Genomic DNA, 112,255 nt, shown 5'->3' with positions numbered 1-112,255 from the left:
GACAGCTCCTGGGCCTCGTCGACCACCACGTGCCCGTAGGCCCAGTTGCGGTCGGCCACGGCACGCTCGGCTGCCGTCTGGCGTGCCTCGGTCTCCTGGTTCATATCTGCCAGGTCCTGGGCCTCGACGAGCCCGTCGATGCCGGCGTTGAAGAGCATCTCGTTGACGTTGCGCAGGGTCGCCTCGGCGTTTTCCAGGTCCCGCTTGAGCTGCGCCTCGACACCGGCGTCCTTGTTGCCCACGGCCTTGAAGTCGCCCAGCAGTTCGGCTGCCTCATCCAGCAGCGGCACATCGGACTCGGTCCAGGGCGCCCCGGGCTTCCGGCGCAGCGCCTTGAGCTCGCGGGCGTTCAGCTGCGGAGCGGCCGCGGCGAGCAGGTCTTCTTTGGCGAAGAGTTCCTCCAGCAGGGACTGCGGTGTCAGCGGCATCCAACACAGGTTCAGGGCAATGCGGACATCGCGTGATTCGCGCACTTCCTGGACCAGGTAGCTGCGGTCCACGGCATTGCCGTTGCCCGAGGAATCCTCAAGGACCTGCTGCAGCTGCGTGGCCAGCTCGCGCACCAGGATCTTGGTGAACACCTCGCGGGCCTCGTTGTGCGGCTTGCGGGAGGCCCGCGCCTTTTCGCGCGCATGACGCACCTGGCCGCGGGTCAGCACCAGCCGGGTACCCTCGACCACGACGCGGCGGTCCTCGGCCAGCAGTCGCTGGCGGTTGGAAACCGCCTTGGCCACGACCTTTGCCATGAAGGCCTTGCCCTTGATGCGGGCGGCCTCCCGGCTGTGCTCGGGCACGGCACGCAGGCCCGGATACAGCTCGCCGACCGAGGACATGACCACGCCGGTCTCGCCCAGGGAGGGCAGCACGCGCTCGATGTAGCGCATGAACGATGATGAGGGGCCGACCAGCAGCACGCCGGCGCTCTTGAGCCGTTCACGGTGTTCGTAGAGCAGGAAGGCGGCACGGTGCAGTGCCACCGCAGTCTTGCCGGTGCCAGGTCCACCCTGGACCACCAACACTCCGGCCAGCGGGGAGCGGATAATGCGGTCCTGCTCGGCCTGGATGGTGCCCACGATGTCGCCCATGCGCCCGGTGCGCTTCTGCGTCAGGGCGGCCATGAGAGCGCCCTCTCCCTGCAGGTTGTCGTTTTCGCCGAAGAGTTCGGTGTCCAGGACCTCGTCGTCGATGCCCAGCACGGTGCGCCCGCGCAGCATCAGGTGCCGGCGGCGGCGCACTCCCTGCCGGTGCAGCGCGGTGGCCTGGTAGAAGGCGGCGGCCTCCGGGGCGCGCCAGTCGACCATCAGGCGCGTCAGGTCCTCGTCGGTCATGCCGATGCGGCCGATGTAGCGCGGGGCGCCGGGTTCCTCCCCGGAACGGTTCATGTCATCGTCAAGGTCCAGCCGGCCGAACACCAAGCGGTCCTCAACGGCATTCAGCTGCGCCAGGCGGTCTTCGTACAGGGCGGCAAAGGAGTCGCGTTCGGACACGTTCTGGATGGATCCCTGCGCCCCGCCGCGGCGGGTGCGGGTGAGCTGCTCGAGCTTTTCGGCGCGCAGCTCATCCAAGCGGGTATAGAGCATCGAAACGTAGTTGCGTTCGGCGTCGAGCTCCGGTTGAACGGTCGTGGACTCTGACATTCAGCACTCCCTGATGGAACAAATCGTGGACAGACCAGTTTACGCTCTGCGGCACCGGGCATTTGACCGGACGCCTTGGGGCGACCGATGCGGATACGGCAGGCGGGTGTTGCTAGACGAGCTGGAGCGAATGGACGTGCAGGCCGGAGAGCTTTTCGCGCCCGCCCAGGCCCTGGAGCTCAAGGACCACGCCGACCCCGATGACCTGTGCGCCGACCATTTTCAGCAAACGGGCGGCGGAGCCGACCGTGCCGCCGGTGGCCAGCACGTCATCGAGAATCAGCACCCGGGTGCCGGGCGCGACATCGTCGCGGTGCAGTTCCAGGGTCCCGGTCCCGTATTCCAGGGTGTATTCGTCGCGGTGCACCTCGCGGGGAAGCTTTCCGGCCTTGCGCACCGTGACCATGCCGGTTCCCGTGGCGTAGGCGGCGGCCGCGGCCAGCACGAATCCGCGGGCCTCGAGCCCGGCAATGACGTCGAATTGGCCGGAAAAGGGGGCGACGATCTCATCGACCATGCGGCGCAGTCCCGCCGCGTCGGCAAAGGCCGGGGTCAAGTCCTTGAAGGAAATCCCTGCGCTGGGGTAATCGGGAACGATTTCGCACAGTCGGTCAAGGAGGTCGCTTATGGTTTCAGGCTCTGGATTCACCCGACAAGTCTAGTCCCTTCCGCCGCGCACCTTGCGCGGTGCCGCCTTCCGGTACGGCGAGACGCTGGGCTCGCCCGGGAGCCAGAACCGGTACGGGTATTCTTCCCCGCCCCCGTCCCCCGCCACCCCGGTGCGCGGACCGGCCAGGTAGCCGGCCGGGGCGATGGCCAGGTTCCCCAACGCCAGGTCGGGTCCCGGCGGCACGGCGGTGCCGTCGCGGAAGCGCGCCAGGTTGTGTTCCAGCGTCAGCCCCAGTCCCTGGGCCAACCGGGCAGGCCCGCTGAGTAGCTGTGCCTCGGGTCCTTTCGGGTTTCCCCGTCTGGCCAACACCGTGTCCCGGCCCGAAACGACTTCCCCGGCGCGCATCAGCACGGCCGAGGCTGTTCCCTCCTGCCCGCACACCACATTGGCGCAGAAGTGCATCCCGTAGGTGAAGTACACGTACGCGGTGCCCGGTGGGCCGAAGAGCCCGGCATTGCGGGCGGTCTTGCCCCGGTAGGCATGGGAGCCGGGATCCTGGTGCCCGTCGTAGGCCTCGACCTCGGTCAGTCGCACCACGACCAGCCGCCCGCCGATGAAGGTGGAGACATGGGCGCCGAGCAGGTGCGGTGCCAGTTCCAGCGACGGCAGACCTAGCAACCCAACGCGGTCCGGGCTGTTCACGACCCCCCCCCTCCTTCCGGATATCCCGGTTGGCTAGTTGTTGGCCTTCAGCTTGACGGCCCAGGGTCCGAGCTCGGGCAGGTCGGTGCCGTCGGCGGCGGCGGTGGCCTGGACCGGTCCCAGCGGCTGGCGGCCGGCGAGCCAGGCGGCCAGGTCGAAGGCGGTGCCGCTGAGCACCGTGGTCGCCTCGCCCTGTCCCAGGGTGATGCGCTGGGCACCGTGGGGCTGGAGGATGTAGCGGCGGGATTCGGGCACCCGGGCCTCGAGCGCGTCGAAGAGGTGCGCACAGAATTCCGGTTCCCAGTCGGCGACGGAGTTGCCCAGGGCAAGGTCCGAGGTGTGGATGACCAGCTCGCGCCAGATGGCATGGAAGAGGTCTTCCACACTGCCTCCCTCACGGAACCCTGTTGCCAGGGCCCACTCCGCCGGGCTGATGCCGCGGATGCTGGATTCCAGTGCGTCGAGGGACTCGGTGACGCGGGCCACCAGCGCCTCGGGGCGCATCAACGCGGTGATCTCGATGGAGTCGTCGCGGGCCTCCATTCCACCGTCGTACATGGGGAAGGGTTCCTGGGCACCAGCGGTGTCCAGCTGGCGCGCTGCGGCACGGCTGAACCCGTCCAGGTGGGCGAGCACGTGTGCACGGCTCCACCCGGGAAGGGCGCTCGGCTCGGCGGCGGCCGCATCGTCGACGGTGGCCATGGTCTCGCGAAGGGTCGACAAGGCGGAGAGGATCCGGGTCGTCAGGTCCTGTTGTGTGAGCTCACTCATACTGACCACCTTATCCGGCCCGGTAGCCGGAAATCACGCAGGCGGGGCCCCGAATGGTGGGCCCCGCCTGCGAGGGAACTGCGGGCTTGCTAGCCGGCGTACGTGCGCACCGGAACCAGCGCGTCCTTCAATGCGGCCAGCTGCGCCGCAACGGCCGAGGGTGCGGTTCCGCCCTGTGCCGAACGGGAGTTCAACGAGCCCTCGGTGGAGAGCACGGTGCGGACCTCAGGGGTCAGGTGCCCGGAAATCCCGGCGTATTCGGCGTCGGAGAGGTCCCAGAGCTCCACGCCCTTGGACTCGGCGAGCTTCACGGCCGCGCCGGAGAGCTCATGGGCCTCGCGGAACGGCACGCCCTGGCGGACGAGCCACTCGGCGATGTCGGTGGCCAGGGCGAAGCCCAGCGGTGCGAGCTCGGCCATGCGCTCGGTGTTGAACTTCAGCGTGGCGATCATGCCGGAGACCGCGGGGAGCAGCAGTTCGAGGGTGTCGGTCGCGTCGAAGACCGGCTCCTTGTCTTCCTGCAGGTCGCGGTTGTAGGCCAGCGGCAGTGCCTTGAGCGTGGCCAGCAGCCCGGTCAGGTTGCCGATCAGGCGCCCGGCCTTTCCGCGGGCCAGTTCTGCCACATCCGGGTTTTTCTTCTGCGGCATGATCGAGGAGCCGGTGGAGAAGGCGTCGTCGAGGGTGACGAAGGAGAATTCCTTGGTGGCCCAAAGAATGATTTCCTCCGAGACGCGGGAGAGGTCCACCCCGATCATGGCTGCCACCCAGGCGTATTCGGCGAACACGTCGCGGGCGGCGGTGCCGTCAATCGAGTTCCACGCGGCGGAGTCGAAGCCGAGTTCGGTGGCCACGGCGTTGGGGTCCAGGCCCAGCGAGGAACCGGCCAGGGCACCGGAGCCGTAGGGGGAAACCGCGGCGCGCTTGTCCCAGTCCGCCAGGCGCTGCACGTCGCGCAGCATCGCCCAGGCGTGGGCCAGCAAGTGGTGGGAGAGCAAGATGGGCTGGGCGTGCTGCAGGTGGGTGCGGCCGGGCATCGCGGCGTTGGGGTGTGCCTCGGCCTGTTCGATGAGTGCGTCGATGGTTGCGACCACACCGCGGGCAATGATGCGGGCGTGGTCGCGCAGGAACATGCGGCCGAGCGTCGCAATCTGGTCGTTGCGCGAGCGGCCGGCGCGCAGCTTGCCGCCCAGTGCGGTTCCGGCGCGCTCGATCAGCCCGCGCTCGAGGGAACCATGGACGTCCTCGTCGGAGTCGGAGGCGACGTAGGCACCGGAGACGACATCGGCCTCGAGGGTGTCCAGCGCCTTGATCATGCCGCCGAGTTCGGCTTCGTCCAAGAGTCCGGCGGTGTGCAGCACGCGGGCGTGGGCGCGGGATCCGGCAATGTCGTAGCGGGCAAGCCGCCAGTCAAAGTGCGTGGACTTGCTCAGCGCCGCCAGGGCGTCCGCCGGGCCTCCGGCAAATCGTCCGCCCCAGAGTGCACCTTCGTTTGTTGCCGATCCCATGTTCATCCTTCCGTGTACCCGTCCCGGGCACCGGTTCGAGAGGTGTCCAAATCCAGTGTCCATCCTAGTGCAGGGCGGTTCCCCGGCCCCGGACGCAACACCCGATATCTAATACTTATTCACTAGTCTACATAATTATTCATCTACGATGTCACCGCCATTCCCCTGGCGGCAGCCCGGTACGATTTGGGGTATGACCGATTCGAACACCCCCGACGCGCTTTCCGATGAAGAGCTCGCGTTCCTGCACTCCATTTTCGACCTGGCCCGCGAGGGAAAAACCGAGAAGCTGATGGCCATCCTCGACCAGGGAATCCCGGCGGACCTGACCGACGCCAAGGGCGACACCCTGATGATCCTGGCTGCCTACAACGGCCACGACGAGACCGTCTCCGGCCTTCTCGAGCGCGGCGCCGACATCAACCGCCTCAACGACAAGGGCCAGGGTGCCTTGACCTGCGCCGTGTTCCGCAAGAACGAACCACTGACCCGGATGCTGCTGGTCAACGGCGCGGACCCCCACTTAGGTGCCCAAAACGCCTTGGCCGTCGCCCAAATGTTCGACCTGCCCGAGTTCAAGGCAGTCATCGAGGAATATCTCTAGGACAGGTCCCGCGGACATTGCCTTTCCGGCTTCGGGCACCGCGCTGAGACGGATCTAGATTCCGTCCGCGCGGTTCCCGCCGGTGCCACACAAATCCCCCAAGCCCTTGCTTTTGGCCTCCTGATCAGCTTTGCGCTAGTCACGCCTGAGAATCCGCTGTATGCCCCTCCACAAGATCAGGACTGGCGCGTATCGTGGTGCTTATCAGGTGTTCTGGATCACTGACAGGAGCAAAGAAATGCATATCGACATCGTGCGTGGAGACATCACCGAACAAAAGGTCGATGCGATCGTCAATGCTGCAAATCCATCCCTGCTCGGTGGCGGTGGTGTCGACGATGCCATCCATGCGGCCGCTGGTCCCGCCTTGTTGGCCGAATGCCGGAAGCTCAGGGCCACGACCCACCCCGACGGCCTCGCCTCCGGCCTTGCCTTGGCCACCGGAGCCGGCGACCTACCCGCCCGCTGGGTCATCCATTCCCCCGGGCCAAACCGGCACGTCGGGCAGACCAACCCCAAGACGCTTTCGCAGTGCTTCACCAATTCCTTGTACGTTGCCTCGCGCCTCGGTGCCACCAGCGTGGCGTTTCCGGCCATTGGTGCCGGTGCATACGGCTGGGACCCGGAGGACGTTGCCTCGATCGCCGCCCACGCCATCCACGAATGGTTTGAGACGTACCTGCATTCGACATCGATCCACCGCGTCGTGCTGGTTGCCTACAACGACAAGGTTGAATCCGCATTCCGCAAGGCCTTCAACACGCCGCGCACCGATAGCGAACTGGTCCACGGGCCGTAGCATGCCGGCGCGCACGCCGCGCGCGATCCTGCATTCGGGGCACCCCGCGAATTTTGCGCGCGGTGCCCCGAATTTTGCGCGCGGTCCCAACAAGACCCAAGCACTCGGTGCCCTTACCGTGGCAAGAGAAGCGGCGGGTGCGGCCTCAGCCCGATTCTGACGCCTTGGCCGACATCCCGCCCACGCCGGCCTGCAATCCGCCGATGTAGTCGGTCGCCGGGCCCCATCCGCCCGGGACCAATTCGAAGACTATCTCCCTGCCGTCGCGGCGCCGTCTGGCGAGGCCGGCGTCCAGAAGGATCCCGAGATGCCTGGCCGCGGCCTGCCTGCTGATGCCCAACGGTTCACTGAGTCGCGACGCACTGCTCGCCTTCTCACCTAGTAGCACGAGCATCTCTCGCCGCGTAGGGTCGGAGAGCGCTGCAAAAATCAATTGGGTGGAAGCCGGTTCAGGCTGCCCGGTCATTTTCCGTCCAAATAACGCTGCGCCGCCAGCATCTCCGCTTTCCAGCCCTGGGTGTTGGCGCTGATGGCGTGAGCATGCTCATCGGCACCGAAGTCAGCGAATCCGCTTTCCATGACGCGCAACCTCACGGCTCCGGAATGTGTGGGTTCGATCCAGAATTCAACGAGGGTGTTGGGGACGGGATCGTCCCATGCATGACCCCCCAGCGAACGGAACGCGGCATAGCGGGGCGCCTCGAGGGTGATTGTCTCGAATTCGAATTTTCCATAGATCGCATCGTAAACGGTTGAGAATGCACCGTCGGTTTCGATCCGATGCGTCGTGATGGCACCGCCGTTGATGAACCATCCTGGTTCACTGATCAGTTCCCAGACGGATGCGCCCGTGGCATTGATGTCGATGGATGCCTCGATGGCATCCTGACGTTTGACGTCCATGTGTTTTCCCCTCAAAACGAGAAGCCCTTGTGCAACAGAATGGTTGCACAAGGGCTGTGGTTGCACAAGGGTTACCGGCCGGTAGTCGCAAGGCCCTCCGGCATTCCGCGACCGTCCGCGGAAAAGACCTCTCCGCCGCCGGGACCGGCGATCATGCCGCTTGTCCCGACGATGACACCGATGAGGATCGCCAGCAAGAGAAGCGTTACCAGGATTGCACCTAGCATCGCCGCCTTCTTGGAAGGACCCATTCCAGGCTCCTGGGACTCCTGCGACCGTGCGACTGGTCGACCTGGCTACTGCGGGTCGGCAAGAGCCAGGAAGCGCGCTGCAACCTCGGCCCCACCGTTGACGTCGCGGGTCACCAGCATGACGGTGTCGTCCCCGGCGATGCACCCCAGGATCTGCGGCATCGTGGAATGGTCGATGGACAGGGCCAGGAAATTTGCCGCACCTGGCGGGGTGCGCAAAACCACGATGTTGCCCGAGGCCTCGGCGGTAATCAGCAATTCAGCGCACTGCTTGGCCAGCTTGGCATCGTGCACCTCCGGGCTGACCCCAACCTGGGGGCTGCGGTCACCGCCCTCCTGGCGTACCGCATAGACCAGTCCCCCGTCGGCCCCGCGCACACGCACCGCGCCGAGCTCCACCAGGTCCCGCGACAACGTTGCCTGGGTGACGGCCATGCCTTCCTCAGCCAGCAGGACCACCAACTCGGCCTGCGAACGCACAGTGCGGGTGGACAGGATGGCACCCACCCGCGCCTGGCGCGCGATCTTTGTTGTGGGCTGGAACGAGGCGGGGGTGCTCATCGGTTCGAGTTCACTCCCGGCACCTCGGCCAGGTTGGACTTGGCCATCAACCAGCCCATGATGGCCTTCTGGGCGTGGACGCGGTTTTCGGCCTCGTCGAAGACCACCGACTGGGGTCCGTCAATGACATCGGCAGCGATTTCGTAGCCGCGGTAGGCCGGCAGGCAGTGCAGGACGATGGCGTCCTTGTCAGCGTGCGCCATGGCGGCCGAATCCACGGCGTAGTCGCGGAAGAGTTCCATGCGCTGCGCCTTCTCGTCTTCCTGGCCCATGGAAACCCAGGTGTCGGTGGCCACCACGTCGGCGCCGGCCAGTGCGGCAGCGGCATCGGTGGTGACAGTCACCGAACCGCCGGTTTCGGCCGCGCGCTTCTCGGCAGCCGCAATGATGTCAGCACTCGGCAGATAGCCCTCCGGTCCGCAGATGCGCACGTGCATCCCGGCGGTGACGCCGGCCAGCAGGTAGGAGTTGGCCATGTTGTTGGCCGAGTCGCCCAGGTAGGCCATGGACAGGCCGGCAAGCGTGCCCTTGTGCTCGCGCACGGTCAGCAGGTCCGCCAGCAGCTGGCAGGGGTGGTAGTCGTCTGAGAGGGCGTTGATGACCGGGACGTTGGAGTTCTCGGCCATTTCCTCCAGGCCGGCCTGTTCGTAGGTGCGCCACACGATGGTGGAGACCATGCGCTCAAGGACCTTGGCGGAATCGGATATGGACTCCTTGTGGCCCAACTGGGATTCGCCGGAGTTGATGATCAGCGGGGAACCGCCGAGCTCGGCAATGCCGGCGGCGAAGGACACCCGGGTGCGGGTGGAGGTCTTGTCGAAGAAGACGACAACCGTCTGCGGGCCGGCATACGGCTTGTATCCGTACTTGTCCTTCTTCATGGCCAGCGCCAGGTCAAGGACCTCGGTCTGTTCGGCCTGCGTGAGGTCAAGGTCGGTCAGGAAGTGGCGAACTGTGTTGGTCATGGTGCTGTGGTCCTATTCCTGGGTGCCGGCAACGGCCGCGGCATATATCGCGGGCAACGCTGCTACGAAGGTGTCGAGTTGTTCGGTGGTGATGATCAGGGGAGGTGCCAGGCGCAGCGTGTTGGGGCCCGGGGCGTTGATGATGAACCCCGCCGCCAATGCGGCGGTGACAACCGCCGGGGCCACGGCGGCCGCCAGGTCGAAACCGATGAGCAGCCCCTGGCCGCGGACAGCCGTGACGAAGTCGAGCGCGGCGAGCTTGGTCCGGATCTCCTGGCCCACGCTTCGCACCTGCGCCAGCAGGTCCTGGGATTCTATGACATGCAGGGTGGCCAGGGCCGCGGCGGTGGCCACGGGGTTGCCGCCGAAGGTCGTTCCGTGCTGGCCCGGGGTGAGCAGCCCGGTGGCCTCGGTGCCGAAGACGACCATCGCGCCAATCGGGAATCCGCCGCCCAGGCCCTTGGCCAGTGTCATGGCGTCGGGGATGACCCCGGCGGAGGCGAACCAGTCGCCGGTGCGGCCGATGCCCGTCTGGACCTCGTCAAAGACCAGCAGCGCGCCGGCGGCCTCGGTGATCTCCCGTGCCTCACGCAGGTATCCGGTGCCGAATTCGATGACCCCGGCCTCCCCCTGGATGGGTTCGATGAAGACCGCGGCGGTGGTTTCATCCACCGCTGCGCGCAGCGCCTCGATGTCCCCGGCCGGGATCCATTCGACCCCGCCCGGAAGCGGCTCGAACGGCTCGCGGTAGGCCTGCTTCCAGGTCAGCGCGAGCGCGCCCATGGTGCGGCCGTGGAAGGCTTGCTCCAGGGCAATGATCTTGGTACGCGGTGCTTCGGGCGTGCCCGCGTTGCGGCGGGCCAGCTTGAAGGCAGCTTCATTGGCCTCTGTGCCGGAGTTGGTGAAGAACACCTTGGAGCCCTCCGGTGCCGAGCTGAGCTCCAGGAGCTTTTCCGCCAGCGCGATCTGCGTGGGGCTGGTGAAGAAGTTGGAGATGTGTCCCAGGGTGGCCAGCTGCGAGGAAATCACCGAGGTGAGCAGCGGGTGGGCGTGGCCCAGGGCGTTGACGGCGATCCCGGAGAGCAGGTCGAGGTATTCCTTGCCGTCGGCGTCCCACACGTGGCAGCCTGCCCCGCGCACCAGAACCTGTTGCGGGGTGCCGAAGACACCCAGCAACGAGTGGTTGTAGCGGGCGAGCAATTCGCTGCCCTGCAGGGCGCCCAGGGCGCCCGTTTCCTGTTCAATGATCTCGTTCATGCCTTGTCCTTGGGAATGACTTGGGTTCCGACGCCGGCGGAGGTAAAGACCTCCAGCAGCATGGAGTGTGGTTGGCGGCCGTCGACGATGTGGGCCTGGCCCACGCCCTCGTCCACGGCCTTGAGGCAGGCCGCCATCTTGGGGATCATCCCCGATTCGAGCTTGTGCATCAGGGCGCGCAGCTGCTCGGCGTCCATCGATGAGATCAGCGAGGACCTGTCCGGCCAGGCCGCGTACAGCCCCTCCACGTCGGTGAGGATCACCAACTTGGAGGCGCCCAGGGCGCTGGCCAGTGCCGCCGCGGCGGTGTCGGCGTTGACGTTGAGCACCTGTCCGGTGGGGTTGTCCTTCTCGTCGACCTCCGGGGCCACGGTGGAGACCACCGGAATCTTGCCGGCGGCCAGCAGGTCGAGGATCTGGTCGGGCTTGACCCCCGTCACCTCTCCCACCAGTCCAAGGTCCACGTGCTGCCCGGCAATGTAGGTCCCGGTGCGCACTGCCCGCAGCAGGGCTCCGTCCTCGCCGGAAAGTCCCACCGCGTAGGGTCCGTGGGAGTTGATCAGGCCGATCAGTTCGCGCTGCACCTGCCCGGTGAGCACCATGCGGACCACGTCCATGGCCTCGGGGGTGGTGACGCGCAGCCCGCCCTTGAATTCGGACTCGATGCCCAGGCGGCTGAGCATGGAGTTAATCTGCGGGCCTCCCCCGTGCACGACCACGGGGTTGATGCCCACGTGGCGCAGGAACACGATGTCTTCGGCAAAGGCGCGCCGCAGGTCCTCGTTGATCATGGCGTTGCCGCCGTACTTGATGACCATGGTGGTTCCGGCGAAGCGCTGGATCCAGGGCAGGGCCTCGATCAGGGCCTCGGCCTTGCGCTGTGCCACGTCCATGGGCGTTGGCGTGGGTTTGTTCTCAGACATGCTCTTAGGTGCTTCCTCACTGAAACGATTGAGCCGGGGCACTTGCGTCGCCTAGCTGCTGTAGGCCGAATTCTCGTGGACGTAGTCGTGGGTCAGGTCGTTGGTCCACAGGCTGGCTTCCTGCATGCCCGCGTTGAGGTCGATTTCCACCAGGACGTTGCGCCCGGAAAGGTCCACGAGGTTGCGGTCATCGCCCACCCCGCCCTTGCGGCATACCTGGACGCCGTTGATGGACACGTTCAGCTCGTCCGGCTCGAAGGCCGCCCGGGTGGTTCCCACCGCGGAAAGCACCCGGCCCCAGTTGGGGTCCTGGCCGAAGATCGCGGTCTTGAAGAGGTTGGACCGGGCCACGGTGCGCGAAACCTCGACGGCGTCGTCCTCGGTGGCGGCGTTGAAGGTGCGGATGGTGATTTCATGGGCGGCGCCCTCGGCATCGGAGATCAGCGCCTTGGCCAGTCCGACGCAGACCTCGGTGAGTCCGGCGGTGAACTCCGCGACGTCGGGCGTCGTTTCGCTGGCGCCGGAGGACATCAGGATCACGGTGTCGTTGGTCGACATGCAGCCGTCGGAATCCGCCCTGTCGAAGCTGACGCGGGTGGCCTCGCGCAGTGCGGCATCCAACTGCGCCGGTTCCAGCACCGCATCGGTGGTGATGACCACCAGCATCGTGGCCAGCCCGGGGGCAAGCATGCCTGCGCCCTTGGCCATGGCGCCGATGGAGTACCCGGATCCGGCGAACCCCGCCTGCTTGGACACCGTGTCGGTGGTCATGATGGCGGTGGCTGCAGCAGCTCCCCCGTCGAATTCATTGCCGGAGCCCAGTGCCGCAGCGGCCGCGTCCACGCCGGGCAGGATCTTGTCCATGGGCAGTTGCTCGCCGATCAGCCCGGTGGAGCAGACCAGCACGTCCCCACTGGAAACGCCCAGGACCGTGGCCACGTGTTCGGCGGTGGCGTGGGTGTTGGCGAAGCCCTCGGGGCCGGTGCAGGCGTTGGCGCCGCCGGAGTTCAGCACCACGGCGTCGGCCCGTCCGTCGGAGATCACCTGGCGCGACCAGTGCACCGGGGCCGCCGCCACGCGGTTGGAGGTGAACACGGCTGCCGCGTCAAAGCGCGGGCCGTTGTTGCGCACCAGGGCAAGGTCCGGGTTTCCCGAGGCCTTGAGCCCGGCGGTGATACCCGAGGCGCTGAAGCCGCCGGGGTAGGTGATTCCCATGGGTGCGTTGCTCACGGTGCTACTCCTTCAAGTGCCAGGCCGGCGGTTTCCTTCAGGCCCAGGGCGATGTTCATGGATTGGACGGCTCCGCCTGCGGTGCCCTTGGTGAGGTTGTCGATGACCGCGGAAACGATCACGCGGTTCGCGTGCGGGTCGAAGGCCAGCTGGATCTGCGCGTGGTTCGAGCCCATGACCGACGAGGTTGCGGGCCACTGGCCTTCGGGCAGCAAATGCACGAATGGTTCGTCCTGGTAGGCAGCCGTCCACGCAGCGCGCAGCGTTGCCTCGTCCACACCGGGCTTGACCCTGGCGGTGGCGGTGGTGAGGATGCCGCGCGGCATCGGCGCCAGGGTCGGGGTGAAGGAGACAGTCACCGGGACGCCGGCGGCCTTGGAGAGACCTTGTTCCATTTCCGGGGTGTGGCGATGGGAGCCGCCCACGCCGTAGGGGTTCATGGAGCCCATGACCTCGGAGCCAATGAGGTTCACCTTGGCGCTCTTACCCGCTCCCGAGGTTCCGGAGGCGGAAACCACGACCACGTCGTCGGGTTCCAGGAGGTTGGCGGCGAATCCGGGCACGAGTGCCAGCTGGACCGAGGTCGGGTAGCATCCGGGCACCGCAATGCGCTTGGCGCCGACGAGCAGTTCCCGGGCTCCGGGCAGCTCCGGCAGGCCGTAGGGCCAGGTTCCGGCATGGGAGGAGCCGTAGAACTTTTCCCAGGCCTCCGGGGATTCCAGGCGGTGGTCGGCCCCGGCGTCGATGACGAGGGTGTCGGCGGGTAGCTGGGCAGCGATCTCGGCGCTGGCACCGTGTGGCAGGGCCAGGAAGACGACGTCATGTCCGCGCAGTTGCTCGACCGTGGTTTCCACCAGGACCCTGTCGGCCAGCGAATGCAGGTGCGGGGCGAGCTCGCCCAGTCGCTGGCCGGCATTCGAGTGGGCGGTGATCGCACCAATGGTCACGTCGGGGTGGTTGGACAGCAGGCGCAGGACCTCGCCGCCGGCATACCCACTGGCTCCGGATACAGCTACTGAAATCGTCATAACCCAACCCTACTACGCATTTATGCATGATAGCTAATAAATATTCATTTGTTTGGTCCCGCAACGCAACATCGGGGCCCTGGTCACGGGCCCCGGGGGCCCGAACGCTATGGTGGAAACAAAGCCAAGCGCCGACCCAAGGAGTCCAGCACGTGAGTTCCCATGCAATTATCGCCCGTCAGGCCGGAGGACCCGAAGTATTCGACTATGTTGCGTCGCCGATGCCCTCCCCCGGGCCCGGACAACTGCTGGTCAAGGTCGCTGCCGTTGGCGTGAATTTCATTGAGACGTACCAGCGCTCGGGCGTCTACAACGTCAAGTATCCCTTCACCCCGGGCAGCGAGTGCGCCGGCACCGTCGAGGCCGTTGGCGCCGGCGTCACCGATTTCGCCGTCGGGGACCGGGTGGCCACCACTGAAGGCTCGCGCACCTATGCCACCCACACGCTGCTGGATGCCGAGAAGGCACTGCCCGTCCCGGAGAATGTGTCGCTGGAAACCGCCGGCGCGCTGCCGCTGCAGGGCATCACGGCCCACTACCTGGTCAATTCCAGCTACAACGTGCAGCAGGGCGACACCGTGCTCACCTATGCCGGCGCCGGTGGCGTCGGCCTGCTGTTGATCCAGCTGCTGAAGCTGCGCGGGGCCACCGTCATCACCACCACTTCGACTCGGGAAAAGGCGGAACTGGCGCGCGCCGCCGGCGCGGACCATGTCCTTTCCTACGACGAAGTGCCGGTGCGCGTCCGAGAAATCACCGGCGGCAAGGGCGTCGATGTCGTGTACGACGGCATCGGCAAGGACACCTTCGAAGGGTCACTCGAAGCCCTCAAGATCCGCGGCACCCTGGTGCTCTTTGGCGGAGCCTCGGGCCAGGTGCCGCCCTTTGACTTGCAGCGCCTCAACGCCCATGGTTCATTGACCGTGACCCGACCCAAGGTCGCCGACTTCCTCCTTGATGCCGAGGAGCGACGCTGGCGTTCCGGCGAGCTTTTTGAATTGGTCTCGCTCGGCAAGCTCGACGTCCGCATCGGGGCACGCTTCCCGCTGGCCGAGGCGGGCAACGCCCACACCGCCCTTGAATCCCGAGCGACCACCGGTAAAACCATCCTCATCCCGTAGCCACGATCCAATCGTTGCCGAACCACCACGGGCCGCCACCCCGGAGGACAGACTCCCACGTGGCGGCCCGCGCCGGGCTTACCCGGAATCAGCGGCCGCCCGCTGATGCCCGAGTGTGTTCAGGAATCGGTTTTCATCCTCTGGCTGTTGTGGCCGCACCGCGATGCCTTGCCGAAGTCGTCAGCGGAGTGCGCGCAGGTATCTCCGGCGTACGATTCGCTGCGCGACAAGAATCAACGGGTACAGCGCTCGCCACGGTTGCCGCGATGCCGCCCGGGTGAGGGATCGTATGGTGAGTCGCACGTCATCCCCGTGACGGCTCACGACAAATGCTTCCTCGCCGCAAACGGGGTGCCCCGGCAGCGTGCGATACGCAAACCCGACCCGATCCGGGCTATCCACGACTGCGACAACTTCCACGGGCTCAAGGACGGTGGCACCGAAAAGGTGCACCGTGACGTCCACGCGGTCGCCCCGTCTCACCGGAGCAGCTGAACTCACCGTAAACCCGCTCGCTGTCTTCACCTTCCAGCGCAGCACGTCCGCGATGACGCGTTCCCACACCAGATCCCCGGTTCCAATGAACGACGAGAATTCCGAGCGACGATACTTACCGTCGCCCGGCGGCCAATGGGCAAGATCCGGACTGGTCACGCGCCACTCTCCTCACAATCCAAACAGATGCCGGGCAAGTTGGGTCTGGGTCCATTCCTACTACAGTCCCGTACCCAAAAGAAGCCGCCCGTGGACAATCCCAACAGCAAATCAGGCGATTCCCACCGCCCCACCTACTCGATTTTCCCAGGCCTCCGGGCCAGGGGCCCAAACGAGGCTGCCCACCAAATGGGGAGGAAGCATGGCACCCAGGGAGTCGAGGCTTTCTGGATCAAGATCCAGCACGCGGAGTCCGGGGCTGTGCAACAACGGGTGGACGTTTTTCCCGGCAACCACGGGAATGCCGGCCTCACCGGCCAGGCCCTCCCCGCTGGCCTTGGCGACCGCTTCCTTCAGGGCCCACCATCTGGCCCGAAGCCGCTGCCGTTCGGACTCCGGCAACAGTTCGAGTCGTTCTCGCTCTTCCCGCGCGTAGGCATAATCCTCGAGCATGCCGCCGTCTCCGGAGGAAAACGCGCTGTCGTCCAGGTCGGCCAGGTCAACGCCCAGCCGACTGTTCGCGGGGGCCAGCGCAAGCAGTAGCCAGCCAGCAGTCCGTGCGTAGGAGAGGGAAAAAGACTGCCCGGTCTTCGCCATCCGGAGCTTCGGGGTCCCGTGCGCCACCGACGCGCATTGCTGACAGTACTGTGTGAGTTCGAGGTCGCCGGGAAGGATCCCGCGGCCCGAAGGCATCACACGGTTCAACAGGTCCGCCGCCAATACCCGGACAAGGATCCGTCCTGCCACAAAGTCGTCGCTCGGGCGCCCGGCAAGGTATGCGCCGGCGCGGGCGAGTTCGTCGGGCAGCAATCGGATCTCGGGATGCGTCGCGGCCTCCGCCAACGGGGCGGCCGCCCACAAAGGGGCCGAGAGTCCCGCCTCAAGACTCTTACCCGGTACGTCGTGCATTCGGATTGCGCTCCTTGTTCCGCGGGTCACTGGCCACGGATGCATGGCCGGTTCGACTGCATCGAGTATCTCGCATCAGCGCTGGAAGCCGGAACCAATTCCGATACATACAGTGGGCGCTGCGCCACATATTGGTTTGAGCTCCCGCGGCCGGCTTCAACCCGACCGGCGCTCCTGCCCAGGCCCGGGCATTGGCCCCGCTGGCAGGGATCGCCGGATTCCCAAGCGGGTGGACGGCAGCTCCCTCCAACCAAGTTGGTGAGGCATCACACGGCCCTGTGATTCCCGCCCCAAGACACCTCCCGTTAACCTCCCGGTCCACCTGCCGTTCACCTGCCGTGACTACGGTGGGCGCGTACGTGCCGGCCGGGCGGCGGCGCACGCCTTGTCGGCGTGCCGCCGGAGCATGGTTGGGCTCCATCGTCCTGGTCCGTCCCCTACAGGGGGCTGGGCCGAGCACCACTTCCAGAAAGCCACAGTGGAAACGACTCCCAGCATTGCCGACAATGGATCCACCGCCCCCTTGTTCCTGCCGCAGTACCCGGGCAGCGAATTGGCACCGAAGCCCCGCACCCTCATCGACATCCTTGAGGCCAGCGCGGCGGCCCACCCCGAAGCCCCCGCACTTGATGACGGCGAGCGCTCGCTGACCTACGCGGAACTGCTCGTGGCCGTCGACGAGATGGCCGGGCGTCTGCGCGCAGCCGGACTCGGCGCCGGGGACCACATCGGCATCCGCATCCCCTCGGGAACGCGCGAACTCTACATCGGCATCCTGGCCACGATGAGGATCGGCGCAGCCTACGTTCCCGTCGATGCCGACGATCCGGAGGAACGCGCCCAACTGGTCTTTTCCGAGGCCAAGGTCGCCGCGGTCGTGGGCGAAAAGGGCAAGATCACCTCCCTGCGCGAGACGGCAAACCCGGCGCCGGCCCGGGACGCCGCGCTGGGCGACGACGCCTGGATCATCTTCACCTCCGGATCCACCGGGACTCCCAAGGGCGTTGCCATCACGCAGCGCTCGGCGGCCGCCTTCGTCGACGCCGAGGCCAGGATCTTCCTGACAAGTGAGCCCCTGGGCGCCGAGGACCGCGTGCTTGCCGGCCTGTCCGTGGCCTTCGATGCCTCCTGCGAGGAAATGTGGCTGGCCTGGCGCCATGCCGCCTGCCTGGTGCCGGCCCCGCGTGCCCTGGTTCGTTCGGGCATGGACCTGGGTCCCTGGCTGGTGACCCGCGGGGTCACCGTGGTCTCCACCGTCCCCACCCTCGCAGCCCTCTGGCCGGCCGAGGCCCTGGAAAACGTGCGCCTGCTGATCTTCGGCGGCGAAGCCTGCCCGCCCGAGCTTGCCGCCCGCCTTGCGGTTCCGGGGCGCGAGGTCTGGAACACCTATGGTCCGACCGAAGCGACCGTTGTGGCCTGTGCCGCGCAGATGGACGGCATGGATCCGGTGCGCATCGGCCTGCCGCTCGAGGGCTGGGACCTTGCCGTCGTCGACGCCTCGGGCTTCCCCGTGGCCCCCGGTCAGAGCGGGGAACTGATCATCGGCGGCGTCGGACTCGGTCGCTACCTGGACCCGGCCAAGGACGCCGAGAAATACGCGCCCTTCGAAACCCTGGGCTGGGAGCGCGCCTACCGCTCGGGTGACCTGGTGCAGGCCGACCCCGAGGGTCTGGTCTTCCTGGGCCGGATGGACGAACAGGTCAAGCTCGGCGGCCGACGCATCGAATTGGGCGAAATCGATGCCGCTCTCCAGTCCCTGCCCGAGGTCTCCGGCGCCGCGGCAGCGGTGAAGACCACCGCCGCCGGAAACCAGATCCTCGTCGGCTACCTGGCCGCCGATCCCGCCTACGACACCTCGGCTGCGCGCGGGCGGCTGGCGGACATGCTTCCGGCACCGCTGATCCCGCTGCTGGCAATCGTCGACACCTTGCCCACCAAGACCAGCGGCAAGGTCGACCGCAACGCGCTGCCCTGGCCGCTGCCCGGAGCCACCGCCACCGGGCCCGAAGGGGTGCTGCCGGATCTCGGCCAGGACGCTGCATGGGTGATCGAGCAGTGGACCCGCGTGCTGGGGACCCCTGTCGGCAGCCTTGACACCGATTTCTTCGCCTCCGGCGGCGGTTCGCTCTCGGCCGCCCAGCTGGTCTCCGCCCTGCGCGTGCGCTACCGCACCGTCACGGTGGCCGAGATCTATTCCCACCCGCGCATCGGGTCCCTGCTCGAGGCCCTGGGAACCAGTTCCGGCGCCGAACCCGAGACCCGAATCGTCGAGCGCACCACCCGGCGCGCCCAGGTCTTCCAGACGCTGATGGGCATCCCCACCTTCATCCTGGTGGGCATGCGCTGGCTCGTGTACCTGGCCGCCGGCAACAACGTGCTCGGCGCCCTGGGGGTCTTCACCGACGCACCCAGGCTCTCCTGGTGGGCGGTGGCCGCCCTTTGGCTCGTCTTCGTCTCCTCCCCGGGGCGCATGGCGCTTTCGGTCATCGCGGCCCGGATGCTGCTACGCAATCTCAAGCCCGGGAACTACCCGCGCTCGGGCAAGGTGCACCTGCGGCTGTGGATGGCCCAGCAGATCGCCGATCTGGTTGATCCCGTCTCGCTCGGCAACGCGCACTGGATCCAGTTCTACGCCCGCGCCCTGGGCGCGAAGATCGGCGCCGACGTCCAGCTGCATTCGATCCCGCCGGTCACCGGCCTGCTCACCGTGGGCCGCGGCGCCAGCATCGAACCCGAGGTCGATCTCACCGGCTACTGGATCGACGGGGACCGTGTCCATGTGGGCACCGTCGAGGTCGGTGCCCAGGCCACGGTCGGGGCACGCAGCACGTTGATGCCCGGCTCCGTGGTCGCCGACGGGGTGGAGCTGGCAGCGGGCTCCGCCCTTGCCGGAAGCACCAAGGCCTTCTCCTCCTACTCCGGCTCCCCCGCAGAACGCAGCGGCAAGTCCAAGCCCTCCTGGCCGCAGGAACCGCTGCGTACCCGCCGGGTGCGCAACGCGATGTTCGCCGTGGCCTCCTCGGCCCTGGGCGCAATTCCCCTGCTCTCCATCCTGGGAGCCATCATCGCCGCTGCCCTGCTGCTGCGCGGCCAGGCCTCGCTGCACGAATCCCTGCTCCGGCTCACGCTGGCCGTCCCGGTGGCGGCACTGGTGTGGTTCGGCCTGAACATGCTGCTGGTGCTGGTGGCCACGCGCCTGCTGGGAATTCGCCTGCGCGAGGGCTGGCACCGGGTCGACAGCAGGATCGGCTGGCAGGTCTGGGCCACCGAACGCCTGCTGGACATGGCCCGCGACCTCCTCTTCCCCATTTACGCCTCGCTCTTCACACCCGTGTGGCTGCGCCTGCTCGGCGCCAAGGTCGGACGCAACGTCGAGGCCTCCACGGTGCTGCTGATCCCCAAGATGACCACCATCGGTGCCGGGGCCTTCCTGGCCGACGACACCATGGTCGCCACCTACGAACTCGGCGGCGGCTGGATGAAGGTGGGCCGGGCCAAGATCGGCAAACGCGCCTTCCTGGGCAACTCCGGCATCGCCGGAGCCGGGCGCCGCGTGCCGCGCAACGGCCTGGTCGCGGTGCTCTCGGCCACCCCCGCCAAGGCGAAGGCCGGGACCTCCTGGCTGGGCAGCCCGCCGGTGCGCCTGCGCCGCACCGCGGTGGCCTCGGATGACTCGCTCACCTATGCCCCGCCGCTGCGCCTGAAGTTTGCCCGCGCCCTGTGGGAAATCTGCCGGATCGTGCCCGTCGTGGTCACCGTTGGCGTCGCCGCGCTGGTGCTGGCGCTGCTTGACTTCCTGGCCGCCGAATACGGCTATCTGGCCGCGGTACTGCTCAGCGGCGCGGTGATGCTTGCCGCAGGTGCCGTCGCCGCCACCTCCGCGGTCGTCGCCAAGTGGCTGCTGGTGGGCCCCATCCGCCCGGGCGAACACGCCCTGTGGAGCTCCTTTATCTGGCGCAACGAGGTAGTTGACACGTTCATCGAAATGGTCTGCGCCCCGTGGTTCGCCCACTCCGCCGCCGGCTCCCCGGCCCTGGTCTGGTGGCTGCGGGCCCTGGGCGCGAAGATCGGCCACGGCGTCTGGTGCGAAAGCTACTGGCTGCCCGAGGCCGACCTGGTCACCCTCGGTGACTCCTCGACCGTCAACCGCGGCACGGTGGTCCAGACCCACCTCTTCCACGACCGGGTCATGGCAATTGATACGGTGGAACTCTCCGCTGGATCCACGATGGGCCCGCACGGGGTCATCCTGCCGGCGGCATCCCTGTCGGAAGGCGCCACCGTGGGCCCCGGTTCGCTGGTGATGCGCGGAGAATCCGTTCCCCCTTCAAGCTACTGGATGGGCAACCCCGTCCAACCCTGGAGCCAGCCGCGCGCATGAGCCACACCCAACAGACCGACACCACCACCGCCACCGAGGCTTCCTTCATCCCGGATGCCTACGTGCCCCGCTCCGGCAGCGCCGACTACCGTGTCACGCACTACGACCTGGACCTGGACTGCAAGCTCGGGGGCAACCGGCTCGACGGCAGGGCCACCATCACCGCCGTGGCCCTGGTCGAGCTGCACCGCATCAGCCTGGACCTGTCCGGGCTGCGGGCCTCGCGCTGCCAGGTCAACGGTGCCAAGGTGGCCCGGTCCACGCAGAAGGCCGGCAAGCTGGAGCTCCACCTGGTGACCCCGGTGCCCGCCGGGGAGCAGTTCACCGTGGAGATCCGCTACGGCGGGGTCCCGAATGTGCGCGATGGCATCTGGGGCGAGGTCGGCTGGGAGGAACTCACCGACGGGGTGCTCGTGGCCGGACAGCCCAACGGGGCCCCCACCTGGTTCCCCTGCAACGACCACCCCAGCCAAAAGGCAAGCTACAGGATCTCCGTCAACACCGACGCCGGGTACCGCCCGGTTTGCAACGGAAAACTCGTTGACCGCCAGCGGCGCTCCAGCCGCGAACGTTGGACCTACGAGGTCCACGAGCCCATGGCCACCTACCTGGCTACTATGCAGATCGGCCGCTACGAGCTGCGCTCCCTGGCCGGCACCGAAGCCGGTGCCGCACCGCTGGGCGGACGGCATGCAGGTGCCCCGGTCCCGGTGCCCCAGCTGGTTGCCTCGAACACCTCCCAGCTGCGCCGGGTTTCCTCCGCATTGGCCGATCAGCCCCGGATGATGGAAACCTTCATCGAGGCCTTCGGCCCCTACCCCTTCGAGGACTACACCGTGGTGGTCACGGAGGACGACCTGGAAATCCCGCTGGAGGCGCACGGGATTTCCATCCTGGGCAACAACCACCTGCTCCCGGGATGGGAGCAGCAGCGATTGATCGCCCACGAGCTGTCCCACCAGTGGTTCGGGAACTCGCTGACCGTCGGGTCGTGGGAGGACATCTGGCTGCATGAGGGCTTCGCCTGCTATGCCGAATGGATCTGGTCCGAGGCCTCCGGCGGCCCGAGCGCCGATTCACGCGCCAGGGACGCTTGGGCGATGATTGAATCCCTGGAGCAGGACATCACCATCGGGGCCCCCGGGCCCAAGGACATGTTCGACGACCGGGTCTACAAGCGCGGTGCGCTGACGCTGCACGCCCTGCGGCTGGCATCGGGCGATCGTGCGTTTTTCGCGATGTTGCGGGCCTGGACCGGGGCCCGGCGCCACGGGACGGTCACCTACCGGCTCTTCCGGGACCACGTGGACGCGCACCTGCCCACCGCACTCTCCGCCGAGGCGTTCCTGAAACCCTGGCTCTTTGAAAAGGCGTTGCCGGCACTGCCTGCCCCGGCGGCAAACTGACAGCGGAGGGGGCTCGGCCCCACCGCCGTCGCGGTGCTCTTTTCACCGTATAGAGCCTGGTCACAAACCCCCTTCCGGGCACCCAATGTTCATCTTCCGTTCATGGCGCGCGGATACGGTCAACCCCATGCAATTGCTTGATTTGGCCGCCCACGGCTACTCCGTCCGCGACGACGATGATGACGACCCGGTCCTGTTGACCTCCACCGGCGAAGTCGTGGACACCTGGCGGGAGGGCTACCCGTACTCCTCGCGCATGGACCGTGCCCAGTACGACCTGGAAAAGCGGTTGTTGCAGATCGAGCTGCTCAAGCTGCAGGTCTGGGTCAAAGCCACCGGGCGCCGACTCGTGGTGCTCTTCGAGGGCCGCGACGCCGCCGGCAAGGGCGGGACCATCAAGAGGTTCACCGAGCATTTGAACCCGCGCGGGGCCCGCGTCGTGGCATTGGAAAAGCCCAGTGAACGCGAATCCACCCAGTGGTTCTTCCAGCGCTACATCGCCCACCTGCCGGCCGCCGGGGAAATGGTCCTCTTCGACCGCTCCTGGTACAACCGTTCCGGCGTCGAACGCGTGATGCGCTTCTGCACCCGGGAGCAATTCGACAGGTTCATGCACCAGGCACCTGCCTTCGAGCGGCAGCTGGTTGATGACGGGATCGTTCTGGTGAAGTTCTGGTTCTCGGTTTCCCGCCGCGAACAGCTCACCCGCTTCACCATCCGCCAGATCGACCCGGTTCGGCAGTGGAAGCTTTCCCCCACCGACCTCGCCTCGCTGGACAAGTGGGACGCCTACACCGAGGCCAAGGAAGAGACCTTCCGCAGCACGGATACCGATTGGGCACCGTGGACCGTGGTGAAGTCCAATGACAAGAAGCGCGCCAGGCTCGAGGCAATGCGCCACGTGCTGAGCCTCTTCGACTACGAGGGCAAGGATCACGAGCTCGTGGGGGCCCCCGACCCGCACATCGTCGGACCCGCCTCGGCAGTCGTCGCCGACGGTGAGGAATTCTAGGGTTCGGTTTCCCCCGCTGGGATGCGGCGCTGGCCTGCAATTCGTGTGCGGTAAGAAGCGCCCTCGGTGGTCCGGTCCCGCGTGACACCGTATTTTCCTGCGAATCAGAACTTCTTAAGTATCGGGGCCTTGAGGGTTCCGTTCCGTTATCCGGATCCCAATGAACTTCCTGGTTCCCACTTGCCGAAGCTTGAGAGAAACACCGTCATTTCGCACGCAGCACGAAGAAAATAAAGCTCAAGAACGATTCCCTGCCTTCGAATTGAGGCGGGATGAGTTCCGGGGGCGCATCGGCAGAGAACGGTGGTTCACTGACTACCTCGATCTGGAATCCGGCCTTGGCAAATGCGTCCGTCATTTCGTGCAATGGTCGATGCCAATATGTGAGGATCGCCGGTTGGCCATTGAACGTGTGCTCATCTGAATACTTCGTGAGCTTGAAGTAGTCGGAACCGGGGTTGGTCCATGGGTAGAGGATCGGATGGTTGACAGACATGATGAGTCGGCCTCCGGGTCGCAGTACTCGCCGTATCTCCTGTAGCGGACTCAGCCAGTCTTGCAAATAGTGAAAAACCAGCGAGGAAATCACGTCATCGAACGTTTCCTCGGCGAATGGCAGCGGCTGGCCGAGGTCGGCTGTCAGCAGATCTGCTTCCGCACCAAGTCTTTTCCGGGCAAGGCTGATCATTGCTTCACTGGAGTCAAATCCTGTCACGCTGGCGCCGCGATCACGGAGCGCCTTCGTCAGCGGCCCGGAACCGCAGCCAGCATCTAGAATTCGACGATTACGGACATCCCCTGCGAGTTTGATCATCGCCGGCCGTTCGTAGAATCCATTGATCAGACTGGTTTCATTTTCAGTCGAGTACGCTTCGGCAAAGCTGTCGTAATCGGTGTCCTGCGTCATAAACCAATTCCTCCGGACCTCAGAATGGGGGGGCTCATTTATATGAGGCTAACAGCCTTCCCGCATTCCCACGAATAAAAATAGGAACGACACACTCACCCGAAATTAAGCTTTCGGGACGATCCTCTTTCAATATTCTGAAAGTCCAATTCCCCAACTGGTTCCCATTACAGGACGGCCATGGCGCATGACTGGATTCCTTGCGACACAGTGATTCGGCGGGTGGACCATGACACGACAGCAACGCCGTCGACTCCGGTTCGTCCCGGCCTGGTCAGTGATCCCCGATTCCGCCGGACCCTCCCGGTGCCAGTCGTCAATTCAATTTGCGAAGAGTCTCATCATCTCGTCAAGAGTGGCGCAGTAACCAGAAACGCCCACGCCGGAGGCCCTTGGCCAACCTGTCGACCGCGTGAGCCGACTCGGCCGACCCGACGTCGGAAAACGACCCCGTCCCGCCATACAAGCTGAAGGCTTTTGCAGCGGCCGCACGGAGACCGCGCCTGTCCGCGACGCCGACGAACAGCTCGTGGAGCCAGTCGGCAGCGTGGCTCCGCTGCTTGTCGCTTTCGGAGCGAGCAACGGTGCGGACTTCGGCGATTGCGGAGAGGATTTCATCGCGGACAGTTTCAACAGCCCATCGTTTGCTACTCATGGAACAATCTTACGGATCACACCGAGCTGGGATGCTACATTCGGCGTCGAAAACCACACGCTAGGGTGGTCACATGATGACAATCATTTCAGCCCCAGGGGATCTCATCGTGGCAACCAAGGATGGTGTGGACGTGCGGTTCGCCGGGGTTGAGTCGATTGCCGACGCTCCGTTTTCCGCAACTGAATGGTTGGGAAAACAGGGAACAAGACTCCACCTTGAAGGGATCCGCAGTCCCGAAACCCAGCGCCGCGACGAACACCACGTCAAGGAAATATCGCAGTGGGCAAACCTGAGGGAACGTGATGGGGCGGAAGCAGCCGGAGACGCACCGGCGATGCCCGGTCAGCTAGTTCTTGGCCCTGTTGGAGCGGATATCTCGGATGATTTAGGAACCATCTATCGATGGTCTGCCGGACAAGTCGCAGGAAGCGGGACCGATTGGGATGCCACCTGGGTGTATCTTCCGGAACCTCCTGCTGCTGCCCGATTCCTACGCATTGAGTTCACTCTCGATGGAGAACCAACTGGAAAAACATGCAAGGTGCAGCTTGGTTAACGTCCAAAAATCTTTCGACAAGTGTTCCTGGCGTCGACGCCAAAGACAACCAGACAGATAAGATTTGCTGTGCTGGCGGGGTGCTTTCTCGCAGCATTCGGCCTTGGTGCGGCCCTGTTGATTTCGGGTTCGGCGGTCGCCGTTGTTGGTCTCATGGCTTTTTGGTTCGCCCCCGAATACATTCGAAGCTGGCGGGCAGGGACTGGAAATGCCATCCGAAACCCTTCTCTGGAAGGCCCCCCTCCGGGTGTGATCGTACGGCCTACTGGTAGGAAACGAACCATGGCTTCGGATCGATGTCGAAGGTCTGCTTCGGTGTGAACGTTGGGGAGTCCTCGTCGATGAAGTTCTTCCACGCCATCCTGATGCCGTCGGGCAGGTCACGGCGCAGGCTCTTCCACGTCTCCATCTTCATCCCCGGCGTGCCGTTGCCGTCTGCATGCAAGACCATCGCAAGTTCGGGGTGCGAAGTATCCAGCGCGGATCGGTTGCGGATCATGCTCAACTTGAACTGGTGCAGGATGACGACCTTCTGCGGCAGGTGGTGCTTGCGCGTCAGCGCAGCCAACCAATCGTTGGTGCGGTTGAGCTCAGCGGCATCCACGGAACCGATTTGGACCATGTGACGCTGGCCGGGCTTGAGCCGCCACTCGGGGTCGTAGGCAATGCCGACGTTGGGGTAGGCCAGCAACTTTTCATAGTGCTTGGCCTGGGTCAGGAAGTCGTTGCGACCCGGTTGCAGGTCAAGAACCACGTATACCCCTGCTTTCTCGGCCGCCTTCACCCAGGACTCGAGTCGTTCCACGGGAACGTAGCTGGAGTACTTCCCGTCCTTGCCCGCGGACGCCGCGGCGACTGTCGAGATGATCTCGAAGGCCGGCACGACCTTCTCCTTGCTAAAGGGCTGGTACTCCGCGGCGTACTTTTTGGCGAGCTTGATGGCCCCATCGACGTCCTGTTCGCCGAGCAGACCCAGTGAAGCCGTCCCGGGGGTCCCGTACAGCGCGACCATGCGCCGGTCCGGAAACACGATCTGCCCGCCGCCTGGAAGTTGCATTCCTCCGGCAGCCGTTGCCGCCAGGGCAGAGAAATCCGCGGCTTTCCCGAAGCCGCCGCCGATCGCGTACAGCTCCGAGTCCGCGTGTTCTTGGAAAAATTTCTGGTTCTTCGCAGCCCGTGGGTCAGGCGAGGCCATGGTGTGGAGCTCGGCCCCTGCGGCTTGGGCCGTGACCAGTGCCGGACCTGCCGCTTCCGCGGCTTCTTCCCCCGAGCGAACGACGACGGCGAAGCCGGAATCCGTGGTTCCCTCGACCGGGTCAATGTCTGGCAGATCGGCATCGGGTGCCGCCCCGTCGACAACTTCCAGATTCCCCGCCAGTGAATCCGGCACAGTTCCGTGGGCAATGAGGGTACGTGCGCCCAGACGCTCCAGCTCGGCGGAGAAATCTTGCCGCTCCGTTGCTTCGTCCGGTGCGTCGCCAGGTGCCACGAGCAGCGGGACGCCGAGTGCGCGGGCCTGACCGGCGGCGGCTTCCTGCCCGCCGTCATTGCCCAGCACGACGACTGCGGGTGCCTTTTCGAAGAACGCCTCGCTGGCTTTCAGCGCCATCTCCGCGGGGTTGCCGCCGATCTGGCCGATGCCAGCCTCGGCCCCGGCCAACACAACGCTGTCTTGGTTCTCCTGCGCTTTGGCACCGACAGCGCCGGCGTCGTCCCCCGGATCCGCTGCGGTGCACCCGGCCGCGACCAGGGCAAGAACCAGCCCGGAAGCAACCGCAGCGAGACGTCCCCTTGCCCGAATCGTCATATTTTTACCCCCGCGTCGATCATCAGCCAAAGATTTTCACCGGCATCGTTTTATCGTTCCTTCAACAGAAAGCGCCCTCGAAACCGTTGGAGAGGCTTCAACGGCGACAACCACTAAAGGAGAACGATCACCATTAATGACACTAGCAACAACTTCCGTTGTTACCCCAACGAGCTGGCTGGCACAAGATCCGGTAAAACTTGAGCTGGTGAATACGAGGCATTGGCCATGCTCTTACGCCGAGGGTGGGACGAATGACTCTCTGGAGCGCGGGCTGGACGGGGCCATCGCGAATCAGGACTCGGCGTCCGCCGCGTCAAAGGACTTGTTCTTGAGGATGGGTAACCTCCCGTGTAACAAGGGGACAAGCACTTCCATATTGGCCAACATGGATTGAAGGCCCGGCCAATGGGCCAGCGGGCATCCTGCCACCGCACCGAGTCGCATGGCGATTCTGTCCCGCTCCCACGAGATGCTTTCCATTTGAGGCTCGCGTCACGCGGTGGGTTTTGTCCTGCGGAAGGTTCCGCTATCGGAATTCCACAGTCTATAGATCCCGGCGTCTCCCGGTCGTCAAGGGGTGATTCGGTCGCCCACAGACCAGCGGATGCTGCATGTGCAAGACTGAGCGGCATGACTTTAGACAAGGAGCTGGACAGGATCTTCGCTGCCCGAGACCGGGCGAACATGCAGCCGACCATCGATGCGTTGCTTCCCCTGCTTGCTTCGAATCCCGGGAATGCGCGAGTGCTCTACGAAGTCGGAGGGGCATATGACACTGCTGGCAAGGAAGAAACAGCCCTTGGATTTTACGAGAACGCCCTCGCTGCTGGCCTCAAGGGCGATCTGCTCCGCCGTTGCTATGTCCAATACGGGTCAACCTTGCGAAACGTGGGACAGTACGCAAAGTCCAGCGCGGTCTTCGCGACAGCTCGCACTGAGTTTCCCGGGTCCCCATCGCTGGGGGTGTTCGAAGCAATCACCCTCCACGCAGCAGGCCGACCAGATGAAGCCATTGCTTCGCTGCTTGATGTCGTGGTGGACTTCGTTCGCTCTCCGGACATCGATAGATACAAGTCGGCGATCAGTGGGAACGCGGCCTATCTCCGCTCGCTGGATGGACGAGGTACACCCCCGGTAGCTGAGTCCCGCTGAAGGATCCCGAGGGCAAACTCGCGCTACCTGGTCCGTGAAACGATCGTTATCGCGCTGGCAGCCCAGGGCCGAACCAGCGGCATAGCGCGTCCGTCAGGTTCTGGGCAGTTCCTTGCCCAACCCAGGCAACATATCCGTCCGGGCGGATTAGCACGGCGGTAGGAGGCGTCACGTCACCCAGGAGGGGCAGTCGCCACGGGCCGGTATACCGGGCCTCGACCTGTTGGACGTGATCGGCCCAGGGTTCGATCTCGAAGTGGCTCAGACCGTCGAGTGTTAGCAGGACCGGCTTTGCATCGTGGAGCAGCGTGAAGACACGGGTCGGACCGTTTGCCGTATCGAGATCAAGATCCGGCATGCGACGTCCGAGAAGCGGGTGCCCCTCCCCTAAGTCGTAGGTGATGTCGAGTCCGTGGATCAGTGCGGCAACGTGCCGCCGAGGCTCATCCATCGACATGAGTTCCTCGACGGTCTCGGCGAGCGCCTCGGTTCGGGCATCGGCGCGTTGCAGGGCTGTTTGCGCCATCGAATGCTTGAGCGCGCGACCACCGACGGGGTGTCGCTCCGCGTGGTAGGTGTCCAGAAGGGACTCGGGTGAGAGGCCATTGACCACCTGTGCGAGCTTCCACCCAAGGTTGACTGCGTCCTGCAGGCCCAAGCCGATCCCCTGGCCGCCTGCGGGATAGTGAACGTGAGCGGCGTCCCCGACCAGCAGCACCCGGCCCTTGCGATAGGTTGCTGCCTGCCGGGTGGCGTCGGTGAATCTGGAGATAGAGGTCGGTGTATGCACTCCGAAGTCTGTTCCATACGCCCAGGTCAGGGAATCGCTCAGGTCACCCAGGGTGGGATCCTGCCTCGAACCGACCTGTCGCTCCGTCGTGATGACACGATAGGTACGCCCGTCCGGCATCAAACTGAAGCCGTGGACCCCGGACTCATCCAAGTGCGTACCGGAGGGTACTTCATCGGTTGCTTCCACTTCGGCGATCAGGTTGCTCCGGGTCGCGTCCCAGCCGGGGAAGTCGATACCGGCGCACTTGCGGACCACGCTGCGGCCACCGTCCGCGCCGACAAGAAACGCGGCCCGGATCTTTGCGCCGTCGGCGGTCTCGACTTCGACGCCGGTCTCGTCCTGGATGAAGCCAACCACCTCATGACGGCGATGGACGGGCACCCCGAGCTCCTTGATCCAGTCTTCGAGGATTGGTTGGATGCGGCTCTGCCACAGGCCGAGCCCGTAAGGGTGCCGCGTCGGAAAGTCGCTGATATCCAGAACCGACTTTCCGAATCGGGCCGTCTGCACGGTCGTGCCCTCGTCCAGGAATCGACCGGCGATGCCCCGCTGGTCAAGGATCTCAATGGTGCGACAGTGAAAGCCGCCCGCACGGGATTCCGTCAAGGCCCCTGTCGGACGCCGCTCCATGATCGCCACGTCAATACCAGCCAGTGCCAACTCACCAGCCAGCATCATGCCGGCCGGTCCACTTCCCACGATGATTACGTCTGCCATCCCATCCCATCCTCTTCGCGTGATGCTGTGCTGACGGGCACGCCAGAGCAGTGTATTCCACAGCACGGGTCTTGCTGCAAGACCCCCTCGCGGCGCTATCCTGAAGGCGGGAGGGGGTGCTACCCCTCCTGGAAAACTGTCGTCGCATTTCCAAAATTGCCCTTGCAGATCCTCGCCGAGCGGGGCAGGGTCTTCCCTTGCGGGCGGACCAATGCGGGCGCGAACGTTTTGCCGTGCGCGGCATTCAGCGGAGACGCGTTTTAGGCGCGGGCCTGGACGAGATTGGCGAACGGCAACCTACCGTGCAATTGGCGGAACTCGGCATGGTAGTTTGCCTGGGCCGCATTGAGCTCCTCCGCAGGTAGCTCCTTCCATGCCATGAGAAGGGCTCCTGTTTCCGCCAACTGCCAGATCAGCCGGCCGTCCCAGTGTCCCGGCGGCTTTCCATTTCCAAAGTCCAAAAATTCTTGGATCTGGCGTCGAAGCCCGCGGTTGCCCTTACTGCCGGGGCTGGCCTTGCCAATGAAGAGGACATCTGCGTCCTCAACCCATTCAGCGGTGAGCCCGGCCATGGGCAGGGATGGATTCTTCTTCTTGAAAATTCCGGCCGTGCTTTTGGTGAGGAACCGCGGCTCAAACCCCTCGGGCCGCAACACAACGAATATCCCCTGACGCTGCGGAATCCGATTGATTTCAAGGTCCGTGATGGGGCGGAATCCGGTGAATCCGTCGTCTTTGAGCGTTTTTTTGTTGAACGGCATCGGATTCCTTGGATCTTGGCGGCGGGAATGTTGCGGGGCACTCTCCCGGAGGTGCCATGATTCGCACCTCCGATGCTACCCGGCCGGGCAATGAACGCGTTTCCCCGATGCCAGGCGTGAGGTGGTCGTCCCGATCTTGCAGGGCGCCGCGTCCGGGGGCCTCCCCCGCGGAAAATGGTTTGCACATCCGCTGGATGTCGGTGAAAGGGCAGCGTCCGTGGGATAGCAACCTACAGTGCCGGCCTATGGTTCGGGAAAATGCCGGTGCCGTCCAACCACCGCAGGACAGTGTCGGCAAATTCGCTCGGACGCGTCTCGTGAACGTTGTGACCAGTGGGTATGGTGACGAGAGCGCACTCGGGGATGAGCCCTGCGACCTCCACGAGTAGGTCCTGCGGAACAGGGCTGGTGGGACCGCCTCCGATGAGCAACGTGGGAGATGCGATATCGGGCAGTCGCCTCCACCAGCGGCGAGTGGAATCGTTAACCTGTTCAACGATGGCCGGCACGACCGCCCAATCGAACCCCAGGACTCCCTCGGGGCGTTCGGGAACCGGCCGTGTCCGGGGGAACGGCGGCGGGACGTCCTCGACCACGAGCCGTGCGATGCGACCCGGCTGCGCTTGGGCAACCATATATGCGACAGCGCCGCCCATCGAGTGGCCGATCAGCACCACGTCGCGCAGATCCATGATGTCAAGGACGTCGATGACGTCCTCCCGCATGAGTTCGAACGAGTAGGTGCCCGGCCGATCGCTGTCGCCATGCCCGCGCAAATCCAGATTGACTACTCGAAACAGCGAAGCGAACCGCTCCTCGACCCCGGACCAACTCGCTGCTTGTTCCCCGAGCGCGTGCAACAGGACCATCGGCGGCCCACCGGCAGGGCCGGAAATGCGGCAGCCGATTCGGATTCCGCTGCCGAGCTCCACCAACCGCTTTTCCACCTGCGAACCGCGGCCGCGCCGCCATGAATATTCGTGGCCGCCCGGAGAGAGATTGCTCGTTGAGTGTTGGTCCCTCACGAATCCGGCTCGTATCCGATGAGCCAGTGCAGCCCGTGGCGGTCGATGACCTGGCCGTCGGAGGCTCCCCATGGTTTGGGGGAAAGCGGATCCAGCACCTTCCCGCCAACTGCGAGTTTGTCGAACCACTCGTGGAGGACGGACGGTCCGGCGGTCCCCAGCAACGAGAGCATGAGTCCTTCGAACTTGACGCTCTTTCCTCCCGTGGCAGCATCCGATCCGGCCAGCGCCACTACGCCGTCGAGAACGCCATGGGCGATGGATTCCGGCGGACCGTCCTTTCGGCCAAATTCTTCATAGGTGTACAAGGAGAGTTTTCCGCCGAAAACGTCCGCATAGAAGCCGAGCGCTTCACGCGCCGTGCCGGGGAAACTGACATAGATCTGGGGAGCAGCCATGGGCATAGCCTACGAAAACTGTTCTCCTTCCGCTACAGGTCGATCGGGGCCAGGGGCGCAAGCGGGGCCACGGCCCCGGCCCAGGATCGGTGCCGGTGAACCGATCGATCGTGGCCGGCCTCGGGGTTGGCCCGCCGAACCGAGCCCAGGCGGTCGTTCTCACAGCGGCCGCCCGTAGGGATAATCAACCCAGGCTCCGGTGCCCTCCTTCGGACATGCCTTTTCGGCGCCCTTCCGGGTGCTCCACGCATCCGCTGGATAGCTTGCACCCTGGAGCACCTTGTCCAAACTCTCGACTTGTTCCTCACGCCCGTCGGCGTATCTGACGTCGAATCGAAAAGAGCGATATGGAATCTTCAGCCAGCGGGACTTGGTCCACACGGACGTGGCACGGGCGGCAACCGGGATTTCTGCGCTCATTCCCCCATCTTGGCACGAACGAATGTGCGCTGGCGCTTTCGAACCCGGCCACCGATGCCTACCGGGTCTGGTCCCCCGCGCTTCCGCCCAGCATCCGGCTTGCCAGGTCCTGGTGGGCCAGGCGCCGCATCGCGGCAAAGATCGGATCGTAGAGCGCCGTTCCGAGCACCGAGTACTCCACGGCCCGCGATGTGTCGGCTTCGGGCAGTTCCGCCATGTCGATCTCGGCGATCGCCATGATGTGCCGTGCGTAGCCGTGCAGCCGTTCGCGCCCCATGGGCAGGCCGGCCGCTTCGGCGGCGGCCAAGGCGCGTTCGAGCTGGGCGACGGCCGCGTAGCCGGGGTCGCAGAGCTGGCCGATCTCCGCCAACGCCGCCCGGGCCCGCGGATAGTCACCGTGTGCGTCCGCCTCCACGGCCGGCGGCAGCACGGCGATCGCTCGTCCCAAAGTACTGTAGCGGTCGGCCTCCGGTTCGTCGATGATTCCAACGATGGTGCGCACCCCTGCCAGCGGCAGCCCCACGACCTCGGTGAGCGCGCGGATCAGCGCCAGCCGGCGCACATGCTCTTCGCCGTAGTCGGCCATTGTTGCACCGACCGACTCTCCGGGGGCCAGCAGGCCCTCGCGCAGGTAGTATTTCACGGTCGCCAGCGGCATCCCGGAGCGCTTGAGAAGTTCGGACATTCGCATGCGGCAACCCCTTGTGTTGGATAGTTAAGGTATCTATGTTGGATAGTACAGCTATCCAAACGGGTTCGAAAGAAACACCCCCATGGAACCGAGCACGTTGGTCCTCGCCGAAATTCTGCTTCTGGCCCTCATCACTGTCGAATCAGGCGGCGCCTTCCTCGTCCGCGTCGCCGCCGGCGGGGTTCCCGCCAACGACCTGCAGAAGTCTTGGTACCGGGCAGGGCACGCCCATGCAGCGGTCCTGCTGGTTCTGTCCTTGGCGATCCTAGCCTTCGCCGACCACCTCGACGTCCCGACCTGGGTCGACTGGATCGCCCGCTCAGGCGTCCCGGTCGCCGCTATCTTGATGCCCGCCGGCTCCTTTCTCTCGGTGCTCGGGAAAAACCCCGAGAAGCCCAACCGACTGTCGCTGCTGATCGGCCTCAGCGCCGCCTCACTTACCGCGGGGCTGTTGGCCGTGGGGATCGGGGCGATCGCCACCGGGGCCGGGAACGCCTGAGGATACGCCGCAGGCTGGCAACACGCCCCCCCAGTTCGCGGGGGTGCGTGCGGTTTGTTCCCGGGGCTTCGACCGGGCGGATTGGCGACTTATCCACAGCCCTGCAGGCCACGGGTCCACCGACCCGCGGATCGGTCCATGCTGGGATTCCCGCACCGAATCCCCAAGGATGGCCATGACCACGACGAGCAAGCAATTGCGCCGAAAACACCGCAAATCACCGAAAGCACGGCGACCCGGCCCCCACCCGTCGCGCGCCTCGGGAATCGAACGGCTCCACGGGCTGGAACCTGCCTACATCGCCTGGAGATCCCGCACCGTGACGCACGGCCAGGCCCACGACGACTGGGACGGGTTGCTTGTCCTCCTAGAGTCCTACGCCAATGTCTGGCCATTCAACGCACCCGACGCGTTGGCCCCCCGACCATTCGCCACCATGATCAAGTCCATCCGCCGGCTGCCCGGTGATGTCGCCTGCCAGGCCCTGAACCGCCTGGATGGCTACCTGCATTTCCTGCAAGACAACGGCCGATGGACGGCCGGAAGCGAGGACTTCGGCCTGTTGCACATGCTGGTGCTGATGCGGATTCCTGGCTCTGCCCATCGACGAACCCCTCGCGAATGCCCGATCGACATCCCCGCCAGGCACGGCCACGGCATAGCGCTCGTGCAGTGGGCCGCCTATCTCCTGGACGAGATGATTGAGGGGAAATTCATTCCGAATTCCACCGCATCGCTGGCGCTTCCGGTCACAGATCCTGCGGGCCCCATCCTGCTGGCCCCGGGACTCTACCCGCTTCCGCTCACGATCTTCATGGACCTTTTCACCGCCATGGACGAAGCGGAGCTCTTCGAAACCGCTGGAGACGAATGCGCCTGGGACGAGGACGAATATGTCGGGGAAGTTCCGGAGAACAGCGGCGAGCCCTATCCCACGCATGCGGGGATTGCCTTGCTGGATGACGGGCATCCACGAAACCAGGATGCCATCCGCAGCCTGCTGGCCGCCTACCTCAAGATCCTGATCTGGGCCGAGGCCAAGCCCGCGGTCGGCTTGGCAGGCCTTCGACGGGCCGAGGAACGCTTGGCCCTCCTTGCTGACGTCTCCAAGCAACCATCCGTTGAACGGGCCACCACGGAAACGAACATGTTGACCCTCGGCGAAGACATCCAGGACCGGCTAGCGGAACGGTATGGCGAATTATCCGCCTCCATCTTCGCTTGGCTGGAAGCCGGGGTCTTGGAATACACCGCCGGAACCCTCGTCGCGCAGCCTATTGTCCGCGAGGCCATCAAGGATCTACACGACGAATACAACGAACGCCGAAGGCCGGCCACCGCCCGCGATTTCGCGGGAGGTGGCCGGCCTTCGTAGCCCGTGTTGCCGGCGGGCGTTAGCGCTGCACGGCTCCGAACCGCTCGGCGGCAAGTGCCACCGCGGCAACACGCGCCTCGGAAGCTTCGTCGGCTGTCAGCGTGCGATCCGCGGCACGGAAGCGCAGGCCGAAGGCCAGCGACTTCTTGCCTTCCGGAATCCCGGTGCCCGAGTACACGTCGAAGAGTGCAAGGTCCTCGAGCAGTTCCCCAGCGCCTTCGCGCAGGGTCTCGAGCACCTCTGCCGCCACCACGTGCGCATCAACCACCAGGGCCACGTCCTGGGTGGAGATCGGGAAGGTAGAGATCTCCTTGGCCACGATCACGTCGGCAGCGGCCTCGAAGAGCTCGTCCGCGTTGATTTCCATCGCGACGGTGCGCTCGGGCAAGTCCAGCTCGGCCAACAGCTTCGGATGCAGTTCGCCGGCGTAGCCGACGTGCGTGCCGTTGCGAAGCGCCAGGGCCGCGGTGCGTCCCGGGTGGAATGCCTGGTGCGAACCCTGCGAGACGACGACCTCGACGCCCAGCACGTCACCGACCAGCTTGGCGGTGTCCAGCGCATCGGCCCAGTCGTAGACGCGCGGGACGTGTGCGGCGGCAACCGGCGAATCGTGTCCGGTGAGCACCGCGGCAATGTGCGTCGGCTGGTGCGGCAGCCCGTTGTACAGCGCCTCGAGTTCCTCCTCGGAGGGGCGCTCCCCCAGCGGCGGGATCGTGGCGGTGCCCAGGGTCTCGCCGGGCAGGAAGACCTGGCCGGCCTCGTACAGCGCCAGGTCGCGGAAGCCGCGGCCGTGGTTGCGGCGGGCGATGCCCAGCAGGCCCGGCAGGATCGAGGTGCGCATGAAGCCGAACTCACTGGACATCGGGTTGTTCAGCTTCACGGCCGCAACCTCCCCGGCCTCGGGGGCACCGAAGGTGTTGTTCTGCACCTTGGTGACGAACGGGTAGGAAAGCACCTCGGTCAGGCCCGCGTCGGCCAATGCCGCCACGACGCGGCGGCGCTGGCCCTGCACGCGGGAGAAGCCGCGGCCCGGAGGGGCCGTGGGCAGCGTCGCCGGGATCAGGTGGTAGCCGACCAGGCGGGCGATTTCCTCCACCAGGTCCTGCTTGGTGGCCAGGTCGGGGCGCCATGACGGCGCGGTGACGCGGTAGCCTGACTCGACGTTCTGAATCTCCGCGCCGATCTCGCCCAGCGCCCAGGTGATCTGCTCCTCGGTGTAGTCGATGCCGATCAATGCCGAGGCGAACCCGGCGGGCAGGTCGATGACCACGGCTTCGGGCGCGGTGCCCTCGTCGGTGATCTCGGTGGTGGCGGTGCCGCCGGCCAGCTGGACCAGCAGGTCCACGGCGCGCTGGGCGGCCACGTCGGCGATGTTCCAGTCCACGCCGCGCTCGAAGCGCTTCGAGGCCTCGGAAGGAAGCTTGTGGCGGCGGCGCGAACGCGCAATCGAGATCGGCTCGAAGTGCGCCGCCTCGATGAGCACCGTGGACGTCGCGTCGGAGACCTCGGTGGCCGACCCGCCCATGACCCCGGCAACGCCGATGGCCCCGGATTCGTCGGTGATCAACAGGTCCTCGGCGTGCAGCTTGCGCTCCTTGCCATCGAGGGTCTTCAGCGTCTCATCCGGGTTCGCTCGGCGCACGGTGATGGTGCCGGTGAGCTTGTCCGCGTCGTAGAAGTGCAGCGGCTGGCCAAGCTCCAGCATCACGTAGTTGGAAATGTCGACGACCAGCGAGATCGAGCGCATCCCTGCCAGGTTCAGCCGGCTGGCCATCCACGGCGGGGTGGGCAGTGCCGGATTCACTCCGGTGACCTTGCGGGTGAGGAACCTGTCGCAGCCGTCCTTGCCGTAGATGCCGGCGGCATCGGCAAGCTTGACCGGGTGGCCCGGTGCGGTGGCAGCATCCACCGTGACCAGCGAGGCAGGGTCGGTGTAGGGGGTGCCCGTGGCATGTGCGTATTCGCGGGCCACCCCGCGGATGGAGAACGCGTAGGAGCGGTCCGGGGTGACGTTGATTTCCGCCGCCTGGTCGTAGAGACCCAGCAGTTCCATCGCGTCGGTGCCGATCTCCGGGTCAAGGCCCAGGGCCGAGAGCACGATGATGCCGTCGTGGTCGTCCCCGATGCCCAGCTCGCGGGAGGAGGCGATCATCCCGGCCGAAACGTGGCCGTAGGTCTTGCGCGGGGTGATCCGGAAATCGCCCGGAAGCACGGCGCCGGGCAGGGTCACCACGACCTTGTCGCCCTCGACGAAGTTGTGGGCGCCGCAAATGATGCCCTGCACACCCGAGGGGTCGATGCCCTCGTTCGTCAGGGTCTGAGTGGCACCTTCGGGCACCACGCGGACCTGGCACCAGTTGATGGTCTTGCCGTTGGTCTGCTGCTCCTTGACGATGGACAGGACCTGGCCCACCACGATGGGGCCGGAGATCTCGTCGGTGGGACGGTGCACGTCCTCTTCCTCGAGGCCTACCTTGACCAGCTCGGCCATGACGTCTTCGGCCGAGGCATCGGCCGGTACCTGCGCGTATTCGCGCAGCCATGAAAGTGGAATACGCATGTCTTAGATCTCCATCCCGAAGTGCTCGCTGAACCGAATGTCGCCCTCGATCATGTCGTGCATGTCGGGGACCTCGTTGCGGAACATCAGGGTCCGCTCCACGCCCATGCCGAAGGCGAACCCGGAATATTCCTCCGGGTCGATGCCAGCTGCACGCAACACATTGGGGTTGACCATGCCGCAGCCGCCCCACTCGATCCAGCGCGGGCCACCCTTGGCACCCGGGTGCCAGATGTCCAGCTCGGCCGAGGGTTCGGTGAACGGGAAGAAGTTCGGGCGCAGGCGTATGGAGGCGTCCTCGCCGAACATCTGCCGGGCGAAGTGCTCCAGGGTGCCGCGCAGATCGGCCATGGTCAGGTTCTTGTCGATGGCCAAGCCCTCGAACTGGTGGAAGACAGGGGTGTGCGTGGCATCCAGCTCGTCGGTGCGGTAGACCCGTCCCGGGCACAGCACGTAGATCGGCAGCTCGCGCTCGAGCATCGAACGCACCTGGACCGGTGAGGTGTGGGTGCGCAGCAGGAGGTGCGAATCGGCGGGCTCGATGAAGAAGGTGTCCTGCATTTCGCGGGCCGGGTGGTCCGGGGCGAAGTTCAGCGCGTCGAAGTTGAACCACTCGGATTCGATCTCCGGGCCTTCGGCGATTTCCCAGCCCATGCCCACGAAAATGTCGGACACGCGGTCCTGCAGCGTGGAGAGCGGGTGGCGGGCACCTGCACGGCGGCGGCGCGGGGCGGCGGTGACGTCAACCGTCTCCTCGACGAGGATGCGGGCGGCGTCCTCGGCTTCCAGCACGGCGGTGCGTCCGGCGAGGGCTTTGTTGACGCGGCCGCGGGAAGCGCCCAGGAGCTTGCCTGCGACTGCCTTCTCGGACTTGTCGAGGCGGCCGATTTCCCGGTTGGCCAAGGACAGCGGGGACTTCTCCCCGGTGTGTGCCAGGCGTGCCGCCTTCAGCTCGTCCAGGTTCTTCGCGGCGGCAAAGGCGGCCAGCGCGGCTTGCACAGCAATGTCGATGCCGGCCTCGTCGGTGGGATGCGGGACAACCGGCGCGTGGCTGTCAATGACATCCACTTCCGGGCTCGTGGGTTCAGACATGGGGTTCTACGGCCCTTTTCACTGTTGATGGTGTCTCTGGTTCTGCATCCCATTCTAGGTGCTAGCCCCGATGGGTTTGGAATCGCAACTGGCTCCGCCCCTTCCGGGCGTGGTTGTGGACATCCAAGGGAAGGTTGGGCAATAGTTAGTCCCATGTCCCGAGTAATTCGAACCCTTGCCCTGCCTGCCGCCGCCCTGCTGATGATCGGCTCCCTCGGGGCGTGTTCCGCGCCACCCGCGCCCAATGCCACCGCCGAACTCCTGGCCGGTTCGCTGGCGGACCTGGACCTCGCCTCGGTCCCGCTGGCGGGCAGCGACGCAGCCACCGCGAGCGCCGAGCTGGCGGAATCGCTCAAGCCGCTGGAATCGATCCCCCGCACAGTCACCCTCGCCTCCGTCACCGAGGACGAGGGCTCTGATGTACCCAAGACCGCCACGGCCGTGTACAACACCGTGTGGGACGTCGATGCCTCCGACACCGACTGGACCTACCAGACGCAGGCAACGCTGGAACTCGATAACGAAACCAAGACCTGGGCGGTGCGCTACTCCCCCTCGATGGCCGTGCCCGGGCTGGAATCCGGTCAGTACGTGGCCAAGCGCAACTCCCCGGCCAAGCGCGGGGAGATCCTGGGCAACAACGCCCAAACCCTGGTGACGGACCGCCCGGTGCTCCGCATCGGGATCAACAAGGAGGCCATCGGGGAGACGGAATGGGAGGACTCGGCCACCAAGCTCGCCAAGGTATTGGAGATCGATGCCGAACCGTATGCCAAGAGGGTTGCAGCTTCCGGCCCGCGGGCGTTCGTCCAGGCCATCACCCTGCGCGACGATGCCGACCGCACCGTCACCGATCAGCAATTGAAGGCGATCCCCGGCGTGCTGGCGCAGCCCGATACCCAGTCGCTGGCCCCGAGCCGGAGTTTTGCCCGGGCCATCCTCGGGTCGGTGGGCGAGGCCACAGCGGAAATCGTCGCAGATTCCAAGGGCAGCGTTGCTTCCGGGGACCGGGTCGGACTGTCGGGCCTGCAAAAGGCCTACCAGGACGAGTTGGCGGGCACCCGGGGCTACAGCATCAACATCTACAACCAGGACAAGGCCGAAGTTTCAACCCTGGTGACGCGGGAAGCGGTGGACGGCAAGGATCTTAAAACCACGCTGGACCGGAACCTGCAGGAATTTGCCGAGTCGTTGATCGCCGACTCGGACAGCGACGCCGCGCTGGTCGCGGTGCGTCCCTCCGACGGGGCCATCCTGGCCGCCGCCGCCGGGCCCACCGACAACGCCCAGAACACCGCGTTGTTGGGCAAGTACGCCCCGGGCTCCACCTTCAAGGTCATCACAGCACTGGCCATGCTCCGTTCCGGGGACACCCCGACAACGAGCGTGGATTGCCCGGCGACCATGAGCGTGGACGGCAAGGCGTTCAAGAACTACGACGGCTACCCCTCCAGCGCGCTGGGAAGCATCCCGCTCTCCGAGGCCGTGGCGCAATCGTGCAACACCGTCTTCCTTGAGGGCGCTTCCAAGGTCAAGGCACCTGCCCTCGCCGACGCTGCGGCCTCCCTGGGCCTGAACATGAGCCCCGCCACGGGCGCGGCATCCTTCCTGGGGTCGGTGCCGGAGGACTCCACGGGCACCGAGCTGGCGGCCAACGGCATCGGCCAGGGAGTGGTCCAGGCCTCGGCGCTGGGCATGGCCACGGTGGCAGCCTCGGTCCAAAACGGCGCCACCGTCAGCCCCCGCCTGGTGGTAGACCCCAAACCGGATGCCGCCGCCAAGCCCAAGAACCCGTTGACTGCTGCCGAGGCCAAGGCGCTTTCGGGCATGATGGCCCAGGTCGTCGACCACGGCACGCTGAAGGACCTCAAGTCCGTCCCCGGCCCCGCGATCATCGGCAAGAGCGGCACGGCGGAATACGATGCCGAACGCAATGCCCACGCATGGTCCATCGCCGCGCAGGGAGATCTCGCGGTGGCCGTGTTTGTGGGCGACGGCAGCGGCGGGGCGCAGACGGCCGGCCCCATCCTTGCCGAATTCCTGGCCGACGCCCAGTAGGCGCCGCTCCGCCGCACACCCCAGGCATGCCAAAGGGACCGACAAACCCGGTTTTTCCCGGACTGTCGGTCCCCTTGGCGTTCAGCGGCCGAACCCCGAAGTTCGGCGTTGCGCGGTATTAGGCGTGCACGTCTTCGGTGCGCTCGGGGCGGCGCATCGTGCCGACGGCGACTACGGCACCCAGCAGGGCCAGGGCGCCGAAACCGAGAGACAGGTAGATCGGAGTGTTGTCCTTGGGCTTGGCCACGGCTGTCATCTCGCCGGTGGCTTCGCGCATGTCGAAGCTCACGGTGTTGCCCTCGATGTGTGCCCCGGCGCTGGCGGAGGTGACCTCCCCCGGGAAGGTGACGGTCATCGTGGACTCGCTCAGGCTCGAGGTGTCGGTCCCGGCAAGTCCCCGGGCGGAGAAGTGGTACAGGTCGTCGCGGTATTCGATGTTGACCTTCGGGCCAAGCCTGCCGGAAAGGTCGCCCAACTTGGTCAGCGATTGGTTCTCGATGCTGAAGACGTAGCCCTTGAAGTTTTCCTCGTCGTATGGCGCCTTTTGTGCCTCCGCGGGGATGCCCAGGAAGAATTCCTCCTCGGTGGTACCCATCTGGGTCATAAGCTCCTCGACCGAGATGTCGCCGGCAACGCGCTTGTCGAATGCCACCACCATGTCGAGGCTGGCCTCTTCCGGACTCGAGACGACCAGATCCACATCCATCTTTATGCACCCGGTCAGGCTCAACATCAGCGCCACCATGATTCCAATGACGGATACGATCTTCTTCATGTATTCTCCTCCACGTTCGGGGCATTGATCTGCAACGATGCTCCCGGTTCAATAGTCAACACTAATGGTTGGATTGCCTTGGCCGAGAATTGCCGCATGGGCTCCCCACCCGCCTTTGCGTGGGCTCCGGGATTACACTGGGGAACCATGGACACCTGGGAGCGCACACGCGAGGTCGCCAACTGGCTGAACCTGAGCACCATCAGCGGCCTGCTGCTGGCCGCCGGCACCGGATGCAACATCGAAGGCGGTGCGCGGGGAATCCTCTATGCGCGCAACTACACTCCGGTGCTTCCCAAGGCGGGAGCCTTCACCGTGGGCAACGTGGTTTTTTTCCGCCCTTCCCTTGGCACGCCGGCCCAGCGCCCCGCGTTGCTGTCCCACGAGGAAACACATGCCACCCAATACGCCTTGTGCCTGGGACTCCCCTTCATCCCCCTGTACTTTGCGGCGGCCGGCTATTCGTGGCTGCGCACCTCGGATCCGGCATCGCGGAACATCTTTGAACGCGCCGCCGATCTGCAGGCCGGCGGCTATCGTGAACGGCCGGTACGCAAGCTGCTCCCCGTGGTGGCAGCCGGCCTGCGACGGGGTCTTCGCCTCGCAACGGCAACTGCACGCACGACCAAGGGAACTCCGGCATGAGGCGCACACCGGCCATCACGGTGCGCGGGACAGCCTCCGCGACTGCAGTACCCGACGTCATGGGCATCTCCCTCACCGTCCAGGTTCACCATGCGCAAGCTGCGGAGGCCTTCGGGCTTGCCTCGGAGCGTGCCAGGGACGTCATCGAGTCAGTGTTGGTTGCCGCCCCGGGGGCAAACCTGGCAACCACGGGAATCGCACTGGCCGCCCGCAACGCCTGGCGCAACGAGGAATCCGTGCTGGATGGCTACGATGCCGAAACCAACATCGAGGCCTCCGAGCTGACGACGGACAACGTGACCTGGGTGTTGGCGGCCGCCGTGGCCGCCGGCGGGGACGCGTTGCGGATCCACTCGATGAATGCCGAGGTTTCCGACGCCGCCGACGCCTTGCGGGCCGCCAGGGAATCGGCTTTCGCCGATGCACGTTCCAAGGCAGAGCACCTGGCCTCGCTCGCCGGAGCACGGCTCGGGCCCGTGCTACTGGTCCGAGAGGTCGCCGGCGAACCAGTGCTGCCGCTACAACGCACCAAGTCGACCCAATTTGCGGCGGAGTCCATGCCGGTGGTTGCCGGCCGGCGGCAGCTCTCGGTGACGCTCGAGATCCGCTGGGAACTCAGCGCCGATGAACCATCGCCGGGGGCGGGTGCCTAATACTCCGTGCCGGCGCCAAGCCTTGGTTCGGTGGCACCGGCCAAGGCCAGCTGTGCCACGCATGCCACGGCCCGGGCATGGATCGCGATCCGGGGGGAGGCGGGATCCATCCAGGGAACATGGATGAACCCTGCGCGGAGCCCCGGCGCCCTTCCGGCGTGGTGCATCAGGGAATAGAACACCTGGTTGCAGACAAAGGTCCCGGCGGAATAGGAGATCTCGGCCTCGACGTCGCCGAGTTCGGTGGACGGGTCCCGTAGTGCCTGCAGGGCGGCTTTCAGCGGAAGGCCCGAGAAGTACGCGGCCGGCCCTCCCGCCAATACCGGCAGGTCGATGGGTTGGTTCCCGGCGTTGTCTGCGATCCGGGCGTCCAGGTGGTTGATGGCGACCTTTTCCAGACCCAGTGCTCCGCGGCCCTCGGCGAGCCCGAGGCTGATCACCACGCGTGGCTGCCAGGTGGCCAACAGCTCTTCGAGCATCGCCGGGGCCGTGGCAAACACGCAGGGCAGTTCCGCGGCAATGGTCGCAATCCCCTGCTGCTCCAGAATGCTCGCGGCTTGGCGTGCGATGGACATCGAGGGGTTTGAGTCCCTGTCGCCGAAGGGTTCAAAACCGGTGAACAGGATCACCGGGTGGCACCTGCCAAGGTGTCGGCCAGGACCGCGCGGACGATGGGAAGGTCTGCAGGTATCCATTCCAGGGCCTCGAGTGCTTCGTGTTCCAATGCGACCCAGGCCAGCTGGTCGTGGTCCTCGAGCGTGTCCGGGGTTCCGGCGGTGACCTCGGCAAACCAGACGCGCATCGCTGCACGTTCGTTGAGCACCCATCCCTCGGGGACCGGACCGAAGACCTCGCTGCCCAGGGCCACTTCGATGCCGAGCTCCTCGGCCAGTTCGCGCTTCACCCCGTCTTCACAGGTCTCATCGGGTTCGAGCTTGCCTCCGGGAAATTCCCACATTCCCGCCAGCTCCGGCGGCGCGGTGCGTCGCGCGGCCAGCAGCCGGCTCGGGGACACGAGCGAGTCCAGGATCGCGGCGGCGACTATCTGTTTGTAGGCCATGGTCTTTATCCTTCGTTGGGAAGCGTCGCGGAAGCCCCGAGGATGTCGGGTTCGATGTGGATCACGCACGGGAGCGGAACGGCGCTCGGATGCGTGTTTCGCCGTCGCGCAGTTGCGCGGCCGGCGACCTAACCGCGTCGTTGCGCCCGTGCCGAGGCATAGAGGCACATCGTCGCAGCGGTTCCCACGTTGAGAGATTCGGCGATCCCGTACAGCGGCACAGCCACGCGGTGGTCGGCACCTGCAAGTTCGGCTTCGTCCAGGCCCTGGCCCTCGTTTCCGAAAAGCCACACCGTCTGGTCTTCCAGCGCCGGTTCCCCTTCGGGCGCAGCTGCCCCGGCCCCGGCGCGCCGTGCGGCGCTGGCATCCTGGAGCGCATCCAAATCAGCGGCAGCGTAGCCGTCGGCTGCAAGAACGGTGCTGCCTTGGCCCTTGAACGCGGCAAGGATTTCACCCAAATCGACATTGGTGACGATAGGCAGGTGGAAGACGGAACCGACGGTGGAACGCACGGCCTTGGGGTTGTAGACGTCCACGCTTCCCCCGGTCAGCACCACTGCGTCGGCGCCCGCTGCGTCCGCTGCCCGGATGATCGTGCCGGCGTTGCCCGGATCCTGCACGCGGCACAATACGGCCACGAGGCGGGGCTTGCCGGCAGCTACCTGCTGCAGGCTGGTTTCGGGGATGATGCACACGGCCACGATTCCCTGTGGTGTCACGGTGTCGGCCATCGCCGCCAAGACTTCCTGGCTGACCAGTCGAGTATGGATGCCGTCGGCCTTGTTGGACATGACCTCGAGTTCCGGATAGCGGTCCAGGCAGTCTTCGGTGGCATAGACGGCCCGAACAACGGGTGCCCGGCCATGTTCGGCATTTTCAAGGTGGAGGCGCAAGGCCTCGCGGACGGCCTGTGGGCCCTCGGTCAGGAACTCGCCGCTGCGGGCGCGTCCCGTGCGGGTGGCCAGTCGGGCCACTTCGCGAACCTTTTCGGCACGAACATTGGTCATGGTCACTTCGTTGTCTCCGGCAAGATTCATGGGAATGACTTTACCGGGGATACGCCAAAGGGACGGAATCGCCAACGATTCCGTCCCTTTGGACTAGAGCTTTATGAGCTCAAGGACTAGGCGTCCTTGATCTGCTGGCGGGATTCGCCGCCTGCAGGCTCGAAGCCGGCTGCCTTGGCAGACTCAATGCTGTTGAACCAGTATTCGGCAACAGTCTGGTCGAACCAGGTCGAACCCGGGACGTGGTACTTGTTGGAACCGGCGTTGCCCTTGATGATGAATCCGGCCGGAGCCTCTTCACCCTCGACACCCTTGACGGCACCGGCGGCCTCGGCCTTTTCGGCCGGGGTACCCTCTGCTGCCGGGGCTGCAACGGCAGCCTTCTTGGCCGGAGCCTTCTTGGCCGGTGCAACCGGAGCTGCGGCGGCGGCCTTGGGGGCGTTGACATCGGCCGGGAGGGCCTGCTTGGCAACTGCAACCAGTACGGCGAAAGCCTTGGCATCCGAAACAGCCAGCTCGGCCAGCATGCGGCGGTCAACCTCGACCGACGCAGCCTTCAGGCCCTGGATCAGGCGGTTGTAGGTCAGGTCGTTGGCGCGGGATGCAGCGTTGATGCGCTGGATCCAGAGGCGACGGAAGTCACCCTTGCGCTTGCGGCGGTCGCCGTAGCTGTAGACGAACGAGTGGAGCAGCTGCTCCTTGGCCTTGCGGTACAAGCGCGAACGCTGACCGCGGTAGCCCTTGGCGCGTTCAAGAATGACGCGACGCTTCTTATGGGCGTTTACTGCCCGCTTCACACGTGCCACGTGTGTACTCCTTTGTTTCTGTTCCGCCTGGCCTCAAATATTGGGCCGGCAAAAAATCTTTATGTGGTCGGGAATCCAGGATCAGGATTCCCAAGACGGACTGGTGTTAGAGACCGAGCATCCGCTTGATGGTCTTGACGTCCGCCTTGGCGACCAACTGGTCAGATGCCAGGCGACGGGTGATGCGGGAGGACTTGTGCTCCAGGTAGTGGCGGCGGTTGGCCTGCTGGCGCACGAGCTTGCCGCTACCGGTGAGCTTGAAGCGCTTCTTGGCGCCACTGTGGGTCTTGAACTTCGGCATATCCGCCGTTCTCCTTACTTGCTCCCGGGATCCTTTCGGACCGGGGGATCGTGCGGACTCCCGCGTTTGGGGGAATCCGTGGTTCTGGTGTTGCTCTTGCGAGCTGCCCTGCTCGGGGCGACCTTACTTGGTCGTCCCGGGCTTGGGCGCGCGGGTTGCGGGCTTCGGACCCGGCTTGCCCGCAGGCTTTGGTGGCATGGCCATTGGCTTGGGAACGGCCATTGGCTTCGGTGCCGCTGCCGGCTTGGCTGCGACGGCTGGCTTGGGGGCCGCTGCCGCTGCCGGCCTGCTGACCGCCGGACGTGCTGCTGCCGGTGCCTTTGAGGCTGCCGGACGGCTGGAAGTCTCGCGGGCGGGTGCCGACCTGACAGGGGCCTTGGCCGCTGCTGGGGCTGTCCTGACCGGGGCGACCTTTGGTGCCGCGGCTGCTGCGGCCTCTTCAGCCGCTGCCTCCGCACGTACCTTGGCAAGCTTTTCCATGATGTCCGACTCGATGACATCGGCAACGGAGCCGCCGATCTCGCCCTGGGGCTCCGAGGTGTCCATCTTGGCCTTCGGGTTGGCTGCCTTGGCCTTGTCGGCATCGCGCTGTTCCAAGCGACGGGCTTCGGCCTTGGCCTCTGCCTTGTTCTTGAGAGGCCCGACAACCATGACCATGTTTCGGCCATCGATACGTGGCGTCGACTCAACCAAGCCAACCTCGGCAACTGCCTCGGCAAACTTGTTCAACAGACGAATGCCCATTTCCGGACGCTGCTGTTCGCGGCCACGGAACTGGATCATGGCCTTGACCTTGTCACCGGCGCCCAGGAAGCGAAGGGCGTGTCCGACCTTGGTTTCGTAGTCGTGCGTGTCGATCTTCAGACGGAAACGAATTTCCTTCAGCACGGTGTTCGTCTGGTTCTTGCGCGTTTCACGTGCCTTGACTGCAGCCTCGTACTTGTACTTTCCGAAGTCCATCAACTTGCACACGGGAGGCTTGGCGGTAGGCGCCACCTCCACGAGATCAAGGTCGGACTCGACGGCAAGACGAAGTGCATCCTCAATACGGACAATGCCAACCTGTTCACCGGCAGGGCCGACAAGCCGCACCTCTGGGACGCGGATTCGATCATTAATGCGTGGATCGCTAATGTGTTGCTCCTGAGTAGTTCGAAGTTCGAGGCCACCGCAGCAAAAGGAAAGGCCCTCGGCTGCATGTGCAGGCGAAGGCCCCAGATTCGATCGATGAAAATTCATCCAGCCAACGAACCCCGCGGGGTCATCGGCACCGAACTTACCCGGCCGCCTGATTCGGCTGCTGCGGGTGGGAGTGGCCTCCACTTGCGTACTGGTTCCATGGCTCCTTGGTCACATCCACCCGGTGGGCGGCGCATCCAAGTACACGGATTCAGTCGGTCTATGGAAAGCTTAGCAGTATGAGCACCCCTGAAACCAATCCGGACTCCAACAACGCCACCAACGAGATCCGCGACATCGCCGAGGTGGCAGCCGTTGAAATCATCACCACCGCCGCCGTTCACCTCATGAGCGCCGCCGCAGTCAAATGCGGACTGGCCGAGGGCAACGACGCCGAAGAGCTGAAGGACCTTGACGAGGCCCGCAAGCTCATCACCGCCCTTGCAGGTTTGGTCGTCTCCGCATCCCCGGAAATCGGCTCCCAGCACGCCGGTCCTTTGCGCGACGGCCTGCGTTCGCTGCAGCTTGCCTTCCGCGAAGCCTCGACCTTCCCGGACGAGCCGGGCAAGGGCCCGGGCGAAAAGCTCACCGGCCCGGTGAACTAACACCCGCGTAACACTGCAAGATTTTGGCGGCTTGCGGTCGAGAGGTTGATCACAGAGTGGTTCCGGGCAGCCGGCACCGACTTGTTCCTCCCGGCCGCAGTGCCGAAAAATGCCCCGCTTCACGGCGGGGCATTTTTTGTTTGTCCCCCGGCTTATGCGTCCTGGATGAGTGTGCGTGCCCGGGTCGTGGCCCGGCGCCGGCGCACCTGCTGTGCCACCAACGCCACCGCGCACACCACGGCGGCAATGGCACCGACCACGATGAATCCCGCGTTTGCACCGAACGAGTCCACGGTGGCACCGGTGATGGGCGAACCCAGTGCCGTGCCGGTGGTCAATGCCGAGCCGTACCAGCCCATGGCCTCCCCGCGCCGCTTTTCCGCCACCAGGTCGGTCAACCATTCCGAGGCCGCCGAGAGCACCGGCGCGCACAGCATGCCGGGCAGGATCGAGAGCAGGGCCAGCGACCAGGTGCCGGTGGCGAACGCCATCGGGACGGTGAGCACCGCCATGGCCAGCAACAGCACAATCGGTGAGATGCGCCGGTTCTGGCTGCCGTAGATCAGCCCGCCCACCAGCGAGGCGCCGCACCAGAAGAGGAAGACGATTCCCAGCTGGCCCTCGCTGTGCTGCGCGTCGAGAAGCGAAATGATGCCGACCTCGGTGCCCGAGAGCAGCAGCCCCGCGCCGGAGGCTGCAATGAACACCGCGATCACCGAGGCACTGACCCATCCGAACTTGTGACGGAAGCCGCGTCCGCGGGCGGAGATGCGCGCCCGCGTCGACTTGGCCCCGGCCAGGATCAACTCGCCCTCGACCTCTGCCAGGCCGCCGGGTCCGGCGGCGATCAGCGAGGCCTCGGCCCCGAGGCGTTCCTCGTGCGGGTTGGCCTGGGTGGCCACGGCTCCGGGCTGGCCGGACCGGGTGGGCGGATTCAGGATCATCAGCGCCACGCCGCTGAGCGATGCCGCGGCGGCGATCCCGATCATCCCGACGGTGGTGTCCAGTGATGTGGCCACGATCCCCGCTGTCGCCGGTCCGACGATGAAAACCAGTTCGGTGCCCATCGCATCCAGGGCGAAGGCCGACCGCCGGGTCTCCCCCGTGGTCATCACGCCCAGGGCGGTGCGGACCACGGAGAAGACCGGCAGGGAAAAGAGTCCGCCGAGGAACACGAGTGGCAGCACCCAGGTGAAGGAGACCTGGGGAACGATGCTCCACACCACGGCTTCGGCGATGATGGAGGGAATCAGCGCCCGACGCAGCCCGTACATGTCCACCACGTGTCCGCGCCAAGGTGCGCCCAGGGCGATGCCAATGGTCATCAGCCCGACCACGAGACCGGCCGGGCCCCAGTCAAGTCCCAGTTCGTTGACCAGGTGCAGCAATAGGAGCAGGCCGACCGTGGCGTGCGGAAGCCGGGCCACCATGCCGATCAGCAGCAGCGGAGCCACACCCGGCTGCCGCAGCAACTGGCCGTAGCGACCGAATTTCATGCCGGCGTACCGGGATCCGAGGTTGGTCCTGCCTTCAGGGCAACCTCGAGCGAATCGACATTGTGGGCAAAGTCCTGGTTGGCCGACAACCGAGCGTGGATCCGCGAGACGCACTCGCGGGCCCCTGCCTCGTCGATACCCGGGCGGAAGGTGAATTCAAGGCGCAGTTCCGGTCCGGAACCCCCACCGGGCACGGACGTGCCTGCGGCGGTGCGCGACCCCACCCCGCGTCCCGGTGCCATGTGGATCGCGGCTAGTGCCGCTTCGCTCGCTGCCTGTTCGGCAACCACGGCTGCCAGCTCCTCGCTGAGGTAGCTGGGGGTCCAGTCCTCTTGCCGGGCAAGGGCCCACATGCCCGGACGGCGCAGCACGAAAGTGAAGTCGGCGCCGGGGTCCAGGACCAGCATTTGGGCTTCCTCGCTCACGGCCGAAAGTGCAGCCCGCGGGGCGTAGACGGCCACGGGGCGCGCCTCGGCATGCCAGGCCTGGAGGTTCTCGACACTGCTGAACACCGGCAGGGCCTTCCGGCCGTCGGGAGCCGTGAGGGTGACCAGGGCCATGTCGGCTTCCTTGTCCTCGGCAAAGCCGTGTTCCCCCATGCCGCCTTCGGCCAGCTGGGCCACGACGGCGATGTAGACGCGGGCCCCTGCAAGGGCGGCATGGACCTGTTGCTCGGTGCCGGTTCCGGCGATGAGGCCCTCGAGGGCCGCCTTGAGCTGCGCGTCGATCAGGCCGTTGTCGTTGTCGAAGTTGTGCAGCGGGTTTCCCTCGCCGCCGAGGTCCCGGCCTTCCCAGCTTTGCCCCGCGGAATCTCCGGACCCGCCGGCGCGTGCCAGGGCGGCGGCGATATGTCCGGGCAGGTGGCGCTGTGCGCCTTGTCCGGCGGGGGAAGAAGGAGAATTCGTGCTCATATGCACATGCTATCTTGCGCCCACGTCAGGGGTGGATCGCGGGATTCGGTGCCTGTGGCCCGGGCGCCCATGTGCCGGGCCGATTCGTTGGGTGCCGGCGCCCCGGCGGTGTGGTGAAGCTCGCTCGGAGACACGGATGGGGGCAGCGCCGCAACGCGGCAGTGCCCCCATCCGATCGATGCCTGTTGCCGCCCGAAAGCGGCGGCCGCTGGATCCTAGCGGCGGCCTGCCACGTCCAGTGCTTCGGCCATGGTGAACTTGCCGGCGTACAGCGCCTTGCCCACGATCGCGCCTTCAACGCCGTTGGGGACCAGTTCGCGCAAAACGCGCAGGTCCTCAAGGCTGGAGATGCCGCCGGAGGCGATGACCGGCTTGTCGGTGCGCTTGCACATTTCGGCGAGCAGTTCGACGTTGGGTCCGCGCAGCGTTCCGTCCTTGGTCACGTCGGTGACCACGTAGCGGGCGCATCCGGCATCTTCCAGGCGGGCCAGGACCTCCCAGATGTCCCCGCCCTCCTTGGTCCAGCCGCGGCCGGACAGCGTGGTTCCGCGCACGTCCAGGCCCACGGCGATCTTGTCGCCGTGGCGGGCGATGGCCCGTGCGGTCCACTCCGGGTTTTCCAGGGCGGCGGTGCCCAGATTGACACGGGTGGCGCCGAATTCCAGGGCGCGGTCGAGGGACTCGTCGTCGCGGATGCCGCCGGAGAGCTCGACCTTGATGGTCAGTTCCTTGGCAATGCGGCCCAGGATCTCGGTGTTGTGGCCGCGGCCGAAGGCAGCGTCCAGGTCCACCAGGTGCACCCATTCGGCTCCTGCGTTCTGCCACGCAAGTGCTGCCTCAAGCGGGTCGCCGTATCCGGTTTCGGATCCGGCCTCGCCCTGGACCAGGCGCACGGCCTGGCCGTCGGCCACGTCCACGGCGGGCAACAATTCCAGGATGTTGTTTTGGTTCTCGGTCATGATCATTCCTTGGTTTTTCCGGGCCGGCGCATTGGGGCCGGGTGATGCGAGGCGGGTCCGGCAACGATCGTGCCGGCCGGTGGGGGGTGCCGGTTAAAGCGTCAGGGCGTAGGCTGCGAAGAGCGCCATCCCGGCCAGCACCCAGGCGGCGATGATCCAGGAGATATGGGCGCGTTGCTGGCGCAGCGAGAGCGCTCCGCCGGCCAGCAGGCCGGCGACCGCCATGAGGATGATGGACCACATGGTCTAGAGGGTCCCCAACCAGTTGCGCAGCAATTTGGCCCCGGCCTCGCCGGACTTCTCCGGGTGGAATTGCAGGGCGCACAGGGGCCCGTTCTCGATCCCGGCAATGAAGGGAACGCCGTGTTCGGCCCAGGTGACCTGCGGCGGGACCATCTTGGGCTGGGCGACGTCGAAGTTCCATTCCTGCACCGCGTAGGAGTGCACGAAGTAGAAGCGCTCGTCCTCGATACCGGCAAAGAGCTTGCTTCCGGCCGGCGGGGTAACGGTGTTCCATCCCATGTGCGGGACGACCGGGGCCTTGAGCAGCTCCACGGTGCCGGGCCATTCGGCCAGTCCCGGGGTGCGGATCCCGTGTTCCACGCCCTCGTCAAAGAAGACCTGGTGTCCGACGCAGACGCCGAGCACCGGGCGACCGCCGGCGATGCGGCGTCCGATCCAGCGGATGGCACCGACATCCTTCAGTGCCTGCATGACGGCGGCAAAGGCACCGACGCCGGGAACAAAGAGCCCGTCGCATTCCAGGATGTCCTCGGGCTTGGCCGAGAGCTTGACCTCGGCGCCGGCTGCCTCAAGGGCCCTGACGGCCGAGCGGACGTTGCCGGAACCGTAGTCAAGGACGGTGACTGTCTTGGCCGCCATCTACAGCGCACCCTTCGTGGACGGGATGGCGTCGCCGATGCGGGCATCGGGTTGCACGGCTTCGCGCAGGGCACGGGCAAATGCCTTGAACTGGGCCTCGACGATGTGGTGCGGGTCGCGTCCGGAAAGCACCTCGATGTGGGCACAGATCTGGGCGTGGAAGGTCAGCGCCTCGAAGACGTGCCGGGTCATCGACCCCGTGAAGTGGCCGCCGATCAGGTGGTATTCCTGGCCTGCGGGCTCGCCGCCGTGGACCAGGTAGGGGCGCCCGGAGATGTCGACAACGGCGCGTGCCAGGGCCTCGTCCAGCGGGGCATAGGCGGTGCCGAAGCGGGTGATGCCCGCCTTGTTTCCCAGGGCGGTGCGCAGCACCTCGCCAATGGTGATGGCGGTGTCTTCGACGGTGTGGTGCACGTCGATGTGGATGTCTCCGGTGGCGCGCACCGTCAGGTCGATCAGCGAATGCTTCGAAAGCGCGGTCAGCATGTGGTCGTAGAACGGGACGCCGGTGCTGATTTCCGAGCGGCCGGTGCCGTCCAGATCAAGTTCGACAAAGACGGAGGACTCGCTGGTGATGCGTTCGAGGCGAGCGCGACGACCCGTGAGTTTTTCGGCAGACATGCACATTCCTTTAGATCAGGCGTTGAGACGAGGATGTGGTGCGGCGGCTGGCTCGTGCGCGACCGGGCATTTCGTGAAATTCGCCCGCCGCGTCCAGCGCCACCCCACCAAGTTTAGCGTGAGTGCGTGTGAGGACCCTGATCGAGCAGTTCCTCGAGACGGACAAGGAATGCGGTGGTTTCGTCCTCGGTGCCCGCGGTGACCCGAAGGTGGCCGGGAATCCCGACATCCCTGATGATCACTCCGGCCTCCAGCAGGCCCTCCCAGATGGCCTTGGTGTCCTTGACTCCCCCGAAGAACACGAAGTTCGAATCGCTGGAGGCAGGGCGCAGCCCCATGCGCGTGAGCTCGTTGACGATCCGGTCCCGCTGGACCTTGATGGCCTCGACGTTGGCCAGCAGGATGTCGGAGTGCTTCAACGCCGCATTCGCGGTCGCCTGGGTGACCGCCGAAAGGTGGTACGGCAGGCGCACCAGGCGGATCGCGTCGGTGACCTCCGGGGCCGCGGCAAGGTAGCCGAGGCGTGCTCCGGCCAAGGCGAAGGCCTTGGACATGGTGCGCGAGACAATGAGCCGCTCGCGATCGGGCAGCAGGGACAACGCCGAAGGCGTCCCGGTGTGGGCAAACTCCGCGTAGGCCTCGTCAACGATCACGATGGCGTTGCTGGCCCGGCCGGCTTCGTAGACGGCTTCGACGACGTCGAGTCCCAACGCGGTACCGGTGGGATTGTTGGGCGAACACAGGATGACAATGTTCGGCGCGGCCTCACGAACCTGTGCCGCCGCATCCTCCGCCGAAAGTCCATAGTCCTCGGAACGGATTCCCGCAACGTAGGTGGTGTCGGTCCCTGCTGCCAGCAGCGGATACATGGAGTAGGTGGGAGGGAAACTCAGGACGGTGCGGCCCGGCCCGCCGAAGGCCTGCAGGATTTGCTGGAGCACTTCGTTGGATCCGTTGGCTGCCCAGATGTTGTCCGCTTCGAGCCCGTGGCCCAGGAACGCGGCAAGACGTTCACGCAATTCGGTGAATTCACGGTCGGGATAACGGTTCAATCCCACGGCGGCCGCGGAGACTTCTTCGACAATGGCGCGATGCACTTCCGCGGGTAGCGGGTGGGTGTTTTCATTGACGTTCAACTGAATCGGTACGTCAATTTGGGGAGCACCGTAGGGTTCGAGACCTTGAAGATTTTCTCGCAGGGGCAGATTTGCCAGGCGATTTAGCCGTTCATTCACGGGCCAAGTCTACGGCGGTGGCAGGTGGGGCCAAGAATCTTCGCCGGTGCAGAGGGTAATAATCGGTTCGCAATGCCTTGTATCGGCGCCCGCGGGAGCGCCGGTGCGGGGGCTAGCTTCCGGTGGGAACGAAGAGTTCGGCACCGGGGTGCAGCACCGAGCTGTTGAGGTTGTTGAGGTCGCCGATCTGTTGAACCGCATCGCGGGGCTCGAGCTGCGGAGCGAACTCGCGGGCAATCCCCCACAGCGTATCCCCTTCGATGACGGTGACGCTGACCGCGTCAACGCCCAGCGGCACTTCCGCCGATGCGTTGGCCGGGGAAAGGAACAGGCCCAGGAGCATCAGTGCTGCGGCACTCACCACGAAGATGGGAAGTCCGATCAGCACGAACTTTCCGCGACGAGTGAGCCGCAGGGGTGCCAGCGTTGGCTGGGATTCGGGCAAGTAGTCGTCGGATGTTACAAGGTGGAGCGGGGCCGAGAAAGCAGTGTTTGCCATGTCTTTGCCTTTCCTCTGAATTCACGTGGCCGGCTGGGACCCTGGGGCGCCTAGTCGAACACGTGACGATTATTCGAACGCATCTTTCGAACATGTGTTCGTAGTGCGTATCTTATTTCTAGCACTTTTCGACGACACGTGTCCAGATCTGTTCGAACAAATCTTTGAAAGCAGTGACTTTGTCTACTAGGATGTTGGTTGTGAAGCGATGTATTTACTACATCAACCCACACCGACAATTTGCGGCACGCGCGGGCAACCGGCGACGATCGGGATGAGGCATTGACAATGACGACCGAACAACGAACCCCTCGACGCGACGCGAAGAGCCTGACCATTCGCCAGAAGAAGGTCCTGGAGACCATCCAGCGCTCCGTGAGCAGCAACGGCTACCCGCCGTCGATGCGTGAAATCGGGGACGCCGTGGGACTTGCCAGCCTCTCGAGCGTGACCCACCAGCTCAGCCAGCTCGAGAAACTTGGCTACATCAGGCGCGATCCGCGCCGCCCGCGCGCCATGGAGATCCTGCTGCCGTTGCAGCTCAAGAGCGAGGCCAAGCTCGAGGTGGTGGAGGGCCAGTCGGATCTCAGGGCAGCCAACGGCATGAACGTCTCGGAACTGACAACCTCCGCGGACACCGCCATGGTCCCCCTGGTGGGGCGCATTGCCGCCGGCGGACCGATCCTGGCCGACCAGGCGATCGAGGACGTTTTCGCCTTGCCGCGCCAGCTGGTGGGGCATGGCGAGCTCTTCATGCTCAAGGTCAGCGGCGACTCCATGATCGATGCCGCCATCTGCGACGGCGACTGGGTTGTCGTGAGGCGCCAGCCGACGGCGAACAACGGCGACATCGTCGCCGCGTTGCTCGAGGACGAAGCCACGGTGAAGACCTTCCGCCAGCGCGATGGCCACACCTGGCTTTTGCCGCAGAACTCCCGATACGAACCGATCCTTGGTGACGCCGCAACCGTCATGGGCAAGGTCGTATCGGTCATGCGCTCCGTCTAGGTCCGCAGCCACAACTCATCCCGCAACACAGCGAGGGCCGATCATCGGATCGGCCCTCGCTGTTGTTTGCGCACCCTGCACATCTCCCGCGACCGGGATGCCTGCAAGGCAACGTGCTCAGCCCTCGCTGAGCCTTTCGAGCGCGGAAATGACGGTGGCCTTGTTCGGTGTTGCCCACAGCGGTGGCAGGGAAGCCCGCAGGAACGTTCCGTAGCGTTCGGTGGCCAGGCGCGAGTCGAGCACCGCGACCACGCCCTTGTCGTTGACCGAGCGGATCAGGCGGCCCGCACCCTGTGCCAGACGCACCGCCGCATGGCTTGCGGCCACGGCCATGAAACCGTTTCCGCCGTGCTTGGCGACATCGCGGCTGCGTGCCGAGGAGAGCGGATCATCCGGGCGCGGGAACGGGATCTTGTCGATGATGACCAATCGGCAGGCGTTTCCCGGCACATCGACGCCCTGCCACAGCGTCATCGTCCCAAAGAGGCAGGTATCGGGCTCCGCCGAGAACTGGTCGACCAGCGCCTTCATGCTGGACTCGCCCTGGCACAGGATGGGAATGTCCAGGCGTGCGCGCAGGATCTCCGCAGCGTCCTCGGCCGCGCGGCGGGAGGTAAACAGCGCCAGCGCCCCGCCGTTGGAGGCCTTGATGAGATCCTCGATCTCTGCAAGCGTCTCCTGGGACATTTGGCGCCCGGGCTTGGCCAGGTGTTTGGCAACGTAGAGGATGCCCTGCTTGGGATAGTCGAAGGGACTGCCGACGTCGACGCCGTTCCAGGTCGGCGCCCCGTCCCCCACGAGCCCCAGGGATCCTGCCACCGGTTCAAACGCCGCACCGATGGCCAGGGTTGCGCTCGTGAGGATGACGGTCCGGCCGTCGAAGAGACCTTCCCTGAGTTTTCCCGCCACCGAGAGCGGTGCAACCATCAAGGTCGGCTGGCTTGACTCGTCCGGTTGGACATAGCCCTCCCCGGGGCTGAAGTGGCCGGGCCGAGAGGCCCAGATCACCTCGCGCTCCTCGGTCATTTCAAGCATCTTGGTGCATTGCTCCACCAGGTACATGACCTGGGAACGGGCCATCTGGCGTCCCCCGTCCGCAGGGGCGTTGGCCTCGGGCTTGGAGTCGGAGAGCACCACGCGTGCGGCTTCGGCGATCTGGTTGATCGCGGCTTCCTGGTCCTCGTTCAGGCCGCGGGCCATGAGCCCGGTGGGCACTCCCTCCAGCGCACGCTGCAGGGCCTTGGCGCCCTGGTTCAGCGCGTCCACGCTCACCGAGCAGTGCTTGCGGGCAGCCGAAGCGGCGGTCTGGACCATGTTGACCGACAGCGGCCGCGTCACCGAGCTGGTCACCCGGTCCTGCAGCTCGTGGGCCTCGTCAATGATGACGGTGTCGAAGTCCGGCAGCACGGCCAGGCCTTCGAAGGCCGAGACGGCCAGCATGGCGTGGTTGGTGATCACCACGTCGGCGTCGGCCGCTCGGGCGCGTGCCAGTTCGCTGAAACATTCGGCGGCCATGGGGCACTTTTGCGCGCCCAGGCAGTCCATCGCGCTGACCGAAACCTGGCGCCAGGCCTTGTCGCTGACTCCCGGGGTCAGGTCGTCGCGGTCACCGCTGTCGGTTCGTTCGGCCCACTGCCGCAGGCGCACCACTTCCTGGCCCAGGGCAGAGCCGGGGCCCTCGGAGGAACCACCGAGAACGGGGGTGCCGGATTCCATGGAAAACAGGGCGCCCTCGTCGTCGTCCGGGTATCCGCCGCTGAGTTTGTACTGGCACACGTAGTTGGAGCGGCCCTTGACCAGGGCCACTTCCATCTCGCGTGGCAGTTTGTCTTTCAGGGACGACAACAGGCGCGGCACATCGCGCCCGACGATCTGCGCCTGCAGCGCGAGGGTTGCGGTGGAAATCACCACAGGTTTTTCGGATCCCAGCGCGTGCGCCAGCGCCGGAACCAGATAGGCCATGGACTTGCCGGTTCCGGTTCCTGCCTGCACCAGCAGGTGTTCACCGGTTTCCATGGCGCGCACGACCTGGCGTGTCATCTCGTGCTGGCCCGGACGGCTTTGCCCGCCCATGCTGGACACTGCTTCGTCCAACAGGGCGATGACCTCTGATTCCTCAGCCATGAATACTAAATTGCTCCACTTCTGCGGCCATGCTTTCGCGGACCTTGACCATCATGCGGGTTCCCGTTTCGGTGTGTTCGACGGCCAGGATCTCGGCCTCGGCGCCGTGGAGCTTGTTGACCACGTCGCCTCGATCATAGGGAATCATCAATTCTAGTTGGACATTGGGCCTCGGGATTGCGGCGCTGATCCGGGCCTGCAATTCGTCGATGCCTTCGCCGGTGCGCGCCGAGACGATGACGTGGTTCGGCTCGCGCTGGCGCAGGCGCTCGACCACGAACGGGTCGGCGACATCCGCCTTGTTCAGGACAATGATCTCCGGGATGTTGCGCGCGTCGACGTCGTTGAGCACCTCGCGCACGGCTTGGATCTGGCCTTCCGGGTCCGGGTGCGACGCATCCACAACGTGCAGGATCAAATCGGCGTCGGCCACTTCCTCCAAGGTGGAGCGGAAGGCCTCGATCAGCTGGGTGGGCAGTGACTTCACGAAGCCGACGGTGTCAGCGAGCGTATAGGTCAGCCCGTCGCTGGTTTCGGCCTGGCGGACCGTGGGATCCAGCGTTGCGAACAGGGCGTTTTCGACCAGTGCCCCGGCATCTGTGAGCCGGTTGAGCAACGAGGACTTGCCGGCGTTGGTGTACCCGGCAATGGCCACCGACGGCACCGCATTGCGCTTGCGGTTCGCGCGCTTGGACTCGCGGGCCGGCAGCATTCCCTTGATCTCCTTGCGGAGCTTTGCCATGCGGTCGCGAATGCGCCGGCGGTCCAGTTCGATCTTGGTTTCACCCGGGCCGCGGGATCCGATGCCGCCGCCTGCAGCACCCACGCGGCCACCGGCCTGGCGGGACATCGAGTCGCCCCAGCCGCGCAGGCGCGGCAGGAGGTATTCGAGCTGGGCGAGTTCGACCTGGGCGCGGCCCTCGTGGCTTTTGGCATGCTGGGCAAAGATGTCCAGGATCAAGGCGGTGCGGTCAATGACTTTGACCTTGACGACGTCTTCCAGGGCGCGGCGCTGCGACGGGGCGAGTTCGGTGTCGATGATGACGGTGTCGGCACCGGTGGCCGCCACGATTTCGCGCAATTCCAAGGCCTTGCCCGATCCCAGGTACGTGCCGGGATCCGGCTTTGCACGGCGCTGCACCATTCCGTCGAGCACTTCCGAACCCGCGGTCTCGGCCAGTGCCGCCAACTCGCGCAGCGAGTTTTCCGCATCCTGGGCGGTCCCCTCGTTCCAAATGCCGGCCAGCACGACGCGCTCGAGGCGCAGCTGGCGGTATTCGACCTCGGTGACGTCCTCGAGTTCGGTTGAAAGGCTGGCGCCGCGCCTCAGGGCTCGGCGTTCGGCCAACTCCTGCTGGTCGCCGTCGGAGGAGGAATGCTCGCCGGTGAACTTGCTCAGGGCCTGGGCCCGTCCGGAAAGCACGCCCTCGTCTTCGGGTGCGCCGAAGTGGCTGCTCTTGCTGGCCGCGGCCTTGTCGCTGGCGAGGATCCGTTCGATGGCGGCTTGGAGCTTGGCCTCGTCCATCTCGTTGTCCTGCGGGCCGGAAGTTTGTGGATTGGTCATGTTCCCCTTAGTTTGCTGTATTCCAGAATAGTGCCCCGCACCCACAGAAGCGGCGTTGTGCGTGGATTGGTTGCTTGGATGTCCGGGTTCGGTGAATGGATGCATGGTTTGCTCCTTGGGCTGGATGCCGCGCGCGGGTCGGCAAGCGCCGAATTTGGTGTCAGTGTCAGTGGCACGATCGAGTCGGAGTCTCGCTCGTGCTGGGAATGGCGATTGCGTGGGGCCGGCGCCTGCATACGCGGCGCGGGCCATGTCGATCGCGAAAAGTGATGCGCCCTCGCGCGAACCTGATCTTGGAAACGTTATGGTTTCGAAGGTTCGCCTCGGCGGAATGACTTTTCGGCGCGACAGCCAATCGCCCTCAGTGGGCCGCCTTCCAGCCAATGAGCCTGCAGCTCCAGTGGGGGAAGGACCCGGGGTCGATGGTGTGCTTGATGCGTCTTACAGGAAAGTCATAGGGAAAACTCTATCACTTGCCCCGGCTTGGCGCATTGAGGCATCTCACACACTTCCAGCGCCCGAATTCGTGCCACGGGTTTGGGTTTGCCGCCCCCGGGCGGTTAACCTGCCAAGATGAGCCCGGAACATTATTTCAGCGCCCAGCCTTCCACCCCAGAGAAGCGGCGCCACATCAGCGTCGAGTTGCGCGGCGCCGTGCACAAGGTGCAAACCTCCGGCGGCATCTTCAGCCCGGACAGGATCGACAAGGGAACCGCCATTCTCCTGGACGGCGTTCCCGATCCCTCGGTCAGCGGAAACCTCCTGGACATCGGCTGCGGCTGGGGACCCATTGCGCTCTCGATGGCCATGGCCTCCCCGGAGGCGACGGTGTACGGGGTTGATGTGAACGAGCGAAGCCTCGGCCTGACCCGTGACAATGCCGCAGCCCTGGGATTGAAAAACGTGGTCGTGGCGCTTCCCGAAGCAATCGACCCGGAGCTGACATTCGACACGATGTGGTCGAATCCTCCGATCCGCATCGGCAAAGAGGCCCTGCACGAGCTTTTGCTGCTGTGGCTTCCGCGACTGGCCCCGGGCGGGATCGCCTGGCTGGTGGTCCAGAAGAACCTGGGTGCCGATTCCCTGCAGAAGTGGCTGGGCACTGTCCTGCCCCAGGACTGGGACATCGAGCGGGTCTCGACGGACAAGGCCTTCCGCATTCTGCGCGTGGCGCGCCCCGAGGCCTCCTAGCCCTCTTTACGCCAATGGCCGGATTCCCCTTGCGGGAATCCGGCCATTGCTGTCTCAGATCTCGGTGATCCGGCCGCGGGAGACCAGGACTGCGGGCCCGCTGAGCACCACGTGTTCACGTCCCGTGGCTCCCCGGATGAACTCGATGCCAACCTCGCCGCCGGGCACCTGGACCTTCCAGTTTCGGATGTCCTGGGCCTGGGCCCAGTGTCGCGTGGCAGCGGCGGCGGCGCAGGCCCCGGTGCCGCACGACAGGGTCTCCCCCACGCCGCGTTCGTGCACGCGCATGCGCAAGGACCCGACACCGTCTTGGACCACCGGGTCTGCGGCAAGGACGTATTCGACGTTGGTGCCGTGCGGGGGCAGCGGCTGCACCTCGGGGATCGCAAAGAGCTCCAGGTTTTCCAATTCACCGGCGTTGGCCAGTGCCACGACGGTGTGGGGGTTGCCCATGGAAATGCTTAGGGCACCGCGGGCATTGCCCAGTCCGGCGGTGGAAACCTTCGAATCCAGCCCGTTTTGCTTGGCTGCCTGCTCGAAGATGAACTCCCAGGGACCCATGTCCACGGCATATCCGTCCTCAAGACGGGTCACCAGCTTCACTCCGGCCCGCGTGCCAATGGCCAGCTGCTCCCCCACCGGAAGCTCCACCAGCTTTTCGCTCAGTAGGAAATGGACGAACACGCGCACGCCATTGCCGCACATCTCCGACACGGACCCGTCGCCGTTGCGGTAGTCCATGAACCAATAGGCCTCGGGGCTCGTTTCCAGGACTTCCCTGCCCTCCGCCAGCGAGCTGGAGGGAACCGCGCGGATCAAGCCGTCGGCGCCAATGCCGCGGTGCCTGTCACAAAGCGCGGCGACCTGTTCGGCCTCGAGCCGGTGTTCATCCGCCGGGTCGGAAATGAGGACGAAATCGTTTCCGGTTCCGTGTCCCTTGGCATAGCTCAGGCCACCCACGATGGACTGCAGGGTTGGCGTGGTCGTCATGGCGGGTTTGCTCGCACTCATGCCTCCAAGGATACGGGGATCCAGGCCGCGGCACCTATTTCCGGCCAGCCCCCGCCAAGGCCGCGGATCAGGGTTTCCGGATGGTCTCCAGGACCCTCGACAGCATGTGGGGATCCGTCGGGTCAAACCAGTTCACCCGGTCATCGGCCCCGAACCAGGTGACCTGCCGGCGCGCAAATTGGCGCGTGGCAATCACCGTCTTTTCCGTGGCTTCCTTCACCGACATGGTGCCGTCGAGCACCGCCAGGAACTGGGCATAGCCTATGGCCCGCGAGGCGGTCTTTCCATCCCGAAGCCCCTGGGCATCAAGCCGGCGCACCTCCTCCAACAGACCGAGCTCGACCATCTTGCCCACCCGTGCCGCCAACCGATCGTGCAACAGGGCACGCTCGAGGTTCAGTCCGATCTGGAGCGCAGGGACGTGGTACTGCCTCCGGGGCATGAAGGAGCTGAACGGCTTGCCGCTGATTTCGTGGACTTCCAGGGCCCGGATCAGTCGCCGGTCATCAAGGTTCCTGGCGGCCGACTCGGGATCGACCTCAGCCAGGCGTGCTGCCAACGGGGCAATCCCCGCCTGCGCCGCCTCGGCTTCCAGCCGCCGGCGAACGTCCGGGTCGGTCGGCGGGAAATCAATCTCGTCCAGGGCAGCACGCACATACAGGCCGGACCCGCCGACCAGGATGGGCACCAACCCGCGGGCGCGGATCTCGCCGAAGGCCTGGCGTGCCTCGGCCTGGAAACGTGCCACGCTGGCCTCTTGGCGGACATCCATGATGTCGAGCAGGTGGTGCGGTACCCCGCCGCGTTCGGCCGGCGGAAGCTTGGCGGTGCCGATGTCCATCCCGCGGTAGAACTGCAGGGCATCGGCGTTGACTATTTCCCCGCCCAGTTCCCTGGCAAGGGCGATCGCCAGATCGGACTTTCCCGTCCCGGTGGGGCCAACGACCGCCAGGACCGGCAGCTGCTCGGAGGCCATGCCCCTAGCCGCGGACCATCAGCGAGGGCATGCCCAGGTTGGTCTTGCTCCCGGTCGGGCCCGAACCGGGGGTGGGAACCCCGCAGCTTTCGGCTTGGGCGCGGTCCCACGCGTCGCCGGCGCGCGAGCGGCGTAGCGAGTACTGGTCGGTGGTCGGGTCGGAGACCAAATGGAAGGCTGCGGCCCCGGTGACCGGCACGGTGACCAGGTCGCCCGGACGCGGTGCCTCGGCGCCGGCCGGCACGGAGAAGTGCACCAGGCGCTGGTCGGTGGTCCTGCCGGAGAGACGGTGGGTTTCCCCGGCCTTGCGGCCGGACTGCTCGGTCACCAACACCTCGACGGTGCGCCCGACCTGCTTGGCGTTCTCTTCCTTGGCGATGCGGTCCTGCAACGCGGTGAGCCGTTCGTAGCGTTCCTGCACCACCGCCTTGGGCAGCTGGTCCGGCAGGTCTGCGGCCGGGGTGCCGGGGCGCTTGGAGTACTGGAAGGTGAAGGCGGTGGAGAAGCGGGAGGCCTCGACCACGTCCAAGGTCCCTTGGAAGTCCTCTTCGGTCTCGCCCGGGAACCCGACGATGATGTCGGTGGTGATGGCTGCGTGCGGGATGCGCTCGCGCACCTTGTCCAGGATGCCCAAGAACTTCTTCGAGCGGTAGGAGCGGCGCATGTCCTTGAGGACCTTGTCCGAGCCGGACTGCAGCGGCATGTGCAGCTGCGGCATCACGTTGGGGGTCTCGGCCATGGCGTCGATGACGTCGTCGGTGAAGGCGGCCGGGTGCGGGCTGGTGAAGCGCACGCGCTCCAGGCCCTCGATCTGTCCGCAGGCGCGCAGCAGTTTTCCGAAGGCGAGCTTGTCGCCGAATTCGACGCCGTAGGAGTTCACGTTCTGGCCCAGCAGGGTGACCTCGATCGCGCCGTCCGCCACCAGCGCCTCGATCTCTGCGAGGATCTCGCCGGGTCGGCGGTCCCTCTCCTTGCCGCGCAGCGAGGGCACGATGCAGAAGGTGCAGGTGTTGTTGCAGCCCACGGAGATCGACACCCAGCCGGCGTACACCGACTCGCGGCGCGTGGGCAGGGTCGAGGGGAAGACGTCCAGGGACTCGAGGATCTCCAGCTCGGCCTGCTTGTTGTGGCGCGAGCGGGCGAGCAGGGTGGGCAGCGAACCAATGTTGTGGGTGCCAAAGACAACGTCGACCCAGGGGGCCTTCTTCAGGATGGTGTCGCGGTCCTTCTGGGCCAGGCACCCGCCGACGGCGATCTGCATGTTCGGGCGTTCGCGCTTCAGCGGTGCCAGCATGCCCAGGTTGCCGTAGAGCTTGTTGTCAGCGTTTTCGCGCACGGCGCAGGTGTTGAACACGACCACGTCGGCGACCTCGCCGGTCAAGGCTTCGTCCTTGCGTTCCAGCCCGGCGTCCTCCAGCAGGCCGGAGAGGCGTTCGGAATCATGCACGTTCATCTGGCAGCCAAAGGTGCGCACCTCGTAGGTGCGGGGCAGCTCTTCGCCGTCAATCTGGGTCATCGGTTCGCGCTCAGTCACCGTTCAAGGTTACCCAAAGTTTCGAGGAGCAACATCTTGGGTCATGGGCAGCTCCTGGGAATGGCGGGTTCCCGCGCTCTGCCCCCCTCATTCGCCGGTGTACCTTCGGTGGAGGAACGGCGAGTTCCCGGACGGTGCCGGGAAAAACGAAGCACAACGGTGCCGGCTCCCGTCGTCCACCCGAACCCTGCAGCGCTTCGATCGGGGGGCGCCGAACGCCACGAACGCCAAGGTGCCGTCAAGGACCAAGGCAGCAAGTATCATTCCGAACAGTTGCACCATGTCCTGTTGCCCTCCCAAGAGGAGGCCGACGACTGCGATCACCAGCACCATGGGAAGCAGAATGCAGCGAGCCATGACATCCGAACGGCTCAATGGCGCGTACTGCTAGGCCGATTCAGGCCTCATAATCATTGAAAAGATCCAAGAAATATCCGGTTCGACACCGACAACGGCGCCTGGGGGCGCGGGCGCCCCCGGGTCGAGTCAGTCCCGATACTGTTCGGGCACCTTCCCATAGCTGTACCAGACCACTGCGTCCCCGGCCGCGTTGTCGTAAGCCAGGCGGGGCACGTCGAGCGACTGGCCCTGGTAGACCAGGTTGCCGATGGCGCATTCGCCGGGTTGCAGGGCCTGTTCACGCAGCTGGTTCCCGCTGTCGACCAGACGTGCCTCGAGGTAGTCGTCGTTGAGCATCGCGAAGTCCTTCGGGGATACCCGGCGCTGGGCATCGGGTGCCAGGTCGCCGATCCGGGTGTCCCCGCCGGCACAGAAATTCACTTCCACGTTGACCACGTATTCGCTTTGGTCGATCGTCGGGTGCTGGATGTCGAACCGCGTGGCCGTGATCGTGGTCCCGTTGTCCAGCGTGGCCGTTTCGGAAATGTTGATCCAGTCGCGAATTGGCTCCGCCCTGTCGCCCTGCACCACCGCCATCGCGACCAGGCCTCCCAAGAGCGCCGCCACGAGGCCCGTTGCGATGCCGACCGAGCGGCGCCGACGCCGACGCCACTCGGCCACATCGGATGCCGTGCGCTTGGACTTCATCCTCAGTCGCGGCGCTCCGGCCAGGCGCTGGTCCAACGCCCTGCGCAGGGCCTTGGACCTGAAGTACAGGTCCGGGTAGATCATGGCCATGCGCAGCTTGTCGTCCAGCACAAAGAGGTTGCCCAGGCCGTCTTCGAGGACCGCCAGCAGGTTGTTCGCATCGGCAGCGTTTCCGGCAGTGGCCCCCGGCATCCGCAACTGCTGCCACTGCTCGATGAAGATGGCTTCCCGGCCAATGACCAGTGCCGGGATGACGGGCAGCGGAGCGCCTTGAAAACCTCGGGGCGCCCAGGACTTGTATCTGCGGCTGTAGCCTCCGATGGGCAGCCTGAGTTCGTTGATGGCCGCCGTGTTGGTCCCTGCCGACCGCTCGTTGGCCCGCTGCCTGCCTCTGGCACCCGGAGCCACCGGATCGACGGCCAGGTGCAGGCTGGAGGATGAGCGCGCCACGGCGGCCCGGATGTCGGCGACATCGGGTGCGGGGTCGGCACCGAGCCCCACGAGGGCACGCTCGCGTTGCAGCCGATCGGATCCCCCGGTGCCGGCGTACGCCAAAATGTCGCCAATCCAGGCGTCGGGAATCTGCGTCATCGACGTGGCGAAGTCTTCGAGCAGGAGCCGCCGTTCCCGCTCCGGCAGCATCTCCTCGCTCAGGAAAACGGCACAAAACTCGGCGCCTGCACCGATGAATTCCACCCCGGATTTGAAGGTTCCGCTGACGATGCCGCCGCGTCGGTGCGCCAGCTGGCGATTGAGCAACTGCGCGGCCAGGAATCCCGCCGCGGAGCGCGGCACCATGACCGAAAGCAACACCGGGATGTTGTTCCCCAGCACCACGCCCGGGGCGTTGCCCACGGCAGTCGTGGACAACGGATCCGTGGCTGCCGGCCCGGTGTGGAAACCGTGCATCGCAGAGCGTTTGGGGGTGCCGTCGGCCCATGTCCCGGCCAAGGGTGCGCTGTCGTTCTGCTTCACCGGGTACACGTGCCCGATCAGCGACTGGTCGTTGGTGAAGAACACCGCGCGGGTTCGACCGGCGGAAGGATCCAGCTGCGCGAGGACGGTTCGGGCCCGATCATGCAGATTTTCGGGATACACGTGGAAGGACGTGAACGCGGCCGCATTCGAACCGGTGCGTTGCACCAGGTCGGCGGGCCAGAACGATTCCTCGACATGGATGGGGTCGGTGTTCTCGGGGATGCTCCCGGACCTGAACACTGCGGGGAGCCGGTTCCAGGACGCGGCCACTGCCTCGGTCGTCCCGCGGACGGTCACGGTTGCGGTATCACTCCCCAGCAGTGCCGTGACCTCGGGAAGTGCCACCTGCCCCGGGCTCAATTCGACGGGTCGGGCCAGTTCGGTGCGCAGTGCCGCCAGCGCTGCGGACAGCGTGCCCGCCGCCTCGACCTGCTCATCGAGCAGCCCCATCCCGAAGCTCACGCCAAGGCACGCCTGGGTGTCCTCGCCATTGACCAGTTGCCAATTGCATCCACTCCAAACGGGCATGCTGCTCCTAACGTGTGACCGGCTGGATTCATTCTCGATGAGAACGGGACCGCCCGGTGTTTGCCTGACTCCGGGACTGAAACCGGCGTGGGTGAGATGGTGGACTGCAGAAACTACCCGGATGTGCCCTCAGGCTCAACGAGCCCCCTTGAGCTAGTGTCTGCTCTCATGCATGCCAGCAGACCGTCAGATATTGTCCTGGGGAAATAGGGAGATCCATCTGGGTTCCTCGTTAAACCGGTCATCAGCCATTTGAATATTTACTTCACTGCCGAATTCCCGGCCGAGCAACGACTCGATAAGGGCACTGCTTTTGTCCACCGTCCTCGTCCACTCCGGAACGGACGTCCCTCGGGGCGTGAACTCAATTTCACACAAGCGTTGCTTTACGGTCTGGGGTGCACCCAGCCACCGAACCCGTACGCGGGGAACATCCACGAGTTCCGCCCACGACCAGGCCCGGTCATCGCTCGGGACCAGACCCTCGACTGGCCAAAGAAGGTCCTTGTTCATGCCCGCCCGGTCGACCAAACGCCTCATCGCCTCGAGATACCTGCGTGGAACCGCGATTTCTTCATCGACAGCCGCCGTGGCCAGTGCCTGAATCGCATCCTGTGGCCGCCCTTCGGCAACCAATGCGTAAACCCGTTGCGTGACCGGTGCCGAGACGAGATGGCTGAACCACTCGGCAACCCATTGCGCCGCCATGAGTAGGCTGCGCTCCGGCCCTTCAGGCACTGGCGACACCACGGACGGTGCCCTGTCATGAGTGGCCACCCAGGGTGAGGTGCGTTCACTCCTGGGCAAGAGGTGGCTTGATGGAACAGACGCTGCCTGCCCTCGACGAAGCAGGTCCTGGGCGGCTTGCTCGTCCAGCTGGTTGCCCTTTCCCAGCAAAACAGCCGGCCAGCTGTTTCCGGTCATGAATGCCACAGGGAAGGGCGTGCGAACGCTGAAGGCCGCAACTTCGGCCCCTTGCGGCACTCCGGCAATTTCAAATAATCTGATCGACCTGAACAGCCTTCGCGGAAGCACGATCTCCCGCAGTGCATAGGCCACGCCATGGTCCGCCCGCAGCTGACTCAATTTCCGCCCCTCAGGTCAACCGCCGGAAGATAGTTCTCCTCATACCTTGGATATCCCGAAACCATTTGGGTCTCGAGATTGTAGAAGTCGCTGTCAGTACTCGGTTGACCGATATCCACAATCCTCTTGCCCTGTTTCATCTGGTGCGCGATCCATAGTTTATTGAACTGCAAGTCGACGCTATCGGTAAATTCCTTGGAACCATGCTCCAGCAAATAATTGTGGAGGCGTTCGGGCGTCGCATTGTAGTAACCGTATTCGTTTGCATTTGCGAAGGGCTTGACACGCCCCTCCATCCAACGGCCCATCACGACGGTGTCGGCCTGTGGACGGGTGGTCAGCGGTGCAAGGAGCCGCCCGGTGATCTTCTGGCCAACGCCGCCACCGGCCCCGCCCATGATTCCGCCGCCGAGGGTACCCAGCGTGGTGGATTGCAGGAAGCCTCCCGGCGTGTGCGGGCCCGGCCCGCTTGCATAGGTGTACGCGCTTCCGGCACCGCCGGACGCCGCACCGGAGGCAACCCCCTCTGCGACCGCCGCCCTCATGCCGGTTACGCCGGCAGCACCGAGGCGTCCAACCGCCATGGCACCGCCCAGGCCGCCGGTGACAGCCATGACCGCGGTCTGCCCCCAGTTCACGTCGCCCGTGGTCGCTTTCTGGATAATGACGTCGGCACCGGCACCGATAAGCGCCATGCCCACGGGACCGCCCACACCGGTGGCCATCAGCACGCCGCCGGCCACGACCATGGCCCCGCCGGCAAAGTATTCCCAGTGCTCGCCCATCCAGTCCCCGGCCGCGGCCAGGGCGCCGTTGTTCGATTCCCGGTAGGCCGTCAGCTCGGCCTCGGTCACCGGGCGCAGGCCCAAGGGGTCGATGGCGTGCAGCGGGTCGTTGCCCGCGTAGGAGTAGGGGTTGGATGCCCAGCCTGCGCCGGCCACCGGATCCAGCGGATCCACGGAGAGGAACCCGCGCGTGGATGGGTCGTAGGCGCGGGCGCCGAGCCAATCCAGGCCCGCCACCTGCACCCCGCCGTTGGCCCCGATGCCCAGGCCTTCCGGCAGGCCCGGCACGGTGCCGGCGGCCATGGCCCAGGGGTTTGTCGCCTCGGTCGGGTGCGCGCCGCGCCACCCGGCACCCAGCAGGGTGCCGTCCACCGCGGCCAGGCCGCCGGGTAGGGCGGTGACCGAGCGGTCGCCGACGGAGACCACGCGCGGGGCGTATTCCGCAGTGTCCCACCAGAGCGCGGTGCCATCCACCTCGGCCAGTTCACCCAGTGCATCCACCCACAGCGTGTGCAGCGTTCCGGGGCCCTGCGGACCGGTGTGCTCCACCGTGCGCAGGGTGCCCAGGCCGGACCACCCATATCGGGTGGTGCCTTCCGGTCCCGTGCCGGCGGTGCGCCGGCCCGAGGCGTCATAGGTGTATTCGGTCGTCCCCGCGTCGGTGGCGGTGGCCAACAGCTGGCCGGCCGCGTCGTAGGTGGAGGCGGTGGTGTGCCCGTTGGCGGTCTCGGCGGCAAGCCGGCCCGCCGCGTCGTAGCGCCACGTGGTCACGGTTCCGTCGGCGCCCTGCATGCGTTCCAGCTGGCAGGCGCCGTCATAGGCGTAGCGCGTCTCGGTCCCGCCGGTGCGGATCGCGGCGATGCGCCCGTCAGCGTCGCGCACCAGCTCGGTTGCCTCGACCCCGTCGGGGGTGGTCACCGTGTGGCGCACCAGCGCGCCGGCCTCGTAGTCCCAGCCCTGCAGGATCTCCCCGGCGCTGGCGCCCAGGAGCTTCCCGGCCGCGTCGTACGCGTAGGTGATGGTGCCGAACACGGGATGGTCGACGGCCGCCAGGCGGCCCGCGGCGTCGTGCCGGTACCCGGTGCGTGCGCCCTGCGGATCCAACAGTGCGGTGCGCCGCCCGTCAGCGTCGTATTCCCAGGCCACGCCGGCACCGTCGCGGGTGCGGGCGACCAGCTGGCCTCGCCGGTTGAAGCGCAGCTCGTGCAGGGCGGCCGTTCCGTTGGGGCGGGTGCTGTCGGTGATGCGCACGCTGCGCTCGCGCGCATCGCGCTCGATCCGGACCAGGGTTCGCCCGTCCAGCGAAGTGGTGGCAAGCCGCCCCGCCGCGTCGTAACCCCACGCGATGCGCTGTCCGTCGGGGGTCTGCTGCCAGAGCGGCCGGCCGGCCGCGTCGTAGCCGGCCGTCGTGGTGCGGCCCAGCGGGTCGGTTTCGGACACGACCCGGTCCCCCTGGTCGTAGGCGCGGCGCACCACCGAACCCAGCGGGTCGGTGGTGGATACCAGGCGGCCGCGTTCGTCGTAGTCGTATCTGGTCACCCCGCCGAGCCCGTTCACGGCCTCGGTGAGCTGGCCCGCGGCGTCGTAGCGGAAGCGGCGGAGACCGAACACCGCGTCGGCGGCCCCGATGAGCCGGCCTGCCTTGTCGTAGTCGTAGCGGGCGGTGCCGCGCGAGGGCAGGCTGCGGGAGATGACCCGGCCCATCGCGTCGTAGCGGATCCGCTCGGCCTGCCCGTCGGGGAAGGTGCGGGCGATGATGCGGGAATCAGCGTCATAGGCCAGGGTGGTGCGCGCCCCGGAGGCGTCGATGTTGGCGCACGCGCGTCCGGCAGCGTCGTATTCGATGCGGGTCACTGCCCCGGTCGGTGACACCTGTGCCGTCACCCGGCCGGCTGCGTCGCGTTCGAGCCGGGTGAGCCCGCCCTCGCCGTCGACGAGCTCGACCACGCGTCCGCACATGTCATAGGTGGCCAGCTCGCTGCTGCCGTCGGCTTGCTCGGAGGCGACCGGGCGGCCGTATTCGTCGCAGCGCAGCGTGCCGCGCTCAAATTCGTCGGCCACGCTGAACGCGCCGGCGGCCGGGTCCGCGGAGAACTCCTGGCGCACCCCGGTGGGATCGAGAACCGCGGCCAGCTCCCCGTTCACCCCGTACTCGCGTGCCCAGGTGTTGCCCTCCGGGTCGGTGATCCCGGTCAGCCGGGAGAGCGTGTCGTGGGCGAACCGCCATTCGGCGCCGTCGGAAAGCGCCAGGGAGGCCACTCGGCCCAGGTCGTCGAACCGGCGGGTGACCGCCCGGCCCAGCGGATCCACGGTGCGTTCCAGCGCGCCGTGGGCACCGTGCTCCATCACCGTGCGTCCCCCCAGCGGATCGGTGATGACGGCCAGGGCGCCGCCGGGCGCGTATTCGAAGCGCCACAGCGCACCGTCCGCGTCGCGACGCGACGTCAGCCGCCCGGAGCCGTCATAGAGGTAGGAGGTGCGGGCACCGCCCGGGGAGACGGCCTCGGTGACCCGGCCGGCCTCATCGCGGTGCAGCCGTGCGGTGTTTCCGAAGGCGTTGGTGATGCCCTTCAGGTCCCCGAATCGGTCGTGGGCGAAGTCCAGCATGACCCCGGTCGGGTCGGTGATGCGCACCAGCAGCCCGTCGCGCCAGTCGAGCTCGGTGCGCCCGCCCTCCGGGTCGATGACCACGTTCGGGTTGCGCGCGGAGTCATCCGCATATTCGTACGTCACGACCGCGCCGGTGCCGCTGACCACGGTCAGGGGCCGGTCCGCGGCATCGTAGCCAAAGTTGAATTCCGCCCCGGTCGGGGTCAGGGTGCGGATGCGCCGGCCGCGCTCGTCATAGGCGTGCACGCTCAGGCTGCCGTCGCGTTCGGTGGCGGAAACCAGGTTTCCCCACCGGTCATAAGCCATCGACTGGCGTTTGTCCTGCCCGTCGATGACCCCGACGAGCCGGCCCTTGGCATCGGCAATCCAGGTGTTGGAGCGGCTTCCGTCTTGGTCCGAGACCACTGTCAGCCGGCCGGGCAAGTAGGCAAAGCGGGTGGTGCGCCCGAAGGCCGAGACCTGGGTGAGCACCCGGCGCCGGGCGTCGTAGGTGTTCACGGCCTCGGCTACCCCGGCGGCATCGATGACGGCTTCGATCAGTCCGGCTTCGTTCCACCGGTAGGTGCGGGTTCCGCCCGGGCCGGCCGCGGCGACCAATTTCCCGGAGGCGTCGTAGGAGAAGTCCACCCGGCGACCGTCCGAGGCCTCGAGCCTGATAATCCGCCCGCCGTCATCCGGCTCGCCGGAGTATTCGGCACGGACCCAGCGGCCGCGTTCATGCTCAAGCCCGGTGACGCGTCCATGGGCGTCGTGGTGTGCGGTGATGCCGGTGCCCGGACCGCGGTCCGTGGACAGCCAGGTGCCGGAGGCGGTGAATACCCATCGGCCCCCTGCATTGTCCGAGGCAACCAGTACTCCGGCCGGCTCCACGTGTTGGGTTTCGGTGCCCTCATTGGCCGGAGCGCCGGAGGTGGCCCAAGCTTGGCGTTGGAGCCACCAGTTCTCCCCGTCCGCCCGGTCCCAGCCCTCGCCCAGCCGCGGAAAACGCACCTCGCGCCCGTCGGGCAGGACCAGGGAGGCACCCTCGTCGCCAAGGTCCAGGCGCACCTCGAAGATCGAGGCCCAGCCCGGGCCGAAGACGCCGGTGGCCTCGGAGAGGGAGTTGTACATCCGGGACGCGGCCAGGCTTGACGCCGCCCCGGCGAAACCGAGGTCCACCTCGGGTTCCAGGAAGTTGCCGGTCGAGGTGTTGACCGGATCGTTCGAATAGCCGGTCGTCGGCGGACCGCCGTAGGCCTGCGCCGGAGTGATGGTCAGGTCTTGGCGGGACGCGCCGACCCCTTGGGAAGCCAGCGCCGCCAACAGCGAGGCGTCCGACAGCTGCGAGACGTTGCCTTCCCCGCCCGCGGCGGCAAACGCGTTGGCGATGGTGCGCGCCCACAACACGTCCTGCTCGTTGGCGTCAAGCCACTTTTCGAATCCGCGAACCACCGGACCGGCGCTGAGCCGGCCGTAGGAGCAGCGGGCCGAGAAGTCGGCCAGGTGCCCGCGCAGGGAGCCGGGCAGGCCGGCCAGGTTCGAGTTCAGGTTCGCTGATCCGGTGGCGAAGGACCGCAGGTCGCTGGGCCGGGCTGCCGAGGTTCCGCCACCGCCTCCGCCGCCGTTGCCCGGATTCGGGTTTTGGCGCACTCCAGTCTGCGGCTCGGATGCCCGTACCGAGACCGGGGCGGACGGCGGGCCGACCGGTGGATCTTCCTCCCCGAAGACCGCGTCCACGGCGTTGAAGAAGATATTGGCGTCGCGTTCATCCTTCCGCTGTTTCCATTCCCTGGCCAGGCGCCGGCGCTCGTTTTCGCTGCTTGCCTGCTCTTTCAGCTGCTTCGCACCATCGGCGGCCTCCCGGAGCCGCGCAGCCAGTTCGATCGCGTCGGAAGAGGCAACGCTGGCATTGTCTGCAAACAACTGGGAGAAATGGCCCTTGAAGTCCGTGCGTGCCGTGGCCACCAGAGATGACCGCGATCCGGCCTGCCCCTCGATCTTCGACGCCGCGGCTCGGAACGCGCCAATCAACGCATCGGCGGTACCGAAATCAAATGCAACGTCATGCTCAAAGGCCCCCAGATCGGCCACGTAAAACTCCCTCATCAGCCCGCGGGACCAGGCAGTCCCCCGAAAACACTACCCGAGGCACCATCGATACCCCGGAAAAATATTGAATACGCCCCCGTCGTCAATGCGGCACTGCCGGTGACAACGGGGGCGAAGGAAAACCAGGCTAGTTGCCGCCACCTGCGGTGAAGATGTTCGTCGAGATCTGGTTCAGCTGACCACGCAGCTCCTCGAGTTCAGTCCGGGCCTTGTCCAGCGCGGCCTTTGTCTCCGGCCACGTGGCACCTCGGAATTGGGCTGCCAGCGGGCCATCCCACACGTTTGGATCCGAGAGGAGGCGTCCCTGGGCATCCAGCTGGCTGATCTGGTCGGTAAATCCGCCGTTGATGATCGCCTGGATCTGCTGAATGGCGGTTTTTGCCTGCTCTGTTGATAGGACACGCGACATGAAATCCTCCAAGGATTCGTGGGGGTCAGTAATTCCGGCGCCGTAGCCGGGGACTCGAACGTGAATAACTCTAACAAGATGACAAGGGATTTTCCAAGGATTGCAGGCCGTGGGAACCGCCTTGGGCCAAACGCGACAGACGCGAGACAGTGGCCTTCCTGCCGAGGCACCGGAGAAAGTCCGTGTACTAGCCCTGCTCTTCGAAGCGGACGTCCCATTCCTCGCGCGCGATGCGGAATGCCATCGAACCGCCGTAGCCCTTGCGCGCAAGCATCCCCACGAGTCGGCGCAGCGCCTTGTCGCGGTCAGCGCCCATCGATTCGGGACGGAGCTTGGTGCGCACCAATTCCCGGGCACGTTCTTCCTCGTCGCCGTCGTCGATCTGCTCCAGGGCCTGCTGGGCTGTCTCGTCGTCCACGCCCTTTTCCCGCAGCTCGCGCTTGATCGCCCCGCGGGCCAGGCCGCGACTGCGCGCGCGGGAGCGCACCCAGCCGTCGGCAAAGGCCTCGTCGTCAACGAGCTGGATCTCCTCGAAACGATCCAATAGGTCCTCGGAGATGTTCTCGGGGATCTCCTTTTCCAGCAGCTTGGTTTTCAGCTGAGCCCGGCTCTTGGCCGAGGCGGTGAGCTGCCGCAAAAGGATGGCGCGCCCCTTGGTGGCATATTGCTCGTCCGTGAGCTCGGCGGGTTCCGCGGCATCCGCGGGCCGCTTCTCCCGGGTCCGGGGTGTCCGGGTCGAGGCGCGCTTGGAACCGGAGTTGGCCGATCGTCCGCCGCCCCACGATCCCGTGCCGCCGGCGCCGCGCTTGGAGGTGCGCGCCGAGCTGCGACCGGCATATCCGGCTCGCTCCCCGAAGGCGGGCTTCACCTCGGGGGGTCCGGGTGCCTCCTCGGGCGGCGGGGCCGCCGAGGCCGCCTGGCTATGCGCCCAGGCGGGGATCTCGGACACGTCGCCCCAGTCGGAATTGCCGTCGGCCGGGAACGACCAAAGCGGCCGTTCGGCTCCCTGTGGGAAGCCGGACGAACCGCCTTGGTGTTTGGTGGTGCCCACGGAACTAGGACTCCTTGACCACGCGCAAGGTCTCGCCGTCCTTGTCCTCGGCGGCCTGGCCAATGCCAAGCTTCTCGAGGATCTGGCGTTCGAGTTCGTTGGCGAGGTCCGGGTTGTCGCGCAGGAACTTGCGCGCGTTTTCCTTGCCCTGGCCCAGCTGGTCCCCGTCGTAGGTGAACCAGGCGCCAGATTTCTTCACGAAGCCCTGGTCCACGCCGATGTCGATGAGGCTGCCTTCGCGGGAGATGCCCTGGCCGTAGATGATGTCGAACTCGGCCTGCTTGAACGGCGGGGCCATCTTGTTCTTCACGATCTTGGCACGCGTGCGGTTGCCGACCGGGACGGTGCCTTCCTTGAGCGTTTCGATGCGGCGGACGTCAATGCGGATGGACGCATAGAACTTCAGCGCCTTGCCACCGGTGGTGGTTTCCGGGCTGCCGAACATCACACCGATCTTTTCACGCAGCTGGTTGATGAAAATGGCAGTGGTGCGTGTCTGGCTGAGGCGCCCGGTGATCTTGCGCAGCGCCTGGCTCATCAGGCGGGCCTGCAGGCCAACGTGGCTGTCGCCCATCTCGCCTTCAATTTCGGCCCGGGGCACGAGTGCCGCCACGGAGTCGATCACGACGATGTCGACGGATCCGGAGCCCACGAGCATGTCCATGATTTCCAGGGCTTGCTCGCCGGTGTCCGGCTGGGAAACCAGAAGTGCGTCGGTGTCGACGCCCAGCTTCTTGGCGTATTCGGGATCCAGCGCGTGCTCTGCGTCGATGAAGGCGGCAATGCCGCCCATGCGCTGTGCACTGGCCACGGCGTGAAGGGCAACCGTGGTCTTGCCGGAGGATTCCGGACCGTAGATTTCCACCACGCGGCCGCGCGGCAGGCCGCCAATGCCCAGGGCGATGTCCAGGGCCACCGACCCGGTGGGGATGGCGGCAATCGGCGCAACGGTCTTGTCGCCCAGTCGCATGACCGAACCCTTGCCGTATTGCTTGTCGATCTGTGCAAGTGCAGCTTCGAGTGCCTTCTCGCGATCTTTACCAACGGCCATTGTTCACCTCGGTTGTTAGGGCCATCCGATGAGGGGTCTGGCCGGTACTCTTTGTCTATCCACGAGCGTACGACGGTTGGCCGACACTTTGGTTTCGAGGTGTAGTTGCTGTGGAAAAACCAGCCACGTTCACCTCGACGAACTCTCATTGAGAACTCTACACTCTTCCGAACAGATATTCGAAGATGGTGGGTGTGTCCCTCGAATATTCTACTTCTCCTTGATCGGTTGGTCCCTGCCCAACCGGCGCTCGGGCGGCACGTCCTGCATCTCGCATACCGCCAGCCACACCTCCCGCGGAGCGACCCCTTTGGCCAGCGCTTCTTGCGCAGTCACCCCGCCCACGGCAGCGAGCACCAGGGAAGAAGCCAATGTGCGGGAATAGCCCGCACCGAACTCGTCGTCCATCAGACGCCAAAAATCACTCAATCGCACCCTCGCAATTGTGCCACGGGATGCTTGGCGCTTAAGCAAAAAACCCCCGCACCGGAGTCCTGTTCATGATGAACGGACACCCGCACGGGGGTCATGGCCGCGGAACCGGGTACACCACCGGGACCGCGTCTGGATGATTAGTGGCTCGGGGCCAGTCGCTTGCCGAGTTCAACCGGATATTCGCCGGCGAATTCGCTGGTGAGGTCCACGGGGACCGTATCCGGAATGGTGATGCCCTCTGCGATGGCAACGCGGTCGCTGACCTCGCGGAGCATCAGTGAAAGCGGAACCTCGAGGGCGCCACAGATTGAGGAGAGAAGCTCGGATGAAGCTTCCTTCTGTCCACGCTCGACCTCGGAAAGGTATCCCAAGGAGACGCGGGCGCTGTGGGAGACTTCGCGCAAGGTGCGACCTTGGCGTTGGCGGACATCGCGGAGGACGTCGCCGATTTCGTGTCGAAGGACTACCATTTTGCGCTCCTCTTTGTCGCGGCGGACCTCGCTCTGTAGGCCCACATCACGCCAACGGACCACACCGTTTACCGATACTGGTTGCTTGACCATGTGCATTGCCCTTTGTTCTCCGGTCCTATTGCCTTGTGGGGCGATCGGTGCGGGTCACTTTTTTGTGCCCGTCATGGGTAATAACTGCCGGGAGTCGGTTTTTGTTCCCCGCCACCCACCTTAGCGACTGCTGTGTGTGATTATCCACAACACCCGCAAATCATTCCGCATTGCTGTCACAAAACGATTCATAGCCACCTTGCCCCATTAAGCTGTGCGCTAGCTGGGCGGCAGATGGGCGGAAAACAATTCGAGTGCCGCCAGGGTGCTTGAAAGTCGGATCCGTGCCCTGTCACCGGCAAAATGGTACTCGACGAAACCACTGCCCGACGCCGTGGCATAGCCAAGGAAAACTGTGCCCACGCCCTTGCCGTCGTGGGCGTCCGGACCGGCCACGCCCGTGGCGGAGACCGCCAGGTCGGCATCGCAGGCCCGCCTGGCGCCCTCTGCCATTTGCCTGGCAACGTCCCCGTCGACGGATCCGCGCTCGGCCAGCAGCCGGGGATCGACCCCCAGCACCTTGGCCTTGACGCCGCCGGAGTAACTCACCACCCCGCCCTGCAGCACCGCCGAGGCGCCCGGCACCTCGGCAAGCGTTGCAGCAATCATGCCGGCGGTCAGCGACTCGGCCGTGGCCAGGGTGGTCCCCGACGCGATGGCCGCGGCGATCACCCGACCGGCCAGCTCGGAGCCGGGGCTTGCATCCAGGGGCACTGTCATGTCCATCGGTCCTCGGAGGTTGGCGTTTCGGTTAGTCGCGGGTGGCTGCTGCGCGCAGCTGCCAGGCCTTCAGGAGGTAGTCAAGGCCCGTCACCACGGTGACCGCCAGGGCCAGCAGCATCACGATGAAGGCCACGACTCCCAGCCAGTCAAGCGTGTGGGTCCAGGGCAGGAGGTACAGCACGATGGCCACCGTCTGCATCACGGTCTTGAGCTTGCCGCCCCGCGACGCAGCCATCACCCCGTAACGGATGACCACGAAGCGGATGAGCGTGATGCCCCATTCGCGCACCAGGATCACGATGGTGATCCACCAGGGCAGCTCGGCGAGGATCGAGAACATCACCAGCGCGGAGCCGGTGAGCAGCTTGTCTGCGATCGGGTCGGCGATCTTGCCGAAGTTGGTGATCAACCCGCGGCTGCGGGCCAGGTCCCCGTCGAGCTTGTCGGTGTACATGGCCACCGCGAAAAGCGCCACCGCCACCCAGCGCATGAGCCCGTATTCCTTCTCGTCGGCCACCAGGGCCCAGATGAAGAACGGGACCATGAGGATGCGCAGGGTGGTGAGCACATTGGCGATGTTCAGGGTCGGCACGTGGGCCGGTTGCGGGTTCGCTGGGGTTTCAGTCACTCTTCTAGGCTACCGTCCGGTCAGGTTCCAGGCGTCTTCCGAGCCCTCGTCGTCAGCGCCGTCGTGGTAGTCAACGGCCTGTTCGAAGCCGTCGAGGTCCTCGGCGACCAGGTCCGTGCCGTAGTGGTTGGCGTTGGCATTCTCCGCCAGCGCCGCCTCGGTCGCGGTGGGAACCACGTCCTGGGCGGAGCCCTCGTCCCCGCGCATCGCGGCCAGCACCTCGGGCAGGTCGTCGGGCTTGACCAGCACGTCGCGGGCCTTGGAGCCCTCGGAGGGACCGACCACGCCGCGGGACTCCAGCAGGTCCATGAGCCGGCCGGCCTTGGCGAAGCCCACGCGCAGCTTGCGCTGCAGCATCGAGGTGGAACCGAACTGCGTGGTGACGACCAACTCGGTGGCCTGCAGCAACAGCTCCAGGTCGTCCCCGATGTCGTCGTCGATCTGCTTCTTGGGCGCCTCGACGGCGACGTCGTTGCGGTATTCGGCCTTCAGCTGGCCCTTGACGTGCTCGACGACCGAGTGGATCTCGGACTCGGTGACCCAGGCACCCTGCACGCGCATGGGTTTGGAGGTGCCCATCGGCAGGAAGAGCGCGTCGCCCTGGCCCAGCAGTTTCTCGGCGCCCGGCTGGTCCAGGACCACGCGGGAGTCGGTGACCGATGAGGTCGCGAACGCCATGCGCGAGGGCACGTTGGCCTTGATCAGGCCGGTGACGACGTCCACGGACGGGCGCTGGGTGGCCAGCACCAGGTGGATGCCGGCGGCGCGCGCGAGCTGGGTGATGCGCACGATCGAGTCCTCGACGTCGCGCGGGGCGACCATCATCAGGTCGGCGAGCTCATCGACGATGACCAGCAGGTACGGGTAGGGCTTCAGGATGCGCTTGGAGCCTTCGGGCACCACGACCTTGCCGTTGCGCACCGCCTTGTTGAAGTCGTCCACGTGCTTGAAGCCGAAGTTCGCCAGGTCGTCGTAGCGGGTGTCCATTTCCTTCACCACCCACTGCAGCGCCTCGGCGGCCTTCTTCGGGTTGGTGATGATGGGGGTGATCAGGTGGGGTACGCCCTCGTAGGCGGTGAGCTCCACGCGCTTGGGGTCGACCATGACCATGCGGACCTCGTCCGGGGTGGCGCGCATCAGGATCGAGGTGATCATCGAGTTCACGAACGAGGACTTGCCCGCTCCCGTGGCACCTGCCACCAGCAGGTGCGGCATCTTGGCGAGGTTCGCCACGACGAAGCCGCCCTCGACGTCCTTGCCCACGCCCATGACCATGGGGTGCTCGGTCTTGCGGGCGTTGTGGCTGCGCAGCACGTCGCCCAGCACGACGATTTCCTTGTCGGCGTTGGGGATCTCGATGCCGATCGCGGACTTGCCGGGGATCGGCGAGAGGATGCGCACGTCCGAGGAGGCCACGGCGTAGGAGATGTTCTTGGACAGGGCGGTGACCTTCTCCACCTTGGTGCCCGGGGCCAGCTCGATCTCATAGCGGGTGACCGTGGGGCCGCGGGAGAAGCCGGTGACCTTCGCGTCGACCTTGAACTGCTGCAGCGTGTTGGTCAGCGCCGCGACCACCGCGTCGTTGGCCTCGGAGCGTTCCTTGGACGGCGGACCGGCAGGCAGGAAGTCGGAGGACGGCAGCGTGTAGGCCACGTCCCCGGAGAGCTGGAGCTGTTCGGTGCGTGCAGGGATCGGCGGCAGCGGGGCCGCGGAGGGCCGCGAGGGGACCTGCGGAATCGCGGAGGTGGCGGCGTCCTCGGTGTCGTAGGAGGTGAGGTCGATGGCGCTCATGGCCTGGGTGTCGGCCTCGGGTTCCCTGCCCAGTCCGACGGCGTCCATGATCGCGGCGCGCTCGCGTTCATCCTTGGTGGGGCGGCGCACGCCCGGGCGGATGGCCGGTTCCTCGTGCGCTGCGTCAACCGCCTCGTCGTAGAGGTCCACCGGGTTGGACCCGGGTGCCGTGGTGTGGTCGTAGGCGTCGGTGATGACCGCCTGGTCGTAGGCGCCCTCGCCGGAGTTGCCCAGCAGGTCCTCGGCGGCAAGTGCCTCGGCGTCCTTGTCCTTGCCGAAGAGCCGCATCTTCTTGCGCGGCTTTTTCTCCGGTTGTTCGTCGTAGAGGTAGGACTGGTCGTGCTCGTCGCCCGTCAGTTCTGTGTGGCCTGCGCGGCGGGCGGATTCAGGGTGCTGGCCCATGAGCTTTTCGTAGCCCTCGCGGAAGCGCGCCGGGATGTGCCTGAAGGGGGTGGCGGTGAGGATCATCAGGCTCAGCAGCCCGAGCACGATCATCACGGCCATGGCGCCGGGACCGGAAATAAGCCCCGCCAGCGGGACCGAAACCAGGGCGCCGAGCATGCCGCCGGCCGCCCAGAGCTCGTCGAAGGGCGCGGAGACCGGGGGCAGTCCCCCGACCACGTGGGAGATCCCGGAGCCGGCCAGCGACAGCAGGGCCAGGCCGATGCCCACGCGGTTGTTGGCGCGGTGCTCCTCGGGCCAGCGGAAGAGCCTGATGGCCCCGATGAGCAGGATCGGGGGCATGAGCACTGCCATGAACCCGAAGGTACCGCCGGCCACAGCATGCACGAACCCGCCGTAGCCGCCCGTCCCGCGCAGCCCCCACCACTCCACCGAGGCAACGACGATGGCGATGATGACCAGGAAAAGGCCGGTGCCGTCGCGGCGCACCTCGTAGGGAGGGTGCACGTCGCGGCCGATCTTGCGGAAGGCGCCGCCGGTGACGCGCGCGATGCCCATCCAGAAGGAGCGCACCATGCGCACCGGCAGCGGGAAGTCGTGTTCAACCGGTGCGGGTGTGCTCTTGGAGCTTCTGGTCGTCTTGGCAGAGGAGCTCGACGCACGCGGTTTGCGCGTGGTCGTTTTCCCCTCGCCTTGCGAAGAGGTACGTGGGGCCATGGCTCTAGGGTATCGCCCAAGGGCGCCCGGACCCCGTATGTACACGGTCCGTCGGGGAACCGGTGCCGTGGAGAATCATCACAGCCGGTGCGGGCAAAGGCAGGAAAGCGGGGAGCAGATCAGTAACGGATGCCCGCTGTCCGATGGTTGGCCGCGGCGACGGCCCCGGGAATCGTGAACAAGTCGATGACCAGCATGATCCAAAGGACCGCCAGGATGGCCCAGCCGATGAACAAGACGGTGGTGGCCCAGCCGACGATGCCCAACAGCAGGTAGGTGATGCCCATGCCGGTCTTGTTCAGGTAGAACTTGTGGATGCCCAGCTGTCCCAGGAAGAACCAGAGCAAGTAGGCCACCGCCATGCTCTTCTGTTGGACGATGACGACATGGTTGGTGATGTGGACCGGCTGCCCGGAATGCTGCGGCGGTGTTGTACCCGGTGTGGTGTTTTCCTCGGTCATGGGGTCCCCCTGAAGGTGTCAACGCGTCCAGGACGCGAGGTGGGCGTGGTGTGGAACCTCCCAATCTACCCGAGCCCGGGGACGGTTCCCCTGGCTCGATGGCTGGGTGACATGTTCCAGGCCGGTTCCCCTGACCCGTCACTGCTCCGCACTGGCGGGTGGTTCGAGGAACCCTGCCAGCCGGGCAAGCCTGAGGCCGAGGTGCAGGTCGCGCTGGACGGTGCCCAGCCGCAGGTCAACGCCGGCGACTTCGGTGAGTCTCTCCAGCCGGTAGTAGATGGTGGAGCGGTGCACGTTGAGCACCTGGGCGGTGGCCTGGATATCTCCCGCGTTCTCGAGGAAGGCCTCCAGCGTTTTCGCCCAGTGCCGGGTCTTGCGCTCCTGCAGGATGCGCCTTACCGGGGAGGGCAGGTCCGCCACCGCAAGGCCGTCCAACGGCAAGGTGGCCAGTATGCCGTCGGCACCTGTGTCGGCCCAGTGCACCGCCACCGGGTGGTCGGCCGGCGCCAGGCTGGTGGCACGAAGGGCCCAGCCCGCCCGCCGATAGGAAAAATGCAGTCCGTCCAGGGGCGCCAGCGGGCCGATGCCCGCCCGGGCCGGGGCGAGTTGGGGTCGGGTGAGAATGCGTGCCAGGCGAGGGGCAACCACCGGGCGGGGGAAAATCAGCACACCGTTGCCTTCCTCGGCAACGCCGCCAATCACACTGGCCGTCGAGGTGTCGTTGACGAAGCGGATGGTTTGCCCGACGGCCTGTTCCACCCGGCCCTTGGCAGCCGCGTCGGCATCCACTGCCCCGGGCCCGACCGCGACCGCACAATAGTGCTCGGAGGCCCCGAAGATCCCCTCGCCGAGCAGGGTTGCCGCCGCGCTCTCCCGCCGTTCGTCCTCGTGGGAGACCAGGTCCAGGGCCAGTGAACCCGAGCGGTCCAGCAGCGCCCGAAGGCCGGCGTCCCGCGACTCCAGAAGCCGGCTGATGCGATCGAGCGAGTGCCCGGTGACGAAGTCCCCCAAAGGGCCGGCAGCAGTGCACTCGGCAGGAGTCAGCAGCAGGTGCCCGACAATGTGCCGGTCGGCGCCCAGCAGCCGGTGCATCACGACGGACCCGATGCCTTCCAGGTCGTGGACGGCGCTCCCCTGATTAGTCATGGCCGGAGCCTCCCACGAATCGCTGTGGGCCAGGATGAGGGAGAGGCTCAGGCGATCCTGGGGGGACTCGTGGATTGAATAGGCGATGACCCGCATGGCGCGATCCAACACGACCAGTCGCCGGCCCATTGCCTCGGAGAGGTCCTGGATGGCGTCGTGGAGTTCCGGCATGCGGTTCATCCGCCCATGGTAGGCCGCAGACTGCGGCCAAAACCAATCAATTGCGACACTGTGTCGCGAAGGCGGAACCCAAACTCCAACCGCATGCCGATGTGGTCGGCATCACCCGCTACGTAGGGTTGACGGGACGCACAAGCACCGTTTCCACCAGAAGGATTTTTCCATGCACACCACCATCAACCAGCCACGCGGCCGCCGCATTGCCATCATCGGTGCCGGCATCAGCGGGCTGACCCTGGCCATCGAACTGCGCCGCCGCGGCCTGGAACCACTGGTCTTCGACCGGGTGGCGGAGTTGCGGGAGGTGGGCGCGGCCGTTGCCCTCTCCGCCAATGCGACCCGCTACCTGATTGAGCGAACCGGCATCGGCGCCGGTCTGGCTACGGCGGCTGCCAGCGTGGACGGCCTGGTGTTCCGCGACGGCCGCGACGGCCGGGTCATCGGCAGGGTTTCCTCGCGCGAGGAATACCAAGCCACATGCGGCGCACCGTACTACGGCATCCACCGGGCGGACCTGCAGAAGCTGCTGGTGGACCGCCTGGGCGGCGAAGGCCTGCACCTTTCCAAGGCCTGCGAGCGGATCGAGGAAACCGCCGACGCCGTGCGTCTGCACTTCACCGACGGCGACGTCGTGGAGGCAGACCTCGTGATCGGCGCGGACGGCGCCCGGTCGACCCTGCGCCGCCATGTCGTCGGATACGACGATGCCCAGTTCTCCGGCTGTTCCGGCTGGCGCGGGATCGTCTCCCCCGAAGCCTTGGCGGACCTGCCGGATCCCGAGGCCATCCAGTTCTGGATGGGCCCCGGCGGCCACCTCCTGCACTACCCGATCGGCAGCGGAGAGCAGAACTACTTGTTGGTCCGCCGGCACGACGGGCCGTGGGAAGGCCCTGCCTGGGCCACCGCAGATGAAGAGGGAGCCCACCTCAAGGCCTTCGAGGGCTGGCATCCTGCGGTCCAGCAAATGATCGGCGCCGCGCCGACCGGAGACCGCTGGGCGCTGTTCCAGCGTCCGCCGCTGCACCAGTGGAGCCGCGGGCGGGTGACCCTCATGGGAGATGCCGCCCACGCATTGGTGCCCCATCACGGGCAGGGCGCCAACCAGTCCATCGAGGATGCCATCGTTTTGGCGGACTGCCTCATCCAGTCACTGGAAGACGGCTCCGGCTGGGACGCTGCACGCCAGCGCTACCAGGACGTGCGGATCGAGCGCACCCGAAAGGTTCAGATCGCCTCTGCGACGACCGCCGATGTCCTGCACTTGCCCGATGGGGAACGCGCCGATGCGCGGAATGCCCGGCTTGCAGCGCCGGATGCGTGGGAACGCCACCTGGGCTGGATCCACGAATTCCAGGCAGCACGTTCCCTTCAGCCCGCCTCGGCCTAGCGGGTTCCCGCGCGCTCTGGCACCATACGCATCGGCAGCTGGAAGCCGTGATCGAACAGACGCGTCCGTGCCCGACAGCGGTTGCCCCGCTGCCCCGAGGGTAAATCGGGCGTGTGCTGGTGTTCCGTTTCGCGTCCGGTCACCGGACGTTTCACCGGACGGGGCTTACGGAACACTCGACTTTCCTGTGAATCCGAGAAACTTCGAACATTCAGGTCAGGCCTTGGTGCGTTCCGGTAGCCCACCCCCTATCGGGACGGCCAGAGATGCACGGGATGCCACCCTATCGAGATTGTGCGACCCAGCGATATCTCGGCTCCTAGCCTCGTAGGTTTTGTGGATCTGTACCGTGGCAATGCGAGTCGTTATCCAGGCGTTCCATGTTGCGATTGGAACTTGTCCTCACGCGTAGGCCAGCCTGAACGACTCCACAGGATCGAGCCAAAAGATTTTCCCTGGTCCCAGGGAAGAAATAAGATGCTCGAACTCAGTCACCCTCCCCATGTCTCCACTGGAAAAATTGTCCGACAATTCAGATACTTCTCTTCCTTGAGGGTCTATCAAACGGAGCTCAAGGGAACCCGGTAAATGCGTCTTTTCGTCGGAATAGACATAGATGAGAACTCGCATTTGCGCCCAAGTGTCGGATAGAGCGACCCCATAGAATTCTCGTCTCCCAGCTTCGAGACTTTGCGTTGTTGGGCCCCACCCTTGGTCTGGAATACCCGCGTCTCGAACTTGCTTGACAATTCGAGGCTGCTTCCGGAGTGTCCGTGACTTATACATAACGGCCACTTTACGTGGGACAGTATTCGCGTAAATGGTTAGGCATGTTTTCCGGACGTGGGAGAGAAATCGTCAAGGTTCCCTAGAATCCGACACGTAGTAAATGTCTCGCAGGCGTTCCCCCTATAAACTTCCTACCTGCGCTGTCACGGGCAGAGCGGGCTTCCTCTTCTGTTGCCGACAGCCATCTGGATCATAAGCTTTGGACATGGAACCTGGACAAGAAAGAGCGTCGAACCGTGTCTTGAGGATCTTCTGCGACTACGACGCAGAGTGGCCCTTGTGGGAATTTGGGCTCCAATCCGCGGAGGACTATGGATTATCAGAGGAACTGAGCTCCAAGCTCTCAGCATGGAACGAGGATTTCCAAGTGCACATGCACTGGGAACGCGGCTGGTCCGAGGGCTTTGGCGAGAACAAATGGAACGAGACCGGCAGGCAACTTGCCCTAGAAGTTCAGAGAGAAGTCGGCGAAGAGATTCTCGTTGTCTACGGTGTATGAAAGCCTCTATGCAGAGACGCGGACGGCGGTCCCTAGCCGGCGGGTGGCCAGGGCCCCTCAAGTCACTAAAGCTCGCCCGTGTTCTTGATTGATCCCGCAGACCGTCCCGCAGAGGGTTCCTTCACCGGGACGCACGGAAGAGCGTTTATGCTCAGCGTTACAAGAGGAACCCTCAATGCGCTCACCGAGGTGAGATCTAAGGGGTCAAGCGAATATATCATTCGAGGGCAGATCCGATCAGCCCCGGCACTGAGTGCCTTACTGATGGACAGATAAATGCGCTGCTAGCCTTTGAATCATGGTCGCATCTACCTGGCATGTCCCTGCTCTAACCAAGGGAGACGCGACCTGGACCCGGCTTGCCGAGCTTGTCGCATCGAACGACGTCGTGCTGCACGGTTCGCGCACATCTGGCCTGGCGTGGATTGAGCCTCGGGCTCCCCTTGATTTCAGCCTTGATGACTTCTCAAAAACCACTGCGGTCTATGCCACCGAGGACCCCACGTGGGCTATCGCATATGCGATCCGCTCTTCGGCATGCCGGCGTTTTTTGAACGCCTGCTTCTATCCGGGGGCGACGCCCGGAAAATGGTCCGAGCGGCGCATCTTTCTTTCCTTCGCCTCCACCGAGGACGGCCGGATGCCTACCAATGCCGGGGTGGTCTACGTTCTTCCGAGCACTGGCTTTACCAGAATGCCCAGCTACACCGACCCAGCTCTCGGGCTGATCACCGAGTGCCAGCTGGTCAGCACGGACCCAGTTGCTGTCTTGGCTGAGATACCCGTCGAGCCCGAAAACTTGCCTATCACACCACTGCTCCACAACTTTGAAGCCGTTTCCATGCGTGCCGCTGGAAACCCAGGGGCGTTCCCGTGGCTCGACTGACGAATTGTCCCCGTTTTAAGATTCCGTAAGCCGAACGCTCTGCGGGACGGTTCGATCACCAGGGAGTGCCCAGAAGATCGATGTCGCCTTGCGGCCACTGGCTCGCGCGACGTTTGGCTGAACAGACGAGGTTCGGCCCGCCCTCGGACACGACGACAGAAGTCTGGTCGAGGCGGGACAGACACCGTTCCGCTGCGTGGACCTGGGCCCAACCCGCCGACTCGTAAAGCGGCACGACTTCCCTTCGGCACCCGAGAAAGCCAAAATCGACGCCGGTTTCATCACGCATCACCGTTTGAGCCTGTCGCATCGTTCGCCCGCCGAGGCCCATACCGCGATAGCGTTCATCGACCAAGACGCCACCCATGCCAGCCACCAGGATTTCCTGGGAACCCACCAAGATTAGACGACGCTGGAAGCCGACGTGTGCAGCCAACGCGTGCCCGCGGAAAGCCAGTACGTGAGTGTCGGCGGGCGAATAGCCGTAGGGCGCATCCGGGTTCCATACGCCGAATTCGTTCCGGTACTCACCGTCGAAGAGGTTCTCGTGTGCATCAAGTTCGGCTGCAGTGAGGTCGATGTGCCTTCGCACTCGCAAGACTTCATCCATGGGCCGAGCCTATGTCTTCGCGTTGCCGCTGGTCATGAGTTTGTTGCCTGCCCGCAAGTCGAACCCTCACCTGGACAGCGCCCTGCAGCTTGAACTTGCTCGCCGCTCTGGCGCAGTCTGTAGTGAAGGGTTGGTGTGGCAGAGGACCGGTCAGCTGCAAAGCCGCCAATTCACTTATGTCCTCTAGAGAAGCGGTCCCTAATCGATTGCCACCAAGGGTGGCCGGGGTCGCCTTTGCCGTCGAGTACGTCGAAGATGAAGAAACCCTTCTCAGCAAACCACGCGAGATCTTCTGCCGGCCGTGCAAGTTCCCCTTCCCATCCAGGGACACCCACGTTCGCGGATTCCAGGTTCAGCTCGCAAGCTCGTCTATTGGCTTGGTCAAGCACTCTGGAGTCGGTGACCCCGGCGTTGCCTTCCGATACGTCCCAGAGGCGGTGCAGAATCGCGTAGCGCCCTGCCTTGTTGGTGGGGAGATCTGCAGGCTCAACAGGCTCGTAGTAGTACCCTTCGACCATCTGCTAAATCCCTCCCGTACTTTTGCACCAAAACTTGCGTGACCTGAGCCTACGGCACATTCAAATCCGATACGGGTTCGGGCTGAAATCACGCAATCGGGTCCGCGGGAAGAACGGCAAATGGGCTCATCCCGGCACATCGTTTGTTCAGCCCTCAGATGGCGGTTTTAGTTTGAGTCGCGGTCACCTTGCAGCCGGATCATCATGCGGGTAAGCCTCGAGGGTGGTTTTAAAGGGAAAGCGGACCACGGGTGGGCTTCGATGATGTGCTGCACCGAATCCATGGCTGCGTCGTATTCGGAAGCGGAGAATTCCAGCTTGGGCGGGAACCACGTGAGGGGATCACCGTTTCCCTCCGGTGTCACCAGGTCCTCGCGGCCCAGGATTTCCGCCGCAATGACGTCCCCTGCCCAATGGGGACCATGCCAGATAACGCGATCATCGGTGCGCGCCAGCCAGATGGCGAAGGTTCCGCACAGGATGTCCGCATCGTAGGGGCACACCGTAAGTTCCAGCTCACCAGGTGCCAGCTCCATGGTCGCCCCGCGCAGCTCTGGATCCCGGTAGCCTGCTAGCCACTCGTCCACCGAGGATTGGGGAAAGCGATGCGCGAATGGCGATATGCCTACGTTTCGTTTCTTGTTGACGATTGCCGGGACTGGGGTGCCGTCCACGACAAGTTCCACCGTCTCCTCAACCTTGTTCCATCGGGCAGTGATGGAAGAAAGTGCGTCTTTGTGGAGTTCGGGCATGCGTTCAGTATTCCAGCGACCGAGTGGTTTATGGGTGACCTTGGCCAATTCTTCTCTGCAAGGCCTCCGGTTCCGGGTTCACGCGTCTTTGTAAAGCAACCCGGACGGGCGTTTCTTGGACACCGCAACGGTTGCATCGTTCCAGTAGGGGTCTGTCCGGATTGGCAATCCGGACAGTTCCGTAAGGGGGTCGGTTACCGACTGACCGATTCTGGGTGGACGGGCACATGAAGTTCAACCTCTGGCCGTCTCCTTTGCGGTTCCCCTTGCGGAATATCCAATCTGACGGGGCGGCCGACGGCTAGTCCGGCATGTGGGCGCTGTCACGAGGAATCAATGTAACGTTGCGACTATCGCGCCGGTCGCTTGTTCCCAACGAAAGTCGAGAGAATTCTCCATGCCTGAACACCACTTCAGTCCGCTTCTCCACCAGTCCACAGCACCGTTTTCGCACTTCGTGCGACACGGGAATACTGGCTACACTGCCGGAATCATCGGTCAGCGAGCCGATGACGGTTCGCTGGTCTCGGACGACGTTGCTGTGCAGTGTGAAGCGATGATGAACAACCTGAAAACGCTGCTGGGTGAACTCAGCCTGGGTCTTTCGAATGTCGTACGCACTACGATCTACCTGACCGACTACGAGGATTTTGAAGCGATCAACGCCGCCTATGCCAGGCACTTGCGTGACCCGTTCCCGGTCCGCACCACGATCCAAGTCGCGGCGCTCCCATTGGGTGCGAAGGTTCAGATCGATACCGTCGTCGGGTTTTAGAACGAGTCCGGTTAGGGCTCCTTGGACCGTCGCACGTCCACGCCTTGAGGCGATTAGTTCATGTTGTGCGAGCCCACCCGGCGAAAACCTCGCATGAGGATTTCAGCCGGGCTGAGGAAACCGCGGTCCCCAGAGGCAGGAGCAAACAACACTCCCGGGAATTTCACTCCTTCTCGAGGTTCGGTTCTTCGCCCGAACCTCCGTACAGCATCCCAACCCTCGCAAGCGACGTCGACGGCGGATACCACTGGATCGGGAACTCGGCGAGTCGCTCGTTGAGCTCGTCGATGCTTTCGACGCTGAAGTCGGCATCACCATCCCCCTTGCCCCCTTCGTCCCAATCGACAAGCCAGTAGTCGGCTGAAAAACTGAAGTCCTCGGGACGGGGCTCTCGCCGGCGGCGAGCCTTTCCGTACGACACGACCGAGACTTCATGGCCCACCCACGGCCCGTCGAGTACCCGCCCAGCAAACTCCCGGCGACCGAGGAGCATCGCCTCCCAGATCGGGCCGTGGCCGCGGTCGGGTTCGGGAGCGATCTCAAGTGCTCGCATCTTGGCTACGCGCGCGTCCCAATCACGCCTTCTTCTCCACCTCACAGGGAAAGCCTATGACCACGTGCATGGAAAATACCGAAGGCTTACGCTGCATCAGGATTCTACAAAGAGTCGTCCCGCAGAGGGTTTGCTCATCGGTCCGGTCGCGCATCTCCGCTCCCACCTCGGATGGCGGAGTATGCAGCTTTGGATCCACCCAGCGCTGATCCGGCGCTACCGAAATTCAGCGACGACGCGCACCGGACCGCTGCTGAAGTCGGACGGCAGATGGGGATGAAGCGGATCTTGCCATGTCTTCAAAGGATGCCCGACAGCACCCGTGATGACCGGTCACGCGGCGGAACAACCATTGTTCGATCATCATCATATTTGACGTAGATCGAAATATCGTTCAGGATGGACGAGGCGAGGCACGGTGCCCCGCCCAACGAAAGGACACATATGCGCGCCTGGATGCTAGACGACTTCGGCCTCGAGAACCTGAACCTGCACGAGATCCCGACACCCCAACCGGCCGCCGGGGAACTTCTCATCAAGGTCTCGGCCGTCTCGCTGAACTACCGAGACAAGGCCCTGGTAGACGGCATCTACATGCCCGAAAAGATCTCAAAAGGACTGATCCCGGTGGCCGACTCTTCCGGAGTCGTGGCCGCAGTAGGGGCGGGCGTAACAAAATACAAGGTCGGGGACCGCGTCACCTCCCACTTCTACTCCACCTGGCACGATGGGCCGTGGCTGAACGAATACGCCGACTTCCAGACCGGCGGGCCCATCAACGGCGGACTGGCCGAATACCAGATCCTCGGCGAGGACAACGTCGTCCCCACTCCCCTGGACATGAGCGACCTCGAAGCCTCGACCCTGCCGATAGCCGCACTCACCCCGTGGTTCGTCCTGCGCGAGTACCGCAAGGTGAAGCCCGGCGATACTGTCCTGGTCCAGGGCACCGGAGGCGTCTCGATCTTCGCGATCCAGCTCGCTTCGGCCCTCGGCGCCCGAGTCATCGTGACCTCAAGCAGCGACGAAAAGCTGGTACGCGCTCGAGAACTGGGGGCAACGGACACCATCAACTACCGCACCACCCCTGACTGGGCCGCAGCCGTCCTGGAACTGACCGACGGCCAGGGCGTGGACGTCGTGCTAGACGTCGTTGGCGGCGACGGGCTGAAGGACTCGGTCCGCGTTGCCAAGGGCAACGGACTGGTCGCGGTCATCGGATTCCTCCAGGGCCAAAGCACCACCCTGGACCTGATGGACGTCATCTGGCACCAGGCCCAGATCCAGGGGATCGCGGTCGGGCACCTGCGCGCCTTCGAAGACCTGGTCACGTTCCTCGGCGAACACACCATCAACCCGGTCATCGACACCGTCTACCCCTTCGAGGAAGCCCACGCCGCCTACGCCCAGCTCGCCCGCGGAGCGTTCGGGAAGATCGTTATCCAGGTCAACTAACGGACGGGCTGCGGCGAGCAGTAAGATCGAAGGCTGAGAGAAGGACAACCATGGCACGAAGCACCAAGATTTCGGACGAACCCGACATCGCCGACTTTGATTTCCCCCGTATCCTCGCCGCCGTCGCAGACCCCGTGCGCCTGAGCATCCTCAAGCAACTGGCCAACGCAGAAGAAGCACTGAGCTGCGGAGCCATCGAGCTGCCCATCAAGGCATCCACGGCAACGCACCACTTCACGGCCCTGCGGCAGGCCGGCGTCCTGCACCAGTACTACGTCGGCACCTCCAGGATGAACCTCCTGCGAATAGACGACATGGAACGGGCCTACCCGGGCTTCCTGCCCTCGGTCATCGCCGGGCTGGCGACCACGACACCCAAGTAGCACCGGCGCGCTTCGTCGCCCAGCGTGTGCACCGACCGAAGGCCGGGGGCGCGGGAGGTTCGGCTATCGGTCGTGACACGAACTGGGCAGAGGACTCCTTTTCGGCGACTGTTCAACCACCCACTTGCGCAGAGCGGGGTTACGCCTGGCTGGGTCAGCCCACGGCGACGAGCGTTGCCCAGGCAACGTCGATCACACACAGCCCGTCGTCGGTCTCTCGGTAAAAGACGTCTCCCGGATAGTGGCTCCCGGGCACTGCGCCCTTGGGGAGGCCCTCCAGGTTGATACTCCACTGAGGGTCGAGCGCCGCTTGGTCGTCCCAATACTCCGCGAAAAACTCTTCCGGCTCGCCTGCCGAAAGCCCTGACCAATCGCTGGGCGCACCGAGGTCCGCCACGGAATCACTGCAGACAACGCCTGAGGTTCCACCCGAAGCCAAGTCGTTCACGAGCGTCTCGGTCATTTGAATCACCTCGGCGCCATCGCTCCCCCAGATCAATGTGTCAACCGAGCACCCAGTCAGCAAAGCAGCGAGTGCTACAGCCGAAAGTCCGCAAACCACTCTCCGAATCGATCTCATTCTTCAAACCTACCGTCCCGCCTATCGGAGCTGTACACGGTCAGTGGCTACGACGATGTCGCATGTCCCGGCGGTGTACATGGTGCCACCGCTGACAAAAGAACAACGGATTGTCCGGTGAACGCTGGGCACATGACGTGCGGCGCATGCCGCACAAAACCATGTAGCGCTCGGTGACAGCTCTGGGCGGGAGTCACCTGGATATCGAATCAGGCCCTCGGCATCTATTCTTCTCTCGAAGGCAGAAGGAATGTGGATGGCGTACTGTCCACAGGTCAAGGTAAGGTCCGGCCCCAGAGAGGCCAAAGTGCAGTGTTGAATCGGAAATTCGCCTTCTTCTGAGTCTCCGCTGATGCTCGACTCGTAGATGAACGGTGAGCGCCGGCGGTAGATCCGGTGGCCGGGGTGTCGAACTCCTTCCTGGCTGACGATGACGCTTTTCCATCGTCGGCGGTTTATCCCACCCCTAACGCTGGCATAATCGGTGACCTATGACACCAAGCCGCGAGCGGAGCCCGTTGAACCGTGAATAGCGTCAAAGAAGCCTCGGCTGTACTGCACCACCGGCAGTTTCGATACTTTTGGCTCGGACGAGTAGTTTCCTCGATCGGTTCGGCCGCGGCCCCGATAGCTGTCGCGTTTGCAGCCCTTGAGGCAGGTGGCGGTGTCGAATGGTTGGGCTTCATCCTCGCTCTCAACATCGCTCCACAAGTGTTCCTGCTTCTCGTCGGTGGCGTGCTGGGCGACAGGGTCCGGCGTGACCGAGTGATGGTCATTGCGAACGCCGTTTCCGGAGTTGTGCAGGTGGCCATAGCCATACTGATTCTGGCCGGCGTGGCTGAGCTATGGATGCTGGCCGCCTCCGTCTTTCTCCTGGGTGCGGCTTCGGCCTTTTTCCAACCAGCTTCCCAGAGATCAATCGTCCAGTTGGTCCCCCCGGAATTGCGATTGGCTGCGAACGCGGTACTTCGTCTTCCCTTGAACGTCGCGAAGGTGCTCGGTCCGGCACTCGGTGGTCTGGTTGTCGCGCTGATCGGCCCGGGGTGGGCACTGGCATTCAATGCTTCCACTTTTCTCTTATCAGTATTCTTTCTCGCTTCGATCCAGTTGCCCCAGCCAATCAAGAGCAAGACCTCTGCCCTTTCAGCCTTCCGAACCGGCTGGAAAGAATTCAGTGCCAGGCGTTGGTACGTCATCATGGTGGCGCAGTCCGCCGTCACGGTCTTGATGTGGCTGGTGGGATTCCAGCTTTTCGGACCAGTCGTTTCCCACTCATCACTGGGAGGTGCGTTCGCTTGGGGATTGATCAGCGGCGGCTTCGCTTTCGGACTGGTCGGAGGCTCACTGGTCGCCGTTGCGGTACGGCCCCGACGAGTGGGCATCACGGTATCTCTCTGCATGGCTACCCAAGCGCTGCCGCTTGTGGCCCTGGCTTTTGTCGCCCCGCTCGGGGTGATCGTCGGTGCCGCCGTCCTGGCGGGCATTGCCCTGGATATCTCGATCGTGTCCTGGTCGGCATACTTCCAAGAGCAAATTCCAGAGGGGTTGCAGTCACGCCTGTCTTCGATCAGTACGTTCGGGCAGCTTCTCCCCGTCCCAATCGGTTACGTATTGTTCGCGTTGCTCAGCGGGTACTTCAGCAACACCATCATGGTGAGCCTCATGTCGGGAATTCTCGTCGTCGCGGCATTGCTGCCACTCCTACTGCCTTCCATTCGGCAATTGCGGCTTGGACAGGTCGTCGATGAGTCCATCGCTGGAGAGAATGACGATCTGCTTCCCGACTTGCTTGCGAAGGAAGCCAAAGGTGAAGCCACCTAAGCGCCCGGCTTCGACTCCCCTTCCGCTGCGGGCCGGCGCACGCCATCAAGACGCCGGCGCAACGGTCGGTTAGCCGGCAGCCCCCGACTGCGCCATGGCCGGCTCATCCGCCATGCTGAAGACCAGCTGCAGGCAACCGCGCACGGAGACCGGTTCGACGTGGATCCCGTACACCCGCAGCAGCATCTCGGGGGTCAGCACCTCCTCGGGCGTTCCGCTGGCCACCGCCTGGCCATCCTCGAGCATGACCAGCTTGGTGCAGTAGCGGGCTGCCAGGTTCAGGTCGTGCAGCACGACCACGGTGGTGACCCCCAGCTGCCCGACCATGCGCAGCAGCTCGTGCTGGTAGCGGATGTCCAGGTGGTTGGTCGGTTCGTCCAGCAGCAGGTGATCGGCCTGCTGGGCCAGCGTGCGGGCCACCAGCACGCGCTGCTTCTCCCCTCCCGAGAGCGTGGAGTAGGGGCGGTCGGCCAGGTCCCGGGCACCGACCCGGCTCAGCGCGGCGGCCACCGCCTGGTGGTCCTCGCGGGTGAAGGCGGCCAGCGCCTTGCGGTGCGGCGCGCGGCCGAGCAGCACCATGTCCGCGACGCTCACCGGCAGGTCGGTGGGCGTTTCCTGGGCGACCACGGCCACCCGCCGGGCCAGCTCGGTGCCGCGCAGCGCCGTGACCGGCTGCCCGTCGAGGACGACCAGCCCGGCCCGCGGGCGCAGGGCCGCGTACAGGGTGCGCAGGAAGGTGGACTTGCCGCTGCCGTTCGGGCCGATCAGCCCGACGACCTCCCCCGGCCCGGCGTGCAGCCCGACGGATTTCACTACCAGCTTCCCGCCGTAGCCGACGGAAACATCGGTGGCTGTGATCATGCTTTGGGCCCCCTTGGGCTGTTGGTTGTCATTGGGTCGGGTTCAGCTTGCGCACCAGCACGAAGAGCAGCGGGGCGCCGAGCAGGGCGGTGACGATGCCCAGCGGCAGCTCCTGCGGGGCCAGGGCCGTCCGGGCGAGCACGTCCGCCCAAACCAGGAAGATCGCACCGAGGAGCGCCGCCACCGGCAGCAGCTTGCGGTGGGTGGAGCCCACGCAGAGCCGCGCGATGTGCGGGATGATCAGCCCGACGAATCCGATGCCGCCGGAGGCCGCGACCAGCGCGCCCACGCACAGCGCGGTCACCACCATCACCGCAGCGCGCAGCTTCGCCGGGGAGATCCCCAGCGTCTGGGCGGTGCTGTCGCCGATGGCCAGCGCGTCCAGCGGGCGGGACCAGAGCAGCAGCAGGGCGGTGGTGCCCAGGACCACCGCCCAGGTGACCAGCGCGGACTGGCCGGTGGCCTGGGTCAGCGAGCCGAGCGTCCAGAAGAGCACCGAGCGGCCCGCGTTCGGGTCATCGGAGGCGAAGATCAGCAGGGAGGTGAGCGCGTGCAGCACGTAGCCCACTGACACCCCGGCGAGCACCAGCCGGGTGGAGGTCATCTGCGAACCGACCCGGGCGAGCAGGAAGACAGCTATCCCGGCGGCCAGCGCCCCGGCGAAGGCGCTTCCGGCCAGCGAGGCCGAGCCGATGCCCGCCGAGGCCCCGAAGAGGATCGAGGCCGCCGACAGGGTCGAGGCCCCGGAGGTCACGCCCAGCAGGTAGGGTTCGGCCAGGATGTTGCGCGTCAAGGCCTGCAGGGCCACCCCGGCCAACGCCAGCCCGGCGCCGACGGCGGCGCCCAGCAGCACCCGGGGCACGCGCAGCAGCAACACGATGGATTCCTCGGAGTCGGTCCAGCTGCCCGGCGGCTCGCCGCCAAACAGGTGCCCGCGCAGGATTTGGAGCACCGTGCCCGCTTCGATGGCTACCGGACCGAGGCCCACGGCCACCGGCAGGGTGACCAGCAGCGCGGCCAGCAAAGCGGCGATCCACAGTGTAGTGTGCCGGGTGCGCCGATCGTGTTCCAGGTCGTCGCCGGAGAAGACCAGCGGTGCCGGTGGTGGTGGTGGTGGTGCGCTGCGTGGTTCGCGGAGCGCGGGGTCCAGCTGGGTCATCATGGCCTCTTCATCGATGGGTCGTCGGTTGCGGTGCGCAGGGTGAGCGCGGCACCGAGGGCAAGCAGGGTGAATCCGCCGAGCACCGCGGCCGCGGCCAGGTAGCCCGCCGTGCCCAGCGCCGCTCCGGCTGCGCCCGCGCCGAGGAACAACCCCAGGGACATGCCCGCGGCGTTCAGGCTCAGCGCGGTGCCGCGCACCTGCCCGCAGCGGCGCACCAGCAGGGTCATCACCGCCGCGGAAACCACCGCATGGCTGGCCGAGAGCACCGCGGTGCCCAGCATCGCCAGCAGCAGCACCGGGGAAAGGTACACCCCGAGCAGGGCCAGCAGGCCGGTGCCCAGGCAGATGGCCATCACGGCCCGGGTGCGCCCCTCGGAGTCCTCGGCGTTCAGCATCCGCCCGGCGAGCAGGTGCCCGAGAAAGAAGGAACCTCCGCTCAGGGACCAGACGAAGGCGAACCAGCCGGCTGTGAGCTGGAACTTGTCCGCGTACAGCGGGGCAAGGAAGGCCAGGTGCCCCATCAGCGCGCCGGCCCGCCCGAAGGAGACCAGCAGCAGGGCGCGCGCCCCGGGGATGGCCGACAGCGTGCGGAATGCGGCTACATATCCCAGCCGCGGGGCCGGCTCTCCCGCGCCGGGGTTGGCGCGGCCGTAGCGCACCAGTGCCGGCACCAGCGCGAGGGAGAGCACGGCGATCGCGATGAGATTGCCCTGCCAGCCCCACCACAGTGCCGGCAGCACCAGCAGGGGCGCCCCCACGGTGGAGGCCAGGGTCTGGGCGGTCATCACCAGGGTGGCAGCCCGGCCCGCGGCGGGAGTGGTCCCGAAGCGGTCCGCGGCGGCGGTGGACAACGCCGGGTAGAGCAGCGCGTTGGCCACGCCGGTGGCCAGGCAAAAGGCCGCCAGCGCGGCCAGCCCGGAGAAGGTCCCGAGCACCGCGGCGATGCCCAGCAGCACGAGGGCGGCGGCGGCCACGCGGCCCGGGGCGATGCGCCCGATCAGCGGAGCCAACGCGACGCCGGTGAGCACCGCGCCGACCCCGGCCAGCCCGCGCAGGGAGCCGACCTGCGCATAGCCGGCCCCGGCCCAGTCGGCGATCGGCACCAGGAAGGTGCTCAGCACGGTGAAGGGCAGCAGGCCCACGGCCGAGGCCAGCAGGGCCGGCCAGATCTCGGCGATGATCTTCCGTTCACCGGGCAGCTTGTCGGTGGTGTCCAGTTCGGTCTGACTCATGCCGCACTCCCGATCCCGGCGCGGATCATGCCCAGGTCCTCGGCGAAGTCCTGCACGGCGAAGGCCGCTGAACGCGGCTGGCCGCCAAGTCCCTGCGCCGCCTGCGTTAGCGCGTTCTCGTAAGCGGCCAGCAGGTCATCGATCGTCGGGCAGGGAACCGCCAGGTGCCGGGCCACGCCCTGGATGATCTTGGTGCGGTAGTAGTCTTCCTTCGGCATCCGCGGCACGTCCCAGTGGCCCGAGTCGTTGCGGAAGATCGGCCGGATGGGGATGGCCGAGAAGTCGAAGTAGCGCCCGTGGGCGTCGGGTTCGGAGAAAGGGTCCACGAGCAACGAGGCATAGCGCACGTAGATCAGGTACTCCTGGTGGATGGCCGGCAGCTGCTCGAACGCGGCCACATCGGCCGGGTCGATGCTCTGCGGGTGCACCGGGTAGCCGTCGTGGAGCATGAAAGAGAGCAGGTTGACCCCGGCCCCGCCCAGCGCGGCGACGATGGCCGAAAGCTCGCGCCACTGCTGAACCATGGTGCGGATCATCGACGGGGTGACGGGTCCCTCGGGGTAGAGCTTGTAGACGTACTGCGTCGGCCGCGTCGCGGCGAACACGGCGCGCAGCGTGACCTCGTTCATGAACAGCGCCGGATGCACGTACAGGGAGATGTTCCGCGCCTCGGCCTCCGCCGGCAGGCCGAGAACCGTCATGTCGGTGCCCGCCGCTTCGTGCACCGCGCGCAACCGCCGCACCGCGGGCGAAGCGCCGCGGCTGGATCCGGCGTAGATGCGGGCCTTGGCCCCGGCGGTCAGCACCGAGGCGCCCGGGGCGCCTTCCGGCCAGCGGGTGTCGCCCAGGTAGCTGGAGAAGCTGATGACCTCCGGATCCGCGCCCTGCGCTCTGGCGTACTCCCGCACCAGGGCCCCGGAGCCCAGAGTGGGCGAGAGCAGCACGATGCGTTCGAATCCGGCCAGCACCTCGCTCGCCAGTTGACGCAGCACCGGGAGGTAGGCGTCCGCGGTGACCGCCAGGACCAGCGTGTTCCACGTCCCTGCCACGGACCCGTATCCGCGGAACCGCTGCTCGATCCGGCACTCCCCCGCCAGCGCGGCATGGGTGGCGTTCTGCACCTCGGCCCGCACGGTGCCCCCGTTGGCCTCCAGAGCGGCGAAGAACGCCGCCGAACGCTCGGATGCGCGCCCCGCGATGCCCAGTGCTCCGGGCAGCCGGCCGAGCAGCACGGCACTTTGCACCGCAACCGGTCCGGTCCCGGCGATGAGGATGTTTCCCAATTCGTCCATCTGCTACACGTCTTTTCTGCTCGAGCGCTGCTTGACGTACAGCGCGATATCGAATACCTGGCCAGGCCGGCGGATGGTGTCGGCCAGGCGCCAGAGCGCGGGGTCGACCTCCTGCATCGGGTAGTTGAACAGCGATTTCAGACCGTCCCCGAAGCGCATGGCCACCACGACGTCCTCGCGGGTCAGGGAGTGCATCTGGTGCAACAACTCGTATTTCACGGGCACCGTGGAGCTGATCACGATGTGGGTGGCCGCGGAAATGAAGTCCAGCTCGTGGATCTCGCGTCCCTTCAGCGTGATGTCCAGGCCTTCGCCCAGCAGGGCCACGACCCGGCGCCCGAGCGCAATGGACTCGGCATCGATGTCGATCCCGAGCGTGGATGCGCCGGTGAGCGAGGCGACGTTCAGCAGCGTCATCGGGAAGGACCCGGAGCCGACGAGCAGCAGCTTCGAATCCTTGGTCGGTGCCACGGCCCCGAATTCCTCGGCGATGCAGGATTCGATGTTGGCGAAGTAGCCTTCCGCTCCCGACTTCCCCTCCAGCAGACGCAGCGCGCGGTACTTCTCGATGACCGCCACGCAGCGCGCCGACTGCGTGCGCAGCTCCTCCACCAGGTCGGCCGTGCCGGCAGCCGCGGCGAAAAGCGCAAAGGGGGCCTCGTTGCCCGGGTCGGTGACGAAGCGCGAGTAGTCCGCCAGCAGCTCTTCGAGCTCGCCGGCGTGCCGGGTCGAGCCGTCGTACCCGTTGGCGGCCGAGGTGAAGCGGCGCAGATACTCGTGCAGCGTGCCCGGCAGGCCCGCAGCGGTTCCGCCGGGCACCGGCGAAATGTCGATTGCTGATTCAGTCATGGATATATGCCGTTCCTTCTGCCACGAGGTCGACCTGCCCGGTGACCCGCAGCCCGGTCACCTTTCCGGAGCCGTAGTCGGCGTGGACGTGCATGGTGCCGCCGGGCTGCCGCACGGCGGCGGTCACCGGTGCCTGGGCCTTCGCGGCCAGGTAGGCGCCGAGCGAGGCGGTTCCCGAGCCGCAGCTTCCCTCCCACACCAGGCTGTCCAGTGCCGGGACGTTGATCAGCGGGGCCAGCTCGCCGCGCACCGGGTCGTAGAGCATCACCCCGACCACGGAGACGCCTTCGCTGTTCCCCAGCTGCGCGGCCACCTGCTCGGCGCGCTCGCGCAGCACCGAATTGTGCCCGGAGCACTCGATGACCAGGTGCACCGCATCGGCGTACCGCACCATGGCGGCACCCGAGGGGGCGCCCGGGAACGGGTACGGATCGATCCGGATCGGCAGTGGACTGGCTAGCTGGCAGCTGTAGCCCGAGTCCCGGCGTTCGACACGGCAGTCCAGCAGGTCCGCGGCCCCTGAGGCCTCCAGGCGGAGCTCGACGCGACCGTCCAGGCCCTGCGTCGCGGCGTGGAGCGCGGCCAGCGCCATGGTGGCGTTGGCGCAGAACTCGTCCCCCGCCATGTGCAGGCGCGCCTTTGCCTCGGGCGATTCCGGCGGCAGGATGAACCCGACCTGCTCGGCGTGCACATGCTCGGCGCGCAGCAGCTTCTCGGCGATGGCACGGTAGTGCCGCGCCGGGTGCCTGCTGGTGACCAGCAGGGTGGTGTTGCAGGTCGGGCTCAGCTTGACGAAGTCGACCTCGGTGGTGCCCCGGGACATGGCGTGGCGCGGCGTGCTCCGTGCGGGCACGGCGGGTGCGCGCCGGCGGCCGGCAGTGTGCGCAGGCCGGCGCAGCCGTGCCGGCTGGCTCATCATGGGGTGGCCAGCCGTTCGGCGAGCAGCTCTACCCCGTCAACGGCCAGCGGGCCGGGCGAGGAATAGTAGTAGTTCAGCGGCACCACGGCCGTGTCGTCGTTGACCGCGTCAAGTCCATCGAGCTCGGGCCTGGCGCGTAGCTCTTCGAGTACGTCCTGGTCGGTTTCCATCGCCGAGGATCCGGTGGGCAGGTACATCGCGAAGACCTTGTCGGCCGCGCTGGCGACCAGCTCTTCCGTAGACGGCTCGAAGTAGCGCTTGGGCACCTCGCTGAACACGTTCTCCAGGCCCAACAGCGACATCTGCTCCGAGACCAGCGACTCGTGCCCGTAGGACCCAAGGGTGCCGGCGGTCGGCACGTACAGGGAGAGCGCGCTTTGCCCTGCCCCTTCGTCCACACGCTCCGCGGCAGCTGAGACGCGGTCCCGCATGTCCTGGACCGCTGCGGCCGCCTCCGGCTGGGTCCCGAAGAGACGGCCGTAGGACTCGACGTCCCGGTAGATCTGGTCAAACCCGCTCAAGCCGCCGGTGGAGCGATCCTCGAAACCGGCGCAGTAACCGCTGACCGTCAGCATCTGCACCCCGGCCTGGGCAAGGCGATCGGCGAGGGAATCGAGGTCGACCCCCGCCGCGATGTCGGTGCCGATGACCACGTCGGCGCCCGACCCGAGGATCATCTCGTAGGAGACGTCGTGCGAGTCTTCGGTAACCCGTTCGGCCCCTTCGACGACGGCCTTCGTCGCTTCGTCGAAGGGCACTTCCATGCTGCCCGCGTAGTGCGTCAGCTTGTCGCCCGCACCGGCGGCAACCAGCAACGCCGGCGCCTCCGAGCCGACCGCGAGCACCCGCTGCGGCTGCGCGTCGAACACGACCTCCCGACCGCAGCTGTCCAGGATGACCGGACCGGCCGTCGCGTCGACCGGGGCGGATCCCGCGGAGCCGGCCGGGGCACCGCACGCAGTCGCGACCGTCAGCACGAGGGCGGGCATGACAATCATCCAGGGATTGATTCTTCTCATTGACTAGGACTCCATTTTCGGTGGCCAGGGCTGCGACGTTCAGTCGCCGGGGGCACATCTGGCGGCACTCGGTAAACACTAATGAGAATCATTATCAGTTGTCAAAGTGAGGACGACACACGTTGGCGCGGGCCGGGCCCGCTCGCACGGGGCCGCGGGAGGAAGGGAACACGCGCCCTGACGCGGCAAACGCCGACCGATCGGCGCGGTGGCACGACGGGGGCCGGCAGCGGCGTGGGGCACGCCGGCGGCGGCCGTGCGAGGCCCAAGGCAGTGCCGCAAAAAGGCACTTAACCAGAAAATCCCCAGCCACCTTGCGGTGGCTGGGGATTTCTTGCTCGGGGCTTATGCCTCGAGCACGACCGGAACGATCATGGGCTTGCGGCGCAGCTTGCGCGACACCCACGAGCCGATGACGCGGCGGACAATCTGCTGCAGCTGCGCCGTGGTGTGCGTCGGGTTGTTGCGCACCGCATCCTCAAGGGCCTCGGCGATCTTGGGCTTGATCTCGTCAAACACATTGTCGTCCTCGGCCACGCCGCGGGCGTGGATCTCGGGTCCGGAGATCAGCTTGCCGGTTTGGCGGTTGATCACCGAGATGATCGAGATGAAGCCCTCCTCGGCCAGCGTGACGCGGTCCTTGAGGTCCTCGTCGGTGATGGTGCCGACCTTGGAGCCGTCCACGTAGACGAACCCGCAGTCGACCTGGCCCACCAGCTTGGCCACGCCGTCCTTGAGGTCCACGACCGAGCCGTCCTCGGTGAGCAGCACGTTCTCCGCCGGCACGCCGGACTGGGCGGCGAGGCGGGCGTTGGCGATCAGGTGCCGGGTCTCGCCGTGCACCGGCATCACGTTCAGCGGCTGGACGATGTTGTAGCAGTAGAGCAGCTCGCCGGCCGAGGCGTGGCCGGAGACGTGGATCTTGGCCATGCCCTTGTGGATCACGTCAGCGCCCAGGCGCATCAGGCCGTTGATCACGCGGAACACCGAGTTCTCGTTGCCCGGGATCAGCGAGGAGGCCAGGATGACGGTGTCGCCCGGACCGACCTGGATGCGGTGGTCTCCGGTGGCCATGCGCGAGAGCGCGGCCATCGGCTCGCCCTGCGAACCGGTGGACATCAGCACGACCTTGTTGTCGGGCAGCTTGTCCACGTTCTTCATGTCCACCAGGATGCCGGCGGGGATGTGCAGGTAGCCCAGCTTCTCGGCAATGCCCATGTTGCGCACCATGGAGCGGCCGATGAAGGCGACCTTGCGCCCGTGGACCTCGGCGGCGTCGATGACCTGCTGCACGCGGTGCATGTGCGAGGAGAAGGATGCGACAATGATGCGCTTGCGGGCGCGGCCGAAGAGCGCCTCGAGCACCGGGCCGATTTCCTTTTCCGCGGTGGTGAAGCCGGGAACGTCCGCGTTGGTGGAGTCGGTCATGAACAGGTCCACGCCCTCGTCGGCAAGGCGGGCAAAGTGGCGCAGGTCGGTGATGCGGCCATCCAGCGGCAGCTGATCCATCTTGAAGTCGCCGGTGTGCAGCACAGAGCCGCCCTCGGTGCGGATGAACACTGCCAAGGCGTCCGGGATCGAGTGGTTGACCGCGACGTATTCGGTCTCGAACGGGCCGAAGGTCTCCACGTCGCCCTCGGCAACCTGGCGCAGCACCGGCTTGATGCGGTGCTCCTCCAGCTTGGCCGAGATCAGCGCGAGGGTGAGGCGCGAGCCGATCAGCGGGATGTCGGCGCGCAGGCGCAACAGGTACGGGACGGCACCGATGTGGTCCTCGTGGCCGTGGGTGAGCACGACGCCGACGACGTCGTCGAGGCGGTCCTTGATGTAGCTGAAATCGGGCAGGATGACGTCCACGCCCGGCTGGTGCTCCTCGGGGAAGAGCAGTCCGCAGTCGACGATCAGCAGCTTGCCGTCGATTTCGAAGACGGCCATGTTCCGCCCGATTTCACCCAGGCCACCGAGCGGCACGATGCGCAGGGTGCCCGGCTTGAGCTTGGGAGGAAGGTTGTGGAGCACCGTATCGGTGACCACGGTGGAGGAATCGGTCATGAATAACTTACCTTTCTAGATCTCCCATCCGCCCTCGCGCAAATCGGTGCGGATGGTTTCGAGTTCCGTTTCCGACGGTGCCACAAGCGGCAGCCGGACCACGGTGTTCGGCAGGACTCCCTGCCAGTTAAGAATGTGTTTTGCCGCAACGGCGCCCTGGACGTGGCTCATCACCGCGCGCTGGATCGGGTCCAGCTCGAAGTGGGCGGCACGTGCGGTCGCCAGGTCCCCGGCGAGCATCGCGTCAACCAAGATCCGGTACTTGGCCGCGGCAATGTGGGCGGTGACGGAGACGACGCCGACGGCGCCTGCTGCCATCAGCGGCAGGGTCAGTCCGTCGTCGCCGGCGTAGACATCGAGGTCGGTGTTCGCCAGCACCGTGGTGGTGGACTGGTAGTCGGCCTTTGCGTCCTTCAGGGCCACAACCAGCGGGTTCTTCGCCAGTTCGATGATGGTCTCCGGGGCCATGGCAATGCCGGCGCGTCCCGGGATGTCATAAAGCATCACCGGCAGCTGCGTCGCTGCGACGATGGCCTCGACGTGGGCAATGACGCCCGCCTGGGAAGGCTTGTTGTAGTACGGGGCGGTCACCAGGATGCCGTGCACCCCGGCCTCCTTCGCCGCAAGCGAGAGCTTGATGGAGTGCGCGGTGTCATTGGTGGTGGAGCCGGCCAGGACCTTGGCGCGGTGCCCCACGGCCTTGACCACGGCGGCGAACATGGCGACGTTTTCCTCATCGCGAAGCGTCGAGGTTTCCCCGGTGGTGCCGGTGACGACCAGGCCGTCGCAGCCCTCGTCGACGAGCTTGATGGCCAGCTTGGCGGTCGCATCGTAGTCGACCTCCCCGTTGTCCTTGAAAGGTGTCACCATGGCGGTGAGCACCGTTCCGAAGGTGTGGTTCTTGCCCGGGGTATGCAACACAGATTCAGCCATGACTCCAAGGTTACACTTTGCACGCACCAAGCCTTGATTCGGCGCATGCGTTTAGGCTGTAAACATGACGCAATTCTCCTCCCGCAGCACCCGCCACCGGGCCCCGGGCACCGGCACGGCCGGCACACGCGCCCGCATCGCGGGAGTCGACGCCGCCCGCGGACTGGCACTGCTGGGGATGGTCGCGGTGCACATCATGCCGTTGCGCGTACTTGATGCCGGCGGCTCCCCCGAAGCAACCTGGGCCGCGACGCTGTTCTCCGGTCGGGCCTCGGCGCTCTTCGTGGTGCTCGCCGGGGTGGGGCTCGCCCTGCTCTCCGGCGGCTCCGGAAACATCGGAGCGCCCAAGCTGGCCGGGGTGCGCCGCTCGGTGGCGGTGCGGGCGCTGCTGGTCTTCGTCCTGGGCCTGGGGCTGGGCATGCTGGACACCAATGTGGCAGTCATCCTGGTCCACTACGCGGTGCTGTTCCTGTGCGCGATCCCGTTCCTGGGAATGCGCGCCCGCACCCTGGGGTTCTGGGCCGCCGGTTGGCTGGCCATCTCCCCCTTCGCCCTGTACCTGGCCCGCCCCTGGGCCATGGAATGGCTCGACCCGCACCGGCTGGGTGCCTCCCCGCTGCCCGAGGACATGTTCTCCCCCGCGGTGTTCCTGGCCGACCTGCTGCTCACCGGCTACTACCCGTTGCTGGTCTGGTTCGGCTTCATCCTGGCGGGCCTGTGCGTCGGACGCCTGGCTCTGGAGAGGCCTCCGGTGGCCCTGTCGATCGGGGTTTTCGGCGCGGGCCTGGCGGTGGGAGCCAAGGCCCTCTCGGCCTGGCTGTTGGCCCAGCCAGGTGCGTTGGCCGCCCTGGCCCAGGCCGCCAACCAAGAGTCCAGGGAGCTGTCGGTGGCGCTGGTGACGGGACAGCGCCTGGGCAATGCGGCGGACAGCGGCTGGTTCCTGGCGATCTCGGCCCCGCATTCGGGCGCCCCGCTGGATGTGCTGCACGTCGTCGGCTGCGCGCTGGCGGTGCTGGGAGCGGCGCAATTGGTGTGCATGGCCCTGTCCGCGCTCTTCGGGCAGGTCGGCGAGATACTGATCTGGCCGCTGACCGGAGCAGGTGCCGCAACGCTCACGCTCTATGCCACGCACTTGGTGGCCCTGGATCTTTTCAGCGACATTTCGGCGCCGCTGCCTCGCACCGGATTGTTCATCATCTACGCGGTGGGCTGTCTGCTGGCCGGGCTGGTGTTCAAGTTCCTGGGACGCCGCGGCCCGCTCGAGGCGCTGGTGCACACCGTGTCGCGGACGCTGGGCCGCAGCGGCTAAGGGGCAAGGGCCAAAGGGCAAGGGGGAAAGTCACCTTTCCGGAGCGGGTATTGCCGGTCCCGTTGGCCGGTGGCACTGTGGACGCATGGCGATCTCGGTGCGGGCGGCAACGGAATTCAACGACGTGAAGACGATGCTCGGACCCAAAAGGAACCCCGAGGCGAAGGCCTGCTGGTGTTTGGGCCACCGACTCGGCTCGGCAAGGAACCACGAGAGCCAGAAGCAGGGCGCCGAACTCGTGCGCGTGCTGTGCGCCGAGGATCCTCCGCCCGGGGTCCTGGCGTACGAAGGCGAGGACGTGGTCGGCTGGGCGGGGGTGCACGCGCGGGCAGACACGGCACTTGCGCACAGCCGCACGATTCCGCACGTTGACGATCTTGCGGTGTGGTCGGTGTGGTGCATCCGGGTACGGGCAGGACATCGCGGCCAGGGTATTTCCCACGCGCTGCTTACAGGCGCGGTGGAATTTGCCCGGGGCTACGGGGCGCCGGCCATCGAGGGGTACCCGTTGGACAACTAGGGCAGGAAAACCGATTCCACCATGGCATATGTCGGCACCCGCGCCCTCTTCGAACGGGCGGGATTCACAAAGGCCGCCGACACCGCTTCGATCATGGGCGGCTTCCGGCGCGTCTTGATGCGTCTGGACCTGCGCTGAGGAGGCAGCGGCGCGATCGCCTTCCAGCGGCCCGGAATCCCCCCTGACCGCCCAGACCTGTGGAGCGGTGTGTCGTCTTCCTCGGCGTGTAGTGATGTGAAACCGTGAAGAACATGGAGACCACACCCCGGCCAGACGAACGCCTGCCGCCGCTGAACGTCGGCGAGAAGTTCCTGCTGGGGCTCTGGGTGTTCTCCAACGTGGCGCTCGTTGCCGCGCCCCTGTTCGGCGGCTACGCAGGTGCCTGCCTGATGTACGGATTTGACGCCGTCCGCCCCGGGGTAGCACCTTGGGCGGCATTGATCATGGTGGGGATCCTGGTTGCGTGGCTGGTCATCAGCGATATTGTCGAGCTGATCCTGCGCAGGAACATGGCGCAACGGCACGCGGTCCTCAGGGAGGCGGTGTCCACACTGAGTGGTGTCGTGATCCTGGCCGCGCTGTACGGCATCGTGTTCACCGAAGCGGTGCCGGCACTGGTGGCCGCCGTCTTCGCCAGCATTCTGCTGCTGGCATGCATTCCGCTGGTGAAGCTGCTCGAGAAACGGGCACCGGCCGAAGGTGCCCCGCCGGCCACCTAGACCTGTAAGGATGGTTTGACGGCGGTACATGCCCCCGAAGGCCGCCGGTTGAGGCGGCATGACGCAATCCACGACCGAAACCTAGGTGCGATGAAGAACGACCCGCGGCGAATGCCGGGCGACCCACTGAGTCCCCACGAGCGCGCCCTGCTGGAGATCCTGTGCTCGGGGAAATGGCCCGGAACAACGGAGGCACGCGAACAGGCGGCCCAAGCCCGCTGGGGCGGGCGGGAGTCCGAGGAGTGCGAATGCTTTCTGGTCGATATTCCAGGGCACCTGAATCTTCCCAGGATTCCGAAGCGATCGGGCGGGCCGTTCGCGACCGTGGACGTCCATGATGGAGACGTTGCGCTGGGGCACCTGAACCTATGGGCCGTGGACGGGCTCCTGCACTCGGTGGACTACATGACGTTCGACGTTCCGGATGAGCGGCTCCCCGCCATGGAACAGCTCGGCGACGGACCGTTTAGCTGAGGGGTCCGTCCAAGACCGCGCCCGGTTCCGATCCTGGAGCCGCTCCCCGCACATGTGGTGCGGGTCGGGTCGTCGAGCCCCGGAGCTGCGGCCGCACCTGTACCGGGCACGGAGCGGGTGCAGGCTCAGAGGCGAAGGAGGAGGGTGCCCTCGTCGAAATACGGTCCGGCGGGAACGAACCCGAGACGCTCATAGACCGATCGTGCGGGGTTTCCCGCTTCGACGCTGAGGCTGATCGCGGGCAGTGCCTGGGAACGTGCCTGTTCGAGGATTCCGGCAATCAGTCGGGTTCCGAGCCCCCGGCCGCGTTGCCCCTCGGCAACCCAGACGCAGAGTTCGGGGATCGACTCGGCGACAAAGCCGTAGCCCGGGTCCGTCGGGTCGAAATAGCGCAGCCAAACGACGCCAACGGCTTTTCCGTCCGGGTCTTCGGCCACCAGGCCGAAGTCGTCCTTCCCGGGCCACCGCGTGAAATAGTGGGCGATGGCAGGAATCTGCTCGATTTGCTCGAGCGTGAACCGTGGCCCCGGCCAGTTCATATTTCCCAAGGTGGCCCGCGCCAGCAATTCCTCCTCACTAAACCGGAGCACGCGAAGCGTGGACGTTTCTCCCCCAAAGTTCCTCATGTCTGCCACCCTACAGATTCGGGCCTGCCGCTTCCACGATATGTCACCCCCTTCGTCGGCCTATGGGCCGGAGACGAGGGTAACGGTCTGCAACAGGCCCGGCACCAGCACCAGCCCCAGCAGGCCCGAGGCGATGGCCCAGCCCAGCGACCCCGCGCGCCAGGCAAGCCAGGCACCACCCAGTCCCAGAAGCACTGGCGCGACCATGAACCACGCGGGCAACAGGGCCCCGCTTCCGCCCCAGTCGGGCAACAGCAACGTGATGGCCACGGCAAGGCCCATGAGGATCCAAGTGGCAAGCAGCTTCCGGCCGCGGGGCGGAACGCTCCTTTCCTGCGGTGATGGCGTGGTCACGTGATGCTCCCGGTCCGGCGTTCGAGGCCCGGGACCGACAATTCCCCGGCGACCATCGCCGCCCGGTGCGTCTTCCGCACCCACTCGGTCCTCAGCACGCCGTAGAGGTGGGGAAACAATTCCCCGTCACCGCCGTCCTCCAAGCGGATCTCTCTTCCCGCGGCGGCAATCGCTGCGGCGTCCAGCTCCAGCACCACCAGCTCGCCGGAGAAATCGGGGTAGATGTGGCCGGCGACCACCGGGAGCTGCCCCGGGGACGAACAGTGGATGAAACCGACCTTGGCCAGCGTTGCGCCCCGGGTCGATTGTCGATACTCGCCGGCGGTCTGGGCGCGTTCCCATGAACTAAATTCGGTCAGGTGCAGGACGGTTTCCATGCTCCCAGCATAGGCAGAGGCGCGCGTTTGCCGATGCACCCCTTAACGGAAAAACGCCCAGCGGACGGATATTGTCCACCGGGCGCTTCCCAGGATCCTTCTACTTATCCAACTGCAGCCCCACAAGCACCGGATCATGGTCCGAGGAGCGGAACTGGTCCGGGGAGAACAGCTGCGCCACGTTGTAGTTGTAGCGGCTGTACTCGTACGCCACCGACTCGGTGGCGTTGATGTTCCAGATCGTTTCACCGGTGACCTGCTGCGCAACCTCGCGCGAACCCAAAATATGGTCCAGGGAGCCGGTCCGGCCCCCGAACAAGTAGGAACGGGTATCCGCGCCGGCTCCGAGATCCACGTATCCGGCCTCGGCCAGCACCTGGATCGGCTCCTCGGCGGAGTACGCGTTGAAGTCCCCGGCCAGCAGCACCTTGTTGGTGTTGCGCTCCTTCTTCAGTCCTTCGGCGAAGTCCACCAGGGCCTCGGCCTGCTCGACGCGCGCGGCGTTCCAGGCCCCGGCGCCGTCGCCCTTGTCGGCGTTGTCCGAGCCGTCCTTGGGATCCGAGCCCTTGGACTTGAAGTGGTTCGCCAGAATCAGGAAGCGGCTCTGGACATTTCCGCCAACGCGCTGGAATGCCTGCGCCAGGGGGTCACGTGCATTGTCGAACGCCGCATCATCCAGGATGACCGACTCGTCAATGGGCTTCACCGCGTTGTTCTTGTAGATCATCGCGGTGCGAATGACGTCCTCGTCTTCCGGGACTGCCGCGGGGCTTGGCACGAACTTCCACTGCTGCTTGCCGGCGGCCCGGTTCAGCGCATGCACCAAGGTGGCGAGCGCTTCATCGCGCTCGAGCCCAAAGCGGGCGGAGTTTTCAATCTCTTCCAAGACCACCACGTCGGCGTCGAACTTGTTCAGCGCCGAGACGATCTTGGCCTGCTGGCGCTCGAGGCTCTGGCCATTGGCGGCACCGCGTGCGTCGCAGCCTCCGCGCACGGTGACCGGCTGGCCTTCCCGATCGGTGTAGTAGGTGCACCCGGAAAGCTGGTCCCCGGTGGTGGTGAAGTAGTTCAGGACATTGAAGCTGCCGACGGTGACGTTTCCGCCTACCTCCGCCGGCGCCTCGGCCGGGGCTTGCGCGAAGGACGCCGGGATATCGGCATCCTCTGCCCCGATAACCTGCCCCTGCGGCTGCATCCGCCACAGGTCATAGCGGTAGTCCATGATCACCGGAGAGGTGAAGGTGGCCTGGGCACCGACGCTGACACGATGCCCCGCCGAAAGATACGGAAGCGGAACGGACTTGTTGGCTCGCGCACCGAGGAAGTTCAAGGTGGCGCCGTCATCCAGCACCACGGCCCGCCGCTCATTCTCGGCTTCCAGGGCTTGGGCCTGGGCACTGCCCGGGGCAAAGGCATCGGTGGCCTGGCGCAGGGTGCGCTCGCCGGGAAGGATCTCGCTGGTGCCTTCGGCGAGGGTCATCTCGCCGAACTGGTTCAGCGAATAGTTGTCGGCCACCGTCCACTGTCCCTGCGGATCGATCAACATGGATTCGAAGCGCTCGCGATCGGCGTCCGAGGAGGGGATGTCGATGGCCAGGGGCTTGACGGCATCGGCCGGTTCGCTGAGCACCTCAATGCCGGAAGCCGAGGCACTGACCTGGGTCAGTCGGAAGTATTCGCCGACCGTCCCGGTGACCTCCACGTGGTCGCCCACGGCAACCTTGCCCACTCCGCTTGGCGAGTAGACGAAGATTCCCGAACTGCCCTCGGGGGAAATCTCACTTCCGCTGCCCGCACTTTGGATGTAGAAGCCGCGGATGCCGCCCTCGGCGTAGGCGCCGGTGACCACCGCGCGAACGGAGACCTGCTGGCCAACCATCCCGCTCGCGGCACCCGTGCCCTGGATTTTTTCGATGGGAGTCGTTTCGGTGACTGCTGCCGTGGCCGGAACCATCGTCCCCACGGCCATCGCCGCTGCCAAGGTCACGGTGGCGAAAGCCGCCGTTGCGCTTTTCTTCATGGATTTCCCTCAGTCGTCTGTCTCTCCGTGACGCGGTGGCGCACGGCGTATAGCCCGATCAGATTCGATCACCGGGAAATGAATTCGGCATGAATGGCACTTGAACCGCGCCGACGCCCTTCACCGGGTGGCCATTGAACCATCCAAGACGATGCGTGGCACCGCGTCCAGAGATGCGGCCCCCGGACATGGAAATGCCCCCTGATGTGGTTCGGGAAGAACCGCTCCAGGGGGCATCGATCGTGCCTCGGGCTGTTTACTTGCCCTCGGCCAGGTAGAAGCCGATCGCCGTGCGCATCGACTCGCGGGCGCGGCGCCGGTCCCCCGCGGCGTCGTAGGCCAGGGCCAGGCGGTGCCAGGACTTCCAGGATTCGGGGTTGGCCTCGGCCTCTTCCTTGTACTGCACGAAGTCTTCGTCGGCGGCGGCCTTGACGATGCGTCCCGAGGGGGTGCGCGGCAGGGTGTCTTCGGGCAGCAGGCCCTCGCTGGCCAGGATCGAGGCCATCTTCTGCGTGCGGGAGCCGAAGAGCACCTCGCGAACCAGGATCCACACGCCGACCAGCGGGACCACCAAGGCGGCAACGCCGATGATCTTGGCGACCGGTTCGTCGGCGGCGATGAAGCGCACGGCCGAGCCGAACGCGGCGACCAGGTAGAACACGAAGAGCAGCAGGATGGCGCCGACCCAGATCTTGGTTTTCATCGTTTTCTAGCGTCCCAACTCGAGGTAGCCGTCAAGGCCGTAGGTCAGCCCCGGGCGCGAGGCGACGGTGCGCAGGCCCAGCAGCACGCCGGGCATGAAGGAAGCGCGGTCGTAGGAGTCGTGGCGCAACGTCAGTTGCTCACCTTCCCCGCCCAGCAGGACCTCCTGGTGGGCAACCAGTCCGCGCAGGCGCACCGAGTGCACGTGGATGCCGTCCACCACGGCGCCGCGGGCGCCGTCCAACTGGGTTTCGGTGGCATCCGGGCTCGCTGCCACTCCCGCGGCGGCACGCTCGGCGGCGATCAGTTCCGCGGTGCGCACCGCGGTGCCCGAGGGGGCATCGACCTTGTTGGGGTGGTGCAGCTCGATGATTTCCACCGATTCGAAGTAGCGTGCCGCCGTGGCGGCGAAGGCCGAAGCCAGCACCGACCCGAGGGCGAAGTTCGGGGCAATGAGCACACCGGTGCCGGGGTTTTCGGCCAACAGGTTGGTGAGGGATTCGCGCTTGGCGTCGTCCCAGCCGGTGGTTCCGACCACGGCATGCAGGCCATGGGTGACAGCGAAGCGCACGTTGTCCTCGGTACTGGCCGGGACCGACAGGTCGACCACGTGCGTGGCCCCCGCCTCCAGGATGGCTTCCAGCTTGTCTCCGCGACCCAGCGCTGCAACAAGTTCCATGTCCGTGGCGGCGTCGACGGCCTTGACGGCCTCGGCCCCCATTCGTCCCGATGCGCCGAGGACGGCGACTTTTAGTGGTGCACTCATGACTTCTAGGGTATCGGGAATTCGGGGCCGCTCCCGCGTCGGTGACGGGCACGGACCGGATGAGGTAGAGGCTGGGGTTCGTCCGGCGTCAGGATCCGATGCGTCCCAGTTCGTGCCCGGCCTCATCGAAGGAGACCCGCGCCGTGGCGACCGGCTTGCGCAGCACCCCGGTCAGTCGATCGACGGCGTCACGGAAATGACGTTGGAGCAGGTCCACGGCGCCCTCGCCGTCGCCCGCGAGCACCAGCTCCAGCCGTTCCCGGTGGGCCCGGTGCAGGTCGGTGCGAATGACGTAGCCGCCGGGGTTGCCGAGGCTGGCCAGTCGCGTCTCCACGACCAGATTGGCCATGTACTTGACCAGGCGACGGTTCCCGGACGCCTGCACCATCTCGAAGTGGAAGTCCAGGTCCGCGTCGCCGATGGATCGAGGGGATTCGAGGGCTTGGGGGCTGGCGTCGAGACCCTCCAGGCGGGTCAGCACCGCCGATGCGGCATGGAGGCGAATCGCCCGCTCCCCTGCGTCCGGCAGTGAGGCGATGACGCGGATGGCGGCGCTCTCCACCACCAGGCGCGTTGCGTAGAGTTCCTCCAGGTCGGCCGGGCGAATGACGGCCACACTCAGTCCCTGCCCCGGGATGG

The 112,255-nt window shown here is 65.7% G+C and carries 107 protein-coding genes and 1 pseudogene (2 of these 108 running past the window's edge); 27 read left to right on the top strand and 81 right to left on the bottom strand.

Annotated features, from left to right (window positions below; translation table 11 throughout):
* From ABD687_RS20670 to argH, 5 genes are all read right to left on the bottom strand, one after another.
* Nucleotides 1-1,637, bottom strand: partial view of a HelD family protein gene (locus tag ABD687_RS20670; protein ID WP_310288334.1) — the 5' portion only. Its footprint begins 652 nt before the window's first position; 1,637 of the gene's 2,289 nt are visible here — the first part of the coding sequence; it begins with the start codon at nt 1,635-1,637; its stop codon lies beyond the left edge, outside the window.
* A 112-nt stretch (nt 1,638-1,749) separates the two neighbouring features.
* Complete coding sequence (locus tag ABD687_RS20665) at nt 1,750-2,286, bottom strand: adenine phosphoribosyltransferase (RefSeq protein ID WP_302262506.1); 537 nt, start codon at nt 2,284-2,286, stop codon at nt 1,750-1,752.
* Nucleotides 2,287-2,295: 9 nt separating this feature from the next.
* Nucleotides 2,296-2,949 (bottom strand): DNA-3-methyladenine glycosylase, encoded by a 654-nt coding sequence (locus ABD687_RS20660; protein WP_310288338.1) that lies wholly within the window; start codon nt 2,947-2,949, stop codon nt 2,296-2,298.
* Between the two features lie 33 nt (nt 2,950-2,982).
* The gene (locus tag ABD687_RS20655) at nt 2,983-3,720 is read right to left on the bottom strand and encodes a maleylpyruvate isomerase family mycothiol-dependent enzyme (protein WP_302262508.1); all 738 of its coding nucleotides are present in this window, start codon (nt 3,718-3,720) and stop codon (nt 2,983-2,985) included.
* Nucleotides 3,721-3,809: 89 nt separating this feature from the next.
* Nucleotides 3,810-5,225 carry an argininosuccinate lyase gene (gene argH, locus ABD687_RS20650; protein WP_310288342.1) on the bottom strand — a complete coding sequence of 472 codons (1,416 nt, stop codon included), beginning with the start codon at nt 5,223-5,225 and terminating at the stop codon, nt 3,810-3,812.
* 193 nt (nt 5,226-5,418) lie between these two features.
* Between argH and ABD687_RS20645 the strand changes: the two genes are divergently transcribed.
* On the top strand, nt 5,419-5,829 hold the full coding sequence (locus ABD687_RS20645; protein ID WP_310288344.1) for an ankyrin repeat domain-containing protein: 411 nt from the start codon (nt 5,419-5,421) through the stop codon (nt 5,827-5,829).
* 238 nt (nt 5,830-6,067) lie between these two features.
* Nucleotides 6,068-6,628: an O-acetyl-ADP-ribose deacetylase gene (locus tag ABD687_RS20640; RefSeq protein WP_264270252.1), complete on the top strand. Its 561-nt coding sequence runs from the start codon at nt 6,068-6,070 to the stop codon at nt 6,626-6,628.
* A gap of 145 nt (nt 6,629-6,773) precedes the next feature.
* On the opposite strand, the gene ABD687_RS20635 is transcribed toward ABD687_RS20640, so the two are convergent.
* From ABD687_RS20635 to argC, 9 genes are all read right to left on the bottom strand, one after another.
* The gene (locus ABD687_RS20635) at nt 6,774-7,094 is read right to left on the bottom strand and encodes an ArsR/SmtB family transcription factor (RefSeq protein WP_264270253.1); all 321 of its coding nucleotides are present in this window, start codon (nt 7,092-7,094) and stop codon (nt 6,774-6,776) included.
* A complete protein-coding gene (locus tag ABD687_RS20630; RefSeq protein WP_310288348.1) occupies nt 7,091-7,531 on the bottom strand; it encodes an SRPBCC family protein in 441 nt (146 codons plus the stop codon). The genes ABD687_RS20635 and ABD687_RS20630 overlap by 4 nt, the downstream gene beginning before the upstream one ends.
* Before the next feature lie 71 nt (nt 7,532-7,602).
* Nucleotides 7,603-7,782: a hypothetical protein gene (locus tag ABD687_RS20625; RefSeq protein WP_264270255.1), complete on the bottom strand. Its 180-nt coding sequence runs from the start codon at nt 7,780-7,782 to the stop codon at nt 7,603-7,605.
* A gap of 45 nt (nt 7,783-7,827) precedes the next feature.
* Nucleotides 7,828-8,343 carry an arginine repressor gene (locus ABD687_RS20620; RefSeq protein ID WP_264270256.1) on the bottom strand — a complete coding sequence of 172 codons (516 nt, stop codon included), beginning with the start codon at nt 8,341-8,343 and terminating at the stop codon, nt 7,828-7,830.
* Nucleotides 8,340-9,308 carry an ornithine carbamoyltransferase gene (gene argF / locus ABD687_RS20615; protein WP_264270257.1) on the bottom strand — a complete coding sequence of 323 codons (969 nt, stop codon included), beginning with the start codon at nt 9,306-9,308 and terminating at the stop codon, nt 8,340-8,342. Before argF ends, ABD687_RS20620 begins: the two co-directional genes overlap by 4 nt.
* Before the next feature lie 12 nt (nt 9,309-9,320).
* Nucleotides 9,321-10,565, bottom strand: a complete 1,245-nt coding sequence (locus ABD687_RS20610; protein WP_264270258.1) for an acetylornithine transaminase — start codon at nt 10,563-10,565, stop codon at nt 9,321-9,323.
* Nucleotides 10,562-11,488 (bottom strand): acetylglutamate kinase, encoded by a 927-nt coding sequence (gene argB, locus ABD687_RS20605; protein WP_310288350.1) that lies wholly within the window; start codon nt 11,486-11,488, stop codon nt 10,562-10,564. The genes ABD687_RS20610 and argB overlap by 4 nt, the downstream gene beginning before the upstream one ends.
* A gap of 51 nt (nt 11,489-11,539) precedes the next feature.
* The gene (argJ, locus tag ABD687_RS20600; RefSeq protein ID WP_310293350.1) at nt 11,540-12,703 is read right to left on the bottom strand and encodes a bifunctional glutamate N-acetyltransferase/amino-acid acetyltransferase ArgJ; all 1,164 of its coding nucleotides are present in this window, start codon (nt 12,701-12,703) and stop codon (nt 11,540-11,542) included.
* Between the two features lie 11 nt (nt 12,704-12,714).
* A complete protein-coding gene (gene argC, locus ABD687_RS20595) occupies nt 12,715-13,746 on the bottom strand; it encodes an N-acetyl-gamma-glutamyl-phosphate reductase (RefSeq protein ID WP_302262512.1) in 1,032 nt (343 codons plus the stop codon).
* Nucleotides 13,747-13,898: 152 nt separating this feature from the next.
* On the opposite strand from argC, the gene ABD687_RS20590 reads away from it, so the two are divergent.
* A complete protein-coding gene (locus ABD687_RS20590) occupies nt 13,899-14,867 on the top strand; it encodes a quinone oxidoreductase family protein (protein WP_310288353.1) in 969 nt (322 codons plus the stop codon).
* Nucleotides 14,868-15,047: 180 nt separating this feature from the next.
* Here ABD687_RS20590 and ABD687_RS20585 read toward each other — a convergent pair whose 3' ends face one another.
* Both ABD687_RS20585 and ABD687_RS20580 read right to left on the bottom strand, forming a co-directional pair.
* On the bottom strand, nt 15,048-15,521 hold the full coding sequence (locus ABD687_RS20585) for a DUF1990 domain-containing protein (RefSeq protein WP_310288356.1): 474 nt from the start codon (nt 15,519-15,521) through the stop codon (nt 15,048-15,050).
* Nucleotides 15,522-15,632: 111 nt separating this feature from the next.
* A complete protein-coding gene (locus tag ABD687_RS20580; protein ID WP_310288359.1) occupies nt 15,633-16,430 on the bottom strand; it encodes a 4'-phosphopantetheinyl transferase family protein in 798 nt (265 codons plus the stop codon).
* A gap of 406 nt (nt 16,431-16,836) precedes the next feature.
* On the opposite strand from ABD687_RS20580, the gene ABD687_RS20575 reads away from it, so the two are divergent.
* The 3 genes from ABD687_RS20575 (at nt 16,837) to ppk2 (ending at nt 23,229) form a co-directional block, all read left to right on the top strand.
* Nucleotides 16,837-20,811, top strand: coding sequence for a Pls/PosA family non-ribosomal peptide synthetase (locus tag ABD687_RS20575; protein ID WP_377700262.1), 3,975 nt, complete (start codon nt 16,837-16,839; stop codon nt 20,809-20,811).
* Nucleotides 20,808-22,217 (top strand): M1 family metallopeptidase, encoded by a 1,410-nt coding sequence (locus ABD687_RS20570; RefSeq protein WP_310288365.1) that lies wholly within the window; start codon nt 20,808-20,810, stop codon nt 22,215-22,217. Before ABD687_RS20575 ends, ABD687_RS20570 begins: the two co-directional genes overlap by 4 nt.
* Nucleotides 22,218-22,344: 127 nt before the next feature.
* Nucleotides 22,345-23,229: a polyphosphate kinase 2 gene (gene ppk2 / locus ABD687_RS20565; RefSeq protein WP_310288367.1), complete on the top strand. Its 885-nt coding sequence runs from the start codon at nt 22,345-22,347 to the stop codon at nt 23,227-23,229.
* Nucleotides 23,230-23,434: 205 nt separating this feature from the next.
* Here the strand turns inward: ppk2 and ABD687_RS20560 are convergent, their stop codons facing one another.
* Both ABD687_RS20560 and ABD687_RS20555 read right to left on the bottom strand, forming a co-directional pair.
* Nucleotides 23,435-24,136: a class I SAM-dependent methyltransferase gene (locus tag ABD687_RS20560; RefSeq protein WP_310288370.1), complete on the bottom strand. Its 702-nt coding sequence runs from the start codon at nt 24,134-24,136 to the stop codon at nt 23,435-23,437.
* Nucleotides 24,137-24,485: 349 nt separating this feature from the next.
* Nucleotides 24,486-24,791: a DUF6966 domain-containing protein gene (locus ABD687_RS20555; RefSeq protein WP_310288373.1), complete on the bottom strand. Its 306-nt coding sequence runs from the start codon at nt 24,789-24,791 to the stop codon at nt 24,486-24,488.
* 73 nt (nt 24,792-24,864) lie between these two features.
* On the opposite strand from ABD687_RS20555, the gene ABD687_RS20550 reads away from it, so the two are divergent.
* Nucleotides 24,865-25,350, top strand: a complete 486-nt coding sequence (locus ABD687_RS20550) for a hypothetical protein (RefSeq protein ID WP_310288376.1) — start codon at nt 24,865-24,867, stop codon at nt 25,348-25,350.
* Between the two features lie 262 nt (nt 25,351-25,612).
* Here ABD687_RS20550 and ABD687_RS20545 read toward each other — a convergent pair whose 3' ends face one another.
* On the bottom strand, nt 25,613-27,157 hold the full coding sequence (locus ABD687_RS20545) for a hypothetical protein (protein ID WP_310288378.1): 1,545 nt from the start codon (nt 27,155-27,157) through the stop codon (nt 25,613-25,615).
* 633 nt (nt 27,158-27,790) lie between these two features.
* Here ABD687_RS20545 and ABD687_RS20540 point away from each other — a divergent pair.
* Complete coding sequence (locus tag ABD687_RS20540; RefSeq protein ID WP_310288380.1) at nt 27,791-28,312, top strand: tetratricopeptide repeat protein; 522 nt, start codon at nt 27,791-27,793, stop codon at nt 28,310-28,312.
* Between the two features lie 46 nt (nt 28,313-28,358).
* Here the strand turns inward: ABD687_RS20540 and ABD687_RS20535 are convergent, their stop codons facing one another.
* The 6 genes from ABD687_RS20535 to ABD687_RS20510 form a co-directional block, all read right to left on the bottom strand.
* A complete protein-coding gene (locus ABD687_RS20535) occupies nt 28,359-29,822 on the bottom strand; it encodes an FAD-dependent monooxygenase (RefSeq protein ID WP_310288382.1) in 1,464 nt (487 codons plus the stop codon).
* Nucleotides 29,823-30,082: 260 nt separating this feature from the next.
* Nucleotides 30,083-30,583: a hypothetical protein gene (locus tag ABD687_RS20530; protein WP_264270271.1), complete on the bottom strand. Its 501-nt coding sequence runs from the start codon at nt 30,581-30,583 to the stop codon at nt 30,083-30,085.
* A gap of 230 nt (nt 30,584-30,813) precedes the next feature.
* Nucleotides 30,814-31,530, bottom strand: coding sequence for an alpha/beta fold hydrolase (locus ABD687_RS20525; protein WP_310288385.1), 717 nt, complete (start codon nt 31,528-31,530; stop codon nt 30,814-30,816).
* 74 nt (nt 31,531-31,604) lie between these two features.
* On the bottom strand, nt 31,605-32,006 hold the full coding sequence (locus ABD687_RS20520; RefSeq protein WP_302262527.1) for a VOC family protein: 402 nt from the start codon (nt 32,004-32,006) through the stop codon (nt 31,605-31,607).
* A gap of 159 nt (nt 32,007-32,165) precedes the next feature.
* Entirely contained in the window at nt 32,166-32,426 is a 261-nt protein-coding gene (locus ABD687_RS20515) for a hypothetical protein (RefSeq protein WP_264270274.1), read from the bottom strand.
* Nucleotides 32,427-32,484: 58 nt separating this feature from the next.
* Complete coding sequence (locus ABD687_RS20510) at nt 32,485-33,117, bottom strand: MerR family transcriptional regulator (RefSeq protein WP_302262528.1); 633 nt, start codon at nt 33,115-33,117, stop codon at nt 32,485-32,487.
* A gap of 82 nt (nt 33,118-33,199) precedes the next feature.
* Here ABD687_RS20510 and ABD687_RS20505 point away from each other — a divergent pair, with 82 nt between their 5' ends.
* Both ABD687_RS20505 and ABD687_RS20500 read left to right on the top strand, forming a co-directional pair.
* The gene (locus ABD687_RS20505; protein WP_310288392.1) at nt 33,200-33,616 is read left to right on the top strand and encodes a hypothetical protein; all 417 of its coding nucleotides are present in this window, start codon (nt 33,200-33,202) and stop codon (nt 33,614-33,616) included.
* Between the two features lie 175 nt (nt 33,617-33,791).
* Entirely contained in the window at nt 33,792-34,991 is a 1,200-nt protein-coding gene (locus ABD687_RS20500; RefSeq protein ID WP_302262530.1) for a hypothetical protein, read from the top strand.
* A gap of 19 nt (nt 34,992-35,010) precedes the next feature.
* Here ABD687_RS20500 and pheT read toward each other — a convergent pair whose 3' ends face one another.
* Nucleotides 35,011-37,551 carry a phenylalanine--tRNA ligase subunit beta gene (pheT, locus tag ABD687_RS20495; protein WP_310288396.1) on the bottom strand — a complete coding sequence of 847 codons (2,541 nt, stop codon included), beginning with the start codon at nt 37,549-37,551 and terminating at the stop codon, nt 35,011-35,013.
* A gap of 3 nt (nt 37,552-37,554) precedes the next feature.
* A complete protein-coding gene (gene pheS / locus ABD687_RS20490; RefSeq protein ID WP_264270279.1) occupies nt 37,555-38,643 on the bottom strand; it encodes a phenylalanine--tRNA ligase subunit alpha in 1,089 nt (362 codons plus the stop codon).
* A gap of 153 nt (nt 38,644-38,796) precedes the next feature.
* Here pheS and ABD687_RS20485 point away from each other — a divergent pair, with 153 nt between their 5' ends.
* Nucleotides 38,797-40,701 (top strand): penicillin-binding transpeptidase domain-containing protein, encoded by a 1,905-nt coding sequence (locus ABD687_RS20485; protein WP_310288400.1) that lies wholly within the window; start codon nt 38,797-38,799, stop codon nt 40,699-40,701.
* A gap of 118 nt (nt 40,702-40,819) precedes the next feature.
* Here the strand turns inward: ABD687_RS20485 and ABD687_RS20480 are convergent, their stop codons facing one another.
* Nucleotides 40,820-41,476, bottom strand: coding sequence for an LppM family (lipo)protein (locus tag ABD687_RS20480; RefSeq protein ID WP_264270281.1), 657 nt, complete (start codon nt 41,474-41,476; stop codon nt 40,820-40,822).
* Between the two features lie 96 nt (nt 41,477-41,572).
* Here ABD687_RS20480 and ABD687_RS20475 point away from each other — a divergent pair, with 96 nt between their 5' ends.
* Nucleotides 41,573-42,121: an eCIS core domain-containing protein gene (locus ABD687_RS20475; RefSeq protein WP_310288403.1), complete on the top strand. Its 549-nt coding sequence runs from the start codon at nt 41,573-41,575 to the stop codon at nt 42,119-42,121.
* Nucleotides 42,118-42,774: an SIMPL domain-containing protein gene (locus ABD687_RS20470; RefSeq protein ID WP_310288406.1), complete on the top strand. Its 657-nt coding sequence runs from the start codon at nt 42,118-42,120 to the stop codon at nt 42,772-42,774. Before ABD687_RS20475 ends, ABD687_RS20470 begins: the two co-directional genes overlap by 4 nt.
* Here ABD687_RS20470 and ABD687_RS20465 read toward each other — a convergent pair.
* The 6 genes from ABD687_RS20465 to infC form a co-directional block, all read right to left on the bottom strand.
* A complete protein-coding gene (locus tag ABD687_RS20465) occupies nt 42,771-43,403 on the bottom strand; it encodes a pyroglutamyl-peptidase I (protein ID WP_310288409.1) in 633 nt (210 codons plus the stop codon). The two genes, ABD687_RS20470 and ABD687_RS20465, sit on opposite strands and share 4 nt — an antisense overlap.
* Nucleotides 43,400-43,834, bottom strand: coding sequence for a (deoxy)nucleoside triphosphate pyrophosphohydrolase (locus ABD687_RS20460; protein WP_302262537.1), 435 nt, complete (start codon nt 43,832-43,834; stop codon nt 43,400-43,402). The genes ABD687_RS20465 and ABD687_RS20460 overlap by 4 nt, the downstream gene beginning before the upstream one ends.
* A 128-nt stretch (nt 43,835-43,962) precedes the next feature.
* The gene (locus tag ABD687_RS20455) at nt 43,963-44,871 is read right to left on the bottom strand and encodes a TrmH family RNA methyltransferase (protein WP_377700264.1); all 909 of its coding nucleotides are present in this window, start codon (nt 44,869-44,871) and stop codon (nt 43,963-43,965) included.
* A gap of 86 nt (nt 44,872-44,957) precedes the next feature.
* Entirely contained in the window at nt 44,958-45,647 is a 690-nt protein-coding gene (gene rplT / locus ABD687_RS20450) for a 50S ribosomal protein L20, sunset domain variant (RefSeq protein ID WP_302262540.1), read from the bottom strand.
* Between the two features lie 106 nt (nt 45,648-45,753).
* Entirely contained in the window at nt 45,754-45,948 is a 195-nt protein-coding gene (rpmI, locus tag ABD687_RS20445; RefSeq protein ID WP_217390565.1) for a 50S ribosomal protein L35, read from the bottom strand.
* Nucleotides 45,949-46,071: 123 nt separating this feature from the next.
* The gene (gene infC, locus ABD687_RS20440) at nt 46,072-47,040 is read right to left on the bottom strand and encodes a translation initiation factor IF-3 (protein ID WP_377700265.1); all 969 of its coding nucleotides are present in this window, start codon (nt 47,038-47,040) and stop codon (nt 46,072-46,074) included.
* Nucleotides 47,041-47,366: 326 nt separating this feature from the next.
* Here infC and ABD687_RS20435 point away from each other — a divergent pair, with 326 nt between their 5' ends.
* Nucleotides 47,367-47,732: a DUF1844 domain-containing protein gene (locus ABD687_RS20435; RefSeq protein ID WP_264270288.1), complete on the top strand. Its 366-nt coding sequence runs from the start codon at nt 47,367-47,369 to the stop codon at nt 47,730-47,732.
* 152 nt (nt 47,733-47,884) lie between these two features.
* Here the strand turns inward: ABD687_RS20435 and ABD687_RS20430 are convergent, their stop codons facing one another.
* The 8 genes from ABD687_RS20430 to ABD687_RS20395 form a co-directional block, all read right to left on the bottom strand.
* The gene (locus ABD687_RS20430) at nt 47,885-49,228 is read right to left on the bottom strand and encodes an MFS transporter (protein ID WP_264270289.1); all 1,344 of its coding nucleotides are present in this window, start codon (nt 49,226-49,228) and stop codon (nt 47,885-47,887) included.
* A complete protein-coding gene (locus ABD687_RS20425; protein WP_310288419.1) occupies nt 49,225-50,139 on the bottom strand; it encodes an SseB family protein in 915 nt (304 codons plus the stop codon). Before ABD687_RS20425 ends, ABD687_RS20430 begins: the two co-directional genes overlap by 4 nt.
* Before the next feature lie 215 nt (nt 50,140-50,354).
* Entirely contained in the window at nt 50,355-51,098 is a 744-nt protein-coding gene (priA, locus tag ABD687_RS20420; protein WP_310288422.1) for a bifunctional 1-(5-phosphoribosyl)-5-((5-phosphoribosylamino)methylideneamino)imidazole-4-carboxamide isomerase/phosphoribosylanthranilate isomerase PriA, read from the bottom strand.
* Between the two features lie 93 nt (nt 51,099-51,191).
* On the bottom strand, nt 51,192-51,341 hold the full coding sequence (locus tag ABD687_RS20415; protein ID WP_264270292.1) for a hypothetical protein: 150 nt from the start codon (nt 51,339-51,341) through the stop codon (nt 51,192-51,194).
* Nucleotides 51,342-51,344: 3 nt separating this feature from the next.
* On the bottom strand, nt 51,345-51,980 hold the full coding sequence (hisH, locus tag ABD687_RS20410) for an imidazole glycerol phosphate synthase subunit HisH (protein WP_264270293.1): 636 nt from the start codon (nt 51,978-51,980) through the stop codon (nt 51,345-51,347).
* A complete protein-coding gene (gene hisB, locus ABD687_RS20405) occupies nt 51,981-52,601 on the bottom strand; it encodes an imidazoleglycerol-phosphate dehydratase HisB (protein WP_264270294.1) in 621 nt (206 codons plus the stop codon).
* 113 nt (nt 52,602-52,714) lie between these two features.
* Entirely contained in the window at nt 52,715-53,836 is a 1,122-nt protein-coding gene (locus ABD687_RS20400) for a histidinol-phosphate transaminase (protein WP_264270295.1), read from the bottom strand.
* 112 nt (nt 53,837-53,948) lie between these two features.
* A complete protein-coding gene (locus ABD687_RS20395) occupies nt 53,949-54,335 on the bottom strand; it encodes a LysM peptidoglycan-binding domain-containing protein (RefSeq protein WP_310288427.1) in 387 nt (128 codons plus the stop codon).
* A gap of 288 nt (nt 54,336-54,623) precedes the next feature.
* Between ABD687_RS20395 and lexA the strand changes: the two genes are divergently transcribed.
* Nucleotides 54,624-55,343: a transcriptional repressor LexA gene (gene lexA, locus ABD687_RS20390; RefSeq protein WP_264270297.1), complete on the top strand. Its 720-nt coding sequence runs from the start codon at nt 54,624-54,626 to the stop codon at nt 55,341-55,343.
* Between the two features lie 117 nt (nt 55,344-55,460).
* Here lexA and ABD687_RS20385 read toward each other — a convergent pair whose 3' ends face one another.
* Complete coding sequence (locus tag ABD687_RS20385; protein WP_310288430.1) at nt 55,461-57,467, bottom strand: ATP-dependent DNA helicase; 2,007 nt, start codon at nt 57,465-57,467, stop codon at nt 55,461-55,463.
* Nucleotides 57,460-59,031: a GTPase HflX gene (gene hflX, locus ABD687_RS20380; protein ID WP_310288435.1), complete on the bottom strand. Its 1,572-nt coding sequence runs from the start codon at nt 59,029-59,031 to the stop codon at nt 57,460-57,462. The genes ABD687_RS20385 and hflX overlap by 8 nt, the downstream gene beginning before the upstream one ends.
* Nucleotides 59,032-59,604: 573 nt before the next feature.
* On the opposite strand from hflX, the gene ABD687_RS20375 reads away from it, so the two are divergent.
* Nucleotides 59,605-60,222 carry a class I SAM-dependent methyltransferase gene (locus ABD687_RS20375; RefSeq protein ID WP_310288437.1) on the top strand — a complete coding sequence of 206 codons (618 nt, stop codon included), beginning with the start codon at nt 59,605-59,607 and terminating at the stop codon, nt 60,220-60,222.
* A gap of 54 nt (nt 60,223-60,276) precedes the next feature.
* On the opposite strand, the gene dapF is transcribed toward ABD687_RS20375, so the two are convergent.
* From dapF to ABD687_RS20295, 16 genes are all read right to left on the bottom strand, one after another.
* Nucleotides 60,277-61,233, bottom strand: a complete 957-nt coding sequence (dapF, locus tag ABD687_RS20370; protein WP_310288440.1) for a diaminopimelate epimerase — start codon at nt 61,231-61,233, stop codon at nt 60,277-60,279.
* Between the two features lie 67 nt (nt 61,234-61,300).
* Nucleotides 61,301-62,209, bottom strand: a complete 909-nt coding sequence (miaA, locus tag ABD687_RS20365; protein ID WP_310288441.1) for a tRNA (adenosine(37)-N6)-dimethylallyltransferase MiaA — start codon at nt 62,207-62,209, stop codon at nt 61,301-61,303.
* A gap of 4 nt (nt 62,210-62,213) precedes the next feature.
* Nucleotides 62,214-63,725, bottom strand: a complete 1,512-nt coding sequence (gene miaB / locus ABD687_RS20360) for a tRNA (N6-isopentenyl adenosine(37)-C2)-methylthiotransferase MiaB (RefSeq protein ID WP_310293355.1) — start codon at nt 63,723-63,725, stop codon at nt 62,214-62,216.
* Between the two features lie 504 nt (nt 63,726-64,229).
* Nucleotides 64,230-66,296 carry a hypothetical protein gene (locus ABD687_RS20355; protein WP_310288443.1) on the bottom strand — a complete coding sequence of 689 codons (2,067 nt, stop codon included), beginning with the start codon at nt 66,294-66,296 and terminating at the stop codon, nt 64,230-64,232.
* A 186-nt stretch (nt 66,297-66,482) separates the two neighbouring features.
* Nucleotides 66,483-67,382, bottom strand: coding sequence for a hypothetical protein (locus tag ABD687_RS20350; RefSeq protein ID WP_310288445.1), 900 nt, complete (start codon nt 67,380-67,382; stop codon nt 66,483-66,485).
* Nucleotides 67,379-72,847: a DUF6531 domain-containing protein gene (locus ABD687_RS20345; protein WP_310288447.1), complete on the bottom strand. Its 5,469-nt coding sequence runs from the start codon at nt 72,845-72,847 to the stop codon at nt 67,379-67,381. The genes ABD687_RS20350 and ABD687_RS20345 overlap by 4 nt, the downstream gene beginning before the upstream one ends.
* A 145-nt stretch (nt 72,848-72,992) precedes the next feature.
* Nucleotides 72,993-73,274 (bottom strand): pyrophosphorylase, encoded by a 282-nt coding sequence (locus ABD687_RS20340; RefSeq protein ID WP_264270307.1) that lies wholly within the window; start codon nt 73,272-73,274, stop codon nt 72,993-72,995.
* Nucleotides 73,275-73,461: 187 nt separating this feature from the next.
* Nucleotides 73,462-74,325, bottom strand: coding sequence for a regulatory protein RecX (locus tag ABD687_RS20335; RefSeq protein WP_310288450.1), 864 nt, complete (start codon nt 74,323-74,325; stop codon nt 73,462-73,464).
* Between the two features lie 4 nt (nt 74,326-74,329).
* The gene (gene recA, locus ABD687_RS20330; RefSeq protein WP_217390544.1) at nt 74,330-75,376 is read right to left on the bottom strand and encodes a recombinase RecA; all 1,047 of its coding nucleotides are present in this window, start codon (nt 75,374-75,376) and stop codon (nt 74,330-74,332) included.
* 210 nt (nt 75,377-75,586) lie between these two features.
* Entirely contained in the window at nt 75,587-75,811 is a 225-nt protein-coding gene (locus ABD687_RS20325) for a DUF3046 domain-containing protein (protein ID WP_264270309.1), read from the bottom strand.
* A gap of 137 nt (nt 75,812-75,948) precedes the next feature.
* Nucleotides 75,949-76,374: a helix-turn-helix domain-containing protein gene (locus ABD687_RS20320; RefSeq protein WP_217390542.1), complete on the bottom strand. Its 426-nt coding sequence runs from the start codon at nt 76,372-76,374 to the stop codon at nt 75,949-75,951.
* A gap of 219 nt (nt 76,375-76,593) precedes the next feature.
* Nucleotides 76,594-77,094 (bottom strand): CinA family protein, encoded by a 501-nt coding sequence (locus tag ABD687_RS20315; protein ID WP_302262562.1) that lies wholly within the window; start codon nt 77,092-77,094, stop codon nt 76,594-76,596.
* Nucleotides 77,095-77,125: 31 nt separating this feature from the next.
* A complete protein-coding gene (gene pgsA / locus ABD687_RS20310; RefSeq protein WP_264270311.1) occupies nt 77,126-77,725 on the bottom strand; it encodes a CDP-diacylglycerol--glycerol-3-phosphate 3-phosphatidyltransferase in 600 nt (199 codons plus the stop codon).
* A 9-nt stretch (nt 77,726-77,734) separates the two neighbouring features.
* Nucleotides 77,735-80,635, bottom strand: coding sequence for an FtsK/SpoIIIE family DNA translocase (locus ABD687_RS20305; RefSeq protein WP_310288455.1), 2,901 nt, complete (start codon nt 80,633-80,635; stop codon nt 77,735-77,737).
* Between the two features lie 119 nt (nt 80,636-80,754).
* Nucleotides 80,755-81,096 carry a TM2 domain-containing protein gene (locus ABD687_RS20300; protein WP_302262564.1) on the bottom strand — a complete coding sequence of 114 codons (342 nt, stop codon included), beginning with the start codon at nt 81,094-81,096 and terminating at the stop codon, nt 80,755-80,757.
* Nucleotides 81,097-81,234: 138 nt separating this feature from the next.
* Nucleotides 81,235-82,413 (bottom strand): PucR family transcriptional regulator, encoded by a 1,179-nt coding sequence (locus ABD687_RS20295; RefSeq protein WP_310288457.1) that lies wholly within the window; start codon nt 82,411-82,413, stop codon nt 81,235-81,237.
* A 172-nt stretch (nt 82,414-82,585) separates the two neighbouring features.
* Here ABD687_RS20295 and ABD687_RS20290 point away from each other — a divergent pair, with 172 nt between their 5' ends.
* The 3 genes from ABD687_RS20290 (at nt 82,586) to ABD687_RS20280 (ending at nt 85,983) form a co-directional block, all read left to right on the top strand.
* The gene (locus tag ABD687_RS20290) at nt 82,586-83,809 is read left to right on the top strand and encodes an FAD-dependent monooxygenase (RefSeq protein ID WP_310288459.1); all 1,224 of its coding nucleotides are present in this window, start codon (nt 82,586-82,588) and stop codon (nt 83,807-83,809) included.
* A gap of 994 nt (nt 83,810-84,803) precedes the next feature.
* Nucleotides 84,804-85,097, top strand: coding sequence for a hypothetical protein (locus ABD687_RS20285; RefSeq protein WP_310288462.1), 294 nt, complete (start codon nt 84,804-84,806; stop codon nt 85,095-85,097).
* A gap of 298 nt (nt 85,098-85,395) precedes the next feature.
* A complete protein-coding gene (locus ABD687_RS20280; protein ID WP_310288464.1) occupies nt 85,396-85,983 on the top strand; it encodes a hypothetical protein in 588 nt (195 codons plus the stop codon).
* A gap of 55 nt (nt 85,984-86,038) precedes the next feature.
* Here the strand turns inward: ABD687_RS20280 and ABD687_RS20275 are convergent, their stop codons facing one another.
* From ABD687_RS20275 to ABD687_RS20265, 3 genes are all read right to left on the bottom strand, one after another.
* A complete protein-coding gene (locus tag ABD687_RS20275) occupies nt 86,039-86,593 on the bottom strand; it encodes a GNAT family N-acetyltransferase (protein ID WP_310288467.1) in 555 nt (184 codons plus the stop codon).
* Nucleotides 86,594-86,763: 170 nt separating this feature from the next.
* Nucleotides 86,764-87,111: a hypothetical protein gene (locus tag ABD687_RS20270; RefSeq protein WP_310288469.1), complete on the bottom strand. Its 348-nt coding sequence runs from the start codon at nt 87,109-87,111 to the stop codon at nt 86,764-86,766.
* A gap of 167 nt (nt 87,112-87,278) precedes the next feature.
* Entirely contained in the window at nt 87,279-87,863 is a 585-nt protein-coding gene (locus ABD687_RS20265; protein ID WP_310288471.1) for a hypothetical protein, read from the bottom strand.
* Nucleotides 87,864-88,260: 397 nt separating this feature from the next.
* Here ABD687_RS20265 and ABD687_RS20260 point away from each other — a divergent pair, with 397 nt between their 5' ends.
* The gene (locus tag ABD687_RS20260) at nt 88,261-88,638 is read left to right on the top strand and encodes a RidA family protein (RefSeq protein ID WP_310288473.1); all 378 of its coding nucleotides are present in this window, start codon (nt 88,261-88,263) and stop codon (nt 88,636-88,638) included.
* A 163-nt stretch (nt 88,639-88,801) separates the two neighbouring features.
* Here the strand turns inward: ABD687_RS20260 and ABD687_RS20255 are convergent, their stop codons facing one another.
* The gene (locus tag ABD687_RS20255) at nt 88,802-89,236 is read right to left on the bottom strand and encodes a hypothetical protein (RefSeq protein WP_310288476.1); all 435 of its coding nucleotides are present in this window, start codon (nt 89,234-89,236) and stop codon (nt 88,802-88,804) included.
* Between the two features lie 399 nt (nt 89,237-89,635).
* On the opposite strand from ABD687_RS20255, the gene ABD687_RS20250 reads away from it, so the two are divergent.
* Complete coding sequence (locus ABD687_RS20250) at nt 89,636-90,646, top strand: zinc-dependent alcohol dehydrogenase family protein (protein WP_310288479.1); 1,011 nt, start codon at nt 89,636-89,638, stop codon at nt 90,644-90,646.
* Nucleotides 90,647-90,696: 50 nt separating this feature from the next.
* The gene (locus ABD687_RS20245) at nt 90,697-91,029 is read left to right on the top strand and encodes an ArsR/SmtB family transcription factor (RefSeq protein WP_302262578.1); all 333 of its coding nucleotides are present in this window, start codon (nt 90,697-90,699) and stop codon (nt 91,027-91,029) included.
* Nucleotides 91,030-91,183: 154 nt separating this feature from the next.
* Here ABD687_RS20245 and ABD687_RS20240 read toward each other — a convergent pair whose 3' ends face one another.
* Complete coding sequence (locus ABD687_RS20240; RefSeq protein WP_310288482.1) at nt 91,184-91,492, bottom strand: hypothetical protein; 309 nt, start codon at nt 91,490-91,492, stop codon at nt 91,184-91,186.
* Between the two features lie 642 nt (nt 91,493-92,134).
* Here ABD687_RS20240 and ABD687_RS20235 point away from each other — a divergent pair.
* On the top strand, nt 92,135-93,430 hold the full coding sequence (locus tag ABD687_RS20235; protein ID WP_302262580.1) for an MFS transporter: 1,296 nt from the start codon (nt 92,135-92,137) through the stop codon (nt 93,428-93,430).
* A gap of 69 nt (nt 93,431-93,499) precedes the next feature.
* Here the strand turns inward: ABD687_RS20235 and ABD687_RS20230 are convergent, their stop codons facing one another.
* From ABD687_RS20230 to dapA, 9 genes are all read right to left on the bottom strand, one after another.
* Nucleotides 93,500-94,291: an ABC transporter ATP-binding protein gene (locus ABD687_RS20230; RefSeq protein ID WP_310288485.1), complete on the bottom strand. Its 792-nt coding sequence runs from the start codon at nt 94,289-94,291 to the stop codon at nt 93,500-93,502.
* Nucleotides 94,292-94,319: 28 nt separating this feature from the next.
* Nucleotides 94,320-95,453, bottom strand: a complete 1,134-nt coding sequence (locus ABD687_RS20225; RefSeq protein ID WP_310288487.1) for a FecCD family ABC transporter permease — start codon at nt 95,451-95,453, stop codon at nt 94,320-94,322.
* Nucleotides 95,450-96,685 (bottom strand): MFS transporter, encoded by a 1,236-nt coding sequence (locus ABD687_RS20220; RefSeq protein ID WP_310288489.1) that lies wholly within the window; start codon nt 96,683-96,685, stop codon nt 95,450-95,452. The genes ABD687_RS20225 and ABD687_RS20220 overlap by 4 nt, the downstream gene beginning before the upstream one ends.
* The gene (locus ABD687_RS20215; protein ID WP_310288491.1) at nt 96,682-97,977 is read right to left on the bottom strand and encodes an opine metallophore biosynthesis dehydrogenase; all 1,296 of its coding nucleotides are present in this window, start codon (nt 97,975-97,977) and stop codon (nt 96,682-96,684) included. The genes ABD687_RS20220 and ABD687_RS20215 overlap by 4 nt, the downstream gene beginning before the upstream one ends.
* A 3-nt stretch (nt 97,978-97,980) precedes the next feature.
* Nucleotides 97,981-98,826 carry a class I SAM-dependent methyltransferase gene (locus ABD687_RS20210; RefSeq protein ID WP_310288493.1) on the bottom strand — a complete coding sequence of 282 codons (846 nt, stop codon included), beginning with the start codon at nt 98,824-98,826 and terminating at the stop codon, nt 97,981-97,983.
* A complete protein-coding gene (locus tag ABD687_RS20205) occupies nt 98,819-99,745 on the bottom strand; it encodes a histidine racemase CntK family protein (RefSeq protein ID WP_310288495.1) in 927 nt (308 codons plus the stop codon). The genes ABD687_RS20210 and ABD687_RS20205 overlap by 8 nt, the downstream gene beginning before the upstream one ends.
* Nucleotides 99,742-100,764, bottom strand: a complete 1,023-nt coding sequence (locus tag ABD687_RS20200) for an ABC transporter substrate-binding protein (protein ID WP_310288497.1) — start codon at nt 100,762-100,764, stop codon at nt 99,742-99,744. Before ABD687_RS20200 ends, ABD687_RS20205 begins: the two co-directional genes overlap by 4 nt.
* 345 nt (nt 100,765-101,109) lie before the next feature.
* Complete coding sequence (locus ABD687_RS20195) at nt 101,110-102,816, bottom strand: ribonuclease J (protein ID WP_310288499.1); 1,707 nt, start codon at nt 102,814-102,816, stop codon at nt 101,110-101,112.
* 15 nt (nt 102,817-102,831) lie between these two features.
* Nucleotides 102,832-103,749 carry a 4-hydroxy-tetrahydrodipicolinate synthase gene (gene dapA, locus ABD687_RS20190; RefSeq protein ID WP_310288501.1) on the bottom strand — a complete coding sequence of 306 codons (918 nt, stop codon included), beginning with the start codon at nt 103,747-103,749 and terminating at the stop codon, nt 102,832-102,834.
* A 64-nt stretch (nt 103,750-103,813) separates the two neighbouring features.
* Between dapA and ABD687_RS20185 the strand changes: the two genes are divergently transcribed.
* From ABD687_RS20185 to ABD687_RS20170, 4 genes and pseudogenes are all read left to right on the top strand, one after another.
* A complete protein-coding gene (locus ABD687_RS20185; protein WP_310288503.1) occupies nt 103,814-105,058 on the top strand; it encodes a heparan-alpha-glucosaminide N-acetyltransferase domain-containing protein in 1,245 nt (414 codons plus the stop codon).
* Nucleotides 105,059-105,143: 85 nt separating this feature from the next.
* Nucleotides 105,144-105,716, top strand: a pseudogene (locus tag ABD687_RS20180) (GNAT family N-acetyltransferase).
* 113 nt (nt 105,717-105,829) lie between these two features.
* The gene (locus ABD687_RS20175) at nt 105,830-106,297 is read left to right on the top strand and encodes a hypothetical protein (RefSeq protein ID WP_310288504.1); all 468 of its coding nucleotides are present in this window, start codon (nt 105,830-105,832) and stop codon (nt 106,295-106,297) included.
* A 90-nt stretch (nt 106,298-106,387) separates the two neighbouring features.
* Nucleotides 106,388-106,771, top strand: a complete 384-nt coding sequence (locus tag ABD687_RS20170) for a hypothetical protein (protein WP_310288505.1) — start codon at nt 106,388-106,390, stop codon at nt 106,769-106,771.
* 125 nt (nt 106,772-106,896) lie between these two features.
* On the opposite strand, the gene ABD687_RS20165 is transcribed toward ABD687_RS20170, so the two are convergent.
* The 7 genes from ABD687_RS20165 to ABD687_RS20135 form a co-directional block, all read right to left on the bottom strand.
* On the bottom strand, nt 106,897-107,397 hold the full coding sequence (locus tag ABD687_RS20165; RefSeq protein WP_310288507.1) for a GNAT family N-acetyltransferase: 501 nt from the start codon (nt 107,395-107,397) through the stop codon (nt 106,897-106,899).
* Between the two features lie 60 nt (nt 107,398-107,457).
* Entirely contained in the window at nt 107,458-107,751 is a 294-nt protein-coding gene (locus ABD687_RS20160; RefSeq protein WP_310288509.1) for a hypothetical protein, read from the bottom strand.
* Nucleotides 107,748-108,128 carry a DUF952 domain-containing protein gene (locus ABD687_RS20155; protein WP_310288511.1) on the bottom strand — a complete coding sequence of 127 codons (381 nt, stop codon included), beginning with the start codon at nt 108,126-108,128 and terminating at the stop codon, nt 107,748-107,750. Before ABD687_RS20155 ends, ABD687_RS20160 begins: the two co-directional genes overlap by 4 nt.
* A 100-nt stretch (nt 108,129-108,228) precedes the next feature.
* Nucleotides 108,229-110,148, bottom strand: coding sequence for an ExeM/NucH family extracellular endonuclease (locus tag ABD687_RS20150; protein WP_310288513.1), 1,920 nt, complete (start codon nt 110,146-110,148; stop codon nt 108,229-108,231).
* 256 nt (nt 110,149-110,404) lie between these two features.
* The gene (locus ABD687_RS20145; RefSeq protein WP_264270337.1) at nt 110,405-110,851 is read right to left on the bottom strand and encodes a tetratricopeptide repeat protein; all 447 of its coding nucleotides are present in this window, start codon (nt 110,849-110,851) and stop codon (nt 110,405-110,407) included.
* Between the two features lie 6 nt (nt 110,852-110,857).
* Nucleotides 110,858-111,616, bottom strand: a complete 759-nt coding sequence (gene dapB, locus ABD687_RS20140) for a 4-hydroxy-tetrahydrodipicolinate reductase (protein WP_310288515.1) — start codon at nt 111,614-111,616, stop codon at nt 110,858-110,860.
* 88 nt (nt 111,617-111,704) lie between these two features.
* Nucleotides 111,705-112,255: the 3' portion of a GntR family transcriptional regulator gene (locus ABD687_RS20135; protein ID WP_302262597.1), read on the bottom strand. 214 nt of this gene lie beyond the right edge of the window; only the last 551 of its 765 coding nucleotides appear in the window; its start codon lies beyond the right edge, outside the window; it ends in the stop codon at nt 111,705-111,707.

Source organism: Paeniglutamicibacter sulfureus (genome assembly GCF_039535115.1).
In the GTDB taxonomy this organism is placed as follows: Bacteria; Actinomycetota; Actinomycetes; order Actinomycetales; family Micrococcaceae; genus Paeniglutamicibacter; species Paeniglutamicibacter sulfureus.
Note: the sequence above shows the minus strand (reverse complement) of the source record. Positions and strands in the feature narration are given on the sequence as shown.

What these genes read in the sequence shown, in the direction of transcription:
- dapA (WP_310288501.1), bottom strand. Translation starts at nt 103,749, where the DNA reads ATGGCTGAATCTGTGTTGCATACCCCGGGCAAGAACCACACCTTCGGA.
- ABD687_RS20470 (WP_310288406.1), top strand. Translation starts at nt 42,118, where the DNA reads ATGAGGCGCACACCGGCCATCACGGTGCGCGGGACAGCCTCCGCGACT.
- ABD687_RS20640 (WP_264270252.1), top strand. Translation starts at nt 6,068, where the DNA reads ATGCATATCGACATCGTGCGTGGAGACATCACCGAACAAAAGGTCGAT.
- ABD687_RS20645 (WP_310288344.1), top strand. Translation starts at nt 5,419, where the DNA reads ATGACCGATTCGAACACCCCCGACGCGCTTTCCGATGAAGAGCTCGCG.
- argJ (WP_310293350.1), bottom strand. Translation starts at nt 12,703, where the DNA reads ATGGGAATCACCTACCCCGGCGGCTTCAGCGCCTCGGGTATCACCGCC.
- ABD687_RS20260 (WP_310288473.1), top strand. Translation starts at nt 88,261, where the DNA reads ATGCCTGAACACCACTTCAGTCCGCTTCTCCACCAGTCCACAGCACCG.
- ABD687_RS20275 (WP_310288467.1), bottom strand. Translation starts at nt 86,593, where the DNA reads ATGGATGAAGTCTTGCGAGTGCGAAGGCACATCGACCTCACTGCAGCC.
- ABD687_RS20480 (WP_264270281.1), bottom strand. Translation starts at nt 41,476, where the DNA reads ATGAAGAAGATCGTATCCGTCATTGGAATCATGGTGGCGCTGATGTTG.
- ABD687_RS20460 (WP_302262537.1), bottom strand. Translation starts at nt 43,834, where the DNA reads ATGGCCTACAAACAGATAGTCGCCGCCGCGATCCTGGACTCGCTCGTG.
- ABD687_RS20375 (WP_310288437.1), top strand. Translation starts at nt 59,605, where the DNA reads ATGAGCCCGGAACATTATTTCAGCGCCCAGCCTTCCACCCCAGAGAAG.
- ABD687_RS20655 (WP_302262508.1), bottom strand. Translation starts at nt 3,720, where the DNA reads ATGAGTGAGCTCACACAACAGGACCTGACGACCCGGATCCTCTCCGCC.
- ABD687_RS20415 (WP_264270292.1), bottom strand. Translation starts at nt 51,341, where the DNA reads ATGTGGTCCATCATCCTCATGGCGGTCGCCGGCCTGCTGGCCGGCGGA.
- ABD687_RS20530 (WP_264270271.1), bottom strand. Translation starts at nt 30,583, where the DNA reads ATGCCGTTCAACAAAAAAACGCTCAAAGACGACGGATTCACCGGATTC.
- ABD687_RS20505 (WP_310288392.1), top strand. Translation starts at nt 33,200, where the DNA reads ATGGAACCGAGCACGTTGGTCCTCGCCGAAATTCTGCTTCTGGCCCTC.
- ABD687_RS20145 (WP_264270337.1), bottom strand. Translation starts at nt 110,851, where the DNA reads ATGAAAACCAAGATCTGGGTCGGCGCCATCCTGCTGCTCTTCGTGTTC.
- hisH (WP_264270293.1), bottom strand. Translation starts at nt 51,980, where the DNA reads ATGGCGGCCAAGACAGTCACCGTCCTTGACTACGGTTCCGGCAACGTC.
- ABD687_RS20620 (WP_264270256.1), bottom strand. Translation starts at nt 8,343, where the DNA reads ATGAGCACCCCCGCCTCGTTCCAGCCCACAACAAAGATCGCGCGCCAG.
- ABD687_RS20240 (WP_310288482.1), bottom strand. Translation starts at nt 91,492, where the DNA reads ATGACCGAGACGCTCGTGAACGACTTGGCTTCGGGTGGAACCTCAGGC.
- miaA (WP_310288441.1), bottom strand. Translation starts at nt 62,209, where the DNA reads ATGGCCTCCGAGCAGCTGCCGGTCCTGGCGGTCGTTGGCCCCACCGGG.
- ABD687_RS20355 (WP_310288443.1), bottom strand. Translation starts at nt 66,296, where the DNA reads ATGCCCGTTTGGAGTGGATGCAATTGGCAACTGGTCAATGGCGAGGAC.
- argB (WP_310288350.1), bottom strand. Translation starts at nt 11,488, where the DNA reads ATGTCTGAGAACAAACCCACGCCAACGCCCATGGACGTGGCACAGCGC.
- ABD687_RS20185 (WP_310288503.1), top strand. Translation starts at nt 103,814, where the DNA reads ATGACGCAATTCTCCTCCCGCAGCACCCGCCACCGGGCCCCGGGCACC.
- ABD687_RS20200 (WP_310288497.1), bottom strand. Translation starts at nt 100,764, where the DNA reads ATGAGAAGAATCAATCCCTGGATGATTGTCATGCCCGCCCTCGTGCTG.
- ABD687_RS20560 (WP_310288370.1), bottom strand. Translation starts at nt 24,136, where the DNA reads ATGACGCAGGACACCGATTACGACAGCTTTGCCGAAGCGTACTCGACT.
- ABD687_RS20575 (WP_377700262.1), top strand. Translation starts at nt 16,837, where the DNA reads ATGGTTGGGCTCCATCGTCCTGGTCCGTCCCCTACAGGGGGCTGGGCC.
- ABD687_RS20545 (WP_310288378.1), bottom strand. Translation starts at nt 27,157, where the DNA reads ATGACGATTCGGGCAAGGGGACGTCTCGCTGCGGTTGCTTCCGGGCTG.
- ABD687_RS20625 (WP_264270255.1), bottom strand. Translation starts at nt 7,782, where the DNA reads ATGGGTCCTTCCAAGAAGGCGGCGATGCTAGGTGCAATCCTGGTAACG.
- miaB (WP_310293355.1), bottom strand. Translation starts at nt 63,725, where the DNA reads ATGACCCAGATTGACGGCGAAGAGCTGCCCCGCACCTACGAGGTGCGC.
- ABD687_RS20540 (WP_310288380.1), top strand. Translation starts at nt 27,791, where the DNA reads ATGACTTTAGACAAGGAGCTGGACAGGATCTTCGCTGCCCGAGACCGG.
- ABD687_RS20635 (WP_264270253.1), bottom strand. Translation starts at nt 7,094, where the DNA reads ATGACCGGGCAGCCTGAACCGGCTTCCACCCAATTGATTTTTGCAGCG.
- argC (WP_302262512.1), bottom strand. Translation starts at nt 13,746, where the DNA reads ATGACGATTTCAGTAGCTGTATCCGGAGCCAGTGGGTATGCCGGCGGC.
- ABD687_RS20520 (WP_302262527.1), bottom strand. Translation starts at nt 32,006, where the DNA reads ATGGCTGCTCCCCAGATCTATGTCAGTTTCCCCGGCACGGCGCGTGAA.
- ABD687_RS20475 (WP_310288403.1), top strand. Translation starts at nt 41,573, where the DNA reads ATGGGCTCCCCACCCGCCTTTGCGTGGGCTCCGGGATTACACTGGGGA.
- ABD687_RS20265 (WP_310288471.1), bottom strand. Translation starts at nt 87,863, where the DNA reads ATGCCCGAACTCCACAAAGACGCACTTTCTTCCATCACTGCCCGATGG.
- ABD687_RS20155 (WP_310288511.1), bottom strand. Translation starts at nt 108,128, where the DNA reads ATGGAAACCGTCCTGCACCTGACCGAATTTAGTTCATGGGAACGCGCC.
- ABD687_RS20515 (WP_264270274.1), bottom strand. Translation starts at nt 32,426, where the DNA reads ATGAGCGCAGAAATCCCGGTTGCCGCCCGTGCCACGTCCGTGTGGACC.
- recA (WP_217390544.1), bottom strand. Translation starts at nt 75,376, where the DNA reads ATGGCCGTTGGTAAAGATCGCGAGAAGGCACTCGAAGCTGCACTTGCA.
- ppk2 (WP_310288367.1), top strand. Translation starts at nt 22,345, where the DNA reads ATGCAATTGCTTGATTTGGCCGCCCACGGCTACTCCGTCCGCGACGAC.
- dapB (WP_310288515.1), bottom strand. Translation starts at nt 111,616, where the DNA reads ATGAGTGCACCACTAAAAGTCGCCGTCCTCGGCGCATCGGGACGAATG.
- ABD687_RS20395 (WP_310288427.1), bottom strand. Translation starts at nt 54,335, where the DNA reads ATGGCAAACACTGCTTTCTCGGCCCCGCTCCACCTTGTAACATCCGAC.
- ABD687_RS20175 (WP_310288504.1), top strand. Translation starts at nt 105,830, where the DNA reads ATGGAGACCACACCCCGGCCAGACGAACGCCTGCCGCCGCTGAACGTC.
- ABD687_RS20535 (WP_310288382.1), bottom strand. Translation starts at nt 29,822, where the DNA reads ATGGCAGACGTAATCATCGTGGGAAGTGGACCGGCCGGCATGATGCTG.
- ABD687_RS20455 (WP_377700264.1), bottom strand. Translation starts at nt 44,871, where the DNA reads ATGAATCTTGCCGGAGACAACGAAGTGACCATGACCAATGTTCGTGCC.
- ABD687_RS20225 (WP_310288487.1), bottom strand. Translation starts at nt 95,453, where the DNA reads ATGATGACCCAGCTGGACCCCGCGCTCCGCGAACCACGCAGCGCACCA.
- hisB (WP_264270294.1), bottom strand. Translation starts at nt 52,601, where the DNA reads ATGTCTGCCGAAAAACTCACGGGTCGTCGCGCTCGCCTCGAACGCATC.
- lexA (WP_264270297.1), top strand. Translation starts at nt 54,624, where the DNA reads ATGACGACCGAACAACGAACCCCTCGACGCGACGCGAAGAGCCTGACC.
- ABD687_RS20170 (WP_310288505.1), top strand. Translation starts at nt 106,388, where the DNA reads ATGAAGAACGACCCGCGGCGAATGCCGGGCGACCCACTGAGTCCCCAC.
- ABD687_RS20220 (WP_310288489.1), bottom strand. Translation starts at nt 96,685, where the DNA reads ATGAGTCAGACCGAACTGGACACCACCGACAAGCTGCCCGGTGAACGG.
- ABD687_RS20295 (WP_310288457.1), bottom strand. Translation starts at nt 82,413, where the DNA reads ATGCCGGAACTCCACGACGCCATCCAGGACCTCTCCGAGGCAATGGGC.
- ABD687_RS20305 (WP_310288455.1), bottom strand. Translation starts at nt 80,635, where the DNA reads ATGGCCCCACGTACCTCTTCGCAAGGCGAGGGGAAAACGACCACGCGC.
- ABD687_RS20230 (WP_310288485.1), bottom strand. Translation starts at nt 94,291, where the DNA reads ATGATCACAGCCACCGATGTTTCCGTCGGCTACGGCGGGAAGCTGGTA.
- ABD687_RS20485 (WP_310288400.1), top strand. Translation starts at nt 38,797, where the DNA reads ATGTCCCGAGTAATTCGAACCCTTGCCCTGCCTGCCGCCGCCCTGCTG.
- ABD687_RS20210 (WP_310288493.1), bottom strand. Translation starts at nt 98,826, where the DNA reads ATGACTGAATCAGCAATCGACATTTCGCCGGTGCCCGGCGGAACCGCT.
- ABD687_RS20165 (WP_310288507.1), bottom strand. Translation starts at nt 107,397, where the DNA reads ATGAGGAACTTTGGGGGAGAAACGTCCACGCTTCGCGTGCTCCGGTTT.
- ABD687_RS20510 (WP_302262528.1), bottom strand. Translation starts at nt 33,117, where the DNA reads ATGCGAATGTCCGAACTTCTCAAGCGCTCCGGGATGCCGCTGGCGACC.
- rpmI (WP_217390565.1), bottom strand. Translation starts at nt 45,948, where the DNA reads ATGCCGAAGTTCAAGACCCACAGTGGCGCCAAGAAGCGCTTCAAGCTC.
- ABD687_RS20315 (WP_302262562.1), bottom strand. Translation starts at nt 77,094, where the DNA reads ATGACAGTGCCCCTGGATGCAAGCCCCGGCTCCGAGCTGGCCGGTCGG.
- priA (WP_310288422.1), bottom strand. Translation starts at nt 51,098, where the DNA reads ATGACCGAGAACCAAAACAACATCCTGGAATTGTTGCCCGCCGTGGAC.
- ABD687_RS20430 (WP_264270289.1), bottom strand. Translation starts at nt 49,228, where the DNA reads ATGAAATTCGGTCGCTACGGCCAGTTGCTGCGGCAGCCGGGTGTGGCT.
- ABD687_RS20280 (WP_310288464.1), top strand. Translation starts at nt 85,396, where the DNA reads ATGGTCGCATCTACCTGGCATGTCCCTGCTCTAACCAAGGGAGACGCG.
- argF (WP_264270257.1), bottom strand. Translation starts at nt 9,308, where the DNA reads ATGACCAACACAGTTCGCCACTTCCTGACCGACCTTGACCTCACGCAG.
- hflX (WP_310288435.1), bottom strand. Translation starts at nt 59,031, where the DNA reads ATGACCAATCCACAAACTTCCGGCCCGCAGGACAACGAGATGGACGAG.
- ABD687_RS20205 (WP_310288495.1), bottom strand. Translation starts at nt 99,745, where the DNA reads ATGATGAGCCAGCCGGCACGGCTGCGCCGGCCTGCGCACACTGCCGGC.
- ABD687_RS20555 (WP_310288373.1), bottom strand. Translation starts at nt 24,791, where the DNA reads ATGAGTAGCAAACGATGGGCTGTTGAAACTGTCCGCGATGAAATCCTC.
- ABD687_RS20285 (WP_310288462.1), top strand. Translation starts at nt 84,804, where the DNA reads ATGGAACCTGGACAAGAAAGAGCGTCGAACCGTGTCTTGAGGATCTTC.
- ABD687_RS20425 (WP_310288419.1), bottom strand. Translation starts at nt 50,139, where the DNA reads ATGAGCACGAATTCTCCTTCTTCCCCCGCCGGACAAGGCGCACAGCGC.
- ABD687_RS20195 (WP_310288499.1), bottom strand. Translation starts at nt 102,816, where the DNA reads ATGACCGATTCCTCCACCGTGGTCACCGATACGGTGCTCCACAACCTT.
- ABD687_RS20435 (WP_264270288.1), top strand. Translation starts at nt 47,367, where the DNA reads ATGAGCACCCCTGAAACCAATCCGGACTCCAACAACGCCACCAACGAG.
- pheS (WP_264270279.1), bottom strand. Translation starts at nt 38,643, where the DNA reads ATGTCTGAACCCACGAGCCCGGAAGTGGATGTCATTGACAGCCACGCG.
- ABD687_RS20610 (WP_264270258.1), bottom strand. Translation starts at nt 10,565, where the DNA reads ATGAACGAGATCATTGAACAGGAAACGGGCGCCCTGGGCGCCCTGCAG.
- ABD687_RS20300 (WP_302262564.1), bottom strand. Translation starts at nt 81,096, where the DNA reads ATGACCGAGGAAAACACCACACCGGGTACAACACCGCCGCAGCATTCC.
- ABD687_RS20580 (WP_310288359.1), bottom strand. Translation starts at nt 16,430, where the DNA reads ATGCACGACGTACCGGGTAAGAGTCTTGAGGCGGGACTCTCGGCCCCT.
- ABD687_RS20245 (WP_302262578.1), top strand. Translation starts at nt 90,697, where the DNA reads ATGGCACGAAGCACCAAGATTTCGGACGAACCCGACATCGCCGACTTT.
- ABD687_RS20290 (WP_310288459.1), top strand. Translation starts at nt 82,586, where the DNA reads ATGCACACCACCATCAACCAGCCACGCGGCCGCCGCATTGCCATCATC.
- ABD687_RS20385 (WP_310288430.1), bottom strand. Translation starts at nt 57,467, where the DNA reads ATGGCTGAGGAATCAGAGGTCATCGCCCTGTTGGACGAAGCAGTGTCC.
- ABD687_RS20150 (WP_310288513.1), bottom strand. Translation starts at nt 110,148, where the DNA reads ATGAAGAAAAGCGCAACGGCGGCTTTCGCCACCGTGACCTTGGCAGCG.
- ABD687_RS20270 (WP_310288469.1), bottom strand. Translation starts at nt 87,111, where the DNA reads ATGGTCGAAGGGTACTACTACGAGCCTGTTGAGCCTGCAGATCTCCCC.
- ABD687_RS20630 (WP_310288348.1), bottom strand. Translation starts at nt 7,531, where the DNA reads ATGGACGTCAAACGTCAGGATGCCATCGAGGCATCCATCGACATCAAT.
- ABD687_RS20500 (WP_302262530.1), top strand. Translation starts at nt 33,792, where the DNA reads ATGACCACGACGAGCAAGCAATTGCGCCGAAAACACCGCAAATCACCG.
- dapF (WP_310288440.1), bottom strand. Translation starts at nt 61,233, where the DNA reads ATGAGTGCGAGCAAACCCGCCATGACGACCACGCCAACCCTGCAGTCC.
- ABD687_RS20550 (WP_310288376.1), top strand. Translation starts at nt 24,865, where the DNA reads ATGATGACAATCATTTCAGCCCCAGGGGATCTCATCGTGGCAACCAAG.
- argH (WP_310288342.1), bottom strand. Translation starts at nt 5,225, where the DNA reads ATGGGATCGGCAACAAACGAAGGTGCACTCTGGGGCGGACGATTTGCC.
- ABD687_RS20320 (WP_217390542.1), bottom strand. Translation starts at nt 76,374, where the DNA reads ATGGTCAAGCAACCAGTATCGGTAAACGGTGTGGTCCGTTGGCGTGAT.
- ABD687_RS20340 (WP_264270307.1), bottom strand. Translation starts at nt 73,274, where the DNA reads ATGTCGCGTGTCCTATCAACAGAGCAGGCAAAAACCGCCATTCAGCAG.
- ABD687_RS20250 (WP_310288479.1), top strand. Translation starts at nt 89,636, where the DNA reads ATGCGCGCCTGGATGCTAGACGACTTCGGCCTCGAGAACCTGAACCTG.
- ABD687_RS20215 (WP_310288491.1), bottom strand. Translation starts at nt 97,977, where the DNA reads ATGGACGAATTGGGAAACATCCTCATCGCCGGGACCGGACCGGTTGCG.
- pheT (WP_310288396.1), bottom strand. Translation starts at nt 37,551, where the DNA reads ATGCGTATTCCACTTTCATGGCTGCGCGAATACGCGCAGGTACCGGCC.
- ABD687_RS20570 (WP_310288365.1), top strand. Translation starts at nt 20,808, where the DNA reads ATGAGCCACACCCAACAGACCGACACCACCACCGCCACCGAGGCTTCC.